The sequence below is a fragment of the Vibrio sp. 10N.261.54.A5 genome (genome assembly GCF_041471145.1).
GTDB classification, from domain to species: Bacteria; Pseudomonadota; Gammaproteobacteria; order Enterobacterales; family Vibrionaceae; genus Vibrio; species Vibrio crassostreae_C.
Genome location: NZ_JBFRNU010000021.1, coordinates 57672 through 144659, shown reverse-complemented (window position 1 = coordinate 144659; position 86988 = coordinate 57672). Strand labels below are relative to the sequence as shown.

Below are 86988 nucleotides of genomic sequence, written 5' to 3'. Positions count from 1 at the left end.
CAATTGAACAGCGACTCAGAGATATTCGCATCGTTCCGGTGATCGCCATTAATGACGTTGCTCAGGCTGTGCCGCTTGCGAAAGTACTGGTTGAAAATGGCTTGCCTTGTGCTGAAGTGACATTTCGTACAGAAGCGGCAGCAGAGTCGATTCGTTTGATGCGTGAAGCTTACCCTGAGTTACTGATTGGCGCAGGTACTGTGCTGACTACAGAGCAGGTGGATACTGCCATTAATGCGGGTGTTGATTTCATTGTCAGCCCAGGTTTGAATCCAACCACAGTCAAATACTGTCAGCAAAGAGGGGTTACGATTGTTCCTGGAGTGAGTAACCCAAGCTTGGTTGAACAAGCAATGGAAATGGGGCTTAAGACACTAAAGTTCTTCCCTGCCGAGCCATCTGGCGGTGTCGCAATGTTGAAAGCGTTGACGGCTGTTTACCCGGTTAACTTTATGCCTACAGGCGGTGTAAGCCCAGCGAACGTTGAGTCTTACTTAGCACTGAAATCAGTCGTTGCCTGCGGTGGAACTTGGATGGTACCGACAGACAAAATGGACAAGGGTGATTGGGATGGAATCGCAGAATTAGTCCGAGCGGTCGGCTCCAGATAGTTCGATAGAGAGATACATAGCTAGAAAATGAAAGGGCCAGCTGACACTGGCCCTTTTTGTGGCTGCTTCAAACGATGTAGAGGTTACTCGTTACCAAGCAAAGGTTTTAATGACGTTTTGCTTAGTGATTGGGTTGTGAGCGATGTCTTGATTAATCTTATCAAGAAACGGCTTACGAGCCTGAGGCAACATGCCACGCATTGGTGAGATGTTATTGCCGTGGTCACCCCAGTAGTAGCAATCGAAATCTTCTAGGTTTTCGAGCAAGTATTTTTCTTCTTCCAGAATCTGCAATGGCGTTGGTAAAACAAACTCGCCACGGTTTACTTCTTTTTCCAATACCGATCCCGGTTGAACGGCTAAAGCCATCGGTGCAATCGCATCTGGCTGCATGATGTTCAACAAGCTGGTGGTATTAATCGCATGCTCTATAGAACGCTCTTTGCCGCCAAGGCCAAAGATGAAAGAAGCCAGTACCTTGATGTCTGCTTCACGGGCTAGGTTCATTCCTTCAATCGCATGCTCACGCGTCATGCGCTTTTGAATGCGTTCAAGCAAAATTGGGTCACCGGACTCCAAGCCTGAATAGGCCATGCTTAAACCTGCCGACTTAATCTCTTTTAATTCAGACAAGCTTTTACGACGGAAGTCATTGAACCCTGAATACAGAGAGATGTTCTTGCTCTCTGGGAAGGTGATCTTGATGTAATCCAGAATCGAAATCAGCATCTCGGTTCTAATAGCCATCACGTTACCATCGACCAAAAAGATAGATTCAACATGCGGGTAGATTTTTCTCGCCGCATCAATATCTTCAAAGATGTCTTTGATGTCTCTTACTTTGAAACGCTTATCATCAAACATCGTGCAGAAGGTACACTGGTTATTACTGCACCCCAATGTTGTCTGGATGAGTACGCTCTCTGCTTCCATCCAAGGACGATAAACTTTACCTTCAAAACGCATAAATGCTCCTCGGCCGTAGCCTGTGTTGTTTCGACGGGGGCAAGTTTAGCAATCTGCATCTTGGGTGATAATTGGGCAAAGCGGGGAATCAGTATTAAAGAAATCTTAATAATCGAAAGAGCGCGCAGTTCTTTGTCTGTATAGATAGAACTGCGGCTTGGATTGTGTGTGGTGGTGGGGGGGAGTGTTAGTGGTCGTTTTTTACTAATGAATGATCAGTGCGTAACGCACAGCTTTTCTTCGAGCAATTGATCAAGCACGGTCACCAGCTTGTGGTTCTTGGTGTTGTCTAATGCGTCGGCGTGCGGGTCTTTGAACAACCCAGAATCATTATCAAAATATTTACCGGAAGCGTTGGAAAACTCATCACTGAGCGCAGCACGACAAAGAATATCGGCACCAATCGCAAGGTCGTTGCCATCAACGCCATAAGCATCTTTCACCAGTTTACTGCCAAGGAAAGAGGCTGGGTTTACAGGGATAATTGCGGTGCCTTTGTCTAAAAGAGTATTGGCTAATTCGATGGACCACATCGTTAGCGCCAGCTTACTTTGCGCGTAAACCGGACCATCAAGTTCGCCCGCATTCGGACTGATTAATGCATCTAGATCTACGGGTGCTTGGGCTGCTGAAGATAGGTTGACGATACGACCTGTCGCATCAAAAAGAGGAAGCAGCTTTTGTGTCAGTAGATACGGCGCAATGGTGTTTACGACAAAACGCACATCAAGATTGTCTGGAGTGGTGATGTCCGACACTTTATACACACCTGCGTTGTTAATGAGTATATCGAGTCGTTTGTGATCGCTTTTGATTTGGGTTACGAGCGCCTCAACTTCAGAGAGCGTCGATAGGTCTGCGATGTAGCTTTCGATGATTGCATTCTTAGACAGGCGAGACAGAGCGGTCACGACTTTATTGACCTTAGCTGGGTTGCGGCCATGAATTAGAACATGGTGCCCTTGCTGCGTTAGTGCTTTTGCGGTCTCTAAACCAATGCCATCCGTGGCACCTGTGATCAGAATTATTTTTTGCATATTCCGTCCTTCAAAAAATAGTTTGAACAACGTTATAACAAAGATTAATGACACATAGTTGCATTTGGCTCACAAGCTGAAGACTCAAATGTGAGTCTATGGGGCAAATAATGACCATTTTAACACTTGGTGGTTAACCGTTGGCGTTTAACGATTAAGTAAGACAATGGGTCAGTTTGTGACTGACCCAAATTAAGAGAAGTGACCGAGTTATTTGATGTCTTGAACGTTCATAACCAGAGTTTCCCAGTTACGTTGGTTTTCCATATCGTGCTCTAGGCCTTGCTCATCGGCAATTTGGAAGCGCTTAACCGCAGGGGTTTTGCTCGTAGCTTGATACAACCAATAAGCTTCCGCTTTGAGTGCTTCGGCTTCGTCAGCATCAAAGTCTCTTGCCCTTGAACATTCACAGTACCGAAGTCAAAAGTGACGGTAAGAATTCCATTCTCGGCTTGAGCTTTAAACGTTGTATAACCTTGATATGCCATTTCCATATTCCTTCTGAGAGATTTCATTTCAGCCTATTCAGTGTGAATGCGACCTAAATTCAGGCTAACGAGGAATGTTCGAACCAACAATTAACCATTAAACGAAACACTATTAACGAATTATTAAGAGTGTTGATGAGTTTAGTAATTTCATTTTATTCAATATCTTAGCTTCGTGTTCTAGCGTTGAAGGTATCTTGCTAATTCGATTGTCAACGAAATCTAAAAACTCATTCCTTGTTTGGCGCTCTTATCCTTTTCATTTAGCTTCGTATACTGCTCAACTAGGTAATTAGCCCCAAGGTACAGACAAGAGTGAACCGACTTATGCAGATGAGATCCGCGACTTTGAAAACCATCATTGAGAAAACGCTGCCACTGACGCTGGGTGTGTTTGCGATCATGATGGTGCAATTGGTCGATTCGATCTTTATTGGTCAGCTAGGGATGAATGAGTTGGCGGTTCACGGTATCACCTTGCCATTCCAAGCGGCGTTTACCGGTGTTCAAGTGGGAATCGGTGTCGCGGCAACGTCCATTATTTCTCAAGCGGTAGGGGCAAAAGAACAACGTAAATCCACCTCAATTGCCTCACTATCTGTCGGGTTCGGTGTCTTGGTGATTGCTTTGATCTGCATAGGCCTGATTGTTTTTAGCGATGCTGTTTTTGCGTCGTTTGTGAATGATGTCTCTGACGCTCAATACCAATCCATGCTGTTGATTTTTAATGTGTACTGGCCGTTGTGGTTATTCAGTGCATTGATGGTGGCGGTGCTTTATCTGGCCACCTGCGTTTATCGAGCCAATGGCGATACCAAAACAACCGGCAGCATGTTCTTGGCTGCCAGCGTGATTAACCTGATTCTCGACCCTATTCTGATCTTTGGATTGGACATGGGTATTGCAGGGGCGGCGATCGCATCGAGCATTGGCTACACATTCGGCGCAATCTACATGCTAATCAAGTCTCGCGGTAAAGGTTGGTTTGGCTTCAATGGCGCGTGCAGCAACCAAATCAAAGGCTACAGTTTTGAGTTATTCAAGACGGTAATGCCAACCACTGCGAATCAGATATTACCTGCGGTCAGCGCGTTCTTCTCAATGCTTTTGATTGCGAGAATCGGAACCGATGAGATGGCTTTTTGGAGCTTACTCGCCCGTGTTGAAAGTTTTATGTTGGTGTTTTCTCTTGCTCTGACGATGTCCATACCGCCTATGATTGGTCGTTACCTAGGGGCGCAGCAGCGATGCAAAATCCCTGAGCTATTGAATACAACAGCGAAGTTCTTATTGGTTTTCCACACCGTGATGGCAACATTGTTGGCGCTGTTTAGTGGCTGGATTATTCCTGTTATCTCGGAAGAACAAAGCATACGCAGCTGGTTTGAAGTGACCTTGTTATTTATACCGTTCAGCTATGGGCCGCTTGGGCTTTGCATGTTGGTTGCGTCGGTCTTTAATGCCTTGGGTGTGCCGCGTAAAGCTTTGAATGTCTCTTTCCTACGCTTGTTTGTTTTCTACATTCCCGCTTTATGGATCGGCTCGATAACCGGAGACATGGTCAATGCGGTTATTGCTGCGACAGTCGCCAATGTTTTAGCGGGCGCTTTTGCATGGTTTAAGCTTAATGCCTATATTAAAACTCACATTATTCCCCGTGCCGCTGCGGCCAATAAGCAGCGTGTACTCAGCGCAGGCTAGCCATTATTGATGAACATTGAACATCTAAAATTGTTTGTGCGACTCGCGTCTACGCACAATATAGGTCAAGCAGGACAAGAGCTTGGGTTGTCACCTCCGGTAGCCAGTATTCATATCGGAAAACTCGAAGAGAGCCTAGGTGCTATCCGCGTCGATCACGGTGAAGCGGTAAGGGATGTATGTGTCGATGGCTTGGGCATTGCCATGTGCGCGAGTTGGATAGCATACAAGCAGCTCGCGGAAGGTTCGCTGGTTGAGGTGTTGCCGGATTACCCTTTAAAGGATGAGGCGGCTATCTGGGCGGTATACCCGAGTGCTCAGTTACTTGCACCAAAGGTGCGCGTATTTATCGATTACTTTGTTCAATATTATGGTTCACCTTCTTATTGGGATTGCGACGTAAACGGGCAAACTCAATAGCGATTCAGAAGCATATATTGAGAACAAATAAGAAAGCCCCAACCAAAAGGGAGGGGCTTGTTTTTATGTTCTTTATAGAACGTTTTTCTAGCTAACTGCTGTTGTTTTTATTTAGTGTATCTGGCGTTTAATGAGCGTGTACCGCTGAATCTTGGTATAGCTCTGCATCAACTTCTTCGCCTTTGTTTGGACGCGGTACAATCTCAAAAGAGGTGTCAGCTTCTGTCAGTGAAGACAGCAGTTTGTTAAGTGATGTCTTATCACCTTTCACGCCTGCTTGTCCGTCTTCTAACAGTTTTCCTAGGCTTGTTTTCTTAAGCACGATGTCAGACACGTCAGACTTATTGATGATCAGTGTTGTATCGGCGTCTTGTAGCTCGCTCACTTGAATATTGTTCAGGTTACCGTTAGACATTTCAACGTAGTAGAACTCTTGCACGTCTGGTAGCTGAATATTCAACGTAAATGGTGTTTCTTGTGCTTTTAGCGAATCCACTTTAACTGCTAAGTAATCCAACAAGTTCTCAATGGTCATGTTCGCTAACACATCCGGAGATGCAGTCTTTGGTGCGCCCGGTTGTGTGCCAATGCGAAGCTCTTGAGCGCCGGTTAGGTAGATGTTTCTCCAACCTGCACCTTCTGATTGATAACCCAACTGCTCGTATGTATCTGCCAATAAGCCACGTGCAACTTTGTTTTCTGGCTCAGCTTGAATCACCTTATTCAGTGCTGTTGCAATGAAGCGGTATTCACCTTCTTGGAAATCTTGCTGCGCTTTTTCAATCACAGCGTCGCTGCCGCCCATGTACTCAACAAACTTCACTGACTCTGGCTTGATTGGTAGTGGGTTTAGGTTAGCTGGGTTCATGTCGAAGTAACCAAGATACATGTTGTACACAGCGCGAGCATTGTGAGAGTAAGTACCGTGGTAACCGTTGGTGTGCCAAGACTGTTGGATGCTGTCTGGCATGACCTTGTAAATCTCGTCACCGATGTCTTGCAGAACCACGCCGTTATTGGCTAAGCGAAGCGTTTGGTTATGAGTAAAACCGTAAGCGTCACGCTGCATTTTTAGGTAATCAGAGATCTCTTGTTCGCCCCAGATTGGCGATGAGTGAGACGCAAACAACACCTCTGTTTCTTCACCCCAAGTGATTAACATCTCGTTGATCTTCTTAGACCATTTCAAGCCGTCACGTACTTTAGCGCCACGCAGCGTGTACAGGTTGTGCATGCCTTGGTAGGTCAGTTCGCCAGTCCAAAGTGCTTTCATGCTTGGAATATATGTCACCATTTCAGAGGCCGCTTCGGTACCTGAAGCATCCATGAATTGCATTTCTAGGCCGTCAATAACCAGAGTTTCAATCTCTTCGTTATGGTTCAGCTCGTAGTCTGGCAGTACGTAAGTAATGCTACCGGTTGATAGGCCTTTCGACAGTGCAGCATCAACAATACCGTGCTCGTGTCGGTTCAGGGTTGCACCATACTGATAAGCGGTACGACGAGACATTGCATTACCCGCCAATACGTTTTCGTCGACGATCTCTTTAGTAATGTTTTTCGAACCGTACACTTTTACATCTGGGTATGCGTCTTTGATTGCTCTTGCGCCACCAAAGTGATCAGCGTGCGAGTGAGAGTAAATCATAGCAACGACGGGCAGTTCGCCGCCATCAGGCACATTGCTCTTGAAGAATTTGAGTGATTTAGCGGCCGCTTCTTTGGTAAGAAGAACGTCGTAAGCGATCCAACCGTTGTCACTACGAATGAAAGAGATAGACGCTAAGTCAGCACCTCGAACTTGGTAAACTTTACCCGGAACAACTTCATATAAACCTTCTGCCGCTTGGTTCAATACCGCTTGGCGCCACAGTGAAGGGTTAACTGAATCTGGTGCTTGGTTTGCATTCGTCACACTTGGGTCGATAAAGTTAAAGCTATTGCGAATGATGTCGCCCGTCTCTTGGTCGAAGCTAGCAATAAGACCCTTGTTGTTATTGTCGAAAGCGCGAGTGTCGGCAAAGTTAAGTGTTTTTGCGAACTCTTGGTTTGCCTTAGTCGTCATCTCGGTTGCGCTTTTGCCACCTTGGTCGCCAATTTCGCTGAAGTGTGCGTGGTCATGGTTAGCTGCAATTGCCGGGAATGCGAGCGAGATAGCCAGGAACAGTGATGCATTTTTGAACGTGCGAGAAGTTGTCATAAGAGCCTCTTCATTTCAGAATTTTGTTTCGTTGAGGCGATTATAGGAATAAGACATATAGCAAAAAATAAAGTAAGCTTTATTTAATACATCACGATTGGCTATGTATTGAATCATGCAATGGTTGGGCGACGAAGACGAATCCTGACCTATGATTGATTAAGACCACATTGACAGGGAGAGTAACGGTGAGCGACGTGGAAAAGTTGGATTTAAATCTATTGAGCGTGTTCTTAGAAGTGTATCGATTAAAGTCGATCACGCTTGCATCAGAATCGCTTGGTATGACTCAGCCTGGGGTTAGTGGGGCATTGAAGCGATTGCAATCTCAGCTTGATACCGACCTGTTTATTCGTGAAGGGCGTGGGATTATTCCGACTAACGCTGCGGTGCAATTGGCAGACCGAGTAGAGCCTGCTCTAGAAGGGATAAGCAGCGCAGTAAGCACTTTAAAGACATTTGATAATCAGCAGCATCATGTGTTTCGTATCCTGGTGAATGAGATTGGATTAACCAAGCTTCAACCTCTCGTCGAGCAAGATGAGACGTTGGGCAATATCTCGATTGAATTCAATATGGTGCCGAACAACGAAGAAGAATTATTGCAAGGCTTGAGCATGCAACAAGCTGATTTAGCGATTGATATCCATTACCCGCAAGTTAACGGCTACATGAAGCAGCCGATGATTGAAGATGAGTTGGTGCTGATAGCTCGAAAGGGGCATCCGAGAATCAATGGCTCTGTGACGCAAGAGCAATATTACAACGAAAAGCATGTTACTTTTAGAATGCGTCGAACCCGTTTATACACGGCAGATTATTTTACCAAGTCGCCACTGAAACAGAGAAAAGTGAGTGCCGAGTGTGACTCGCTGATGACCATGTGTGTGCTGGTATCGGGCTCAGATTGTGTCGGCAGTACATCGCGTGATTTTGCCAATCAATTTTCCGAATCCTTCCAGCTTCAAGTCCTTGATCAGCCGTTTGAAATCTTACCGATGCAGCAATACATGATTTGGCATAAAAGAACCGATTTGAACCCTGCTCATCAGTGGCTGAGAAACAAGATTCAGCAATATATGGCTGATTAACGAGCCGCTCTTGCTGCTCGTTTCTGTTTGGCGCTCTCTATCATCTTAGAAGGCGTCATTCCTGTCACCAACATGGTGCCGGTGATAACCAGAATTGAACCAACAATCGTATTGATGCCAATTGCTTCATCTAAGAATAAGTTACCCCATAGAATACCAAATACCGGAATGATGAAGGTCACGGACAGGGCTGAAGGTGCGCCGAGTTCAGAGACGAGATTGAAGTAAAGTAGATACGCTAACCCAGTACATACCGCGCCTAATAAGACAACCGATGTAGTGATCGTAACGTCGGGTGTTTCTCTCATCGGAATAAAGAATACAAACGGCAAAACCAGCAATACCGCAGCCCACATGCTGCCATGAGCATTGTTGAATGCCTCAACTTTAGGGGCTTGTTTGGTATAGTTTGACGCTATTCCGTAGCTAAAGGCCGCCATCACTGCTGCAAAGATAGGAAGCATAGCCTCACGGCCAATGTTCATCGCATCCCAACCGACTAACACGCCAACTCCTGTTACCCCAATCCCAAGTCCCAATAGAACTTTCGCTTCGAGTGCTGTTTTGGTCCATATTGCACCAATGATTGCCGCCCATATTGGCGCGGTAGAGTTCAAGATGGCGAGTGTCGAGGCGTTAAGTGTCTGCGCGGCATAAGCGAAAAGCAAAAAAGGAAGTGTGGTGTTAAACAGGCCGAGAATGAAGAAGTGTTTTGCGTGATCATGAAAAGAGAGCTTCTTTTTTAAATAGAAAGAAACTAAAAGCAGAGTAAGTGCTGCAAACAGAACTCGCGCTTCAATTAAGACTGCGGGCCCTAATGGATTGGCGGCCATTCTCATGAAAAGAAACGAGCCTCCCCATATAGCCGCAAGTAGTATCAGTTTTAAAAAGCTCACAGTTTGAATCTCAGATTGTGTAAAACCTGACTATGGAGGAAAGATAACTATTACACAAACATAGATGCCAATACTGTGCAGTTATGGACATAAAATCGAGCCCGTTAATCAGGAACAATTTCGATGAATTTCGTTCTGTTTATTGTTCCTTATTTGATGAGTAATCTAGCGTTAGACATCAAACTTAGGCAAACAAAATGAAGATTGAACACATCGCAATTTGGACCAAACAACTCGAAGTACTGAAGCGATTTTATGAAGATTATTTCGGCGCGACATTGAACTCAAAATATCACAACCCAACCAAAGGGTTTTCTTCATACTTCCTCTCATTTGAGACTGGAAGCCGACTAGAGATCATGGAAATGGACTCGGTGCCTGAATCGAAAGATGACATCTATGATCAGTTTACAGGCTTTGTTCATATGGCGATTTCACTCGGGTCGGAACAAGCGGTCGATGCACTCACTCAACGCTTGGTCGAAGACGGCTATGAGCGCTTAGATGGCCCAAGAAGAACAGGCGATGGCTATTATGAGAGCTGTGTACTCGATCCGGATGGTAATCGTTTGGAACTTACCGTTTAATGTAGAGACTTAATTGAGTTACTCATCTACTAACGGAACTGAGGTATGACAATGATGAAGCTTGCTGTGATTTTCCTTTTTAGTCTTGGGCTTATGGGATGTGCTACCTCAGAACCGGTGTATGAGCAGGAGGCGGACTCAAAGCCTGAACCATCACAACCCATAGGTTACCTCGGTTTTAAAGCTCACCAAGAGTGGGCGATTCAATTCAATGATTGCACGGTCTACGATTTAATCGGTGCACAACCTTACCAGTGGTTTGATCGCACTTCAGCCTCTGTGAGCTGTTATACGTTTAAGCCAAACGATGCCATCGAGCCTTTATCTGTCTATGCCGACGCAAACTTCGACAGCAATAAGCTAGCCCCGATTAACCTATTTCAAGAGCTGCAGGTATCAGAGTCTGGCTGGGGCAAGTTTCCTGCCGTCTATGAGACCAACGGTACCAATTGGCTGAAAGTCAAAGAGGGTTGGATTCACCTCACTTTAGCCGATCAGACACTCGTCCAGTTCTACCCGGGAACTCAAGACCTATCCGGCAAATCACTGCATGATCAGTATTTTGAACAGCATTGATCGTAATGCTGACTGTTGATTAGTCTTTAGATCGATCAAAAAAGATCTTTTAACTGTTGCTGAAACCGGTTTCAATCTGTATCTTTGCTTTTATTGAAATCGATTTCAGAGTTGTAATTGCAGCTCAAATTCTGATCTTTTTCACGAATAACTTGTAGTGAGTAATGGTATGAACAACGAATTTTCGAACGATTTTTTATGGGGCGGTGCAGTAGCAGCGCATCAACTAGAAGGCGGCTGGGATGCGAATGGTAAAGGTGTCAGTGTTGTTGATGTATTAACAGCGGGCGCTCATGGTGTACAACGTCGAATCACCGATGGCGTGATTGATGGCGAAAACTATCCTAACCAAGTCGCAGTGGATTTCTACCATCGCTACAAAGAAGACATTAAGTTATTCGCTGAGATGGGCTTTAAGTGTTTCCGTACCAGTATCGCGTGGACGCGTATCTTCCCAAATGGCGATGAAGCTGAACCGTGTGAAGCGGGATTAGCGTTTTACGATGATCTGTTTGACGAGCTGTTGAAATACGACATTCAGCCTGTGGTAACACTGAGCCACTTTGAAATGCCTTACCATCTAGCTAACGAATATGGTGGCTGGATGAACCGTAAAGTGATCGACTTCTTCGTTAAGTACTCAACCACGGTGATGGAGCGTTACCAGCACAAAGTGAAATACTGGATGACGTTTAACGAGATCAACAACCAGATGAACACCTCGGCAGATATTTTCGGTTGGTTATGCTCTGGCGTGAAGTTCCCGCAATGTGAAAAGCCGCAAGAAGCCATGTATCAAGCGGTTCACCACCAGTTTGTTGCGAGTGCGTTGGTGGTTAAGAAAGGTCACGAGATCAATCCAAATCTTCAAATTGGCGCAATGTGTGCGATGGTGCCTTTCTATCCTCGTTCTTCTAAACCGGAAGACATTATGGTGGCACAACAAGCGATGCGTGACCGTTACTTCTTCTCAGATGTGATGGTTCGCGGTCATTACCCAAATTACGCTACGCGTGACTGGGCAATCAAAGGCTTCAACATTGAGATGCAGCCTGAAGATGAGCAGATCCTAAAAGAAGGCAAGGCTGATTACTTAGGCTTTAGCTACTACATGTCTAATACCTTGGATTCTTCTTCTCACCAATCGACTGAAGAAGCGATGGACGGCGGTCATGAAAACTCGGTCGATAACCCGTTTATCCAGTCTAGCGATTGGGGCTGGCCAATTGACCCAACCGGTTTGCGTTTCTGTTTAGCGTCTCTGTATGAACGTTATGAAGTGCCATTGTTCATCGTTGAGAACGGTTTTGGCGCTGTTGATACCATTGAAGAAGATGGCAGCATTAATGACGACTACCGTATCGCTTACCTTGGCGACCACATCAAAGAGATGAAAAAAGCCGTTGCGATTGATGGTGTTGATTTGATGGGTTACACCCCTTGGGGCTGTATCGACTTAGTTTCGTTCACCACGGGCGAGATGAAAAAACGCTACGGATTCATTTACGTAGATAAGCACAACGATCAATCTGGCTCACTAGAACGCAAGCGCAAGAAGTCTTTCGAGTGGTATAAAGGTGTGATTGCATCTAACGGTGCCACTATTTAGAATGCATTCCCCAGCGCAGTTATGTGAACTGTGAGCTGTCATTTTGCAATGAATTAGTCGGCCTATGTCGGCTAATTTTTTATAAAGGAAAAGAAGCGAATGGTAACCATGCTTGATGTCGCAAACCGCGCAGGCGTATCTAAATCGACCGTTTCTCGTGTCTTAAATGGCAAGAACATCGTGCGCCCAGATGTGGTGAAAAAGGTATTTGATGCGATTCAAGAAACAGGTTATCGACCGAACTTGTTGGCTCAGCAATTGGCGACCAAGAAGACCAACTTCATCGGCTTTGTAATTACCAATGAGTTGTTCAATGGCCCTTACTTCTCTTCCTTGATGTATCACGCGGCTTCTTATAGCGAAAAGTCGAATCACCAATTGGTGATCACCGATGGCAAACACAGCGCTGAAGACGAAAGAAAGGCGATCAATTTCCTGTTGGATATGAAGTGCGCGGGCATCATCATCTATCCGCAATGTTTAACCGAAAGCGAGATAGCTCAGATCATCGAAAGCACTGACACTCCGATTCTGGTACTCAACCGAGAAATGCCGTCGAAGCCCAATCATGCTATTACCACCGACCATTATCAGAGCGCTTGTTTGATGGTTGAACACATCATCGAGCAGGGTCATACCGATATTGCAGTGATTCGTGGTAAAGCCGGTTCTTCGACCGATGAGCTGCGTTACCAAGCCTATCAAGATGTGTTAACTAAACATGGTGTTGCATTGGATGAGTCCAACGTTGTTCAAGGTGATTGGACGATGGAGAGCGGTTATCACGCGGCTCAGGCTTTGGCAAAAAGCAGAACCACATTCACTGCTATCTTGTCTGAAAACGATGATATGGCGATTGGTGCGATTAAGGCGTTAACCGAACTTGGGTACTCATTGCCTCAAGATGTTTCGATCGTCGGCTTTGATAACAGCAAAGTGGGGGCGTTTTTAACGCCAAGCTTAACGTCTGTGAGTGTGCCATTAGAGCAAATGACGCAAAAGGCGATCCTGCAAATTGTCGGTGAAACAGAGCAAGCGACCACCATCAATACCACTGGTAGTTTGGTGTTACGTGATTCGATAGCGAAGCTAAATTAGCACTGTTCGAATTTCATATTTTACCTACAAAAAGTGACGAGCTGCGCATCTCTTAAACCAAGCTCAAACACTCCTTATTCACTGTTATTTAGATGTGCGATATTGCGTTTTTGGTCGATGAATTGACCACCATTAGTTAAGTAATGTGAAGCTAGATAAGTAATATGAAAATAGCTAATTGATGTGAGAACAGGTAAGTAACGTGAAAACAGAAAAACAAAAAATGCTAGCAGGTGAACCTTATCAGGCTTGGGATAAAGAGCTTTATGCAGCTCGTATCGAATGTCGCAAGGTGCTTCAAAAACTCAATAACAGTATTCCTGACACACCCGAATGGGAAGCAGCAACGCAAGAGCTGATTCCGGGCTGTGAAAATGCGCATTTAGAACCTCCATTTCGTTGTGACTACGGCTCGAACATCAAGCTAGGCAAGAACTTCTACGCTAACTTTAACTGCGTGATTTTGGATGTGGCTGAAGTGACTATTGGCGACAATGTGCTGCTTGGTCCGAACGTTCAAATCCTGACTGCAGGTCACCCACTCGATGTGAAAGGCCGTGTAGAAGAAGGCGTTGAGTTTGGCACACCGATTAATGTTGGCAACAATGTTTGGCTTGGCGGTGGTGTAATTATCTGCCCCGGTGTCACCATTGGCGAAAACAGCGTGATTGGCGCGGGCAGTGTCGTAACCAAAGACATCCCAGCCAATGTGGTTGCAGTCGGTAATCCATGTAAAGTGCTGAAAGCGATCGATAACGAGTAATAATCAGATTGAATTGATAAAGCCCGAACCTAGGTTCGGGCTTTGTTTTTTCTATTCTTGCTAGATGCTAGATGCTAGATGCTAGATGCTAGATGGAACAGCTTGTTGTGCTTGCTTCTTATCTAACGCACCACTGAATCGAGTCAGAACAAGAGCGATCAAAACGATCACAGCACCTACCCAAGGGGTATTCATTAATCCAGATTTCGCGACAATCAAACCACCGCCCCATGAGCCTAATGCAATACCGACGTTGAAGGCTGCAATGTTCAATCCAGAAGCGACATCGACGGCGTCTGGTGTGTATTTCTCAGCCAGTTTCACAACATACACTTGTAGTCCTGGAACGTTACCGAATGCGAATGCACCCCAAACCAAAATGGTAGCAACAGCTGCGTAAGGGTTTACTGCGGTAAAGTTGAATACCACCAGTACTGCGGCTAAACCAGAGAAGATAACGGTCAACGCTTTAATCGGGCCCATCTTGTCGGCCATTTTTCCGCCCCAGATGTTACCTACCGCCACTGACACACCGTAAACCAACATGATGAGACTGATAGAGCTCGAATCAAACCCTGATACATTTTCCAGTATTGGAGCAAGGAACGTAAACGCTGTGAACGTACCGCCATAACCTAGTGCTGTGATAGCGTAAACCAACAGTAAGCGTGGTTGAGTTAGAACCTTTAGTTGTGCCGAAATCTTCGCCGCAGGTGGTTGCTTAAGGTTGCTTGGAACCAAGATAGCACTACCGATAAGAGCAATAAGACCAAGCAGAGCCACGATCAAGAAGGTCGCTTGCCAGCCAAAGGTTTGCCCGATATAAGTGCCCAGTGGTACGCCGGTTACCAATGCAACCGTTAAACCTGTAAACATGATCGCAATGGCACTGGCTGCTTTATCTTTTGAAACCAAACCTGTCGCGATGGTCGATCCAATCGAGAAGAACACACCATGGGCAAGGCCAGTCAAAATTCGTGCGGCGATCAGCGTGTTATAGCCTGGAGCTTGCCACGCCAATAAGTTACCAATGACAAACAATGCCATCACGGTCAGCAACACCGCTTTACGATTCCATTTGCCGGTTAATGCCGTTAAGACTGGTGCGCCAATAGCAACGCCAAGCGCGTATAAACTGACTAATAGGCCTGCTGATGGCAGAGATACATTCAAGTCGCTCGCCATGGTAGGAATCAAGCCTACGATGACAAATTCTGTGGTTCCGATGGCAAAGGCGCTGAGCGTCAATGCAAGTAATGCTAGTGGCATAATCATCTCTCTTACTGTTCTTTGTTAAGTACCGAGCGCGATAAAATGGGGCAGCTTGTGACTGCAATAGGAGCGCTTCGTTTGATGGCGAGGATTATCTAGCAAAATATATTTGTGAAAAATGCCATCATTAACAAATAACCTTTGTGGTATTTGCAATAATTGGAGGGTTAGCCGATCATTGGATTAAGCTGATGAGGTCGAAAAGACACCGTGATTTGAGCTGTGATGAGCACAAGCGAGATGACATTAAACAAAATGAAGATAGCGAAGGAGCCTCATGTTAACCCGTTCAGATGATTTAGAAATGGTACTCACCGTTGTCGATGCTGGTGGTTTTTCTGCGGCGGCAGAGGCGCTGGATGTGCAGGTCGCCAAGGTGTCTCGCTCGGTGAGTAAGGTTGAGTTACAACTCGGCGTCTCAATATTCAACCGAACAACGAGACGCGTGGAATTGACGGAGGAAGGACGGCAGTTTGTCGATTCAGTCAGGGTGGGATTACAGATGATTCAGAGCGCGGAAGAAGAAATCGTGTCGCGCGGTGAGTTGCCAAAAGGTCGTTTAAGAGTCGATGCCGCCAGTCCATTCGTATTCCATCAGCTAGTGCCGTTGGTGCAGTCATTCAAAGAGGCTTACCCAGACATTGAGTTGGAACTCACTTCCAACGAAGGCTTCGTTGATCTTCTCGAAAAGAGAACCGATGTTGCGATTCGAATCGGTAAGTTGTCCGATTCAACATTGCACGCTCGCCCGTTAGGAAAAAGTTTACTCCATATTGTGGCGTCACCTGATTATCTCGCTAAGCGTGGTCTACCCACCAAACCTGAAGATTTGAGTTCGCATCAAATTGTGGGATTTTCGGGTAACAAAGTGCTTAACCATTGGCCTTTGCCAAACCAAAGTTATGTCGCGCCTACTGTGACAGCCAGTAATGGTGAAACGGTGCGTCAACTGGTATTAGCTGGAAATGGGATAGCTTGTTTATCGGGGTTTATGGTGCAGGAAGATATGGCAGCAGGTCGCCTAATCCCTATTCTGGAACAAGACAAACTTGCCAACACAGACCGAGAGCGAGTGAATGCGGTTTACTACAAGTCGTCATCGGTCTCTAAACGTATCTCGGCGTTTATCGATTTTATTCAGCCCCGTTTGAAGCTCTAACTAAGGCAGTTGACGATATCCGCATAAATGAAAAAAGCCCCGCTGACGTGCAGCGGGGCTTTCAAATCGAACTCGATAGCTTGTCAGTGTGCTTTCTAGTAACAGACTACTGAAACTGTACTTAAGCGATCTTAGTCATCTCGTTAAGTGTAAATGACGTAACACTACCTTCGGTTGCTGCCATGTATTCAGCAAGGTGGGTATTACCCATGTGTGTTTGCCAAAGTTCACGCGACGTCCAGTTTTCGTAGAAAGTGAAATGTGCTGGGTTTTCATTGTCTTGGTGAAGGTCGTAGTTGATGCAGCCTTCTTCAGCGCGAGTAATATCAATCAGCTTTAGCAGCTCTGCTTTAACCAATTCAATTTTGTCTTCGTTAGCGACGATGTTTGCGACGATAGTTAGTTGAGTCATGTTGGTACCTATATTATTTTTCACCGAAATGGTGATTTGTCTGTGTTTACAGTGCCACTCTTTGTTCATTGAGCTGCAGTCTGTGTCGATGGATAAATAATAGTGGGAATATTTGAAACGATAAACAGTGCTACATTTGAATTATTGTCAAAAAATAATTGATAATAACTTGGGTATTATGTGCTACTAGGCGTAGGTGAGGAGTATTTAGAAGCCGCCCGCCCACGCATCAAAATCGTCAATGTTGTCGAGCTCTTCTTTAGTTCTTGGGGCTGGGTAATAAGGCAGAGCCAATCTTTGAGTGGAAGGTTGCAGTTCCCAATCGGGTGTAATCTTGAGTCGGGTTAATTCATCGTTGAGGCGCACAAACATATAGTAGCCGTCGGCATGGGTATTGGCGTAACTCGCGATAGTTGCGATATCACCAGAAGGTAACTTTACGTCTCGACCTAGTGGATAGAGTTGGTGCAATGCGAAACTCACTTTGGGATCTTCAAGTTTGCCTTGCTTAAAGCGTTCTAATCCGATGGCGGTTGAAGTAGTGCGCGGCTTCCACCCTGTGAGGAGCAATCCACTCAAGTTATCTTGGAACGGCTTACCCTTTCGATTGCCTTCATTGGTAATGAATTGAACCGTCAGCGTGTCTCCCGATTCTTGCAGAATTTCTAAAAACTGTTCACCAGTGCGATCGACCAAAAGCTTCATAATATCCAGCTACCATCAAGAATGAGAGACGATAAAGGGTACTACTATAGGGAAGGCTTGTGTAGGGACGATAAAGGTTATGTAGCGTGAACAATGTTTTCGGTGTTGATCCTTTCATGCCCTTAGTTCAACAACAGCTTTAGCGCTTACGTAAGTAATGCGTTTGCACAATCTCATATAAGTAAGTCGACACGCCTGTTAGTGTGAAATCAAGCGGTGAAACTAGATCTCCAAACAATGGTGAAGCATCACCCAGACCGAATAGAGCTCACCATTGACATGGTCGAAAAGCCGCTGAGTTTATACTGTTTGGCACTCACCCAACTTAAGTGATTTGTGGGCCAATTTACCGACCTTTAAATTTATACTGGATAATTACCTATAAATTTCAGGCTTTAGCAGTAATAATCAATGAATAGATCGGAATAGCTTGTTCATTGAAAAGCTGTACGGAAAGTTTCTAAAGACGCCATCGTGAAAAGGAAGTCAGATACATGCCTGTGCTCCAACGCATCAGTTTAACGTTAATCTTAATCGCCGTTTTAGGTGGGTGTTCTTCACTTCCTGAAGGCATCGATCATCCAACAGAACCGCCAACCTCTCCTGCACCTAGCTCTTTATCGGTTCTAACCAATGAATTTCAGCCTGAAGCTTTAGAGCAAGGCAACACTGCGGTTCGTCTGCAAGAGTCCGGTTGGGATGCTTTGGCACAGCGATTAGCACTGGTCGAAAGTGCCGAGCACATCATCGACATTCAATACTACATCTGGAACTCTGACGAATCGGGCAGCTATCTCGCTAGCCGTTTGTTAGCCGCGGCTGAGCGTGGTGTGAAGGTGCGCGTAATGTTGGATGATATCAACCTCAACGAACGTGAAGGTTTGCTGTCGGCACTGGATGCGCACCCTAACGTCGAGATTCGTATCTTCAATCCAACGCCAACACGCCGTGGCTTCAGTAAATGGCTGAGCTTTGTCGGTGACTTTTCTCGCTTAAATCGCCGTATGCACAATAAGTCGTTTACCGTAGATGGTACTTTGTCTGTGGTGGGTGGCCGTAATATCGGTGATGAATACTTTGACCTTTCTGATGAAATCAATTTCCGAGACCGCGATGTATTAGTCATGGGCTCGGTAGTTAACACCATCCAAACCAGTTTTGTTGAATACTGGAACAGCCGTTGGTCTTACCCTGTCGATATGCTGGGTGATGACGAACAACCTGATCTCTCGAAGATAGATAATATTGTCGTTCCGCATTATCAAAATTATCCTGAATTACCATTAGATCGTAAGGCTGCTGATAGTTTACTGAAAGAGGTGGTTGGTGAGATGACTTGGGTGAATGCGCGTTTTGTTTATGATCAACCCGTCCCTGATGACTCCGATAATACTGATGAACCAAAAGCGACCGCGATTCTTCTAGGTAAGTTAGCGAGCGAATCGAAACAAGAGATCTTATTGGAATCGGCTTACCTTGTATTCGATGATGGTCAGCTTGAAGAGTGGCAGGTATTGAACAACAAGGGCGTTGAGATAAAAGCGCTAACTAACTCTATGGCGTCTAATGATCTGGTGACTAATCACTCCGCTTATGCAGGCAGACGTTACGACATGTTGGAGCATGGCATCGACCTGTTTGAGCTAAAACCAGAATCTAAGCTGTGTGAAGCATCGACTCAAGACGTGTCTAAATGTGCGCCTGAGACGGCCTATGGCTTGCACGCTAAATCAGTCGTATTCGACCGCAGCATCGCGAGCATCGGCTCATTTAACTTCAACTTGCGCTCTACCTACCTCAATACTGAATCGGTTTTGATCATCGAAAATAAAGAGATTGCTGAAACGTTAGCAGACACTATTGAGCAAGCAATGAGTGAAGATAATAGCTGGCGCTTGGAATTGGAAGACGGTGATGTGTATTGGTATTCAGGCGATCAACGTTGGGACAGCGAACCTGACACTGGTCAATGGGAACGAATGCAGTCAGGCTTCCTACAGTTGTTACCGATTGAGAAATATCTGTAAGCTAGCCGCCTCCGGATAAATAAAAATGTCAGCGTATATTACGCTGACATTTTTGTTTGTACTGCTGTTTGCTGTGGTTTGTTGCAAGCTCTTAACGGCTTAACGGCTTAACGGCTTAACGGCTTAACGGCTTAACGGCTTAACGCTTGGTCAGCTGCTTGCTGTTCAAGTAAGGCAGGATATGCGGGCGAGATTCGCCAGACAGCTTTTGCGTGATCTGCTGTGACCAACTGCTCTGTTTTTGGTTGCTTGAACGGCTTGCGTAGTAGCTTTGCATCGAATCATCGTAGCTGGCAATGTCATCTAGGCTCAGCGGTTGGTATTGGTTTTCGTGCATCACCACGTGAGCTGGAAGGCGAGGCTTGACCTCTGGTTGCTGTGCCGGATGACCTAAGCACATCCCAAACAACACGGCGGTATGTTGTGGTAGTTCTAACAGTTCATCGACTTGTTGTGCGCTGTTACGCAGCCCGCCAATGTACACGCCACCTAAACCTAGAGACTCAGCAGCCAACATGCAGTTTTGCGCCATGATGCCAGAATCGACAGCGCCAATCAGGGTCAGTTCAGTAAAGTCGGTTTTCACTTCAGGGTTGATTTGAGCGTGGCGTTGATAGTCGATACAGAACACCAAAAACTCAGCCGCGTTCTCCACGTAAGCTTGATTGCCTGCGTATTCGGCTAGCAGTTTACGCTTCTCTTTGTTTGTCACTCTCACGATAGAAACAGCCTGCAGTAAGCTCGATGACGAAGCCGCGAGACCAGCCTGAATAATCACATCAAGTTGTGCTTTTTCAATCGGTTGATTTGTATATTGACGAATGGAGCGGTGCCCCAGAATAGTTTCAATCGTGCTGTTCATAACTCTCAGACAGTCCTTGTGATGATGGCGTAGAGAATCACAATAACGACAATTACCATGAGCGTAAAGGGCATTAGAGCCTTTCTGGTTGACATATTTCAGCAGCGTCAGCCCAGTTTTTGAGATTCTATTTATAATCGATTAATGCCAGCTGCTATGCCGCTGGCATTTTATTATTGAGTGAAACTTGCTTCGAAATAGGCACCAAATGCTCAGAACTGTCGGATAAAATAGGGCATACTGGACTCAATATATAAACCCAAGAAAGTAACCACGCGCATGAATCCAATCTGCCTCAACGACCCTTTTTTTCTTCCTAATGGCCAAGTGATCAAAAATCGCCTGTTCAAATCGGCAATGAGTGAACAGCTAGGTGATAAACATCATAACCCTAAGCAAGGTTTAGTCACGCTTTACCAGCGTTGGGCTCAAGGAGGAATTGGTCTATCCATGACGGGTAACGTGATGGTCGATAGAGGTGCGCTTGGTGAACCTAAAAACGTGGTGTTGGATGAGCACAGTGATTTAAGCGTATTTCGTGAGTGGGCGAGTGCCGGAACACAGAATGGTTCGCAGATATGGATGCAGCTGAATCACCCAGGTAAGCAAATTCCTAAATTCTTATGTGATAGCCCGGTTGCTCCTTCGGCTATCTCTTTAGAGCGTGGATTAGAAAAAGGCTTTAATACGCCACGAGCTCTGACTGAGAAGGAAATAATCGCAATCATTGATAAATTCGCGCTGAGTGCAAAGCTTGCAAAACAAGCGGGTTTTACTGGTGTACAGATTCACGGTGCTCATGGTTATCTTGTCAGTCAGTTTTTGTCTTCTAGACACAATCAACGCCAAGACAAATGGGGTGGGTCACTCGAAAACAGACTTCGTTTCGTGCTTGAGGTTTATCGCGCGATTCGAAAAGAGGTTGGTGAAGATTTCCCTGTCGGAATTAAGCTCAACAGCGCCGACTTCATGAAAGGTGGCTTCACTGAAGAAGAGTCGATGCAGGTTGTGCAAACACTGAGTGATAACGGTATCGACCTGATTGAGATCTCTGGCGGCACCTATGAAAGTCCATCAATGATGGGTTCAAAGAGCAAAGCTGAATCAATCAAGTCCAGCACAGTAAAACGTGAAGCGTATTTTATGGATTACATGGTTAAGGCGAGAAAACTCGTGAGTACACCGCTGGTGGTCACGGGTGGTTTTCGAACCGCGCAAGCAATGAATGAAGCATTAAACACCTCGGCGACCGATTTTATTGGTATTGCGCGAACAATGGCGGTTGATCCTGATTTCCCTAACAAGTTAATTGAAAACCCTAGCCACGGCATGCCACTAACGGTGCCAACCACAGGAAAACCCGCATTAGACAAGGTGGCGATGGTCGGGCTGGTTTGGTATGAACATCAGATGTGGCGCATTGCCTCTGGCAAGAAAGCCGACCCAAAACTAAGCGCACTCGGTGTGGTGGTAAAAACAATTCTCAGCGCTGGCTGGCACGCTTTCAAAAAGCGCAGAGTGTAAGCAGTCATGGATTGATAAAGCAGAACTTTGAGGAATTGAAGTTCTGCTTTTTTGTTTGTCTCCTTTTAAGTTCTCGATAAATACATCGCAGAGCACCCTCAGCCAGCTTAGCTGTGGTACTAATCTAATACCAACATGAGCATTGGTTATAGTGTTCATAAGTGGCAAATCAGAGTAGACCAACTAGGATGAATTGAATTAAACCCTACAATTAATTCAACAACATGGTAGTTGCTATGAAGAAAATAACCCTCTTATCTGTCGCGATCTTATCCAGTCTCTCTTTCTCATCTTTTGCTAAAGATTGTGATCCCAACTTGCTGCCTTCTTGGAAGGACAGCGAGAGCAAATCCGCTATCGTCGACTTTGTTGGGCAAGCCACTAAAGCTGAGTCTGATACGTTCGTGGCAATTGAAGATCGCATTGCCGTGTTCGATAACGACGGTACGCTTTGGTCGGAAAAGCCTTATTACTTCCAATTAGCCTTTGCACTAGATCGTGTAAAAGAGATGGCGCCTGATCACCCTGAATGGAAAACCGAAGCACCGTTTAAGTTTGTACTCGAAGGTGATATTGAGAGCGTTCTGGGCAGCGGTGAAGAAGGGCTATTGAAAATCATCATGGCGACACATTCTGGTATGACTGTTGAGCAATACCAGCAAGACGTTGAGCAATGGCTGACGGTAACAAAAGATAAACGCTTCAACAAAGCCTACACAGACCTTACTTATCAGCCAATGAAAGAGATGCTGACTTACCTGCAAGAGCATGACTTTAAGACTTATATTGTGTCGGGCGGAGGCGTTGATTTCATGAGAGCGTGGGCTCCACAAGCTTATAATATTCCTACAGAGCAAATCATCGGTAGCGCGCTTAAATACAACTACAGCTACAACGATGGTAAGCCAACCGTTACTAAAGACTCGTCCATTTTGACCATTGATGACAAAGCCGGAAAGGTCACTAACATTCAGCATATTATCGGCAAGAAACCTATTCTAGCGGTCGGCAACTCAGACGGTGACCAAGCGATGATGCAATGGGCTACGAGCCAACCCAACTCAATGGCGATGATTGTTCATCACACTGATGCTGAGCGCGAGTGGCAGTACGATCGTGAGTCTCACGTTGGCAAGCTTGATAAAGCGCTAGATGAGGCGAATTCCAGAGAGGATTGGACACTGATCGACATGAAATTAGATTGGTGTGAGGTGTACTAACGCCAAGTATACCCTTGGTCAAAACTTCAAAGGCTCGGATTTTAAATTCGAGCCTTTTTTGTGAGCGGAGGTTTTGGGAATGAACGGTTTGAAAGCAATCGTTTGAAAGGAATAAGGGTTATGGGTTCGCTTTAAGCAAGAACGTACTATAAATTTTCAATGCATGACGGTTTAATCGAGTTAGTCGGAAATTAAAGGAATAGCAAAATGAAAACGATCGGTTTGCTCGGTGGTATGAGTTGGGAGTCGACAGTGAGCTACTACAAATCCATCAACGAGGGCGTTAAAGCCACACTCGGCGGGCTCAATTCTGCAAAGGTTTGTATGTACAGCGTGAACTTCGATGAGATAGAAAAGCTTCAACATCAAGGTCGCTGGGCTGAGACGGCGGATATCTTATCGGACGCGGCTTTATCGGTAGAGAAAGCCGGAGCGGACTTCATCCTGATCTGTACCAATACCATGCATAAGATCGTTCCTGAGATCGAAGAGAAGGTCACGATTCCTATCTTGCACATCGCTGATACCACAGCGCAGAAGTTGCTTGAACAGGGTGTAAAGAAAGTTGGATTACTCGGTACCGCTTTCACCATGGAACAAGATTTCTATAAAGGCCGTCTGACTAACAAATTCGGTATCGATGTGGTGATTCCTGATGAGAGTGACCGAGAGAAAGTCCACAACATCATTTATCAAGAGCTGTGTCGAGGCCAAGTAAAAGAAGAATCTCGAGATGTATACCGTCAAATCATTGAGAAGCTAGGCCAACAAGGTGCAGAAGCCGTTATTCTGGGCTGTACTGAAATCGCCCTCCTGATTCAGCAGCAACACACTGATGTTCCCTTGTTTGATACCACAGCCATTCATGCAGAAGCGGCTGTACGTTTGGCGACGAGTGACTAACTTCTAGTTCTTATTCTTAGTTCCATAGCTGTCCTATTTTCGCTCTTGTACGATTTTCATTCGTTGAAGTGAAAGTTTTTTGTACAAAAGCAGGTCGTTAGTTAAAGAAGCGATGCTTTGTTCATTAACCAAGGCCTTATCGGTAGGTAAGGTTTTAGTTAATGACTGAGGTATCCGCGCTTTTAAGCACTATGCTTTAGTCATGACCGAAAGAGGATTTATTATGAAATGGCTTATCTTATCTGTAACGCTGTTATTCGTGGCAGGATGCCAATCGACGGGGTCTCAAGAAGCACAAGTCGGTGACGACATGAATCGAGTTCATACCCAAGGGTGCAGCAGCTAATCTTCTTTTGTGGAAACACATTTTCAGCTGCTCCGGTAGAGAGTTACCCCTACAAAGCCTTGTGTTGTCACAAGGCTTTTATTTTATACAAAATCTAAAAAATGATTCGACTATATCGCGAATTATCAATGAATACTGGTGTTGATAAACTCTGTTTTATTAAAGCACGCTCTCGTGCTTATAGACCGGAGAAACCAATATGAAATATGAGGGAAAAGTATATCGTCCATGGACAGAGGCGAAGAGCATTCTGATTCAAACCACTTTAGGTTGCAGTATCAACACGTGCACGTTCTGTAATATGTTCAGCGATAAACGGTTCAAGGTTTGTGATATTGAGGATGTGTTTAAAGATATCGAAGAAGCTCGCCTGATTTATCCTTATGTTGAATCAATTTTCCTTATCGATGGCAACGTGATGGCCGCCCGCACGGATTATCTCCTTAAGATTTTGGATAAGCTTCGTCATACCTTTCCAGAAAGCAGAAAAGTATCGCTCTATAGTGGTTTGAACGATTTCCGTCGTAAAAGCTTGAGCGAACTTAAAGAGCTTAAAAGTGCCGGTCTCACTATGGCTTATGCGGGGTTGGAGTCAGGCGATGCGGTTGTACTCGACAACATCAAAAAGCGCATGACACCAGAACAAGCGATCGAAGGCATGGAATTAGCCAAAGAAGCCGGCATTGAAACCTTACTTTCGTTTATCTTCGGCCTTGGCGGTCGTGATCGATCACGTGAACATATTGTCGAGACCACAAGATTACTGAATATCATGAAGCCTGAGCAGATAGCGCCAATGGCGTTAGCGATTCAGCCAGGAACCGTGATGGAACAAGAAGTAAAAGATGGCAAGTTCGTTATGCCGACGCAACTTCAGATCTTAGAAGAAGAAAAGTATCTGCTTGAGAATCTAAACATCGACACTTTCTATTGGGGCGACCATGGTAATAACATCGTGACTCAGAAAGGTTTCCTGCTTGATTCAAGAGAGCAATTTTTGGCTAAGGTGAACCATGCGATAGCATCAAACCCAATGGCTAAAGACAGTGTTATTCAGACGTTTGCTTGGTAGCGTTTAGCTAAAAACGATACTTGCAGGCTAAGTAAAAATCGAAAGAAGTATTGTTTTCGAGGCGGGATAATCGCCATAAACCTACTTCCGTTACTGAGACAATTCAAAATCAGCAAAGCCATTTTCTTGGTGGATGTTGTAAATTTGTGAATCTGAATTGTCTATATTCTATGCTGTGTACTGGATCTCATTTGTTATTTGACTCCCTTGCTAAGGTTAATAATGAATGCGTAATACCAATCACTTTACTCAACTTAAGAGGTTTCTATGCTAGGTGAAAATCATTCTCTTGTTCACGAATTTCCTGAAATGAAAGATAAAATTGCTGAGCTTGTTAAAACTGACGATGGCTTTGCAGCAGACATGAAGACGTACGACAACCTTGATAAAGAGATTCGTAAGCTTGAGCTGAAAGATTCACCCATTGATGACGGCTCGATGCACCAACTGAAACATGATCGTTCTGTACTGAAAGATGCACTGCATGCACGTTTAACTGGCTAGTGAGTTGGTAATTTTGCTGACTAGCTAAATGGCGAATTGCAGACTTAGACAAAAAAACTCCTTCGGGAGTTTTTTTTCGTTTTGGCTCAATCACTTCTTCACAATTCAACTGAGTTAATACGTTGTATTATTATGTGAATGACGCATAATGAGGGTTACTGGTACGCGATTTTTAAGATTTTATTGGTAATCTCATGAATATTGAACACCTCAAATTGTTTGTTCGTTTAGCTTCCACACATAACATCAGCATGGCTGGGCAAGAGCTTGGTTTGTCTCCTGCTGTTGCAAGCTCGCACATCAGTAAACTGGAAGACAAGTTAGGCGTTCGCTTGGTCCACCGAACCACTCGTAAGGTCTCTTTAACCGAAGAGGGGGAAGCATTCTTACCTCATGCTGAAGAAGTGTTATCGAGCGTGGATGCTGCCAAATCGGCGGTCGGTGTGGGTTGTGATTCTCCAACCGGAACGTTGCGAGTTACCGCATCTGCGTCTTTTGGACGTTTGCATCTTGTTCCTGCCTTACCTGGATTCTTAGAGCGCTACTCTGGGTTAAAAGTCGATCTCAGGCTATCAGATTCGATGGTGGATGTTGTTGAGGGTGGCTTTGATATCGCGATTCGTATCTCGGAGCTGAAAGACTCGACACTGATTGCCCGAAAACTTGCGACAGACAAGCGTATTGTGTGTGCATCGCCTGATTACTTAATCAAATATGGTAAGCCAGCCACACCTCGAGATCTTAATGATCATCAGTGTATTAGCTTAATTGGTTTAGAAAACTGGACGTTCAATACTGAAAGCGGGCCTAAGACGATTAAGGCATCTGGGTCGTTCAGGGCAGATAACGGAGAAGCACTGCGTGACGCAGCCTCAGGTGGTATGGGTATCACGGTGACATCGAATTGGTGTGCCTATGAACAACTGAAAAGCGGTCAGCTGGTTCAAATATTAGAAGATTACCCATTAACATCAGAGCCTGCAATTTGGGCTGTGTACCCAAGCACAAGGTTACTTGCACCAAAGGTGAGAGCCTTCATTGACTACTTCTCTGAATATTATGGTAATCCGCCGTATTGGGAGAAAACATAGAGACAAACGTTATTAAAGCGCTGACATGGTGAGCGTTTTTAAATGTGTCGTTTCATTGAGGTAAAGAATAGCAACCTTTTATGAAGTTGATAATCAACCGGATTAATAAAACACTATTTAGTTTTTGTTGAAAATGGGGGAGTGAACAAAGCCTCAGTCCGTGCGAAGGAGACGATCAATCGAGTTCTTAGGTCGGAATAGCAGGCAATAAAAAAGCTTAGCGCGGGGGACGCTAAGCTTCGTTGTTAAGTATGTTCTTGAACCATGCTTAGGCTGGTGGGGTTAGCCTACTTGAGAAAAGCTCACTACCTTGCTTTGTAGTTTCTCTTTCAGGTAATCCGTCACCGCTTGCTGCTCGGATTCGCTCATGTATAAGCCAAGTTTGGTTCTGCGCCACAAGATGTCTTCGTCAGTCATCGCCATCTCTTCATTAATCAAGTAATCGATTTCAACTTGATAAACGCCATGGGCTTCGCTTGAGAACTGGATGCCAAGGTCAGCTTCGCTATTTGCGCCTTCCAATAGTTTCCATGTGTAAGTACCAAATTGAGTCACGTAGCGAAGTAATAACGCTTCAGATGCCCAAGGGTATTTCGTGTGGATCATCTTCGCAAGCTGCTCTCTGCTGCAACTAAAGTTACCGCCTGGAAGCGTGTCGTTCGCTGTCCATGGTGCGCCCATGTTGGTTAGGTGTGGCTCAAGCTTATTAAGTGCCGCTTCGCCGAGCTTACGATAAGTGGTCAACTTGCCACCGAAGATCGAAAGCAGTGGTGCTTGATCAAGCTCTGCGTCCAATTCCAATGTGTAGTCTCGAGTGATCGCTTGTGGTGAATCTGATTCGTCGTCACAAAGTGGTCTTACGCCACTGTATGTCCAAACCACATCTTCACGACCAAGCTGTTTAACAAAGTGTTGGTTAACAATATCAATCAAGTAATCCACTTCGACATCATCAATTGCAACGTTGCGTGGGTCGCCTTTGTATTCAAGATCGGTAGTACCGATGATCGAGAACTTATCTAGGTAAGGGATCATGAACACAATGCGATTATCTTTGTTTTGCAGAATGTACGCTTGTGGTTCGTCATGAATGCGTGGCACAACAATGTGCGAGCCTTTGATCAGACGAATATTACGAGGCGAAGCCTGCTCTAATCCATCATCAAAGAACTGTTTAACCCAAGGACCAGCAGCGTTAACAAGCGCTTTTGCTTTGCGTTCAAAGCGTTGGTTTGTCATCACATCAAGGATCGTCACATGCCAAATACCACCTTCGCGGTGCGCTTTTTCAACACGGCAGTAGTTACGTACTTCTGCGTTGTTTTCTTTCGCCGCCAACACGTTCAGCAATACCATACGCGCATCATCTACCCAGCAGTCTGAGTATTCGAAACCTGTTTTCATTTCTGGTTTAAGCAAACCTGATTGAGCCAAGTTCACCGTTTTACTTCCAGGAAGCGTCGTACGTTTACCTAAGTTATCGTAAAGGAATAGGCCACAGCGAATCATCCAAGCTGGGCGTAAAAATGGTCGATGAGGTAAACGGAAACGCATTGGCTGAGCAACGTGAGGCGCTTTTCTTAACAAGACTTCACGTTCAGCGAGTGCTTCCGAAACCAAACGAAATTCGTAATGTTCAAGGTAGCGTAGGCCACCGTGGATAAGCTTTGAGCTAGCAGAAGACGTCGCAGACGCGAAATCATTTGCTTCGTATAAGCCAACGTTTAGACCACGACCTGCTGCATCTGCCGCGATGCCTGCACCATTGATGCCGCCGCCAATCACGATCAAGTCTAAAGTGGAAGATGTACTGTTGTTTGAATTATTTTGTTGAGCACTCATGGTTTTGACCTCTTTCTGAGCGAACGAGCATTTTAGAACATAATTGAATCCTATATGAACTTTCGTTTGCGGTCATTTATTATTTTCGTTTATGCGCGTTTTATGTGATTTGCGCATAAAAAAACCTTCGCTTATGACAGCGAAGGTTCCAAATAACTCTCATTCGAGCATAGAAGTGATATTAATCATGTTCAAGTGCGACTTTCCAAGTAACAAAAAAGCCCATTATCGATAAAGTGATCTATCAATAATGGGCTCTTTTAATGAACATGATTTCTGAGCGTTTTTTTATTCGTCCGACGCTAGTGGTTGAGACGCGGTCTCGATCACTTCCAATGGGATCGATGAATCCTTGAGGATGTTCAGGATCTCTTCCGGTGGCTGCTTATTAGTAAACACCATGTGGGCCTGAGAGATATTGCCGAGCTTAACCATCGCGTTACGACCAAACTTACTGTGGTCGACTGCCAGGAAGATGCTGCGGCTGTTTTCGATGATAGCTTGCTTCACTCGAACTTCATGGTAGTCAAAATCAAGCAGTGAGCCGTCAAAGTCGATGCCGCTGATCCCTAGAATGCCGAAATCGAGGCGGAACTGCTTCACGAAATCGAGTGTTGCTTCACCCACGATACCGCCATCACGGTTTCTCACTTCGCCACCTGCCAAGATAACCTTTATCTCTGGGTTTGGTAGCAGGATACTGGCAACGTTGATGTTGTTAGTCACGACTCTGAGTTGTTTGTGGTTTTTGTTCAGCGCGCGTGCCACGGATTCTGGTGTGGTGCCGATATCAACGAACAAGGTTGCACCATCTGGAATGTGTTTAACCAGCTCGTCGGCAATCACATCTTTTTCATTGAAGTTAAGCGCTTTACGCGTGTTGTAAGAGGTGTTTTCTGAGCTAAGAGGAATGGTTGCACCACCGTGATAACGACGGATTTTGTTGCTATCAGCCAGCTCATTGAGGTCTCGTCTGATGGTTTGTGGGCTAACATCGAACTTCTCTACGAGCTCTTCGGTGCTCACATATCCTTGTGTTTTTACCAGGTCTACAATCTGCTGGTGTCTTGGTATCTGCTTCACTTAACTTACCACTCCCTGCACGCTATGGGCTCTAGCGCGTCACAATCGAAAATATTAACTCGCGCTATTGTGCTCGAATTGATGAGGAGAGAGAAGTAATGATAGTAAGGAATTATGTCCAAACCGCAAAAACGTTGATCAAAACATGAAAAATTGGCTCCAAACGCAAAAAAGAGCACAAAATAGTGCTCTTTTTAGTTTCGTTTACTGAGGAACGAACAATTCAATCGATAAGAGAGTGATTATTCGAACGCTCGATTTTACTCTTCGTCGTCATCGTGCAGTTCAGACCAAACTTGTGCACACTTGATAGCACGCTTCCAACCTTTGTAACGGCGGTTACGCTTTTCTTCATCGTGGTGTGGCAAGAACGTACGGTCTAGTACTGCTTTGTCTTGAAGCTCATCGATGCTGTCCCAGAAACCAACTGCTAGACCAGCAAGGTATGCTGCACCCAGAGCCGTTACTTCAGTTACTTCAGGACGGTGAACCTCAGTATCAAGCACGTCTGATTGGAATTGCATTAGGAAGTTGTTCGCTACTGCGCCGCCATCAACACGTAGGTTTGCTAGCTTGATGCCAGAGTCCGCTTGCATCGCGTCTAGTACGTCACGCGTTTGGTAAGCAATACCTTCCAAGGTTGCACGGATGATGTGGTTAGAGTTAACACCACGAGTCAGGCCAACAATCGTACCGCGAGCGTAAGCATCCCAGTATGGTGCGCCTAAACCAGTAAATGCAGGGACTACGTAAACGCCGTTTGAAGAATCTACTTTGGTTGCGAAGTACTCAGAGTCTTCTGCGCCAGCCAGTAGTTTCATTTCATCACGTAGCCATTGGATTGATGCGCCGCCCATGAATACTGCACCTTCCAGTGCGTATGCAGGTTCGCCTTTAGGGCCACATGCCAGTGTGGTTAGAAGGCCGTTTTTCGATGTGACTTTCTCTTGGCCTGTGTTCATTAGAAGGAAACAACCAGTACCATAAGTGTTCTTAGCTTGGCCTGCTTCTACACACATTTGACCGTAAAGTGCAGCTTGTTGGTCACCCGCAATACCCGCGATTGGAATACGAGTACCGCCTTTACCACCAAGGTTCGTTTGACCGTAAACTTCAGAAGAACGCTTCACTTCTGGCATCATTGATGACGGGATCCCCATTTCATCAAGTAGCTTTTGATCCCAGCATAGGTCGTTGATGTTGAACAACATAGTACGTGACGCGTTAGTGTAATCCGTAACGTGAACACGTCCTTGAGTCATCTTCCAAACCAACCAAGTATCAACCGTACCGAACAGTAGTTTGCCAGCTTCAGCGTCTTCGCGAGCGCCTTCAACGTTGTCTAGAATCCATTTTACTTTGGTACCTGAGAAATACGGGTCAAGGACTAAGCCAGTATTGTCACGTACGTAGTCTTCTAGGCCACGCGCTTTAAGGTCTTCACAGATGTCTGCTGTACGGCGACACTGCCATACGATGGCGTTATAAACCGGCTTACCTGTCTCTTTGTTCCAAACAATGGTGGTTTCACGTTGGTTAGTGATACCAATGCCCGCTAGCTCATCGCTGCGGATGCCTGCTTTAGCCAGCGCTTCAACCAATGTAGAGCTTTGCGTTGCCCAGATTTCCATTGGATCATGCTCAACCCAACCCGCTTTCGGGTAGATTTGAGTAAATTCACGTTGAGAAGAACTAACGATGTTTGCATCGTGGTCGAGGATTACAGCGCGAGAGCTTGTGGTGCCTTGGTCTAGGGCAACAATGTATTTTTGCTCGGTCATGGTAAGAATCCTTTTTCTTTTGTTATTTATATTTTAGTAAATGTAGGGGCGCTTAGTGATTAAGCTTGAGCTTGTTCAGCTTCTTGTTCTGTTTCACATTGGTTTGGAATTGTGCAGCCTTGGCCTTCAACTGGTAGGTAAGCACCGATAACACGTGGGTACAACCAACCACCAAAACACGCACCAGCAATTGGAGCAAGAATTGGAACGATGAAGTAAGGAATATCACGAGCACCGCTTAGTGCGAAATCCCAACCTGCAAAGTAAGCAAAAAGTTTTGGTCCGAAGTCACGAGCAGGGTTCATTGCAAAGCCAGTCAGTGGACCTAAAGAACCACCGATAACCGCGATAAGAATACCGATCAGTAGAGGGTTCATTGCGCCGCGAGATGCGCCATTGTTCTCATCACCTAACGCTAAAATGGCAAACATCAACACTGCAGTAATCACGAATTCCACAGCAAAAGCGCCGAAGAAAGAAAGTGAAGCATGTGGGTAAGTCGAGAAGATACCAGCAGTTGATAGTGCGTCTTGGCTGCTACGAACGAAGTTATGTGCGATTTCGTAGTCAGTAAATAGGTTGCTGTACAGGCTGTAAACCAATGCTGCAGAGCAGAAAGCGCCAAGCAGTTGCGAAATGATGTAAGGCACCACTTTTGCTTTATCAAAGCCATGGAACATGGCCAGTGCAATCGTTACGGCTGGGTTGATGTGTGCGCCTGAAACGCCGGCAGTACAGTAAATTGCAATCGCAACACCGAAGCCCCAGATGATGCTGATTTCCCATTGTCCGAATGTCGCACCAGTTAATACCAGAGCGGCCACACAGCCAACGCCAAAGAATATGAGTAATCCTGTACCGATAAATTCAGCCAAGCATTGCCCAAATAAAGAAGGGTGTTTGTTTGTTGTCATGTTCGAGTCCTTTTTAGTTTTGCTTATCTAGCACGTGCATTGTGCATATATTTGCGAACTCGAAAATAAACGAACATCAAAAGTGAGCGTTTGAGCATAAAATTGTTAATTAAAGTCACTTGAAATGTTAATCCGAACACTTTTGCTCGAAAAAGATGCTCGCATGAACGTCATTGCTCGAATTGATAAGTTGCGAAGCCGCTCAAACTACCTATATGTAAATGAATGCGCAACTGGTACGAGGAGTTTATGTTTGGATTTGTGATGCTACTTCGTGAGTGGCGGATTATTAGACTTAATTAGGGAGGGCTGTGTGATGTTTTTGCTATGTAACAAGGGAGTTAACAAATGAGCTTATATGCATAAATGAATAAACTGCCAACTATGTTGTAGTTTGGCAGTTTTCATTTGGGTGTATGTTCTTGTTATACGAGACGAACTTACCGCTCTAAACCAGAGCTGCCACTTTTCCTTTCGCAACCAATTGATATCGAACCGAGTCATACGCCCAGTTGAACGCAATCGCGTAAAGTACGAAGAAAATAACTAGGCCGATGTCCATGATCAGTACGGTTAGGAAGTCGAGTTGTAGAACCCACATCAAGACAGGTAGAGTCACTGTCATTAAGCCAAGCTCAAAACCTAATCCGTGCAGGATACGTGTTTTCGTGGTTCTTTTGCTTCGGTCTGCTCCGTAAATTTTGTCGTAGCCATAGTTGTAAACGTAGTTCCAAGCCATCGCTATCAATGATATTGCAAGTGCTAACCCCGCCATTTCCCCAGCTCCATTGCCAGTAATGTAGGTTGCTAGCCCCGCCATCATGATCAGTGCGAACACTTCAAATAGCACCATGTGCAACATGCGTTCTTTATGTGACATTTTTCTAACTCTCTTTACGATTAAATAGCCGCCGATGGGCAAATGACTTGGCTAGATAATATCTACTTAAGTGATAATATAAAGATAGTTAGCATCACATCTTGTGATAGTAAGATTTGGGAGAAACCGAATGTACAACATTGAACAACTGAAAATGTTTGTGTATGCCGTTGAATTAGGGTCATTTTCTGCCAGTGCTCGTCATTTGGGGAAGGTGCAGTCGGCGGTGAGCCAAGGCATCAGTAATCTTGAAATAGATTTTAATGTTGAGCTTTTTGATCGTTCGACTCGAAAGCCTTCACTAACCAAAGCGGGCGAGCAGTTATTTAAACAGGTGAAAGCGATCGTGCTTCAGGTTGAAGATCTGAATGTGACGGTTAGTGCGATGGGCAGTGGTGAAGAGGGGCTCATCAAAATTGCATTAGATGATTCACTATTGGTCCCGAATCTATCTAAGATCTTTAGTCAGTTCAGTCAACAATTCCCTGCGACTGAAGTGGAACTGGTTGCGTGTACCACGACAGAGGTCAATCCGTTAATTATCGAAGAGAGGGCCGACATTGGATTAATGTTTACTAACTTGGCTTTTGATGTCGGTTCTGAGCCTTGCTTTATCGGTCACTTACCGTTTATTGCTGTGTGTCATCCAAGTCATGCGCTCGCAAAAACAGGTGTGGCGAAACTCTCTGACTTACTCCCGCATCGTCAGTTAATGTTGAGGGGAGACAAAGGTAAGGTGATGGATCAGTTTCCGCTGATTGCCGGAAAGGTATGGTGGTCAAACAGCTTTATCGTCATTAAAGAGATGATTCTTGGTAGCGATATCGGTTGGGCATACTTACCGAAACACCTTGTTGAAGAAGAGCTTATTAAACAGCGCTTGGTAGAGGTGAATGTGTCATTTGACCATAAAACTTGGTCGCCTCCGGTTGATCTTGTTCTGTCTAAAACACGCTCAAAAGGTCCTGCATTACTTTGGCTTGAACAAGCATTGAAAGGCCTATTAGACGAAACTGAATAAAGAAAAGGCTCACCGTTTAACGTGTGAGCCTTTCTGTTCAAAGTGATGCTGCTTTTTGTTAGTTCTAGTTCTAGGTGTAGACGTAGATGCTATACGCTAGGTTTAACCGTCTGACCGTTGTAGTACTTGTCTTTCATCTTAAGCGCCACGTTCACAAGGTAAATCAGCACAGGGACTTCAATCAGTGGACCGATAACGCCTGCAAACGCTTGGTCTGAGTTGATACCGAATACTGAGATAGCCACGGCAATCGCTAGCTCGAAGTTGTTACCTGTTGCTGTAAATGCAATTGATGCGTTCTTGTCGTACTCGATGCCCATCTTTTTACCGATGAAGAAACTGATGAAGAACATCGCAGTGAAGTAGATAGTCAGTGGAACCGCAATTAATAGAACGTCCATTGGCAGTTCAACAATCATTTCACCTTTCAGGCTGAACATCAGAACGATAGTCGCCAGTAGTGCAATCAGTGTGATTGGAGAGATGCGTGGAATAAATACGTCGTTGTACCACTGCTCGCCTTTCATCGACACAAGGATCTTACGGCTTAGGAAGCCCGCTAGGAATGGTATACCTAGGTAGATAAGTACACTGTGTGCAATGTCGATCATCGAGATATCAACCAACATGCCTTCGTAACCAAATACTGGTGGAAGAACGCTGATGAACAACCACGCCATAAAGCTGTAGCTCACCACTTGGAATGCACTGTTTAGAGCAACCAATGCCGCGCCGTACTCTTTGTTACCGCCGCCGATGTCGTTCCAAACCAGAACCATCGCCACACAACGAGCAAGACCAATCAGAATCACCCCAACCATGTAACCTGGGTGGTCTCCCAAGAAAGTTAGTGCCAATACAAACATCAGAATTGGACCAACGATCCAGTTCATGATCAAAGAGAGCTTAATGGCTTTCTTATCTTTTACCACAGTGCCTAGCAGGTTGTAGTTAACCTTAGCCAGAGGTGGGTACATCATTAAGATAAGGCCAACCGCAAGCGGAATGTTAGTGGTGCCAACAGACATTGAATCGTTCCACTGTTCGATCTGTGGGAATAGGGTGCCGAGTAGTACACCAAGGCCCATGGCAATAAAAATCCACAGTGTTAAGTAGCGATCTAGAAAACCTAACTTTGGTTTCATGATAATCTCTCTTAGTTGATATCGTAAATCGTCGAAAGACGATTGGTTGTGGCAAAAAAACACGCTTAAAAGTAAAGGCTATCAAAGCCGATCATTCAAGCGTGAACTTCTATTTTAAAATGCTGTTAAATATCGATTCGAAGCGTTGAATATTGTCGCGGTCGATGCGGTAACACATCTTCGGCGGAATCGACTCAGCCGTAATAAAACCGGAGGCTTTCAATATTCTTAAGTGCTCTGATACCGTTGATTGAGCTAAACCCAATTCACTCACCAGATCACTGTTCAAGCAGCCGCCCGATTTTTCTAACGTGGAAAGGATACTCAATATACGTATTCTTGCTGGGTGAGCGAGTGCTTTCGCCAGTGCGGCCATTTGCTTTTCTGCTTTAGCATCACCGTGTTCGATGGGCAGAGAACAGCCACCAGATGTCGAGCAAGTTGAGTTCATATTGACGTCTCACTTTCATTAATCGTTAAAAGACGATTAATGATAAGCCTATTTTAAATAGGGGTCAATGCTCACTGTCTATTTGAACGAACTTTAAGGTGGCGATTCAGGGACTATGGTTGAACTCTGCTTTGACTCAGCTACGCAAAATGGCGTGAACATCGATTAAACGCCATTTTGCTCGGTTATCCGCTAGTTAAGAACGGTATAGCCTCGGTTGATCATACAGTTACGATTCACTTGAAACTTCTGCTGCTCAGATAGCTCGGCGGATTGTCTTTTTTGAGCACCGTGCTTTAAAGCGCCGCTGATAATACCGATGCCAGCACCAATTTTTGCACCATCATGACCACTCCCGCCAGAGACGGCTCCACCAACCGCACCCAGCGCTGCACCCTTAGCGGTTGAACCGACAATATCGCTGCCAAGAGAATCGACCTCTTCAGGCTTCACTTGTTGAGCGTATTGCTCACATTCATACAGATCGGCGTGATACTGTGTTTCATCAACACCTTTAGTATCGACAATAATTTGATTAGCAAATACTGAACTTGATGCTACAAGCAATATCGCTGCGATTGGAGAGAATGGAAATTTCACAATATAGACCTCTAGAGTATTCATTGCATTGTTAAAGTGACGTGTAGTTCTCGATGAAATCAAGGCGACGATCGGTGTACTCACCAGAATCCAACATCTTAGATAACCCGCGAAGCGTGTTGTAAGGCTGAGAAACGGCCACCATGTTAATGAGCCAATACGGAATATCGCCACCTGGATCACTCAATACCCGATAAGAGATATGGGTGGTGTTTTCGTCGATTGGTGTCAGGATCCAACTCGCCTCTAATTCAGCCACTCTGATGATTTTTTTATTATTGTTTGGCAGGTAATCAGGCCTACCATGCTGACCAATGGTGACAACCATCGTCTCTGGATCTTGAGTGATGACGTTCTCTACGATAGCTTCACGATCGGCAACTGGCCAAGGTGCCTTGGTATAGGTTTTGGTGATCGTGTGCGCCGCACTAAAATGCTCTATTTCTTCCATGTCATCGATGTTTTCTACCCATTGCGTGCCAACAGAGGTATCGATAAAGAGTGCGATAATAGAAGTGAGGGACGCGTTGATGTCGCCTTCTGCTCGAAATTCTTTAAAGTGACTGCCTTCAATTTTACGGTTATAAACCTCGATGCCTTTTTTATCGCGTGCCAGTGACCAGCCATCGGTGTCTGATGCAAACACCGAAACTGAACAAGCAAGAAGAAGCAAAGTAATAATCTTATTCATCATGTTAATGAGCGCCCTTTCCAGCTGATTTTATTGGTTTTAGATAAGCGGTAACTGTTCAGCACGAGTAGGCTTTGAACACAAATACCGAAGGGTACGGTTAACGCAAATTTTGCGGGAACAAACAGTTCCTTAACCAAAATGAAGTAGGTGACGATCGACACCAAGAGCATCACAGAGCTGACAATGAGCGAATAAGCATGAATGGCAGACATGTCACTGATGAAGGCGTTCGCCGATACCAGCATCAAAAGCGGTCCCGCCCATGCGATGATGTTGGCTTTGATGAAGACTTTTAAAGCTTGTGCTTGCGATTGACAATTCACAATAAGATTCATGTTTTTGGAAAAGCCAGCCCAGATTGAGTTGAAGTCTGAATACATGTGCGTACTCATTAGTTTGTCTGCAAATGCCCAGAAAATCTTAAATCCATTGACCTTCATGACTTTTGCAAAGGCGATGTCTTCCGATATCGCGTTTGCTACTGCGGCGTGTCCACCGACTGCGTCGTAGGATTTTCGGGTAAACAACATCGCCTGACCGTTAGCAATCGCTTCTTCCTTAGTCATGTCGTTCGAGTTTTTAAAGTTCATATAAGATGCGATCGATAGAAAGATGCCCGGCAAGGTCGCTTTTTCTGCCACAGACGCAAAAGTTTGTTTTGGATTAAACGATAAGAGATCAGTTTTTTGTTGGATAGCAAAGTCGATAACGCTCTGTAGCATCGCGGGTGCTGAATCGGTATCTGCATCAATGAAATACACATATTCACCGCTCGCGTTGAGTGCGCCAGCCATACATGCATTGCTCTTACCAAGCCATCCGGTCGGTAACGTTCTACCTGAAATACAGCGCGCGTTAACGTCGAACTTACTGATCAATGCTTCTACTTTTGCACGGGTTGAGTCAGTAGAAAAGTCATCAACAACAATGACTTCAAACTTGTCTTTTGGGTAGCTCTGCTTCAATAGAGAGCCAAGGCTGATTTCAATATTGTCTTCTTCATTTCGCGCAGGAATAATGACGGAAACAGTCGGCCACTCAGTTCTTTTGAACGATATTTTAGGTTCAATGTGAATACGATGGCGCTCTAAGTTCGCAAGTGTGATTAGAAACTTGACGGTAACGATGCAAAGCAAGGTCGTAATAATAGCTAAAATCATAATGACTGTGGTCGGAATAAAGTGATGGAGAGACAGGAAAGAATATAGTGGAGTGTGACCTAACGCACATCTTGTATGTAGGACTTAACCCTTCAAACTGGAATGCGCTTCTGTTAGCGTTTGCCTTGGAAAGATGTGAAACAGTGACTGACAGGCGGTAAAATAAGCATTGTATTCACCAGCGACTCTAGCGATATAATCGAACCCAGAACCGTTACTCAAGATAACGAATGATCATAATCCAATAATAGGTACGCCCGACATGCCCCAACAAAACATCAAATTTATCGCGACTGATATGGATGGCACCTTACTCGATGAGCATGGAAAGCTCGACCCTGAGTTTTTCAATCTTTATGAGCGCTTAGAAGCGCAAGATATTATTTTTGCTGCCGCGTCTGGCCGCCAGTATTACAGCTTGCTAGAAACATTTTCCCCGCTTAAAGATCGCATGATGTTTATTGCTGAAAACGGCACATTAGTGATGCACAAAGGCCAAGAACTTTACAGCTGCTTGCTTGATACCGATGCCATTAAAGAGATCATTAAAGAAGCTCGAGCTATTGAAGGCGCGCATGTGGTGCTATGCGGTAAGAAATCGGCATACATCGAAACCAAAGATGAGCGTGCTCTGGCGGAGATCTCTAAGTACTACCATCGCCGTGAGCAAGTAGAAGACTTACTGGCGGTAGAAGACGATTTCATCAAGGTGGCTATCTGTCACTTCGACGGTTCACAAGAGAAAGTGAACCCAACTATTGATGCCAAATTCGGTGAGAACTACCAAGTGGTTGTAAGCGCAAAAATTTGGTTAGATGTGATGAACGCTGAAGCGTCAAAAGGTGCGGCGATTAAACATCTACAGAACACATTAGGTTTCACTTACGAGCAGACCATGAGCTTTGGTGATTACCTAAATGACTTGGAAATGCTTAAAGAGAGCTACCACTCTTACGCGATGGAAAACGCGCATCCAAAGTTAAAAGAGATCGCGCGTTTTGGAGCGCCAAGTAACGTTGACGCGGGTGTGTTCCAAGTACTTGAGAAGTTGCTAGCGTAACGCTCTTAAGCTAGATTCGATTTTTATCAAAGCCAACTCGTGAAAATGAGTTGGCTTTTTTGTTGGCTGCTGTTGTATTGAGTTAAATTTGAACGAGTGTTCAGCTTGTTGTAGTCTAACCAGAAAGATGGGTATTCACTTTGAATTGGATACGCCTTAGTAACGATATTTGGAATGATTATGAGCAAGAAACTTCAACTTGATATTATTTCTGACGTAATGTGCCCGTGGTGCGTAGTCGGTTACAAAAACTTAGAGCTAGCCGTTGCGGAACTTGGTTTAGAAGACCAGATTGAACTTGAATGGCAGCCGTTTGAGCTTAACCCTGACATGCCGCAAGAGGGCGAAAACCTGCGTGCCCATATCATGAGAAAATACGGTTCTAGCGCAGAAGAGAGCCAACGTTCACGAGAACAGCTTTCGGCTCGCGGCCAAGCGGTTGGTTTCGATTTCAATTTCTATGACAGTATGAGAATGGTCAATTCACGTCATCTACATGTACTTCTCGATTTTGCACTAGCGCACGGCAAACAGACTGAGTTAAAGCTACGCTTCTTTGCTGCTCAACTCACAGAGCAAAAAGACCTGTCCGATCTTGAAGTCATTGCACAAGAGCTTGAAGCGGTTGGCTTAGACTCAACGAAGGCACTGAAGCGCCTAAAGAACACCGACAACTTGAAGCAAATTGAAGCGCAAGAGTTTGAATGGCAACGCATGGGGATCTCTGCGGTTCCTACTGTGGTGTTCAACCGTAAGAGTGCAGTAACGGGCGCGCAGACGGTAGAAACCTACAAGCAGATTCTTCAAGAGCTTATTGCTGAATCATAAACGGATCATTGCTATCAATTAGAGTCTGAATTTCATGGAATCACTGTCACTCGCTCAAGCGCAAAAACTGGTATTGCTTTCGCAAAAGCTGCCGCCTAAGAAGTTGCCACCTAAAAAGCAACGCAATGGGGGCGCTTTGGCGAACACGTTGTCTGCGATTGAAAACCTTGGCTATGTGCAAATTGATACCATCTCTGTGATTCAGCGAGCTCACCACCACACGCTTTGGAATCGCAATCAAGATTACCAACTGAACCATCTTGATAAGCTGTTAGAGCGTCGAGAAGTATTTGAGTATTGGTCGCATGCCGCCGCGTATTTACCCATGCGTGACTTCCGATTCAGCCTACACCGCAAGAATGGCTTTGCGAGCGGTAAGCTCAAGCATTGGTATAAAAAGAATGACGCACTGATGGCTCATGTTCTCAAACGTATTGAGAATGAAGGGCCGTTGATGGCGAAAGATTTTGAAGGGGATAGGCCAAACCCCGGCGGTTGGGGCGGTAAACCGGCCAAGCAAGCATTAGAAACATTGTTCATGCAAGGCGACTTAATGGTGCCAAGCCGAGTTAACTTTCATAAGGTGTATGACCTAACCGAGCGAGTTTTACCGAGCGGAATTGATACCTCTGAGCCGACAGAACAAGAGTACATCGAGCATCTGATAACACGTTATTTAGAGGCTAACGGAGTTGGAATAGCGTCGGAAATGAGCTACCTACTCAAGAACACAAAGCCTTTGATTCAGAGAGCACTCCAACAGATGCTTGAAGATAAGCAGGTTCTGAAAGTAGATATTCAAGGCTCTGATTACTATGTCCTGCCAGGTGCTTTTGAACTGCTGAATCAACCTCTTTCCAGAACCAAGCTTAAGATACTGTCTCCGTTTGATAACCTGCTGATTCAACGAAAGCGAATGCAATCATTGTTCAACTTTGATTACCTCCTAGAATGCTATGTTCCAGAGGCCAAGCGTCAGTTTGGTTATTTTAGCTTACCGATTCTGTGGCAAGGTGAGCTGGTGGCACGAATGGATTGCAAGGTCGACAGGAAGAGTGGTTTGCTCAATATCCGTAACTTGGTTGTGGAAGAGCGAATTAAAAACCATGAGTCGTTGGTTCATGCTTTATGCGATGAACTAAAACACTTCATGGTGTTCAACCAATGTGATGAGATGATCGTCCATAACACCACGCCCTCTGATCTTGGCAAGCGCTTGATGAGCCAATGGCAAACAGTCTAGCGGTCTTTGTTGTTTAGAAAGCGCTTAGTTACTCAGCAAACGCAGCTAACAAGAACTCGACAAAGGTTCTGTTCTTCAACGACAGTTGCTTGGTTTTGTAGAGCAAGTGAATCGGCTTTGGTAACGGCGCCATGCCGGGTAGGATTTCCAACAGCGCTCCACGATCAATCTCTTCTGCGACTAAGATAGTCGGTTGCAACAACACGCCCACACCCTGCAGGGCGGCATACCGCAACACATCACCATTATTCGACATCAAGCGCACACGTTCTTTATTCGGTGTGGCGTGAGGAGCTTGGCTGCTGTAACTGAATCCAAGCGATGGGTGCTGCGCCAAGTCTTCCAATACTCTGATTTCAGCATGTTGGTTTAGGTAAGCGGGCGCCGCGCAGTAACACATCTCATAATCCCCTAAATACCTTGCGACCAAGCTTGAATCGGATAGGTCACCAATTCGCACAATCAAATCAATGTCGGATGAGTAAGGATCAACAAGGTCATTATTCAACATCAGCTCAACGTTAATGGTTGGGTGATGCGCGAGAAACTTAGCCACGATAGGGGCGAGCACCTTGTTTCCATAGGTAACTGGGCAGTTAATTTTTACCGTGCCTTGCGGTTGATTTTCCAAGGTCTGAATCAGGTTCTCTGCATTGCTGATGTCTTCGAGAATTCGCTTACACTCACGATAGTAAAGCTGCCCTGAGTCGGTTAACGATTGCTTACGCGTGGTGCGGTGGATCAGCTGAGAGTTCAGACTGGTTTCTAAGGAATGGACATGTTTGCTTATCATGGTCGCCGACAGGTTGAAGTGGTTTGCGGCGCTGCGAAAGCTACCTTGTTCCACCACATAGACGAAGACTTTCATGCTGGTTAACTTATCCATTGAACACTCTTGGTTGATAAACAATAAACAAAAGGTGAGTTTATCAATTATTAGGGGTTAATTATATTAATGGCAAACCGATAATTAACTAAAATAAGAGTGTGCAATGCCTCAAACGAATGAAACTATCTTTGTTACTGCCGAACTTAAGATCAAAACCAACATAGAACGAGCAGCTGCGCTCGAAGCTATCGAACAGTTTTGTTTAGACATGCAAAGCGAACCGGGCTGCCTACAAGCGATTGCAACCTATGACCAAAACCAAAGCGATCGTGTGATCTTGCTTGAGCAATACGTAAACCGCGAGGCGATCAATCAGCACTTTGTGATGCCTCATACCCAAGCGTTTATTGAGCGTGATATTACCGAGTTGGTTCAAGCATTCGAAACGCAACGTGGGCCTATCAAAGCACAAGAGCAGGAGATCTAAGACATGAAATGGGGAATCCTAGGAACCAGCTTTATCTCAGGCGTAATGGCGGATGCGATTAAAGGCGATGCTCAAAGTGAGCTGTATGCTGTTGCTGGACGCACAGAGAAAACACTCAATGAGTTTGCTGCCCAATACCAGCCAACACGAACCTTCAACAACTATGAAGCCTTGATTGAAGATGAGTCGGTCGACATTATCTACATTGCTCTACCAAACCACGTTCATCATGAGTATGTGATTAAAGCGGCTCAAAAAGGCAAAGCGATCTTGTGTGAGAAGTCTTTGTCGGTAGATATGGAAAAAACCGAGCAAGCTTTACTAGCCGTGAAAGAAGCGGGCGTATTCTTTGCTGAAGGTTTGATGTACTTAAACCACCCAATGATCGCCAAGCTTCATCAAGAATTAGCTACTGGTGAGATTGGCGAAGTGCGTTCAATTCAAGGTTCCTACGTTGCGGCGATTGATCAGTTCGTGAACCCTGCAAGTAAAGGCGCGTTGTACAACCTGGGTTGTTACCCAATGTCTTTGATTCACTCTGTCGCACAACACCAGTTTGGTGAGAGTGTGTTTGATGATGTGCAGATCTCAGCAATCGGCCGACGAGGCGAAGATGGCAATATCTGTGAGTCGTCGGCGATGATGCGTTTCAACGGCAGTTTTACCGCGCAAATCCACACTGCTGAAGATCACGGCTTAAAGCATGGTTTTACGATCCTAGGTAGCAAAGGCTGTATCACGCTAGATACTAATCCATGGCTACCGACGGCAGAAAACACGTTTACGGTAGAGATCTATGAGACGTCGACACGTGAAGTGAAAGTCGAAGCGCAAGGCGATGGTTTCCATTATCAAGTGCGCAATATCCGCCAAGCGGTTGAGCAAGGTGACACACAACTTGCTGCGCCGATGGCAACCCACCAAGACTCTCGCGTAATCATGAAGTTATTAACTGATTGGGAACAAGCGGCGAGCTAATGTTTTAGTAAATTCTATACTCGTCTCATGTTTGATCGCCTCGTAAGCTATCAAACATGAGGCGTTTCCTCTATATCTTCCAGTCGACTCTCCCCAATAAATACTTTGCATTTGAAACCGCCACAGTGTCCAATATCAGGTAGTACGAAACTGACCGAAAAACCTTATTTTTTAAGGTGTTAAATAGGACCTTTGCCGCATGCGTAAATCAGATAAGAAAATCGAGAATCAAATCAGAGACGTGTTAACTGACGTTTGTGAAGACACGCTGAAAGGCTTCGATGGTTTTTTGTGGGTGACTCACTCGGTCAACTTTTCCTCTTTTCCGCAAAGTTTGAAAATTGTCTGTGTATTCGATACCAATCAGGATAGAACGAACTTCTTAAGTGGCGAAGGTCAACAGAGTGTCTCAGGGGCTATTCAACAAGCGTTCAATCAAGTTGGAATTCAACTGAAGAATATCGATAAGCATGTTAGCTACGATACGCAAGAAAATTGCGATCGCGACCATCAAGGGAAGTGGAACAAGAGGCTTTAAGGAGCGTTGTCATCGTTCTTGTTTAGACAGCCTATCCAAATTGAGTTTCAATAGTGTGGCGCTCAAACTGAGATTCGATACAGCAAATCCAAGTCCTATTCTGAGTTCTAGGCTCTGATAACTTCTCATCTTCCAAACCGTATTATTCTCATTTTGAGAAAATCTGAGCTGATTTCTCGTTAGCCGGAGATACTTGGTTTCCAAATAAAATTAAAATCACAAAAACTTATATTTTCCTTAATGCATTGATTTTGAATCGGCATTTGCTCGTTTTACTTGCCACCGATGAAACAAGACAGACGAGCACTTGAACAAGAGAGCCATGTAGTCGATACTTTTTTCGTATTTTGATTCCTAAATTGACACGTAAGTTGGCTGACTTTTCGTCTTGTGATTTAAGGCATGACAGTATCGATTAGGAAATTTGAATCATGAAAACCTACATTTCTGGGCTGCTCGCACTCATACCGTCATGTTTAATCGCTGGCTACGCTTTTGCTGTTGGTACAGCAGTTGTGCTGCCAGGGCAACATGAAGCGGGTGTTGATCTTTCGGGCTCCCCACTATCTGCGAATGCTGTCATTGATTGGGAAATTACCAACAGTGACATTGTGTTCGGAGCGTATGCCGACAAAGCCGACAATGAGCGGGCCACGACAATTGGTTATATGTACAACCAAGTCATGGCGATGAACTCGGGTTGGTTGGAGAACGATCTCCGTAACCAAGCTGAGTTAGAAGGCCTCAATTTCGAAGACTATTTCCTGCACTTTTCTGAAGATACTGTCATTGCCGAAGTTGATAAAACTCATGGCGAAAAGACCCTTTTAAACCGAAAACCTATGATCTTGGGTTATACAGCCAGTGAAGACCATGCTGGTTTTTGGTTGTATCAAGAGCCTCCGTGGGATGCCGATGTGTTTGAGAATTTCGAACAGGGTGGGGCTTTGTATGTCTATCATGCTGAACAGTTCGAACGGCTGACCTTTAAGTTCTCACAGTTTGCTGGCAGCGGTGAATTTTGGATTGAATACCCAACTGCTATTGATTCTCAGGGTAGGGTTTCACAATGGGAAAGGCTTGATGTAAAGAAAGACAAAACGCTCAATATGACCAAAAACCAATCGGTGATCTGGAACCTTCCGGATAACTGGTTAAGAGCTACAACTCATGATGGGAGCGGTGCGAGTTATGGCGGCGGCCAGTATTTTGGTTCAACCTTTTTGAGAGATGGTGGGCGCTTATACGTTGTGAGAGTTCGTTGGCAAAGTGAGAATGCCGACGACAGGCCGCGTTTAAAAGAAGTAAAACTCAAAAACAGTTGTCCAACCGTCAAGTTAACCGATGCTCCGACTTCAACCCCGGACGGCAATGCTATCAGCCAATGGCGAAAAATCCGTGGTTTTGATGTGTCTGCAGATCTAGATGGTGATAACTACTTGTCGCCAAGCGAGTATCGAAATCGAACCAATAAGAACGCAACAGCGCGTTTTCGTTGGGAATCAAGAGTGGTGCCATTTGGTCGAATGTGGAGCGCTAACTCGTCTTGGTCGCTAACAAACGTCGCAAACGCGGATTATCTATCTGCCATTCATCGCTACTACAAGCAAAGCTGGGCAAGCCAAGGTTTGAATGGTGCGTACAACGACGACACAAATAAACTCATTGGCTCGAACCAGTTCTATGTTCACTCTGGCGGGCATGTTCAAGAGTTAGGAGCTGTTGCGGGTTCGAATCAAGCGGATGATCTCTACAAGCAACAATTTTCTGCGTTTCTCAAAAATCTTTCTGCTTTAGAAAGTGATGCGTCGATTGGGTTGAATATCGGAACCGCGAACTTACTGGGTCGAAATGGACAGTCTCATCTTAGCGAGGCGGGCTCTCTGTATTTACGCGAGCACTACATTTTTCCGTCTACTGGGTTTAGTGGTTACTCGGGGATCTCAAAATTCTGGGATAATTCTGCGCTCGCCTACAATGGGCAAAGTGTTATTTTTCAGGCGACAACGCGTTATGGGCGAGTTCAGTATCTTGGAAATAGTGAAGATAATTGGAAGCAAGACCAATACTCGACCCTAGCGATCTACCACCTCAATCGACACGCTCAACATAGCTACTTTAATCAGTGGAACAATGGTTACGTCTATGGAAGTGGCAATACGACGGCTGAGATTTTCTGGCAAAGTGGTGTCCCTAAAAACATCGCCTACCAACCAAGTTCGTTATTGGCTGTTGATTTGGGAGAGCCGAGTCATCAAATCCCACAAGGCTTTACGCCGATTCCTTTGATGCTATCGACAACGACACCTCAGCCCGCTGACTACACCATCGTTGGCGATGCCTCGATGAACGAAATGGTGCATGCTGATCTGCCCAATGGCATGACTCACGTTCTACCGACGTTCACGTACTTTATGTATCAATCTGAAAATCAGGTGGTTGCTGGTGGTCCTGAGGACATGGTGTTAGCGAGAGAGTTCAGCAATGGTCGTGTGTTGTATCGCACGGATTTCCACGGTAAGAATCCGAGCTTTTATGACGCGGCAAAACTCACCATTGCGCTGGATGTCCCAATGAAACCTGTTGATGCTAACGGTAACGTTGGTGACTATGTGAGTGAAATCGAAATTGGCGGTTATGAAGGGCTGTTCTTACTTTATTAGAACCAATGCGAGTGAGTGCTCTCGAACCAGAGCAGACTAGAGCTTAGGTTCGGGATATGAGCTTATTCTTTTTACACTGCTTAAACTCTTTGGCGATCCACGATTGCTCGTTTAAACCATTGTCGATTAGAGCAAAAAGGTAGCCATCGACTTTGCTTGAAGCTGCTGGATATTCTTGAAAAGCGTGCTTAGGGTAGCCGGGGTAATCTGTCTCGTATTGAGCGTCTAACTGCTTACCGAGTTGACGCCATTTTACGAATAACTCCGAAGAAGACGTCTCAACCTTATATTGCCCCAAAATGCGTTGGTGATGGGTTAACGCCACTTTAGCGCAGTGGTTGGTCTGTACGACTTTTTGTATCAATTCAACTTGTTCTTCACTCATGGTTTTCGCCAGTACATTCTCTTGTTCGATGCGCGCCATTCGCTCACCAAACGTTTCAGCATGGATGGGAAACACAAAAGTAAGCGGTAAAGCCAATACCAAAAGACGCTTGTAGAACATAACCAAACTCGTTAGAAGGATTCGCGGCTATTATGCCGCCCGCCGCCAATATTATTAATCAATATAAACGCTTAATTGTAAGAATTATTTTTATCGAGTAGATAAATAGATGATTTTGGAGTTGTGGCATTCAGGCTCTGAATGTTTGGTTGGTGAGCCTGAAATTTGATGAGGGATCCGTTACGAATTAATGACCTTGATGCCTTTATCTTGAAGCTCATCAATCACACTACTCGAAAGATCAATGTCGGTGATTACGCCATCAAGCGCACTTAAATCTAAGGCGTGGAAGGTAGCGATACGTCCGTATTTGGTTGAGTCTGAAATCAGATAGTTTGAATGAGCTGCTTGAACAATGGCTTGTTTGACTAACACCTTATTTTCACAAGGTGTCGAGAGCCCTTTTAGATTCCAAGATGAAGATGAGATAAACGCAATATCAATATTCATCCCTGCCAAGAACTCAGCTACTTTGCCCCCAATACTTGATTGATTTTCACGGTCAATCTTGCCACCAGTATGGTAAATCTCAGATTGTGTGCTGTTCATTAGGTACGCGGCAATCGCGAAGTCATTGGTGATGATAAGCAGATCATCTCGCCCTGCAAGTTGGTGAGCGATCTCCAAAGAGGTTGTTCCAGCGTCTAAGTAGATAGTCGAATACTCAGGAACCAATTGAGCAGCTAGTTGACCTATTTGAGCTTTTTCGCTTGCTTGCTGTTCTACCTTTATGTCGTGTGACAATTCGCAGTGAAGTGCTTTAGTCAGTTGAACGCCACCCGAAACTGAAATCACTTTCCCTGATGTCTCTAGCTTTACGATATCTCGACGAATGGTCATATGAGACACCTCTAAGTGCTCAACAAGCTCAGAAATACTGATCACTTCTTGGTGTGATAATAGTGACAAAATAGTTCTCTGACGTTCCGCTGGAATCATGATTCTTCTTCTATGTTCTTATTTTTCATCATCCTATCAATCTTTAGCTATTTTGTGAATATCTGTGAATATCTGTTGTGAAATAGCAATTAGAACTGTGATTGCTGCCGAAATTACCCTTACCTAATGCCTCTAAAGGGTTAAATTACTCAGGTGTGTTAACTTTTGTTAAAAGTGTGACTTATCACTAAGTCGCATTCGATTGCTTCACATATAATCACAAACATAAACAAGAATTAACAAATCTAGAATTAAATAATTACGTGAAAGGCATCTTGCTATGAATGAAGTTCAATCTGTTGGTGTTATCGGTTTAGGTTCTATGGGCATGGGCGCAGCGAAGTCATGCGTCCGTGCAGGCCTTGATGTATATGGTTTCGATTTGAATCCGCAAGCGCTTGAAACCTTGGGTGAATATGGCGCAAAAGCGGTCTCTACAAGCGCGGTTGAGTTTGCCGACAAACTTGATTCAGTTTTGGTATTGGTTGTGAATGCAGCTCAAGTTAACACGGTACTGTTTAAGACTGGTCTTGCGGCGGCACTAAGACCTAACACGCCAGTTATGGTCTCGGCAACGATCTCAGCAGAAGACGCGAAACAAATCGAAGCTCAGCTTGCTGAACATGATCTTGTGATGCTGGATGCGCCAGTGTCCGGCGGTGCAGTAAAAGCAGAAGCGGGCGAAATGACGATTATGGCTTCAGGTGCGGTGACCACATTTGAAGTACTGGCTCCGGTACTTGATGCAACTGCAGCTAAAGTCTACAACATCGGTGAGACCATTGGCCTTGGTGCGACCGTTAAGATTATCCACCAGTTACTAGCAGGTGTTCATATTGCTGCGGGCGCTGAAGCGATGGCACTAGCCGCACGCGCAAACATTCCGCTTGATTTGATGTACGACGTTGTTACGAATGCAGCGGGCAACTCTTGGATGTTCGAGAACCGCATGAAGCACGTAGTCGATGGTGATTACTCTCCAAAATCTATGGTTGATATCTTTGTGAAGGATTTGAACTTGGTATCAGATACCGCTCAAGACCTGAAATTCCCACTCCCATTATCAAGTGCAGCACTGAACATGTTCGTTAGCGCGAGTAATGCTGGATTTGGTCAAGAAGACGACAGTGCAGTGATAAAAGTCTTCCAAGGTATTGACCTACCGGGTGTAAACACATCAAAGGCGGAGAAATAATCATGTTATTAGGTGTTATTGCAGACGACTTTACAGGTGCTACAGACATTGCTGGTTTCTTGGTTGAAAACGGTATGCGCACTGTTCAATTGAATGGGATTCCAACGGGAGAGTTTGACACATCAGCAGATGCTGTGGTGATCAGCCTTAAATCTCGCTCTTGCCCAGCTGACCAAGCGGTGACGGATTCGGTTACTGCGCTTAAATGGCTTCAATATCAAGGCTGCCAACAGTTTTACTTTAAATACTGCTCAACGTTCGACAGTACCGCTGAGGGCAATATTGGTCCCGTAACAGATGCACTTTTGGCTGAACTTGGAGAATCTTTCACTATGGTTTGCCCTGCATTGCCAGTAAATGGTCGCACGGTTTACAACGGTCACTTGTTTGTTTTTGATGAGTTGCTCAGTGATTCAGGTATGCGTAATCACCCTGTTACACCAATGACGGATTCAAGTGTGGTTCGAATGATGGACGCACAATCAGAAGGTGTTTCCGGTTTAGTTAACTTTCAAACGATTGAACAGGGCGCTGATGCGGTTACCGCTCGTTTTAACGAACTCAAAGCTCAAGGTAGTCGCTACGCCGTGGTAGACGCATTTAATGCAGATCACTTGGTGACGCTAGGTCAAGCGGCTAAATCTTTGAAACTAATCACAGGTGGTTCAGGCCTAGCTGCTGGTATCGCTAAAAACTGGACAGAACATCTTGCTGACCAAAGTGATGCAAAACATGCCGGTAGCCCAGTCAAAGCACCAACCGTTGTGTTCTCTGGTTCTTGTTCAGTGATGACTAACCAACAAGTTGCGGTATACAAGCAGCTTGCTCCTCACTTTGCTATCGATGTGAAGGCTTGCTTAACCAATGATCAATACGCCAATGAAGTGTTCGATTGGGTGATGACCAATAACCAAGGCGAGTTTGCTCCTTTGGTTTATGCAACCGCAGATGCTGCCGCACTAAAAGCAATTCAAGAAGAGTACGGCGCACAAGCTTCAAGCCACGCAGTTGAACAATTTTTTAGTCAACTCGCTATCAAACTACAACAACATGGCGTGAAAAACTTCATCGTTGCTGGTGGTGAAACATCAGGCGTCGTGACGCAAAGCCTAGCTGTGAAAGGTTTTCATATTGGTCCTCAAATTGCACCAGGTGTGCCTTGGGTTAAATCGGTCGAAGGTGAGTTATCACTAGCGCTAAAATCGGGCAATTTTGGTGATGAAAACTTCTTCGCTAAAGCTCAATCATTCTTTTCATAAGCGAGATTCAAATGAGTAAAGTTTTGATGAACGAGCAGCAGTTAAGAGAGCAAATGGTCACGCTCGCTCGTTCAATGTTTGAACGAGGTTACGCCACTGGTGGTGCAGGTAACCTGTCTATCAAATTACCTAATGGGTATTTTCTAGCAACACCAACAGGCTCTTCATTTGGCCGCCTTGTCGCTGAAGAATTGTCGGTTGTTGATATCGATGGCAACCACATCTCAGGTAAGAAGCCTTCTAAAGAAGCGGCATTCCACCTAGCGATTTATAGAAATAATGCGGAGTGCAATGCGATTGTACACCTGCACTCTACATACCTAACTGCACTATCTTGCCTTGAAGGGTTGGATCGTAACAACGCGATTAAGGCTTTCACACCGTATTTCGTGATGCGAATTGGCGAGTTACCAGTCATTCCTTACCTACGTCCGGGTGACCCGCAAATCGCTGAAGAGTTGGCAAAACGAGCAGGTGATTATCGAGCATTTTTGTTAGCAAACCACGGCCCAGTAGTAACAGGCACTGACTTTGTTGATGCCGTTGATAACGCTGAAGAGCTAGAAGAGACCGCCAAATTAGCATTCTTATTGAAAGGGAATGATATCCGTTACCTAACGGACGAAGAAGTTATGGATTTAAAAGGGAGAGGCAAATAATGGCTAAGTTCGCAGCAAACTTAACGATGTTATTCACAGAAGTACCATTTTTAGATCGCTTTGAAAAAGCACATCAAGTCGGTTTCAAAGCAGTTGAATACCTATTCCCTTATGCATTTGAGGCCGAAGAGCTTGCCGAAAAAATGCAAAAATTTGGCTTTGAACAGGCGCTGTTCAACATGCCTCCGGGTGATTGGGACGCAGGTGAACGAGGCTTCGCAGCGATTCCTGGCCGTGAAGAAGAGTTTAAAGCTAGTGTTGATACGGCGCTTATGTACGCTAAAGCGCTGAACTGCAAGAAAGTTCACGCGATGTCGGGTCTACATGATGCGAATTTCACGAGGCAGCAACACGTTGAAACCTTTATCTCAAATATTCGTTTTGCCGCAGATAAGTTTGCTGAGCATAACATCGAATTGATGATTGAACCGCTAAATAGCCGTGATGTTCCTAATTATTTCGTTGCTCACCAACGTGACGCTGTTGAACTTATTAAGTTAGTCGATAGGCCAAATGTGAAGCTGCAACTCGACCTTTATCACGCGCAAATCATGGATGGTGATTTAAGTACTTTGATTCGTGAAGTGGCTGCTTATACCGGTCATATCCAAATTGCTTCTGTACCAGAAAGGCATGAACCATCGGAAGGCGAACTGAATTACCCACATCTATTTAATGTTCTGGATGATTCAGGTTACCTAGGTTGGATTGGTTGTGAATATAACCCAAGAGGCACGACAGAAGAGGGGCTTAGCTGGGTAAAAAGTTATTTATAGCGCGGTGTGAATGCCGTTTATATGTAACGAACCATAAAAGTAAAGAACTGATTTAGATAACACGTCTTACAGGTAAGCCAACACATAACGATAAAGTGCAATAGGTGATCCCGATATCACCTATATGCACCACCCTACAATTTTCATAAAAATGAAGAAAGAGACAAAAGGAATATAAAAATGGATGGAGCACTGATAGGCATCGTAATTGGCATCTTAGCCATGATGGGTATGATCATTAAAACGAGAATCCCAGTCGCACTTGCTATGGTTATTGCAAGTATCATCATGGGTCTTTTTGCGGGTATGGCGCCAACAGAGTTGATTGATGCAATTAAAGCTGGTTTTGGTGGCGTGCTTGGTGGCATTGGTTTGATCATCGCATTCGGCGTTATCATGGGCGCGTGTTTCGAACGATCTGGAGCCGCTGTTCGAATGGCAAAAACGTTTGTAAAGCTGTGTGGTAAAGGTCGTGAAGACTTAGCACTAGGTTTTACAGGGGTGCTTGTCGCTATCCCAGTTTTCTGTGACTCTGCGTACATCATTTTGCATTCTCTTGTTCGCGCAATTTCACGTGATACGGGTAAGTCAGCGGTTGGCCTTGGTGTAACTCTAGCGCTTGGCTTGCTTATCACTCACGCACTTGTGCCACCAACACCGGGTCCAGTTGCTGTGGCTGGAATTCTGGGTGTAGACCTAGGTGAATACATGTTATGGGGTTTGATGGTTTCTATCCCTATGATGCTTCTTTCTATGATTTATATTCGCCGAGTAGGTAATGAGTACTACCGCGTACCAAACGGAGAGACATGGATTACTAACCAAGCTGATTGGGCAAACCTTGAGAAAGTAAAAGAAACAGATGACAGAGAGCTACCAAGTAACTTTTTATCATTCGGTCCAATTCTGCTGCCAATCGCATTCATCCTAATCAACACGCTTGTTGGTCAAGGTGACACTGCAATGCACAACGTTATTTCGTTGATTGGTAACCCAGTGGTTGCTGTTGGTATCGGTGTTCTTATGGCGCTATACGGTCTTACTCGTCATATTGAGCGCAAAGACATGGTTAGCTCTATGGATGATGCTCTGTCTACTACAGGTCTAATTCTTGTGGTAACTGGCTGTGGTGGCGCAATGGGTGCAGTACTTAAAGCATCAGGTGCTGGCCCTCAAGTAGCCGAAGCTATCGCGAGCAGCGGTATTCCACCACTACTTGTACCACTAGCAATTGCTTCAATGCTTCGTCTAATCCAAGGTTCAGCAACGGCATCAATGATGGTTGCAGCAACGATGACGCTGCCATTGGTTGAAACGTTAGGTCTAGACCCAGTATTCGTAGCACTTGCATGTGCGGTAGGTCCGGTTGGCTTCTCTCATTTGAACGATTCATACTTCCACATCATCAACCGTACGTTAGGTATTACTGAACTTGCTGACCAAATTAAGATCTGGTCTGTGTCTTCAACTATCGCATGGGCGATTGGTGCAAGCATCATCATGATTCTAAACTTAGTGTTTGGTAAAGGCGGTACGTTGATCGACCCACTGATTCCAATTGCGGTTCTAGGTGCTGTATTCGTGTGGCTAAAAAGCAAAGAGAAATCACAAGTAAAGACAGCCGTTACTAACTAATACTACTTACCTTTATATACTGCCCCTATTAAGTGATTAGCTTGCTGATCTTCAATAGGGGCATTTTTGGATTGGGCACTCATCAAAATTACTAATCTTTTGGATCTCTCAGTATGAAAATTGTTATTGCACCAGACTCGTTTAAAGAATCTCTATCGGCTGTATCTGTGGCGGCGTGTATTGAAAAGGGCTTTCGTGAAATCTTCCCAGACGCTGAATACGTAACATTGCCTTTGGCTGATGGTGGTGAAGGGACTGTGGATGTATTGCTCCAAGGGCTTGTTGGTGAAAAGCGACATAGGCAAGTCGAAGGGCCGTTAGGGCAACAAGTTAATGCTGAATGGGCGATGCTTGAGTCATCCAATAGCAACCCGAACAAAACGGCACTGGTTGAAATTGCTGCTGCATCGGGTTTGGACTTGTTGAAACCAGAGCAGCGTGATCCATTGATTGCTTCTTCATTCGGAACGGGGCAATTGATTTTGGAGGCGATAGAGCAGGGCGCTCAAGCGATTATTCTTGGATTGGGTGGCAGTGCAACTAATGATGGCGGTGCAGGTATTGTTCAAGCATTAGGTGGGACACTGTTAGATAATGCAGGGCAAGAGCTTAACCGAGGTGGCGTTGCACTAGCTGATTTATCATCGATTGATCTTACTGGTTTAGATTCACGCTATGCTGATATCGAGTTAATTGTGGCGTGCGATGTCGATAATCCGTTGTGTGGTGATAACGGTGCTAGCCATATATTCGGCCCACAAAAAGGCGCAAGCCCAGAACAAGTTGTGATGCTTGATAAGGCGCTTGAGAATTTTGCTCAAGTAGTTGAATCGCAAGGTTGTGTTCGTGGGGATGATCCCGTTCACAAGCGTACTGGTTATGGCGCGGCTGGTGGTGCTCCAATGGGGCTTGGTTTGTTGTTTAACATGCAGATTAAACCGGGTATTGAGATGGTGCTTGATGTTTTGCAAGCCGATGAAGTATTGAAAGGCGCAGATCTTGTGATTACCGGTGAAGGGCAAATGGACAATCAAACTCTGCAAGGAAAGACGCCTTATGGCATTGCCAAACGTGCGAGCTTACAAGGCATTCCGACCATAGGGATTGCAGGTTCTTTAGGTACAGAAGTCGAAGCCTTATATGGTGAAATGAACAGCTTGTTTGGTACAGTGCGCTCTCCTCAGTCACTCGAGCAAGTACTGCGAGAAGCTGAATTGAACCTAACCAGAACGGCGAGGAACATTGCCTCAACTCTGAGGTTAGGCCATGCCATTTTTAAATAAACCGAAGTTATACATAGGCTTATTCGCAGTGAAGTTCAATAGGTTTCATAGATAACAACGATAAATATAAACGATTATATTTTCTGCCAACTCAGGTCTATTCTTTATCCATATTGTTTTAGTGGTTTTTAAAGTATTGAATCCACTTAAATCTAAGATGTGGCAACGATGCGATATCTTTAACCTTAAGGAATAGACCATGAGTAAAAAACTGACCACAGCTGCGGGTTGTCCTGTCGCTCATAACCAGAATGTTCAAACGGCGGGCAAACGTGGTCCACAACTTCTTCAAGACGTTTGGTTTTTGGAGAAATTGGCCCATTTTGATCGTGAAGTGATTCCAGAGCGTCGTATGCACGCGAAAGGCTCAGGTGCTTACGGCACATTTACCGTTACACACGACATCACAAAATACACCAAGGCAAAATTGTTCTCTGAAATAGGTAAAAAAACCGACTTGTTTGCACGTTTCACAACAGTTGCGGGTGAGCGCGGTGCTGCCGATGCTGAACGTGATATTCGTGGCTTTGCATTGAAGTTTTATACTGAAGAAGGCAACTGGGATATGGTGGGCAACAACACGCCAGTATTCTTCCTTCGTGATCCTCTTAAGTTCCCTGACTTAAACCACGCGGTGAAACGTGACCCACGCACCAACATGCGTAGCGCGAAAAACAACTGGGATTTCTGGACTTCTTTGCCGGAAGCTCTGCACCAAATTACTATCGTAATGAGTGACCGTGGTATCCCTGCGACTTACCGTCACATGCACGGCTTTGGTAGCCACACGTTCAGCTTCATCAACGCTGATAACGAACGTTTCTGGGTGAAATTCCACTTCAAATCTCAGCAAGGTATTAAGAACCTTTCTGATGCAGAAGCGGCACAAGTGATCGGTGATGATCGCGAAAGCCACCAACGTGATTTGCTAGACAGCATCGATAACCAAGATTTCCCGAAATGGACGTTGAAAGTACAAGTGATGCCAGAAGCGGATGCAGCGAAGGTTCCATACAACCCGTTCGATTTGACTAAGATCTGGCCTCATGCAGATTACCCGTTGATCGAAGTGGGCGAATTTGAGCTAAATCGTAACCCGCAAAACTTCTTCGCAGAAGTAGAGCAGTCAGCATTCAACCCAGCGAACGTAGTTCCAGGTATCAGCTTCTCGCCAGACAAGATGCTGCAAGGTCGTCTGTTTGCTTACGGTGATGCACAACGTTACCGTTTGGGTGTAAACCATCAGCACATTCCAGTGAATGCGCCTCGTTGCCCAGTACACAGCTACCACCGTGATGGCGCGATGCGTGTCGATGGTAACTTCGGTGGCACATTAGGTTATGAGCCAAACAACGAAGGTCAATGGGCTGAGCAACCAGATTTCGCTGAACCAGCACTGAACCTAGATGGCGCAGCAGCACACTGGGATCACCGCGAAGATGAAGATTACTTCTCGCAACCGGGTGACTTGTTCCGCCTAATGACACCAGAGAAGCAAGCGATTCTTTTTGATAACACTGCTCGCAACCTAGGCGGCGTGCCAAAAGAGATTCAATTGCGTCACCTAAGACACTGTTACAAAGCTGACCCTGCATACGGTGAAGGCATTGGTAAACTGCTTGAAATCGACGTGAGCGAATTTAAGTCGTAATCAATCATCTTGATTCGTTAATTGAAAGGCCGTTGAGTGAATCACTCAACGGCCTTTTTTGATCTCGCTGTTTATTAAGCAACCCTAAATCATTGAAAAATTTAATAATCCACATTGATAGTTTTTACCTATCGAATTGATAAATCTATCCCATTATCTTTGTAAGAGTGATGGGATTATTCTACGACTATCAGTTTAGAAAGTAGAGGAGTTTGAGATGAATAAGAGCGCATTAATCGTTGAAGGTGGAGCAATGAGAGGTATTTTTGCTGCTGGAGTTTTAGACGCCTTCATGCAAGACGATTTCCGTCCTTATGATTTTGCCATCGGCGTATCTGCAGGTGTGTCGAATCTGGTTGGCTACTTATCTCATGCACCAAAACGCAGTTATGATGTGATCACCACGATGGCGACGGATAAAACTTTCTTTAATCCTGCTCGCTTTGCCAAAGGCGGTAACTTGGTAGATGTTAAATGGTTATGGAACGAATCCAATCAACGTTATCCGCTCGATTGTGGTGAGTTGTTTTCAAGTATCCCACTCATTGCTGCTGTCACAAATGTCGATACGGGCAGTGCAGACTACTACCATATTAAGCCAGAAAACCTTTCTAATGTTGTTGAAGCAACAACGGCTTTACCTATCGCTTACCGTGAAACTCCGTGTTTCTCTGGTGGCTGTTATACCGATGGCGGTGTAGCCGATTCGATTCCGGTTCGTGAAGCATATCGCCGTGGCGCACGCGATATTACCGTGATTCTGTCTCACCCATTGAGCTACCGAATGAAGCCTCAAAAGCACCAATGGATGCTGAAGAAACTATTAAAGAAATTCCCAAATATTGCTGAATCGATGGCGGTGCGTGCTGAAAACTACAACCAGTCTCTGGAGTTCATTCGTAACCCACCCAAAGATGCGACCATTAAAGTGATAGCGCCGCCAGAAGCGTTCGCAGTAAAGCGTTTAACTATGGATCAAAGTACTCTTAATACAGGTTACGAGATGGGCGTCAAAGCCGGTGAAGAGCACCTTGCTATTAGAAAAGGCGTTTATGGTTTAGACACTGAAGATTGTCATTTCTGCGTCTAGGAACGGTTTTAGAATACTGAATAAACGACGAAGCCACGCTGTTCACTTCAGAATAGCGTGGCTTTGTATCTGTAGACCTAGTTTGTTTTTAACTCAGCCTGCTGTTAACTCAATCTGTTATTAAACGAGTTCGTTGCCGCTGGTGTTGCCAGCAAAGAAAGCATCAACACTGGTGAGTGTTGTGTTCGCGATATTGAACAGAGCATCTTTGGTTAAGAAAGCTTGGTGACCTGTGAACAGCACGTTGTGACAAGCAGATAGACGGCGGAACACATCATCGACAATCACGTCGTTTGATTTGTCTTGGAAGAACAGCTCTTTCTCGTTGTCATACACATCAAGACCAAGTGCGCCAATCTTACTCTGTTTAAGCGCTTCGATAGCAGCTGTGGAATCCAGTAGTTCACCACGGCTGGTGTTGACAATCATCACGCCGTCTTTCATCTTCTCAAACGCAGTCGCATCTAATAGGTGGTAGTTCTCTTTACTCATTGGGCAGTGTAGAGAAATCACATCAGACTCTTGGTAAAGTTCGTCGAGTTCAACGTATTTAGCGCCTAACTCAACAGCTAACGGGTTTGGATATGGGTCATAGCATAGGATATTCATGCCTAAACCCTTCAGAATTCGCATCGTCGCTAGGCCAATCTTACCCGAGCCAATCATACCGACCGTTTTACCGTGGAAGTTAAAGCCAACTAACCCCTCAAGAGAGAAGTTCGCATCACGAGTGCGTTGGTATGCCTTGTGTAGTTTACGGTTCAAACACATCATCATGCCAACCGTGTGTTCTGCTACCGATTCTGGTGAGTAAGCCGGAACGCGAACCACTTGCAGACCAAACTCTTTGGCTGCGTCTAGGTCGACCTTGTCAAAGCCCGCACAGCGCATCGCGATTAACTTGGTGCGGCCTTGAGCAAGAATCTCTAACACGTCTCGCGATAGGTCATCGTTTACAAACGCACAAACCACTTCGTTGTCGTGCGCCATTTTTGCTGTTGTTGTGGTGAGTCGAAAATCGTGAAAATGAAACTCAGCGTTGAGTTCGCCTTTTGCTAGTTCGAATGATTTTTCGTCGTATGATTTTGAGCTAAAAAAAGCAATGTTGAGCATGGCTTCCTCTCTTACCTAAAATATAAATAACCCACTGATTCATTCTCTGAAACGGGATTAAAACAAGGGCATGTTGACCTTTCGCGGTTAAGTTTTGTTCGAGATAAAATCGTTTTAATCGCGACGAGAGGTTTGCCGCCTAGTCATTCTAAGCAAAACCCTCTCAACAAAGAGTAAAACGATTTTAGCCGAACCCTTCGGGCAGTGTTTGTGGTTCCTTTCTACAGCGTTATCGAATTCTCATGTAGGCGAGCTACACGTCGAATTCTCTGCCTTGTATAAATAACCCACAAACGGCTGCAAAAATCAGCTCGATAGGTCAACATGCCCTACAACTCTATTCAGTGTGCTAGAGTTTTTTTCTCTTGTCTATCACCATTAGTCATTGTAATTGCTATGGTTATTTGATCTTTTGTCTTCACTTATTGAACATTAAAAATCACATTACGAGGTTGCTTGCTTATAAGTTCATCAATATTGAATGAATCTTACTTTCGGGTGTGGAACGTTGAATTTTCCAGTGTGACGGAATACGTAAATGACTCATATAAAACCTCTTCTCTAACTGTTCTTTGAAAGTTGTGCTTCTGTCTAACGAGTGGCGGTTGTTATTTACCAGTAGTTCTCACTGCTGAATTGACCGGGTTTTCTGCGTAAGTGCTTTTCGAAACCTAAGCTAGTTAGCGCTTCGCTTGTGTCACGAACCATTTGCGGATTGCCGCAAAGGTAGAAAAAACTGCGGGTTTGATTGAAAGCGACAGACGCGGCTTGCTCGAGGTCGCCTCCAAGTAACAAATTTGGGATTCGTCCGCGCAAAGTTCCGGTAACTGATTCTCTAGAAATAATTGGCACATATTTAAGTCTCCCTTGAAAGTGATTAACGAGTTGAGTGATACGATCTCGATAAGTCAGGTCTTGCTCTGTTCTTACAGCATGCACTAGAACCAGATTCTTGAATGAAGAGGCTTTGTCTGAAGCCAACTCATTTTGCTGTATCTGCATGCTCTCAAGTATTGAGATAAATGGGCCTACCGCGGTTCCGGTTGAAAGCATCCATAGATCGTCGGCGATCTCTGGGATCTCATCTAAGGTCATAAAGCCACTTGGGTCTTTGCCGACAAAGATGTCATCGCCCATCTTCAACTCATGAAGTTGAGGTGAAAGCTGACCGTTCTGATCCTTAATAATCAAAAATTCCAGATGTTGATGACCTTGTTCGTGCTCTGGCGCGTTCACCATCGAATAGGCGCGTCTTACGAACTCATCCTCACTGTTAAGTAAGCCAAGTTTCGTGAACTGACCTGCCTGATAAGAAGAGACAGGTGCACTAACCTGGAGTGAGAACAATTGATCTGTCCATTCTGTTTTGTTTAGGACTTTGCCTGTAACTAAACCATGAGGAATATCTGTCATATCATCCACCTTTAAGAAGAGAAGTTATCTCATTAAGGATACTCAACTATTTACACTTTAGAGTTGCATGTACCACGCCAATAATGAGAATGCTTATCAATACTTATTAAAGGTTAATTATTGGGTCGAATGTTGTCAAAAAGACAATATACTATTTGAGTCCAAATGACTCGTGCATGTGTTTTGGTTTCGTTTTAATAGACTTTAGCTGGTTGAACATCGTTAACATAGGTTGAGTGGTTTGACCCCTAGGATATTCAACCAATTACTGAAGAGAATAATTTATAGATGCGTATAATGGCGGCTTTCGTTCTCAATATAACTGTGTTTTATGCTTGATAATCTTCGTATGGCCTTGAACGTATTGTTCGTGACCATTAATACTGCATTCACCGCATTGGCTGTGAGCCTGTTTGCCCTAATCAAACTTATTTTGCCAATTTCTGTCGTTCAAAAATCATGCACTCGCTTAGCTAACTTCACATTCTGGTGTTGGGCTTCTCTTAATTTATGGATGTTGAACGCCAATAACGATATCGAATGGCAAGTGGAAGGGGGGGAAGATATTTCGACCAAGCAGTGGTATTTGATGATGTCCAACCACCTAAGCTGGGCAGATATTGTGATTTTGTCTTCAATCCTAAAAGACAAAATGCCGATGACGAAGTACTTCTTGAAACATGAATTGTTGTACGTACCATTTGTTGGCTTGGCCTGCTGGGGCTTAGATATGCCATTCATGAGACGCCACTCTCGTGAGTTCCTATTACGCAACCCAGAACGCCGTAATGATGATTTTAATGCAATCAATAAAGCGTGTACTAAGTTCAAATTAGCACCGACAACATTGGTTAATTTTGTTGAAGGGACTCGTGCAAACCACGAGAAACTGGCGTCAGCAAAGACCCCTTATCGCCACTTATTGAAGCCGAAAACTGGGGGCGTGGCATTTGCTTTATCTGCAATGGGCCCAATTTTGGATGGCATCGTGGATGTGACCTTAGCTTACCCTGAAAACCAAACCTCTCCGTTTGAAGATATGCTGAAGGGCAAAATGACTAAGGTCGTTGTGCGTATTAAATTGCATCCAATGGATGAGAACGTGAACGGTAATTACTTTGAAGATAAGGCTTTTAAACGTCGCTTCCACAATTGGTTGAACAGCACGTGGAAAGAGAAAGACGTCTACCTTGATACGGTTTATGGGGTTGATAAGCCTTCTGAGGTAGAGACAGTTGACGAGCCTGATGTGGCTTATAAGAAACAAGAACAGTAAGCTAAAACTGAATCGATAGCATTAATAAAGCCGATAGCTCATTGAACTATCGGCTTTTTTATTAATTTGACTTTCTTAATATTCAAACCATTAAGTTAGTACTTACTATGGCTTAACCGCCTGGTAAGCATCAATAATATGCTTTACTTGGCTAGGTTTTCCTTGCTTCTCTTGTCCTTGATGGATACGTAAGTAGTGCTGCAATGTTTTGGCTTTGTATTGCTGTGATACCTTCACTTGTTCATCACAACTTGGTGTCCAGATCTTGTCACCGACGTTTGATATCTCGCTAACGGTTTGGCTCTTTTCTGAATCACCGCGACTATTACTCACCAATAAAATCTCGTAGTAACGACGGTTCTCTTCAATCAACACTTCATCAATAAGACCAAAATGGATCGCCTTTAAATGGCTTCTCAACTCGAATTGCTGATGCACCGGACAAAGCAAGAAATCGATCGCTTTGTCTGGGTGTTGACGATGAATATCATCGACGAGCTTTTGAGTAAGATCGCCACCGACACCCGCAATAATAACTAGGTGTTTGCCTGTATGTTTCTCAAGCGGAATAGCGGCGACATCCATGCAGTAGACTTGCCATTGGCTGCTAACCGTTTGTTCGGCTCTGTTATCTTGCGGAAAGTAGCGCGCTAGCTTGCCTTCAAGCTCACTCATCAGAGACGGGACAATGTCGACAAAGTGAATCTGAGGCGCTTTATTATCCGATAACAGTTGAACACCCAAAAAGCCATGATCACAGCAACAGTCCCAAATATGCTGGTAGTCATTGCTGACAAGGGAGTGGAGAGTTTGCAGTCGGTTACTTAGCTTCATAAGGTTCGCGTCGTTAGAAAAGGGGTGTTGTCTTATCGAAGGCGCATTGTAATGACTTTCTAGAAAAACAAAAGCACCTAGGGTGTGAATCCTAGGTGCTTTGTAGTGGCTACAGAAATGTAAGTATAGGTTTACGATGCTTTGGCAACGGCTCTGATATGGCCTTCCACTCGGTTCTTACCAAGTTGTTGCGCGATAAGTTTCGCTTGTTCCGCCAGCGCTAAAGCTGAGTCTGTTTCACCCTCTATTTGCGAGTATCCCACGCTAACCCCTAGCGATAAGGTGATATCTGGAGTGACGATGGTTTTCTCCGCGATTGCGACTCTGCACTGGTCTAGCTGGAATTTGGCATCTTTCACATCATTGGCTTTGAATAATACTGCGAACTCCTTTCCTCCAACACGAGCCAAGCAAAGTCCCTTTGGCTTGGGGAAGTAACTGCGTATCGATTCTGCAGTCAGCTTGATCATCTTGTCGCCAACCGCTTCACCGTAGGCTCGGTTTACGTGGTCGAAGTTATCGATATCAAGCAGAGCGACATAGGTATCGGGCTCGCTCACGTAGTTTTCGATGGCGATGCTGAAACTGCTCTTATTGTCTAACTGCGTCATCAGATCTTTGCTGCTCAATTGATGTTGAAGCAGTAAGTTAGACAAAGAGACTTCAGTGTAATCACGGATCATTCGTAGAATACTCTGGCTGATCGGTAAGTTTACGTTTACGTACAACACTGCGATCAACTGCTGACGAGAGTGCAAAGGAATACAGTAATGACGTTGGTGTATTTTGAGTTTACACGCCAGTGGATCGGCGTACTTACCACTTCGGTAAGCCATAGTGTCCGGTGTAAATCGCTCTGCAAGGGCTTTGTCACAATGTACCGTGGATTTGTTTCCGTGATAGTCGATGGTACTGAATGCGTGGTTCTCAAGCTGATAGAGACAGAATTGAATGCCTTTTTGGTAGGTGAAACTATCCAGTATGGATTTTAACTCTCGCTTAAAGCTTACAAGGTCATCGACTTTATTCAGTTGCGACAAGGACACGTTCAAACGATAAGCCAGATAGTTGGCACCAATCCACAATAGCAGGAGTGAGCCCAGTACTAAGCCCGTCAACGTAAATTGATGTGAGCTGGTTAAGATGTCATGGCGGTCAGTGCCCGCAATGAACACCCAATTTAAGCTGTTGTCTGCGTCAAATACCGATATTTTGAAGTTATCTTGATAGTAATATTCGTGCTTACCAACGGTTTCACCTTGTGAGAGTTGGTGGCTGATCCCTGCATGGAAGCTGATGGATTTAGAACCGATACGCTGTGGATCCGGGTGGAATACCAGTCGCTCTGTTGCTCTGTCTACAACAAATACATAGCCATTATTAAGCGTTTTTAAATCTCTTAAACCTTGCGTGGTATGCATTAAATCAAACTCAATCCATATTTCTTCGTTGAGCTTTTCTGCAGTGTGTTTAACGGCGAAAACCCATCGTCCATCGGCTTTTTGGTAAACGGAAGAGATGTAAAAATCTTCTACAACACCGTCTATTGAATGCCATTGTATTGTGGCGATTTGTTCATTGGAAAGAGGAAGGCCACGAGTGGAGACATAATGTTGGGAGTTAGGTTGGTATCGAACGATATCGGAGAAATTTGGTGTTCTTCTTAGAATATTATCACTCAATTCTCTGAATTTTTTATCACCGATTGGAGCCGTTTTAGGCAAGCCTAGACTGGTTTCTAAAAAATAGAGTTTGCCGAATGTGGCTTCGATGTTGGAACGAATGGTAGAGCTTGCGATACGAATGTTTGATGATGATTGTTCTGTTGCTGCTGTTTCTACTTTTTCAAGCTGAGTCATAGCAAGATAGAGCATCCCTCCAGTTAATAAAATAATGTATGGTTTAAAAAGCCGAATTAATGTTTTAGGTAAAGCCATGATATCCAAAGACGTTATAGATTCATTTTTATAGTACGGCAATACTAAACAGTTTCATTAACCACATCAATGCAAATGATTCCATATGGATGAATGATTTTTATGATATTCAGCTAACAAAAAAGCCAGCTGCAAATATAACTGGCTTCTATGGTTTTCGGTGTTTTATTAAGCTGACTAAGCTTTTGCTTTAATCAAATCAGCCTGATCTGGCGAATAGTGCAAAATTGCCATCGAAGTTGGCGACAACAACATTTCACCTTCTGCATGACCGGGTTTAACGTTTCGCAAGTTGGTATCACAGATGGTTACCCAGTTTTGTTCACGGTCATTCGGTAACGAGAAACGTGCTGGCGCATTGGTTTGGTTGATAAGATAAATTAACTCGTCGCCATCTTTACCAATACCTAAATGCAAAGCGACTGAGCTTAAGCGGTTCCAGTCGTCATGCTCCATAAGTGTGCCATCGACACGGCTCCAGAAGATGCGGTTAGAGTTACGCTTTTCGCCACTGAATGCCTTAATAAACGGCACCATGTATTGCTGACGAGCAGAGATCATTTCAGATAACCAAGTCTTGAAGTAAGTCTTGCGCTCTGAATCTTCCCAGTTAAGCCAGCTGGTCACGCCATCTTGGCAGTAAGCGTTGTTGTTACCTTTTTGAGTATGAGATAACACATCGGCCGTCAAAATATGAGGAATACCAAAAGCAAACAGCAGGCTCGCCATGAAGTTGCGTTTCTGCTTTTCACGTGTTGCGATAACTAACAGGTTTTCGGTTTCACCTTCAACACCGTAGTTTTCAGAACGGTTATCACCATGCCCATCGCGGTTATTCTCACCATTTTCTTCATTGTGCTTGTGCTTGTACGAGACAAGGTCCTGCATGGTGAAGCCATCATGGTAAGTGATGTAGTTGACGGTGAGTTTGTAAGGCCAGTGCGCTGCACTGTAGATATCACGAGAGCCCATTAGGCGTGTAGCAAACTCTTTTAGGTAACCCTGATCACCGCGCCAGAAGCTACGTGTGATGTCTCGTAGTTTGTCGTTACACTCATTCCAGCCTAGCGGGAAATTACCCACTTGGTAGCCATTCGGACCGATGTCCCAAGGTTCTGCAATGAGCTTGGTTTCTTTAAGTACAGGGTCTTGAGCCACAGCTTTAAAGAATGCAGCCTCAGGGTTGTAGTTGTCACCTTCGCGCCCCAGTGTTGCAGCCAAATCAAAACGGAAGCCGTCGACTTGGAACTCACTTACCCAATAGCGAAGCGTATCCATCACTAAGTTGAGTGCTGGCTGGTGGGTGAGATCAACGGTGTTACCACAACCAGTAAAGTTCGCGTAATGGCAGCCATGTTTAATGTAGTAGCGGCTATCTAGCGCTTTGAGGTTGAAGGTTGTACCACCTTCGCCACCTTCTGCTGTGTGGTTGTACACCACGTCTAGAATGACTTCGATGCCATTTCGGTGAAGTTCACGAATGGCGGTTTTGAGTTCATTAACAGCGTCTTTTTCTGCGTAGCGTGGGTCTGGCACCATGAACAAGTATGGGTTGTAACCCCAATAGTTCACTTTACCCATGTCTAATAGGTGTGGTTCATGCATGCATGCGGCAATGGGCAAAAGCTGTAGAGAGTTGATATTTTGCTGTTTGTAGAACGCAAGCATTTCAGGGCTCACTAACCCTAAGTAGCGTCCTTTAGTATTGGCAGCCACTTCTGGGTGCAGTTGAGATAGACCTTTTACATGCGTTTCAAAAAGAACGGTATCTTCGCGGCTAATGCGTGGCTTTTCTACATCTTGCCAATCGAAGGTGTCATCAACAACGACACATTTCGCCATAGCAAAGCTTTTTTCATTGGTATATGGCGTGACGTAATCGAGCGGTTCGCTTATTGCTTTGGCATACGGGTCTGAAAGCAGGATAGGGCCATTGTCCGTTTCGGCAATGAAGCCGTATTTTTGCCCCGCTTTAATACCATCAATAAAGACATATCTGATATCAGCGTATTCATTTTCCAATTTATAAGTGGTGAATTCGTCGTTCTCGTCAAAAAGAGCGAGTGAAAGAGATTTACAGTCAGGAGAATAAATAGAGAAGTTGCAGCCAGTGTTACCTAGCGTTGCGCCTAGCGGATAAGGGCGAGCGAGCGTTCTAGTCATTGCTTGATTTCTTGTTCGTTTATCAACATCAGTGAACTATTAGTAAAAGGCTTTGTCACAGTAAGGTCAAGCAACTTCACAGATTAATTACGGTAAAAAAATAATTCATCGATGAAGTTCAAATTATATATTTGAGCTAGATCTCACTTATGTTGAATAATTAGATCTGTGTGCTGTCTACTCCTCCTATATTAAGTGATCTACCTCTTTAAAACACCATTCTGTATATTTTCTACTCCCCTCTAGTCCCCCTTAATTAACTTAGGGGCGGAGGAAGTCAAACTTGTCATCCCCTCTTAATATTGACCCCGTTGAAACGAATCAGGGGAAACCCTAAACCTCTCTATCTTACGACTACCATTACTGCCTTTGGTTGCCGCAAGAGAGCAAAAATATAAAAACCTAAAATAAATCGTCCTTAATGGAGTTAAGAATGAAAAAAGTAAGTTTGATTGCTGTTGCAGTGGCAACTACATTAGCTGCTGGCTCTGCGTTCGCTGTAGATTTTAATGGCTACATGCGTGCTGGTACTGGTATTAGCGGTAACGGTAACGGCGACGTATCAGTAAATAAAAACGGTATTGGTCGTCTAGGTAACGAAAATGACAACTACTACGAGTTTGGTCTAGCTGAAGAACTAAAAACTGGCGAGCAAACGTGGCGCGTAGAATCTATGATTGCTCAAGGCAACAACGGTTCTAATGGTTGGGAAGACGGTGATTTCAACGTTGCACAATTTGCTGTTAAAGCTAAAGGCGTGATCGCTTCAGACAAAGAAGCAACGCTTTGGGCTGGTAAAACATACTACCAACGTAAAGATATCCACATCACTGACTTTTACTTCCTAAACACGTCAGGTACCGGTGGTGGTATTGAAAACTTATCTATTGGTGACCAGAAGCTTTCTGTTGCGCTGATTCAAGACGGTGACCACGACGAGTCTACAGGTTACATTTTTGATGCTCGTCTAGCGAACATTGGCCTATGGCAAGATGCATCTCTAGAGCTAGCATTAGCGTACAACTTTGCAACTGACTCTGATGATAAGAGTGAAGAAGCGGATGATGGCCTACTAGCTTCTGCGATCATTCACCAAGGTATGGATAACGGTTTCCACCAAACTATCCTTCAATACGGTACTAACGGTTACGGTGTTCAGGCGGCTAACTTCTGGGGTTCAGGTACATACTACGCTCGTGGTACTGAAGCATTCAACGATGCATCTGGTTTCCGTTTGATCAACTGGGGTGTAATGAACCTAGGCGAATCTTGGGAAATGGGTCACCAACTAGCATACCTATCTGGTAGCGACATCGGTGGTCAAGCTGCAGGCGTTTACACAAACAAAAACTTTGATATCGACCAGTACTCTGTAGTTGCTCGTCCAATGTTCAAGTGGAACGACACTATGCGTACTATCTTCGAAGCAGGTTACAATGCTGGTGAGAAAATTTCAGACAGCGGTTTAGCTAAAGAAGATTTCGGTAACGCTAAGTTCACAGTAGCTCAAGCTTGGGCTATGGGTGACAGCTTCTGGGCTCGTCCTGAAATTCGTGTTTACGGTTCTTACATCCTAGATACTGAAAACAAAGATGCATTCAACGGCGACGATACTGAGTACGTGTTCGGTATCCAAGCTGAAGCTTGGTGGTAAACACTTAGCTTAACAAATCCTAAACTGTCCTAATTCATAGCCGGCTCGCGTCGGCTATTTTTTTAAGGAATGTACGATTAAGTTGATCGTTCCCTAGGTGAATAGTTCTCTTTGTGGTAATTAAAGTTAGTAAATTTCTTAAAAAAATAACAAGAAGGAAGGGTTATGTATTTTAAAGCTCTAATGTTGAGTGGTTGTGTTGCGTTGGCCGGTTGTCAATCTGCACAAGTAGTCGAGCAAGTGCAAGTGGCACAGGCTGAACAAGTTAACTCTATTGCTGGTCTTCAATTTGCCCCGATGAAGCTTCCAAGCTCGGCAATTTTCGATGTAACACCAGACAGTCAAATTTTAAACTATCAGGGTATAAACAGCCCTGTAGTAGCGATCGAGCTACCAGCGGATCGCGGTGAATACTCTATTAAGATCACCAGCATGATCGGTGATACAGCATTTGTGCCGAATGCCGTGATTTACGATAAAAACGGTCGCGAGTTAGAGCGTTATGGCAAAGAGAGCTTCGAATACGCGAAGCCTAGGTTGCATTTGGGCAACCGTCTTGTTGCAGAAAATGATTTTTACCCACCGACAACTGCTGAATCTGTTTACTTAGTTATCTATACAGAGCAAGAAGATCTTGGTGGTTTTACTGATGTCATTCACCCTGCACGTTTAGATGCGGAAGGCCGCGGTAACTACCTGCCAGAAGTAGAAGACATCCCCGTTCCAAACGCGAATGTCGGTAAGATTGAAGTGACTATTGATAGAGTGGGCTTATTCTCATTTGGCTCTAGCAGTGAATCTAACGCTAAACCAGCGGCAGCAGCTAAGGTTGAGACTATTCAACCAGAAACACAAACTTACTACCATAATGCCATTCAAGCAGCAGTAGACGCAGACAATATTCCCAAAGCACTTAGCTTATTAGATGAAGCAAAAGCCCTTGGTATTGAAGGTGCACAAGAAGCCTTTGTGCGAGCCGTCAACGCCAAGTAATATAGATAAAGGGTTCCTTTAAAAGTGCAATGCTTGTAATTTAAGCATCGGTTAGCATCTTCTAAGGAACCCTATCGAATACCGCTTTAATGTATATGCTTTTTATTTGCAATGTTCAGCAACTTTCTCGCCTAAAGGGACTTCTGTATTTTCGCATTTTGATACGTGACCAGTAGTCGTTTCCCCTGCTTTATCCGTTTCCATATATTGATCAACATTACCGTTGCTTTCAAGTGTTTGCAGTGCCTGTTTGTGCGCGGCATTTTCAGCTTGTATTTGTTGCGTTGTTGCAGTGCTAGGAGTATGTGCCAGGGCGCGAGCAGCGTCGGTAGATTCTACAAGATCAGTGGTATTAGCCAAAGCCATCCCGCCCATCAATGCTGTAGTCACGATGCCCATTTGGATGGTTTTGATGATATGTTTACGGTTCATGGAAGTTTTCCTAATCAAAATTTAACGACACCGCAAACAACTGCGGTGTTTTGCTGTTGATAGAATATTACATCGAGAATTGAATGTATTTTAATCGTAATTGTAGGGCGTAACCCTTCAAAAAAGGCTGCCAGGATTAATTCTGTTCACTTAAGGGAGAGCGGCATTCCTACTATGATATATCGTTAAGATTTGGTTTTAACGGTTCTAAGGAATATCCTTTCCCTTTAGTTCTAAGTTTTCAGCCATGTAATCGAATGTAGGGGCTATAAAGTATGGTTGGAAATGCCCCGAATTTTAATGGGCGATGCAGTTGTTTATTATTTGCTTAAATCTGCTGGGTTCAATAGTTGTAAAAAAGGGAGACTGACGTCTCCCAAAGGCTAGCTTGCACTGGTTTTATTATCTTTTTATTAGAATTCCAAGCTTTAAGACTTAGTTCTTGGTTACTGAAACAACTGGGCCATCTACGTCGTCATCCAGCTCGTGAATCGCATTCAGAGTGAATGTATAGCTACCAGCTTCTGTTACGCTTAGTTGGCAGTTACCATCAGTACCTAGGTCGATTGATCCATCAGCAAGTTCAACGGAATCACAACCAAAGTTAGGTGATACCCAATCAGCATCAGCAAACTTGAAGCCATAGTTACCCGCTTCCAAGTTGCCTGTCACAGAATAAACACCATTAGCGACAAAGCTCATTGCCCAATCATCCGTTGCGCCCCATCCATTCATGTCACCTTTAACGTAGACGGTTGTTTGGCCGTATGGCGGAATGCTAGATACATCCTTGCCTGAGTTATCAACCGGCAAACCAGCACCTTGTGCATCGCCTTGAGCTTGTACAAATACAGCGGTGGTTAGTGCAGGGACTGTGAAGGTTTCAGCGGCGAAGCTTGCACCTTTTACAATGTCATCTTCAGAGCTCTGTTGAACGGTGTGAAGTGTAAAGCCGGTTGCTCCCGTGATTTTGAACGATTGAGATTCATTCGTTGAGTTTACAACTGCGACAATCGCATCATTGGCAGGGTCAAGGTCTTCGCCCGCAGACACGCCATCATCGATCGACATGACAATCAGGCCTTCGACTTGATCTTCGCCAACGTTACGGAAGTCGACACGCTTCATAACTTCGTCAGCTGTATCTAAGCGGAACAGTTCGCTTGAGCTACGGATCTTTAATAGCTCTAGGAATTGCTGCTTAGTTAACTCAATGTCGTCTGCGTCTGGTTTAGCCGCGCTGTCAGCAATGATAGTTTTGATCAGATCCCAGTTTGCACCATCTTTATCTTCACGAGGTAAGCCAACATTCCAGTTGTTGTCCGTCCCATCAAACATGACGCGGTTGTACCAGTCACCAGAATCGTAAGAATCGCGCTGCATAGACTTAGATCGTAGCAGTTCAGAACCCATATGGATGAATGGTATGCCTTGGCCTAGCATCACGGTAGAAAGCGATACAGACTGCATACGCGCACGCTCTGCAGAGCTAGTACCAGTGGCGATCTTGTAAGCGTTGTTATCCCAAAGTGTTTGGTTATCGTGTTTGGAAACGTAAGAGATGTTCTCGGAAGGCATCTTGGTGTAACCAGCTGGCGCGCCGTTGTAATCAACGTTTTTACCCAGTTTGGTATCGCCTTTGTAATCAATCAGTACGTATTCTGCGAGGTTACCTGCCATACCTAAACGAACAAGGTCTTGGTTATGTAAACGACCATTGATCGAATCTTGATCAACTTTGGTTTCTTCGTTGGCAATCGCTGCGTTACCAAAGCCTTGGTTAAAGCGAAGTGGGTGGTTCCCTTCTGAGTCGACACCACCATCGAATGGGCTACCACCACGAACGGCGTCACGCAAACGGTCTGAGAAGGTACCGATTTCTGTACCTGCCATGTTGATTTGGTTCGCTTGATCGAAGCGGGCGTTGTTGGCGACTTCACCAAAGTCCCAGCCTTCCCCGTAGAACAGAGTATTCGGGTCGATTTTGCGCACTTCTTCCAATGCTTCGACCATTACATCTTTTGGCTGGTGGCCCATCAAGTCAAAACGGAAACCATCCACTTTGTAGTCGTCAGCCCACACCTTAAGTGAGTCGACCATCAATTTACCCATCATCAGGTTTTCGGTCGCAGTGTTGTCACAACAAGTCGAGTTTTCTACGCCACCAGTGTTGACGTTAAGACGGTGGTAGTACCCAGGGACAATCTTATCCAGTACCGACTTATCGTTCACACCAGACGCATTGGTGTGGTTGTATACCACGTCCATGATCAGCTTAAGATCCATGTCGTGCGTAGCTTTGACCATCTGACGGAATTCGAGAATACGCTGAGAACCATTAGGATCGGTCGCGTAACTTCCCTCAGGAACTGTGTAATGGAATGGGTCGTAGCCCCAGTTGAAGCTATCAAGCATACGAAGGTCATTCATTAATGCTTGTGCGTCACCCGTTGAAGGGTCATAACCATCGAGTACGTCTTCGATGACTTTGTTTTCGTCTTCGCTTCCACATAAGGTAGCTGTCGGTTTTACATCACACAGTTTTCCTACGGTGTCGGTGATATCAACACGGCTCGCGGCATCTTCATCGACGGTAGCGATATCAAATGCTGGTAAGATATGCAGCGTAGTTAAACCTGCTTCTTGGAGAGCTTGTAGGTGTTTGACCGACTCACGATCGGCTTCTGTAAGAGCGAGGTACTTGCCATTTAGGCTAGCTGTGCCGAGCTTATCGCTGAAACTAAAGTCACGTAGGTGTGATTCGTAAAGTACGTGGTCTTCGTCTTTCTCTACGGTTGGTCGTTGGTAGTTGTCCCAGTTCGCTGGTTTCAAGGTTGAATCATTCAGGTCAATCACTTGAGAGTATGCTGAGTTCTTTGACAAACTGAGAGAGTATGGGTCTGTCACAAGGCGAGTTTCGATATTGCCTGTGGTTGGGTGATAAACCTTCACTTGGTAACGGTAATAACTGTTCACTGCATTAGACACGGCATCAGTCGCCCAAATGCCTGTCTCAGTGTTTTCCGTCATCGGGATTACTTGTGAACTTAGCAGATCTTCACTGTATAGAACGAGTTCTACATCTTGCGCGGTTGGTGCCCAAAGCTTGAAGGTCGCCGCACTGCCTTCAACAATTGCGCCTAGTTCTTCAGCCATTGCATTACCAGCATCTTCGCTAGCAAATACCGCATCAAGCACACCAGGTTTTTGAACCTCAGTTGAAGAGATAACATCGCCATTGGCATTGTAGGCAACAAAAATTATCTGAGATTTTAAAATAGTGCGAAGTGTGCTGTCGTCAACATCGATAGCTAGGGCAGGTAAGCTTGCAAGGTGTCGGAAACGCTCTTTCAATTCAGAAGATAGTTCTCCGTCTTTGCTTAGTTCAATTGCAGTTCCACCGACAATCTCTTTGTCATCGTTCATTGTGATGCTGTTGTCTAGTGCATAGAAAAGCTTCACAGAGTCTGCATTGCTAGCCGCTTCCCAACCAATTGTGGTTGCATCTAGCCAGTGTGCTTTTTGACCATCAATATTGACTGGTCGCTCTGAAATAGGGTCGTAGTACAACTCGCTGCTGCCATGGAAACCAAATACGCCTTGTGAATCGCCAAGCTTAGTTAACTCGACTTTAGAATTGGCACTGCCAAATGCTTTCTCATCACCATTGTGCAAGATGAAGTTCATGCATTTGTGTGGGTCAGAGGCATCTGGGTCAACTTTCAACACATAATAGGCACCGTAAGTATCGCTGATACCATCATATTCGTAAGGGCTGTTCCAGTCGGTTCCGGTTTCACTTAATCCCATGCCGACTAAATCTGTGCTGGTACAGCCTTCACCATTCCAAAGGTGCAGCCCCCAACCGTCGTAAGTTGAGCCAGATGAGCTGGCAGCGGCAACATCGCGTTTGTAGTAAATAACGACTTCGTTTTCAGCTGCAGGGTATAAACCACTGTTGCCAGGGGCTGTACCGTTGTCGCTATCATTATCACTACCACAACCCGCGATCAAAGTAGCGGTGAAGAGCGGTAACATTGCTTTGGCCAATGTAGAGCGTTTGAAGCTCTTCTTTTTGGTATTGTTGAAGGTATTTCGTAGAGAGATAATTTTATTAATATTTATGTTGTTCACGTTTTGATATCCATATTTCACTTTTTATGAAGATGAATATCCTAGCTTTAACCAAGGTCAACTATTTGTGATGGCAATGTATAAAGTTATTTTAAATTCGTAAATATAGGAAACCTAGTGTCAATATCACGCTTTGTATTTGGTTATTGTTAAATTAATTGGATCAATGACTCATTTGCATAGTATCAATAATGTAAGGCGTAGAGGCTAGGCGTAGTTAATAAGGATGAGAGCTCATCCTTATTATTGTGAGTAATATATCGAATTGAGAGAGTGTTAATTTAATGTGGAAATTAAGTTATTTATCAATTAGCTAAAAGCGAGCTGTTCGGTAATTTATATTGATAGGTATATCATCCATTTAAGGATAACACCCAAGCTAAAGACGCCAGCGGTTTCAATTCAATATTAAAACTGCTAACACTGTTCTCAATGTCGAGCACTTGTTGCGCTATGCCTTCAATATATTCATTGAGTATGTAACGACCATCAACTAATTTGAGTTTTTGGATTACATCACTTGGAATCTTTAAGTGAATATTTTCAGTGGTATGTTGGCTGAAATTAGCTGCAACAATGGTTAGCTCTTGGTGGTCAGAGCGCAGAAATGCGTAGACTGAATCACTTAAGTTACAGCACTGGTGTAAGTCTTGGTAATCACCTGTTATCGATGAGTGCTCTAGCGAAAAGTTCATTACCTTTTGATAGAAGTGACGCAGCTGCTTTTCGTTTTCGTCTAATAGCCCGCCATCGAATGCGCCGTGGTTCATCCACTTTTGGTGTTGTGGGACTCCGATGTAGTCAAATATGGAAGTTCGTGAGGGCTGTCCAAAGCCTGCATTCTCCGCGCCCGGTTCGCCGACTTCTTGCCCAAAGTAGATCATGGTTGGAGAACTACTCAATAACGCGCTGACTAGCATTGCAGGCTTCGCTATATTTGGGTCACCTACAAATTCAGGAGACGCGATGCGTTGTTCATCATGGTTATCCAAGAAGTGCAGCATGTGATGTTCAATATCCATCATTTGATGTTGGATTTTGGGGATGATAGCCGTGGAAGCCTTGCCTTGCATGATGGCTTTGAGGCCGTCGTACAGATCTACCTTGTCATAAAGGTAGTCCATCTTGCCTAAGTGAATGTATTCACGGTACAAGTCCGGCTGATACACCTCTGCCATCAGAAAGGCATCGTGGTTTTTCATCTTTATTGATGAGTTGAGGTAGCTCCAAAACTCAACTGGCACCATTTCAGCCATGTCGTAACGGAATCCATCAATGCCTTTGTCTAACCAGAACAAGGCGATGTCTCGGAATTTAATCCAAGAGTCTGGCACATCCACGCCTTCCCAGAAGTGGTAATGGTCTAGGTGGTCACGCTGTACATAGCCTTTGGGTAGCTTAGGGAAATCTTTTGAACCGTCAGGGCGCACACCGTAATTAATCTTTACGGTTTCATACCAATCGTCGAAATTAGGTTTAGCTAAGCGTGATCCATTGCCCGTCCATTTGGCGGGCGTCTCTATAAACGGGGAGCTTAGGCTAGGGTGCTGTTCACCACCTAGCGGCGTAAAGGCGGGCTCTATGTCTGGCAATTCAAAGGTGCTGTTGGGAATATAGTAGAAGTTATTGTCTTTGTGGTATTCCAGCGTTGTGTCATCTTGAGCGCCGAAGTCACTGACACCTTCTGGGTTGTTTAAGCCTTTATAATGACGCGCAACGTGATTCGGTACGATATCGATAATCACTTTTAAACCATTGTCGTGACTTCTTTTTATCAATGCCTCAAACTCTTCTAACCGATGGTCAGGATTATTGGCGAGGTCCGGATTGACGGAGTAGTAATCTTTAACTGCATAAGGGGAGCCTGCGCGGCCCTTCACTACGCTTGGGTGATCGTCTGAAATCCCTATGTGTTTGTAATCATTGATGATGGCGTGATGTGGCACTCCGGTATACCAAATATGAGTCATACCGAGTTTGCGGATTTCAGACAGCGCTTTATCGGTAAAATCACTGAACTTACCGACGCCATTTTGTTCGATTGTGCCCCATGGAACATGTTGGGTGTTCTTATTACCAAATAAACGCGTAAAAACTTGGTAGATGGCGTACTTTTGGTTGTACATATTTATAATTCCTTTAACTTCCATCATGTTATGTAGGGATGAATGGGCTTGTTTATTCTTTGCAGGCTAACCGAATTACAATATGCCTTACTCATCGTTATCAAAATCTACAGGGCGTAATTGCTACAGTATGTGAGCTGTTACCCAAAAGGAGTTGATGTTGTCTTCATCTATTCAAATCGCCATCACTTATCTGGTGTTGGTGGCGGTATCTGTGTTGTTTGCAGAAAGTTCTAAAGCGCTGTTGGTGTGGTATTTGGCTATCGGTGTGGTGACGTTTTTTGTGTACTCGAAGGACAAGCGAGCAGCGATCAATGGCAATTGGCGTGTGCCAGAGAAAACCTTGCACATCTTTTCAGTTGCTGGTGGTTGGCTAGGGGCGTTGATCGCTCAAGATAAGCTGCGTCATAAAACGCAAAAGCAGCCGTTCAGATCTATCTATTGGCTGACAATGGTAATTAATGTAGTGGCGTTTGCGTGGACGTTAACACCGAGCGGGCAGTCGATATTTGGGCGTTGGCTTAGCGAGGTTATTGGATACTTGTAATGAAATTGATGGCTAGTAATTACTTACTAACCATCATAGGGAAGCTATCTGGTTACAACATCGGAATCGTTGAGGCTAACAGCAAACCTGCCATACCGTAGTTGAAGCTTTTGATGCGGATGGGTGTTGTTAACCAGTGTTGCAGTTGCTTGCCTGCCGCTGTCCAGAAGGTCACGGATGGCAAGTTGGCTAGCGTGAAGATACCTGCGATGATCGCAAGCTCCCACCATGAACTGCCGCTGCTATAGACTGAAATCGCCGTCAGCGCCATCGACCAACCTTTCGGGTTCACCCACTGAAAACTTGCCGCGCCGATGAAGGTCATTGGTTTATAAGCCTCGGTGCTTTTGGCTTTGCCGCTCAATGCTATCTTGATTGCAAGGTACACGAGGTAAGCAAGGCTTAGGTATTTCAATATTTGGTGCGTCACTGGGTATGCGTTGAAAACGCCCATCAAGCCGAAACCAACCAGCAGCAACATGGCAGCAAACCCTAGAGCAATGCCAAGCATGTGCGGAATAGTGCGGGCAAAGCCAACATTTGCTCCTGATGTCATGAGCATGATGTTATTTGGACCTGGTGTGAAGGTCGAGACAAACGCAAACAAGGCAAGTGCGCTAAGTTGTTCTAAAGGCATTATGGTTCTCCAGCAAAAAATGAACGAAGTGACTGACCGGTCATGACTTTCACGTGTTGAGAAACATAGTAGGTGGAAAGTGAGGCAATTATGTGCTTTTATTTCCTCTATTATCACTAAATGCACAATAATAAGTAGTTATGGATAGATTTGACGAAAGGATATTGCAAGAGCTTAAATTGGACGGCAGAATCTCCAACATTGAGCTGTCAGAACGAATTGGTTTGTCGGCTTCTGCGACCTTAAGACGCGTCCAGGATCTTGAGCGTAAAGGAATAATTCAAGGTTACCGTGCGGTTCTGGATAATGGGCTGATGGGGGTCGGTTTTATTGCTTATGTTTCGATTGGTTTATCAAGCCACAGCAAAGCGGCTCAGCTGGAGTTTGAACAACACGTCAGTATGGAAAAAGAGGTAGTGGAGTGCCACAACATTACCGGTGCTAACGAGTACTTGCTAAGGGTAGAAACCAAAGATCTACCGGGCTATAAGAAGTTTCATGCCGATGTGCTTGGGGAATGTGCTCAGGTGCAATCTATTACGACTATGGTTGTGATGGACACCCCCAAAGACGAACGCTAGTCGAGTTTTTATTTCAGGAGAGGCGCAGTGCCAAATACCAATCAGTTGTTATTGTTCTTAGATGTGGTTCAACAAGGGTCGTTTACCAAAGCGGCAACTTTGCATGACATGGACAACTCATCGCTCTCTAAACAGATCAAAAAGCTTGAGCAAGATTTAGGTGTTCAGCTGCTGAACCGCTCTACACGCTCGTTTTCGTTGACGTCGGCAGGGGAAGATATTCTCGCACAAACCTATGTGCTGAAAGACACCATCAATCAGATACAAGGCATTGCAGACTCATACCAGTCTGAACCCAAAGGTGTGCTACGAATTACTTCACCGATCTATTTTGGGCAGCAATATCTGCAACCTATCATCACTCAGTTCATGAGAAAGTACCCGGATGTTCAGATCGTACTTTCCTTAGACGATAAGATCGCCAACATCATTGCAGGGCAGTTTGATATCGCGTTTCGCTTCAGTAAGCTTGTTGAATCGAATTTGATTGCGAAGAAGATTGCAGACAGTAACTTCATGTTGGTCGCGTCAAACGATTTTGTGAAGCAGCACGGGGAACCGAAAACGCCACAAGATTTGCTCGCGCTACCTGCTGTGATTTATACCAATGGCGATATGACGGTTGATCATCTCCGTATCAGTGAAGAGCCGCATGGCGACACTTTTCAAAGCCTAACGATTCGTGGCAACTATAAGGTGAGTGATGTTCGTACTATGGTGTCTTGTGTGAAAGATGGCTTAGGATATGGCTTCCTTGATCAATCAAACCTGTATGCCTCAATGAAAGAGCTCGGCTTAGTCACTTTACTTCCTGATTACCCGATTTCGACGATTGATACCGCAATCTATGCTGTGTATCCGCACCGTAAGCAGACCAAGCTAGTCAAAGAATTCATCACTACGGTTCAAGACTATATTGGCTCTCCGACCATTTGGGAGAAGATGCAGCAAGGTTAGTTGAGTTTCTAATAGTTCAAACTAAAAAAGGAGCCAGTTCGTCACACGATCTGGCTCCTTTTTATTCTTCCGGCTATAACTGATTTACAATGTAAAGCTTAGCTATAGTTGGCGTGAGCGGTTTTTGTTATCGAAAAAACTGTCTCTTGCTCTTGAAAAGAGTGTTTCTTGATTCGAGATTAGTGCTCGTGAATCGCTTCCTTGCCACTTGGGTACGCTTTTGAACCCAGAACATGACCGTCGACTTCTTTGCCATAGTAACCTTGGTGATTGTGGTAGCGCTTAGCATTGCTAGCAACATCACCCTTGTATCGAGGATCTTGTGGGCGTTCATGACTATTCACAAATGCAGCCACATCCCATGCATCTTGAATCGAAAGTTGCTGGCTCTTTCCAAGCGGCATGTTTTCATAGATGAAATAGGCAGCGGTGTTCACCCGGTGCATACCCGCGCCCCAGTTATACGCGTTTTCGCCCCACAATGGTGGAAAGTATGAACGTCCGTCAGCCCCTTTAATACCTTCACCATTTTGACCATGACAGGTTTGGCAGTTGGTTTGGTAAACCTTTTCACCACGCGCTATCGATGGCTCTTGTTCAGGATTATCAATCTTAGGATAGCCACGCCCTGCCAACTTACTGCGGCCATCGATTGGGTATTTGCTTAACAGCTCTTCAGGGAGAGGGAAGCTTTCCGCTTTACCACCGACTTGTAAGTCGGCATCGCTAATCTCAGGAACGGGTGTATCTTGCATGCCGTTCTTGTCTAAGATGCCGCCCATCGCCAGCCAGTATGAATACGCCGTTAGTGCGACCATCTCTTTTGAACCCTCAGCCGGTGGCAGACCATTCATTGAGTAGGTGAAGCAACCTTGGATACGTTCTGCGTAGCTGTTTACCTTGTCATTCTTAGAACGATACGCAGGGTAGGCCATGTACGCACCCCAAAGAGGGGCAGCGTTAGGCTTCATGCCCGCTTGCATGTGGCAGTTGACACAGTTTTGTTCATTGCCGACGAACGTACCACGCATCTGTTGTGAGTCGACAAACAGGGAATAGCCCAGTTTTACTTTGTCACCAAATTCCCCATCAGGAATATCTACCAAGTCGCGTGGCACCAGATATTTATTATCTTGTGGTTTTTCAACGGCGGGCAGTTCGGTTTGGCGATCGGGCAACTCACCTTCGGCATAAGCGATTCCAGAGGCAAGGGTTGCGGTAATTAGAAGTAATGTTTTCATGCGAGCCCTTTAGTATCGGAAAGATGCGAAATAGTAAGAGAGGTTTTTGATCTCATCGTCGGTCAACTTGCCGGCGATATTGCCCATCATGTTTAAATCATCACCCTTACGAGTGCCGTTTTTCCAAGCATTGAGCTGAGTCTGAATGTAGTCGGCATGCTGGCTTGCTAGGCGCGGGAATTTGTCTACGCCCATACCGCTTGGCCCATGACAGGTTGCACAGGCTGGAATGTTTCTATCCCAATCGCCTTGGAATACAAGTTTACGATAGGGGTTATCGATATCAGCCTGTGAGCCGCGCTGCTCTAAATCGGTAAATTCGTATGAAGGTAGTGATGCAAAGTATTCTGCGACCTCACGACGAACTGCGGGATCAGATACACCGTCAGCCATTCCCTTCATGATCGCGCTTTGACGCTCACCACTTGAGAACAGAACCAGTTGATGTTCTAGATAGTCAGCATTGAGCCCTGCAAGCATAGGGGCAATGTTGGGCATGCCTTTACCGTCGGCTTGATGGCAGCCGCTACAAGTTTCTGCGGCTTCTGGCATTGGATTAGGTGCTGCTTGTGCAAAAGCGGATAAAGAAAGGCTTCCTAGAGCAGCGATGCAAAGCGTTAGAGTTTGAGTTTTAATTGTCAGCTTAGTCATGAGGCGTCGCTATTGGTTGTAATGCATGCATTTTCGACATAATTGGTTGTTCGCGCTATTGTGGATTTCCACATTAATTCACTTGGAACTTGAGGTGAGTCTCACATTAATAACCTCAATCACCATAATGGTATTGATGTGAACTTCTATAGGTTGATCCAACTGCCGTTTATGAAATGCAAGGGAACTGCCATGTTCGCCTCGGTATAACTGCTTGTTAAGGCTCTTTTATGGCACCGATTGTATAAGCATAGCTGCTTTATGGATGCGGGCTAAAAAAGTTGTGGTGAAATGAAGATTACCTAATGGCTTTGGGTTGATTACTCTATCTAGAGCGGATGCTTTATGTAGATTGGATGTTTTATCCAAATAGGGTGCTTTTCTAGATCAAGGGGACGAAAAAACAGGGTAACCTCGAATGACGAAGTTGCCCTGTTGTGTTCTCATCTGCAAATCAGATAAGGAAGAGTTTTGATCAGTGATTAAGTTATAGCTTGCTGAGTTTAAGCTAGACCTTGTAGATCTTAGCCGGAAGCGCTTGTCTGGCTGCTGCTCCTACAACCCAATCTAACATGACGCCTTTGCCTTCTCTCGTCGGGTCAATCAAGCCTATATCATTGATGTTAACGCCATCGTTCGACTTCATTTTCACCGGTTGTTGTGTGTCACCAATCCAGTGTGCACGCTCGCCGAGTTCTTTATGACCAAAGCCGTGTTCAAAGCCTAATGTTCCCGGTTTGATGCCATCAATCACCATCGCCAAAGCATGTGTGGTTGAGCTCGGTGTTTCAATGGCAAACACGTCACCGGTTTTGATACCCGCAAAAGAGGCGTCTTGCGGGTGGATGTAAACCGGATTTACCCCCTTGATGGATTCTAAGCGTGGTGACAAATTCGATACCGCACTGTGAATATTGGACTTGAAGTTAGTTAGCGTAAATGGCCACTCTGTTGCTGGGAACTGTTTAGCCAAAGGCGTGCCGTCTGCCAGTTTTTGTGGATACCATGTCGGGCAACCCATGTACTGTTCGCCACTGATGGTGTTGCGAGAGGTACCCAGCTTTTCATTCCAGATAGCCAAAGGTTTGGTCCATTTGTACTTCATAGTTTCATTGGTGTAGGCATTGGTTGCGTCTTCAAAACGACCGCCACGCGCAAAGATATACGCCACTTTGAGCATCTCTTCTGGCTTAAGCGTTTTGTTCATCACAGGCACTAGGCGCTCTAGACCAGACCAAACGATATCTTCAGCGTCTACATTCGGCACACCACCTTTTACGAACGCCAAGTTAGCAGCCGAGCGCAGGTAGAAATCTTCAGCGCTATGAATACCGTGCCAGTTGCCTTGATTGTCTTTGATTACGTTGTCGCCGAAGCCACCTAAGCCCAGTGTTTTTGCCACATCAATAAAGAAGTTCTCTAGGTTGATGGCACGTCCGTCTTGAGTGCGGGAAGTTTTAGGCTCAACAATCGGCCAACGAGCGGTTATCGCTTTAGTCGCGACGCCATGCCAAGGTGTTGCCATGCCCCAGCTTTCGTAGGTCACTGTGTCTGGCACTAGGTAATCCGATAAGGCGGTCGTTTCATTGATGAAGGCATCGATAGACACGATCAAGCCAAGCTGTTTGGGATCTTTAAGTTTTTCACCCAGCAAGTTGTCTAAACCCGGAACACCATAAAGTGGGTTCGCCATGTGGTTAATCCATGCTTTTGCTCGGTAAGGGTAGCCATCAATCGCAGCTGATAAGTGCTCGGTTAAAAGCGGTGCTGAGATTGGGTACCACGGAGCGCGTGTCGGGTAAGGTGATTCACCTGCGGCAACGCGACGTTTGTATTCGCTGGTTTTTTGATACGGGAACTTGCTGCGGGACAAGAACACACCTTGAGGCTTAGTCTTACCTTTAAACTTAGTAAAGTCGTAACGAGGCCCAGCAACCGAAGTCGGGTAGCCGCCCGCTTTCGCCATCGCACCGCCTTTCGCGTTGATGTTACCGATCAGCGCGTTCAGCATCAGAATAGAGAACGAGTTGTAGAAGCCGTTGGTGTGCATGTTGCCACCGTGAGTATCCACGACTGCTTTAGTCCCGTAACTGGTAAAGCGTTTCGCTAGCGCAATAATTTGATCCTGTGGGATTTCACACTGCTCACTGTAGTATGCAAGGTCATATTTGAAGGCTTCTTCCTTCAATCTTTGTAGAGAAGACTTAACACGAACAGTCTGACCATCAACTTCTACGTCTTGATCGACGAACAGAGCCGCTTCATTCACCTGAATATGTGATGCTAATAGTGACGTTGTCACATCTAGGGCGATAAATCCGTCATCGTCAGACATCGGTTCGCCTGTTTCTAGCAACCCTATATCCGATGCACGAAGCATACGCCCATTTTGTGGGTGCGACTCGTCACTGATCACGAGGTGAGATGCATTGCACCAGTGGGTGGTGCCTGCTTTTTGCATCGCTTGCGCACTTGGGCGAGACAAGAAGTCGTGATTGTAGCGTTGGTTTTCGATGATCCATTGGATCATGCCAAGAACTAATGCTGAATCGGTGCCCGGTTTGATCGGTAGCCAGTTATTGCGATCGCCCGCCGCAAGGCTTGACGATCCTGCCGGAAGGCTTGGTGTCACTATGGTATAGCTCAGTTTTCCGTTGGTACGAGCTTCAGCCAGCTGTCTTGCTTGGCGCTTAAACGGGTTACCCGCTTGAGCTGGAGACATACCGATGAAAAGAATGAATTCCGCGTTGTTGAAGTCGGGCTTTAAGTGCGAGAATTTGTCTAGATCATTCATGATCGCACCTGAACCTGCGCGGAACGCGTAGCCACAGTAAGAACCGTGGTGACCAAAGTTGCGAGTACCGTAGCTGTTAAATGCAAAGCGCTTCAAGATGTCGTCACGGCCTTCATTACCAGCATTGGTTACAAGCAGTTGGTTGGCTTTTGGTCCGTATTCAGGGTTGTTCGGATCAAGTGGCGTTTCGATGTCGCGAATCGATCGTAAGCCTTCAACTTCACCTTCACCAAATAAGTCACCACCCTCGGTGATCTCAGAGATTAGTTGTTCGTAGCTGATTGGCTCCCACTTGCCTTCACCACGCTTACCAACGCGTTTGAGTGGTTGAGTGATTCGGTATGGGCTGTTTTGAATCTCTAACATGCCGTTACCGCGGGCGCAGGCTGTCGAGCGGTTATTGATACCTGATTCACCAGACAAACCAATGTAGGCGTCTTTTACAGGCGTTTTGAACGGGATCTGTTGGTCGCTTGATAGCGGGTGGTAAGGGTTGCCTGAGATGCGCAAAATCTCGTCATTGCGATTATCGATACGCACACGTAAGCCACACAATGTCCAGCAGCCAAAACACATTGATGGTGCAACGCGTTGGTTTGGATTCGGCGAAATCTTACCTTGCTCATCGACACTGTATTCCGTCGCGAGCGAGTTACCGTGATGGATGTGATTGGTTTTCTTGCCCGCGGTGCCATCGATAGCACCGTGAACCATGTGCTTTGTGGTTGTCGCATAACCTGCAGCAAAAGCTCCAACACCACCGGCAGCAAGGCCTGTTTTCAAAAATTGACGACGTTTGTTATCCATGATGATTCCTCAGACTACAAGCTATGTGAGCGGTTAAGTGGTGACGGTGTGTTTGGGTTTGGCTTAGATTCTGTCTTTTGTGCAGAGCCAGTTGTTCTTGACGATCCAGTAGACACGATTTCAGAAGCGAACAGCGCAAGCGCTAACCAAAGGCCGCACATACTAATAATGCCAAGTAGCCCAGCGCTCCCCATCGGCAGTTCATAAGGGAATGGGCCTACATCAAAACGTGGAATGGTTTGAACTTCCATCATGGTGACCCAGCGTACCGCCCATGCTGAAATCATGGTCGCAAGTGCTACACAGATAATTCCTAGCTTACTTTGCGATAGGCGTTGCAGTGGTAGAACCAAGATCATGCACAGCAAAATGCTGGTGGTCATGATGCCTAAATTGATGCCCCAAGCGTCATTCTCATACAGGCTGAAGTGACCATGGTTAGATGCCCAAATCGACGTGAGAATGATGGCAAGGCCACCCGTTAAGGTAATGGTTCTTTGTATCAGAGCTAGGTCTGTTGGTTTTAAGCTTGGCTTGCTTGAAGGCAGAAGAGCCCAAATCAACAGCGTTAAACCCGTTGCAGCAAAGAATGCGGTAGTGAACCAAAGTAGTGGAGAAGCCGGTTGATGCCAAAGCGGTCGGCTCGCCAAAATCGCAATCTCTGCGCCTGTATAAAGCGCGATGCTTAGGCCCGAAATAGCCGTCACAGCAGCGAGTGCAATCATCAGCTTTGATGATATTTGCCATTTACCTAGCGTCAGCCAAGACAAACGTTTTAGAAATGGGTTTTCACTTTGTTTAAGCTGTGCGATGTCGTCACGCAGGTAAACCCAAGCCGTCGTGACAGCCAGACCAGAAAATAAAGGTAGAAACAAAGAGCCCAATGACATCCATGACCAAGGCGTAATATGAGCATAGAAATGCCACGCACGTCCGGGTTGATGCAAATCACCAGTAAGCGCTAATGGCCCAACAATCGCACCGATTGCCATCACAAGCACAAGGGCAGAACGAAATTGGTGGCTGGTTGAGTTCTTAAATATCAGTGCAATCAAAAACAGAATAGCGGCCGCGTAAGCCGAACCTATGTAGAAGAAATATTGAACCGCCCACGGTAGCCAAGCGATCTCTTGAGCGGGGACTAACACCTCAGTGATATTCATGCTGTCTCTCCTTGTTTGCCTTGTGTCTCGATTGCCAATTCTTGTTTGCTAGAGGATGAGTTATCAATGGCGGCTGGATCATAAATAGCAGGTTGGCCTTCAATGTGGCTAACGAATCGCTCGTTCATGCCGATATAGAAAACATGGGGGTTGGCATTCTGCTCTGGCTTAAGCACCTTGATGTCGTCTTGGTTTTCATTGAGCAGACGGTTGATCTCGCTGTTTGGATCTTTAAGGTCGCCAATGACACGCGCGCCACCGACACAGGTTTCTACACAAGCAGGCAGTAAGCCGTCTTCGAGGCGGTGTGCGCAGAAGGTACATTTGTCTGCGGTAAGGGTGTCGTTATTAATGAAACGAGCATCGTAAGGACAAGCTTGAACACAGTAAGCACAGGCTACGCAGCGTTCGTTGTCGACCATGACAATACCGTCTTCGCGTTGGAAGGTCGCTTGAACTGGACAAACCTTGATGCAGGGAGCGTTGTCACAGTGATTACACAGACGAGGTAACATGAAAGATTTCACGTCTTGTTGAGCAGTCGAACCATCATCAAGGGAGACTTCATACTGTTTTACGGTGGTTCTGAATTGGCCAATTGGTGCTTGGTTTTCAACGCTGCAGCCAACAGTGCATGCCTGACAGCCAACGCACTTACGCAAATCAATCGCCATGGCGTAGCGTTTACCTACTTCGCCCTTGCGGTCAGGCTGGTTGTTATTGCGAATGGCTGTGCTGGCGACTGCGGTGTTGATTCCGGCAATGGGAATGAGCGCAGCGCCGGCGGAAACTTTACCGAATTGGCTGAGAAACCGTCTTTTCAATGAGTCCATAGAGGTACCTATAAATGGGTATTCGATCTGTTAGGCTCATTGTCAGTTTTTGACCGTTCACGGGGTATTGTGGATTTCCACATACCCAGATCAAAGTTGATCTAGAACAAATGTGGTTTTACCAATCTAGCTGTTATGCTTTGTTTAAAGGCTCTATTTAACGTGTCGTCAATGCGTTATTCGAGTGTGAACATGCCATCAGTGTGGAGAAAGAGATTTTAGTGACAGTCCGAAACCTAATATCAATCGTTAGCCTTTGTTGGTTGAGTCTAACTGCAGGAATCTGTTTAGCCGCTCAAGCGGAGCAAGAGATTACAACATCAAACACTGTTGAGTCGGAACAGGTGATTGAGGTCGGTGTGCTGGCTATTCG

76 protein-coding genes and 1 pseudogene (1 of these 77 cut by a window edge) are annotated in these 86988 nt (G+C 45.1%); 41 read left to right on the top strand and 36 right to left on the bottom strand.

Translation table 11 applies throughout. From position 1 onward, the window contains the following. Positions 1-2 precede the first annotated feature (2 nt). A complete protein-coding gene (locus AB4329_RS06845; RefSeq protein ID WP_372137911.1) occupies positions 3-611 on the top strand; it encodes a bifunctional 4-hydroxy-2-oxoglutarate aldolase/2-dehydro-3-deoxy-phosphogluconate aldolase in 609 nt (202 codons plus the stop codon). A gap of 90 nt (positions 612-701) precedes the next feature. Here the strand turns inward: AB4329_RS06845 and AB4329_RS06840 are convergent, their stop codons facing one another. The 3 genes and pseudogenes from AB4329_RS06840 to AB4329_RS06830 form a co-directional block, all read right to left on the bottom strand. Further along, entirely contained in the window at positions 702-1577 is an 876-nt protein-coding gene (locus AB4329_RS06840) for a radical SAM protein (RefSeq protein ID WP_372137909.1), read from the bottom strand. 215 nt (positions 1578-1792) lie between these two features. Next, a complete protein-coding gene (locus tag AB4329_RS06835; protein WP_372137908.1) occupies positions 1793-2614 on the bottom strand; it encodes an SDR family NAD(P)-dependent oxidoreductase in 822 nt (273 codons plus the stop codon). A 210-nt stretch (positions 2615-2824) separates the two neighbouring features. Next, positions 2825-2983, bottom strand: a pseudogene (locus AB4329_RS06830) (enoyl-CoA hydratase/isomerase family protein); the annotation flags it as partial. Positions 2984-3429: 446 nt separating this feature from the next. Between AB4329_RS06830 and AB4329_RS06825 the strand changes: the two are divergent. Both AB4329_RS06825 and AB4329_RS06820 read left to right on the top strand, forming a co-directional pair. Continuing rightward, entirely contained in the window at positions 3430-4803 is a 1374-nt protein-coding gene (locus AB4329_RS06825) for an MATE family efflux transporter (RefSeq protein WP_372137907.1), read from the top strand. A gap of 9 nt (positions 4804-4812) precedes the next feature. Further along, positions 4813-5223 carry a LysR family transcriptional regulator gene (locus AB4329_RS06820; protein WP_017059460.1) on the top strand — a complete coding sequence of 137 codons (411 nt, stop codon included), beginning with the start codon at positions 4813-4815 and terminating at the stop codon, positions 5221-5223. A 127-nt stretch (positions 5224-5350) separates the two neighbouring features. Here AB4329_RS06820 and AB4329_RS06815 read toward each other — a convergent pair whose 3' ends face one another. Next, positions 5351-7423 (bottom strand): alkyl/aryl-sulfatase, encoded by a 2073-nt coding sequence (locus tag AB4329_RS06815; protein ID WP_372137905.1) that lies wholly within the window; start codon positions 7421-7423, stop codon positions 5351-5353. A 188-nt stretch (positions 7424-7611) separates the two neighbouring features. Between AB4329_RS06815 and AB4329_RS06810 the strand changes: the two genes are divergently transcribed. Next, on the top strand, positions 7612-8514 hold the full coding sequence (locus AB4329_RS06810; protein WP_017059462.1) for a LysR family transcriptional regulator: 903 nt from the start codon (positions 7612-7614) through the stop codon (positions 8512-8514). On the opposite strand, the gene AB4329_RS06805 is transcribed toward AB4329_RS06810, so the two are convergent. Beyond that, positions 8511-9410 carry a DMT family transporter gene (locus AB4329_RS06805; RefSeq protein WP_017059463.1) on the bottom strand — a complete coding sequence of 300 codons (900 nt, stop codon included), beginning with the start codon at positions 9408-9410 and terminating at the stop codon, positions 8511-8513. The genes AB4329_RS06810 and AB4329_RS06805 overlap by 4 nt on opposite strands. Positions 9411-9607: 197 nt before the next feature. On the opposite strand from AB4329_RS06805, the gene AB4329_RS06800 reads away from it, so the two are divergent. The 5 genes from AB4329_RS06800 (at position 9608) to AB4329_RS06780 (ending at position 14043) form a co-directional block, all read left to right on the top strand. Continuing rightward, the gene (locus AB4329_RS06800) at positions 9608-9997 is read left to right on the top strand and encodes a VOC family protein (RefSeq protein WP_229648098.1); all 390 of its coding nucleotides are present in this window, start codon (positions 9608-9610) and stop codon (positions 9995-9997) included. 51 nt (positions 9998-10048) lie between these two features. After that, positions 10049-10573, top strand: a complete 525-nt coding sequence (locus tag AB4329_RS06795; protein ID WP_372137912.1) for a hypothetical protein — start codon at positions 10049-10051, stop codon at positions 10571-10573. A 169-nt stretch (positions 10574-10742) separates the two neighbouring features. After that, positions 10743-12182, top strand: coding sequence for a 6-phospho-beta-glucosidase (locus AB4329_RS06790; protein WP_372137903.1), 1440 nt, complete (start codon positions 10743-10745; stop codon positions 12180-12182). A 99-nt stretch (positions 12183-12281) separates the two neighbouring features. Next, positions 12282-13280: a LacI family DNA-binding transcriptional regulator gene (locus tag AB4329_RS06785; RefSeq protein ID WP_017064029.1), complete on the top strand. Its 999-nt coding sequence runs from the start codon at positions 12282-12284 to the stop codon at positions 13278-13280. Positions 13281-13482: 202 nt separating this feature from the next. Next, positions 13483-14043 (top strand): sugar O-acetyltransferase, encoded by a 561-nt coding sequence (locus tag AB4329_RS06780; RefSeq protein WP_017059468.1) that lies wholly within the window; start codon positions 13483-13485, stop codon positions 14041-14043. An 81-nt stretch (positions 14044-14124) separates the two neighbouring features. On the opposite strand, the gene AB4329_RS06775 is transcribed toward AB4329_RS06780, so the two are convergent. After that, on the bottom strand, positions 14125-15312 hold the full coding sequence (locus AB4329_RS06775; protein ID WP_017062388.1) for an MFS transporter: 1188 nt from the start codon (positions 15310-15312) through the stop codon (positions 14125-14127). A 280-nt stretch (positions 15313-15592) separates the two neighbouring features. Here AB4329_RS06775 and AB4329_RS06770 point away from each other — a divergent pair, with 280 nt between their 5' ends. Then, positions 15593-16474: a LysR family transcriptional regulator gene (locus tag AB4329_RS06770; protein WP_136982441.1), complete on the top strand. Its 882-nt coding sequence runs from the start codon at positions 15593-15595 to the stop codon at positions 16472-16474. 121 nt (positions 16475-16595) lie between these two features. Here the strand turns inward: AB4329_RS06770 and AB4329_RS06765 are convergent, their stop codons facing one another. Next, a complete protein-coding gene (locus tag AB4329_RS06765) occupies positions 16596-16886 on the bottom strand; it encodes a putative quinol monooxygenase (RefSeq protein WP_017062386.1) in 291 nt (96 codons plus the stop codon). A 207-nt stretch (positions 16887-17093) separates the two neighbouring features. Beyond that, complete coding sequence (locus AB4329_RS06760; protein WP_102398569.1) at positions 17094-17591, bottom strand: hypothetical protein; 498 nt, start codon at positions 17589-17591, stop codon at positions 17094-17096. 494 nt (positions 17592-18085) lie between these two features. On the opposite strand from AB4329_RS06760, the gene AB4329_RS06755 reads away from it, so the two are divergent. Further along, positions 18086-19618 carry a phospholipase D family protein gene (locus AB4329_RS06755; RefSeq protein ID WP_372137902.1) on the top strand — a complete coding sequence of 511 codons (1533 nt, stop codon included), beginning with the start codon at positions 18086-18088 and terminating at the stop codon, positions 19616-19618. A gap of 139 nt (positions 19619-19757) precedes the next feature. Here the strand turns inward: AB4329_RS06755 and nfsA are convergent, their stop codons facing one another. Continuing rightward, positions 19758-20480, bottom strand: a complete 723-nt coding sequence (gene nfsA / locus AB4329_RS06750) for an oxygen-insensitive NADPH nitroreductase (protein ID WP_017066969.1) — start codon at positions 20478-20480, stop codon at positions 19758-19760. A 279-nt stretch (positions 20481-20759) separates the two neighbouring features. On the opposite strand from nfsA, the gene AB4329_RS06745 reads away from it, so the two are divergent. The 7 genes from AB4329_RS06745 (at position 20760) to AB4329_RS06715 (ending at position 27140) form a co-directional block, all read left to right on the top strand. Then, positions 20760-22004, top strand: a complete 1245-nt coding sequence (locus AB4329_RS06745) for an NADH:flavin oxidoreductase/NADH oxidase family protein (protein WP_102332357.1) — start codon at positions 20760-20762, stop codon at positions 22002-22004. A 236-nt stretch (positions 22005-22240) separates the two neighbouring features. Continuing rightward, complete coding sequence (locus tag AB4329_RS06740; RefSeq protein WP_102332358.1) at positions 22241-23224, top strand: HAD family phosphatase; 984 nt, start codon at positions 22241-22243, stop codon at positions 23222-23224. A gap of 207 nt (positions 23225-23431) precedes the next feature. Further along, on the top strand, positions 23432-24127 hold the full coding sequence (locus AB4329_RS06735; protein ID WP_372057865.1) for an aspartate/glutamate racemase family protein: 696 nt from the start codon (positions 23432-23434) through the stop codon (positions 24125-24127). A 223-nt stretch (positions 24128-24350) separates the two neighbouring features. Beyond that, on the top strand, positions 24351-24473 hold the full coding sequence (locus AB4329_RS06730; protein WP_258182976.1) for a hypothetical protein: 123 nt from the start codon (positions 24351-24353) through the stop codon (positions 24471-24473). Between the two features lie 199 nt (positions 24474-24672). Continuing rightward, positions 24673-25545 (top strand): radical SAM protein, encoded by an 873-nt coding sequence (locus AB4329_RS06725; RefSeq protein WP_372137901.1) that lies wholly within the window; start codon positions 24673-24675, stop codon positions 25543-25545. Between the two features lie 267 nt (positions 25546-25812). Next, positions 25813-26049, top strand: a complete 237-nt coding sequence (locus AB4329_RS06720) for a YdcH family protein (RefSeq protein ID WP_017067743.1) — start codon at positions 25813-25815, stop codon at positions 26047-26049. A 194-nt stretch (positions 26050-26243) separates the two neighbouring features. Further along, positions 26244-27140, top strand: a complete 897-nt coding sequence (locus tag AB4329_RS06715; protein ID WP_372137899.1) for a LysR family transcriptional regulator — start codon at positions 26244-26246, stop codon at positions 27138-27140. 282 nt (positions 27141-27422) lie between these two features. Here the strand turns inward: AB4329_RS06715 and glpD are convergent, their stop codons facing one another. The 5 genes from glpD to AB4329_RS06690 form a co-directional block, all read right to left on the bottom strand. Beyond that, a complete protein-coding gene (gene glpD / locus AB4329_RS06710; RefSeq protein ID WP_372137897.1) occupies positions 27423-28982 on the bottom strand; it encodes a glycerol-3-phosphate dehydrogenase in 1560 nt (519 codons plus the stop codon). 288 nt (positions 28983-29270) lie between these two features. Further along, positions 29271-30065 carry a DeoR/GlpR family transcriptional regulator gene (locus tag AB4329_RS06705; protein ID WP_004740378.1) on the bottom strand — a complete coding sequence of 265 codons (795 nt, stop codon included), beginning with the start codon at positions 30063-30065 and terminating at the stop codon, positions 29271-29273. Between the two features lie 260 nt (positions 30066-30325). Then, a complete protein-coding gene (glpK, locus tag AB4329_RS06700; protein WP_017060940.1) occupies positions 30326-31846 on the bottom strand; it encodes a glycerol kinase GlpK in 1521 nt (506 codons plus the stop codon). A 59-nt stretch (positions 31847-31905) separates the two neighbouring features. Next, entirely contained in the window at positions 31906-32760 is an 855-nt protein-coding gene (locus AB4329_RS06695) for an MIP/aquaporin family protein (RefSeq protein WP_019827050.1), read from the bottom strand. A 448-nt stretch (positions 32761-33208) separates the two neighbouring features. Then, positions 33209-33640: a PACE efflux transporter gene (locus AB4329_RS06690; protein WP_372125807.1), complete on the bottom strand. Its 432-nt coding sequence runs from the start codon at positions 33638-33640 to the stop codon at positions 33209-33211. 130 nt (positions 33641-33770) lie between these two features. On the opposite strand from AB4329_RS06690, the gene AB4329_RS06685 reads away from it, so the two are divergent. After that, positions 33771-34661: a LysR family transcriptional regulator gene (locus tag AB4329_RS06685; RefSeq protein WP_372083022.1), complete on the top strand. Its 891-nt coding sequence runs from the start codon at positions 33771-33773 to the stop codon at positions 34659-34661. Positions 34662-34750: 89 nt separating this feature from the next. Here the strand turns inward: AB4329_RS06685 and arsB are convergent, their stop codons facing one another. From arsB to AB4329_RS06660, 5 genes are all read right to left on the bottom strand, one after another. Next, complete coding sequence (arsB, locus tag AB4329_RS06680; RefSeq protein ID WP_102320692.1) at positions 34751-35806, bottom strand: ACR3 family arsenite efflux transporter; 1056 nt, start codon at positions 35804-35806, stop codon at positions 34751-34753. A gap of 109 nt (positions 35807-35915) precedes the next feature. Further along, complete coding sequence (locus AB4329_RS06675; protein WP_017064015.1) at positions 35916-36257, bottom strand: helix-turn-helix transcriptional regulator; 342 nt, start codon at positions 36255-36257, stop codon at positions 35916-35918. Between the two features lie 192 nt (positions 36258-36449). Continuing rightward, the gene (locus AB4329_RS06670; protein ID WP_029235181.1) at positions 36450-36857 is read right to left on the bottom strand and encodes a glycine zipper family protein; all 408 of its coding nucleotides are present in this window, start codon (positions 36855-36857) and stop codon (positions 36450-36452) included. A 31-nt stretch (positions 36858-36888) separates the two neighbouring features. Continuing rightward, on the bottom strand, positions 36889-37551 hold the full coding sequence (locus AB4329_RS06665) for an START domain-containing protein (RefSeq protein ID WP_017069715.1): 663 nt from the start codon (positions 37549-37551) through the stop codon (positions 36889-36891). After that, complete coding sequence (locus AB4329_RS06660; RefSeq protein ID WP_017064013.1) at positions 37548-38711, bottom strand: glycosyltransferase family 2 protein; 1164 nt, start codon at positions 38709-38711, stop codon at positions 37548-37550. The genes AB4329_RS06665 and AB4329_RS06660 overlap by 4 nt, the downstream gene beginning before the upstream one ends. Positions 38712-38973: 262 nt before the next feature. Between AB4329_RS06660 and AB4329_RS06655 the strand changes: the two genes are divergently transcribed. From AB4329_RS06655 to AB4329_RS06645, 3 genes are all read left to right on the top strand, one after another. Beyond that, the gene (locus AB4329_RS06655) at positions 38974-39771 is read left to right on the top strand and encodes a Cof-type HAD-IIB family hydrolase (protein ID WP_017069716.1); all 798 of its coding nucleotides are present in this window, start codon (positions 38974-38976) and stop codon (positions 39769-39771) included. 180 nt (positions 39772-39951) lie between these two features. Continuing rightward, positions 39952-40599 carry a DsbA family oxidoreductase gene (locus AB4329_RS06650; protein ID WP_372137895.1) on the top strand — a complete coding sequence of 216 codons (648 nt, stop codon included), beginning with the start codon at positions 39952-39954 and terminating at the stop codon, positions 40597-40599. Positions 40600-40633: 34 nt separating this feature from the next. Then, positions 40634-41842: a winged helix-turn-helix domain-containing protein gene (locus tag AB4329_RS06645; protein ID WP_372125810.1), complete on the top strand. Its 1209-nt coding sequence runs from the start codon at positions 40634-40636 to the stop codon at positions 41840-41842. Between the two features lie 28 nt (positions 41843-41870). Here AB4329_RS06645 and AB4329_RS06640 read toward each other — a convergent pair whose 3' ends face one another. Beyond that, positions 41871-42728: a LysR substrate-binding domain-containing protein gene (locus tag AB4329_RS06640; RefSeq protein WP_017064010.1), complete on the bottom strand. Its 858-nt coding sequence runs from the start codon at positions 42726-42728 to the stop codon at positions 41871-41873. A 106-nt stretch (positions 42729-42834) separates the two neighbouring features. Between AB4329_RS06640 and AB4329_RS06635 the strand changes: the two genes are divergently transcribed. From AB4329_RS06635 to AB4329_RS06620, 4 genes are all read left to right on the top strand, one after another. Further along, positions 42835-43158 carry a putative quinol monooxygenase gene (locus tag AB4329_RS06635; protein ID WP_372125813.1) on the top strand — a complete coding sequence of 108 codons (324 nt, stop codon included), beginning with the start codon at positions 42835-42837 and terminating at the stop codon, positions 43156-43158. 3 nt (positions 43159-43161) lie between these two features. Continuing rightward, complete coding sequence (locus tag AB4329_RS06630) at positions 43162-44136, top strand: Gfo/Idh/MocA family protein (protein WP_372125816.1); 975 nt, start codon at positions 43162-43164, stop codon at positions 44134-44136. A 199-nt stretch (positions 44137-44335) separates the two neighbouring features. Next, the gene (locus tag AB4329_RS06625; protein ID WP_017060926.1) at positions 44336-44674 is read left to right on the top strand and encodes a hypothetical protein; all 339 of its coding nucleotides are present in this window, start codon (positions 44336-44338) and stop codon (positions 44672-44674) included. A gap of 431 nt (positions 44675-45105) precedes the next feature. After that, entirely contained in the window at positions 45106-47337 is a 2232-nt protein-coding gene (locus AB4329_RS06620) for a hypothetical protein (protein WP_372137894.1), read from the top strand. A 43-nt stretch (positions 47338-47380) separates the two neighbouring features. Here the strand turns inward: AB4329_RS06620 and AB4329_RS06615 are convergent, their stop codons facing one another. Further along, on the bottom strand, positions 47381-47842 hold the full coding sequence (locus tag AB4329_RS06615; RefSeq protein ID WP_017060924.1) for a hypothetical protein: 462 nt from the start codon (positions 47840-47842) through the stop codon (positions 47381-47383). 180 nt (positions 47843-48022) lie between these two features. Continuing rightward, positions 48023-48781 (bottom strand): DeoR family transcriptional regulator, encoded by a 759-nt coding sequence (locus tag AB4329_RS06610; protein WP_372131713.1) that lies wholly within the window; start codon positions 48779-48781, stop codon positions 48023-48025. 280 nt (positions 48782-49061) lie between these two features. On the opposite strand from AB4329_RS06610, the gene ltnD reads away from it, so the two are divergent. The 8 genes from ltnD (at position 49062) to AB4329_RS06570 (ending at position 58329) form a co-directional block, all read left to right on the top strand. Next, complete coding sequence (ltnD, locus tag AB4329_RS06605; RefSeq protein ID WP_137001415.1) at positions 49062-49976, top strand: L-threonate dehydrogenase; 915 nt, start codon at positions 49062-49064, stop codon at positions 49974-49976. 2 nt (positions 49977-49978) lie between these two features. After that, positions 49979-51235, top strand: a complete 1257-nt coding sequence (otnK, locus tag AB4329_RS06600; RefSeq protein WP_137001416.1) for a 3-oxo-tetronate kinase — start codon at positions 49979-49981, stop codon at positions 51233-51235. A gap of 11 nt (positions 51236-51246) precedes the next feature. Continuing rightward, on the top strand, positions 51247-51894 hold the full coding sequence (locus AB4329_RS06595) for an aldolase (RefSeq protein ID WP_170967991.1): 648 nt from the start codon (positions 51247-51249) through the stop codon (positions 51892-51894). Further along, positions 51894-52670 (top strand): 2-oxo-tetronate isomerase, encoded by a 777-nt coding sequence (otnI, locus tag AB4329_RS06590; protein ID WP_137001417.1) that lies wholly within the window; start codon positions 51894-51896, stop codon positions 52668-52670. Before AB4329_RS06595 ends, otnI begins: the two co-directional genes overlap by 1 nt. Before the next feature lie 180 nt (positions 52671-52850). Then, entirely contained in the window at positions 52851-54305 is a 1455-nt protein-coding gene (locus AB4329_RS06585) for a GntP family permease (protein ID WP_050620404.1), read from the top strand. Positions 54306-54418: 113 nt separating this feature from the next. After that, complete coding sequence (locus tag AB4329_RS06580) at positions 54419-55588, top strand: glycerate kinase (protein WP_017066333.1); 1170 nt, start codon at positions 54419-54421, stop codon at positions 55586-55588. Positions 55589-55787: 199 nt separating this feature from the next. Beyond that, entirely contained in the window at positions 55788-57239 is a 1452-nt protein-coding gene (locus AB4329_RS06575) for a catalase (protein WP_017066332.1), read from the top strand. A 217-nt stretch (positions 57240-57456) separates the two neighbouring features. Continuing rightward, positions 57457-58329: a patatin family protein gene (locus AB4329_RS06570; RefSeq protein WP_065583767.1), complete on the top strand. Its 873-nt coding sequence runs from the start codon at positions 57457-57459 to the stop codon at positions 58327-58329. 120 nt (positions 58330-58449) lie between these two features. Here the strand turns inward: AB4329_RS06570 and AB4329_RS06565 are convergent, their stop codons facing one another. Continuing rightward, positions 58450-59442, bottom strand: coding sequence for a 2-hydroxyacid dehydrogenase (locus tag AB4329_RS06565; RefSeq protein WP_102398419.1), 993 nt, complete (start codon positions 59440-59442; stop codon positions 58450-58452). Positions 59443-60054: 612 nt separating this feature from the next. Beyond that, positions 60055-60855 (bottom strand): ferredoxin--NADP reductase, encoded by an 801-nt coding sequence (locus tag AB4329_RS06560; RefSeq protein WP_017058858.1) that lies wholly within the window; start codon positions 60853-60855, stop codon positions 60055-60057. Positions 60856-61186: 331 nt separating this feature from the next. Here AB4329_RS06560 and AB4329_RS06555 point away from each other — a divergent pair, with 331 nt between their 5' ends. Continuing rightward, positions 61187-62131: an acyltransferase gene (locus AB4329_RS06555; protein ID WP_017063993.1), complete on the top strand. Its 945-nt coding sequence runs from the start codon at positions 61187-61189 to the stop codon at positions 62129-62131. Positions 62132-62236: 105 nt separating this feature from the next. Here the strand turns inward: AB4329_RS06555 and AB4329_RS06550 are convergent, their stop codons facing one another. The 3 genes from AB4329_RS06550 to glgX all read right to left on the bottom strand — a co-directional run bounded on the left by AB4329_RS06550 (position 62237) and on the right by glgX (position 67065). Continuing rightward, positions 62237-62965 carry a tRNA (adenine(22)-N(1))-methyltransferase TrmK gene (locus tag AB4329_RS06550; protein ID WP_017072289.1) on the bottom strand — a complete coding sequence of 243 codons (729 nt, stop codon included), beginning with the start codon at positions 62963-62965 and terminating at the stop codon, positions 62237-62239. A gap of 131 nt (positions 62966-63096) precedes the next feature. Continuing rightward, positions 63097-64839, bottom strand: a complete 1743-nt coding sequence (locus AB4329_RS06545; protein WP_102398418.1) for a diguanylate cyclase — start codon at positions 64837-64839, stop codon at positions 63097-63099. 240 nt (positions 64840-65079) lie between these two features. Beyond that, positions 65080-67065: a glycogen debranching protein GlgX gene (gene glgX / locus AB4329_RS06540; RefSeq protein ID WP_017069732.1), complete on the bottom strand. Its 1986-nt coding sequence runs from the start codon at positions 67063-67065 to the stop codon at positions 65080-65082. Positions 67066-67498: 433 nt separating this feature from the next. Between glgX and lamB the strand changes: the two genes are divergently transcribed. Together lamB and AB4329_RS06530 are read left to right on the top strand one after the other, a co-directional pair. Further along, positions 67499-68719 (top strand): maltoporin LamB, encoded by a 1221-nt coding sequence (gene lamB / locus AB4329_RS06535; protein ID WP_017058853.1) that lies wholly within the window; start codon positions 67499-67501, stop codon positions 68717-68719. A 165-nt stretch (positions 68720-68884) separates the two neighbouring features. Next, positions 68885-69712: a MalM family protein gene (locus tag AB4329_RS06530; RefSeq protein ID WP_372137892.1), complete on the top strand. Its 828-nt coding sequence runs from the start codon at positions 68885-68887 to the stop codon at positions 69710-69712. Between the two features lie 102 nt (positions 69713-69814). Here the strand turns inward: AB4329_RS06530 and AB4329_RS06525 are convergent, their stop codons facing one another. The 3 genes from AB4329_RS06525 to AB4329_RS06515 form a co-directional block, all read right to left on the bottom strand. Further along, complete coding sequence (locus AB4329_RS06525; protein WP_017058851.1) at positions 69815-70144, bottom strand: hypothetical protein; 330 nt, start codon at positions 70142-70144, stop codon at positions 69815-69817. A 435-nt stretch (positions 70145-70579) separates the two neighbouring features. After that, positions 70580-74278, bottom strand: a complete 3699-nt coding sequence (gene pulA / locus AB4329_RS06520) for a pullulanase-type alpha-1,6-glucosidase (protein ID WP_372137890.1) — start codon at positions 74276-74278, stop codon at positions 70580-70582. A gap of 353 nt (positions 74279-74631) precedes the next feature. Further along, positions 74632-76404 (bottom strand): alpha-amylase family glycosyl hydrolase, encoded by a 1773-nt coding sequence (locus AB4329_RS06515; RefSeq protein ID WP_372137888.1) that lies wholly within the window; start codon positions 76402-76404, stop codon positions 74632-74634. 157 nt (positions 76405-76561) lie between these two features. Between AB4329_RS06515 and AB4329_RS06510 the strand changes: the two genes are divergently transcribed. Continuing rightward, positions 76562-76951 (top strand): DUF1294 domain-containing protein, encoded by a 390-nt coding sequence (locus AB4329_RS06510; protein ID WP_372137886.1) that lies wholly within the window; start codon positions 76562-76564, stop codon positions 76949-76951. Positions 76952-77003: 52 nt separating this feature from the next. Here AB4329_RS06510 and AB4329_RS06505 read toward each other — a convergent pair whose 3' ends face one another. Next, complete coding sequence (locus tag AB4329_RS06505; RefSeq protein WP_102561671.1) at positions 77004-77588, bottom strand: LysE family translocator; 585 nt, start codon at positions 77586-77588, stop codon at positions 77004-77006. Positions 77589-77728: 140 nt separating this feature from the next. On the opposite strand from AB4329_RS06505, the gene AB4329_RS06500 reads away from it, so the two are divergent. Both AB4329_RS06500 and AB4329_RS06495 read left to right on the top strand, forming a co-directional pair. Beyond that, complete coding sequence (locus AB4329_RS06500) at positions 77729-78169, top strand: Lrp/AsnC family transcriptional regulator (RefSeq protein WP_009845852.1); 441 nt, start codon at positions 77729-77731, stop codon at positions 78167-78169. A gap of 27 nt (positions 78170-78196) precedes the next feature. Continuing rightward, the gene (locus AB4329_RS06495; RefSeq protein WP_081229330.1) at positions 78197-79126 is read left to right on the top strand and encodes a LysR family transcriptional regulator; all 930 of its coding nucleotides are present in this window, start codon (positions 78197-78199) and stop codon (positions 79124-79126) included. 179 nt (positions 79127-79305) lie between these two features. Here AB4329_RS06495 and AB4329_RS06490 read toward each other — a convergent pair whose 3' ends face one another. The 5 genes from AB4329_RS06490 to dsrO form a co-directional block, all read right to left on the bottom strand. Further along, the gene (locus tag AB4329_RS06490) at positions 79306-80367 is read right to left on the bottom strand and encodes a c-type cytochrome (RefSeq protein ID WP_372137883.1); all 1062 of its coding nucleotides are present in this window, start codon (positions 80365-80367) and stop codon (positions 79306-79308) included. A 9-nt stretch (positions 80368-80376) separates the two neighbouring features. Next, entirely contained in the window at positions 80377-81018 is a 642-nt protein-coding gene (locus tag AB4329_RS06485) for a c-type cytochrome (RefSeq protein WP_017064226.1), read from the bottom strand. A 508-nt stretch (positions 81019-81526) separates the two neighbouring features. Next, positions 81527-84619: a tetrathionate reductase subunit A gene (locus AB4329_RS06480; protein ID WP_372137881.1), complete on the bottom strand. Its 3093-nt coding sequence runs from the start codon at positions 84617-84619 to the stop codon at positions 81527-81529. A gap of 14 nt (positions 84620-84633) precedes the next feature. Continuing rightward, positions 84634-85782 (bottom strand): NrfD/PsrC family molybdoenzyme membrane anchor subunit, encoded by a 1149-nt coding sequence (nrfD, locus tag AB4329_RS06475; protein WP_372137879.1) that lies wholly within the window; start codon positions 85780-85782, stop codon positions 84634-84636. Continuing rightward, complete coding sequence (gene dsrO / locus AB4329_RS06470) at positions 85779-86615, bottom strand: sulfate reduction electron transfer complex DsrMKJOP subunit DsrO (protein ID WP_372137877.1); 837 nt, start codon at positions 86613-86615, stop codon at positions 85779-85781. Before dsrO ends, nrfD begins: the two co-directional genes overlap by 4 nt. A gap of 221 nt (positions 86616-86836) precedes the next feature. Between dsrO and AB4329_RS06465 the strand changes: the two genes are divergently transcribed. Then, positions 86837-86988, top strand: the 5' portion of a protein-coding gene (locus AB4329_RS06465) for a PhnD/SsuA/transferrin family substrate-binding protein (protein ID WP_372137875.1). Its footprint extends 1720 nt past the window's final position; the window shows 152 of its 1872 coding nt (coding positions 1-152); the start codon lies at positions 86837-86839; its stop codon lies beyond the right edge, outside the window.

Excerpts from the sequence above, each read along its gene's own strand:
- AB4329_RS06500 (WP_009845852.1), top strand. The coding sequence starts at position 77,729 with ATGGATAGATTTGACGAAAGGATATTGCAAGAGCTTAAATTGGACGGC.
- AB4329_RS06740 (WP_102332358.1), top strand. The coding sequence starts at position 22,241 with ATGAAGAAAATAACCCTCTTATCTGTCGCGATCTTATCCAGTCTCTCT.
- AB4329_RS06800 (WP_229648098.1), top strand. The coding sequence starts at position 9,608 with ATGAAGATTGAACACATCGCAATTTGGACCAAACAACTCGAAGTACTG.
- AB4329_RS06715 (WP_372137899.1), top strand. The coding sequence starts at position 26,244 with ATGAATATTGAACACCTCAAATTGTTTGTTCGTTTAGCTTCCACACAT.
- AB4329_RS06720 (WP_017067743.1), top strand. The coding sequence starts at position 25,813 with ATGCTAGGTGAAAATCATTCTCTTGTTCACGAATTTCCTGAAATGAAA.
- nrfD (WP_372137879.1), bottom strand. The coding sequence starts at position 85,782 with ATGAATATCACTGAGGTGTTAGTCCCCGCTCAAGAGATCGCTTGGCTA.
- glgX (WP_017069732.1), bottom strand. The coding sequence starts at position 67,065 with ATGACTAGAACGCTCGCTCGCCCTTATCCGCTAGGCGCAACGCTAGGT.
- AB4329_RS06595 (WP_170967991.1), top strand. The coding sequence starts at position 51,247 with ATGAGTAAAGTTTTGATGAACGAGCAGCAGTTAAGAGAGCAAATGGTC.
- AB4329_RS06490 (WP_372137883.1), bottom strand. The coding sequence starts at position 80,367 with ATGAAAACATTACTTCTAATTACCGCAACCCTTGCCTCTGGAATCGCT.
- AB4329_RS06505 (WP_102561671.1), bottom strand. The coding sequence starts at position 77,588 with ATGCCTTTAGAACAACTTAGCGCACTTGCCTTGTTTGCGTTTGTCTCG.
- AB4329_RS06685 (WP_372083022.1), top strand. The coding sequence starts at position 33,771 with ATGTACAACATTGAACAACTGAAAATGTTTGTGTATGCCGTTGAATTA.
- AB4329_RS06775 (WP_017062388.1), bottom strand. The coding sequence starts at position 15,312 with ATGCCACTAGCATTACTTGCATTGACGCTCAGCGCCTTTGCCATCGGA.
- AB4329_RS06755 (WP_372137902.1), top strand. The coding sequence starts at position 18,086 with ATGCCTGTGCTCCAACGCATCAGTTTAACGTTAATCTTAATCGCCGTT.
- AB4329_RS06585 (WP_050620404.1), top strand. The coding sequence starts at position 52,851 with ATGGATGGAGCACTGATAGGCATCGTAATTGGCATCTTAGCCATGATG.
- AB4329_RS06550 (WP_017072289.1), bottom strand. The coding sequence starts at position 62,965 with ATGAAGCTAAGTAACCGACTGCAAACTCTCCACTCCCTTGTCAGCAAT.
- lamB (WP_017058853.1), top strand. The coding sequence starts at position 67,499 with ATGAAAAAAGTAAGTTTGATTGCTGTTGCAGTGGCAACTACATTAGCT.
- ltnD (WP_137001415.1), top strand. The coding sequence starts at position 49,062 with ATGAATGAAGTTCAATCTGTTGGTGTTATCGGTTTAGGTTCTATGGGC.
- AB4329_RS06645 (WP_372125810.1), top strand. The coding sequence starts at position 40,634 with ATGGAATCACTGTCACTCGCTCAAGCGCAAAAACTGGTATTGCTTTCG.
- glpD (WP_372137897.1), bottom strand. The coding sequence starts at position 28,982 with ATGAGTGCTCAACAAAATAATTCAAACAACAGTACATCTTCCACTTTA.
- nfsA (WP_017066969.1), bottom strand. The coding sequence starts at position 20,480 with ATGAACAGCACGATTGAAACTATTCTGGGGCACCGCTCCATTCGTCAA.
- AB4329_RS06795 (WP_372137912.1), top strand. The coding sequence starts at position 10,049 with ATGATGAAGCTTGCTGTGATTTTCCTTTTTAGTCTTGGGCTTATGGGA.
- AB4329_RS06660 (WP_017064013.1), bottom strand. The coding sequence starts at position 38,711 with ATGATTTTAGCTATTATTACGACCTTGCTTTGCATCGTTACCGTCAAG.
- AB4329_RS06560 (WP_017058858.1), bottom strand. The coding sequence starts at position 60,855 with ATGACAGATATTCCTCATGGTTTAGTTACAGGCAAAGTCCTAAACAAA.
- AB4329_RS06615 (WP_017060924.1), bottom strand. The coding sequence starts at position 47,842 with ATGTTCTACAAGCGTCTTTTGGTATTGGCTTTACCGCTTACTTTTGTG.
- AB4329_RS06485 (WP_017064226.1), bottom strand. The coding sequence starts at position 81,018 with ATGACTAAGCTGACAATTAAAACTCAAACTCTAACGCTTTGCATCGCT.
- AB4329_RS06790 (WP_372137903.1), top strand. The coding sequence starts at position 10,743 with ATGAACAACGAATTTTCGAACGATTTTTTATGGGGCGGTGCAGTAGCA.
- AB4329_RS06525 (WP_017058851.1), bottom strand. The coding sequence starts at position 70,144 with ATGAACCGTAAACATATCATCAAAACCATCCAAATGGGCATCGTGACT.
- AB4329_RS06690 (WP_372125807.1), bottom strand. The coding sequence starts at position 33,640 with ATGTCACATAAAGAACGCATGTTGCACATGGTGCTATTTGAAGTGTTC.
- AB4329_RS06640 (WP_017064010.1), bottom strand. The coding sequence starts at position 42,728 with ATGGATAAGTTAACCAGCATGAAAGTCTTCGTCTATGTGGTGGAACAA.
- AB4329_RS06510 (WP_372137886.1), top strand. The coding sequence starts at position 76,562 with ATGTTGTCTTCATCTATTCAAATCGCCATCACTTATCTGGTGTTGGTG.
- AB4329_RS06555 (WP_017063993.1), top strand. The coding sequence starts at position 61,187 with ATGCTTGATAATCTTCGTATGGCCTTGAACGTATTGTTCGTGACCATT.
- AB4329_RS06630 (WP_372125816.1), top strand. The coding sequence starts at position 43,162 with ATGAAATGGGGAATCCTAGGAACCAGCTTTATCTCAGGCGTAATGGCG.
- AB4329_RS06580 (WP_017066333.1), top strand. The coding sequence starts at position 54,419 with ATGAAAATTGTTATTGCACCAGACTCGTTTAAAGAATCTCTATCGGCT.
- AB4329_RS06725 (WP_372137901.1), top strand. The coding sequence starts at position 24,673 with ATGAAATATGAGGGAAAAGTATATCGTCCATGGACAGAGGCGAAGAGC.
- AB4329_RS06675 (WP_017064015.1), bottom strand. The coding sequence starts at position 36,257 with ATGAACTCAACTTGCTCGACATCTGGTGGCTGTTCTCTGCCCATCGAA.
- AB4329_RS06735 (WP_372057865.1), top strand. The coding sequence starts at position 23,432 with ATGAAAACGATCGGTTTGCTCGGTGGTATGAGTTGGGAGTCGACAGTG.
- otnI (WP_137001417.1), top strand. The coding sequence starts at position 51,894 with ATGGCTAAGTTCGCAGCAAACTTAACGATGTTATTCACAGAAGTACCA.
- AB4329_RS06635 (WP_372125813.1), top strand. The coding sequence starts at position 42,835 with ATGCCTCAAACGAATGAAACTATCTTTGTTACTGCCGAACTTAAGATC.
- otnK (WP_137001416.1), top strand. The coding sequence starts at position 49,979 with ATGTTATTAGGTGTTATTGCAGACGACTTTACAGGTGCTACAGACATT.
- AB4329_RS06835 (WP_372137908.1), bottom strand. The coding sequence starts at position 2,614 with ATGCAAAAAATAATTCTGATCACAGGTGCCACGGATGGCATTGGTTTA.
- AB4329_RS06770 (WP_136982441.1), top strand. The coding sequence starts at position 15,593 with ATGTTAACCCGTTCAGATGATTTAGAAATGGTACTCACCGTTGTCGAT.
- AB4329_RS06620 (WP_372137894.1), top strand. The coding sequence starts at position 45,106 with ATGAAAACCTACATTTCTGGGCTGCTCGCACTCATACCGTCATGTTTA.
- AB4329_RS06765 (WP_017062386.1), bottom strand. The coding sequence starts at position 16,886 with ATGACTCAACTAACTATCGTCGCAAACATCGTCGCTAACGAAGACAAA.
- AB4329_RS06515 (WP_372137888.1), bottom strand. The coding sequence starts at position 76,404 with ATGTACAACCAAAAGTACGCCATCTACCAAGTTTTTACGCGTTTATTT.
- AB4329_RS06480 (WP_372137881.1), bottom strand. The coding sequence starts at position 84,619 with ATGGATAACAAACGTCGTCAATTTTTGAAAACAGGCCTTGCTGCCGGT.
- AB4329_RS06745 (WP_102332357.1), top strand. The coding sequence starts at position 20,760 with ATGAATCCAATCTGCCTCAACGACCCTTTTTTTCTTCCTAATGGCCAA.
- AB4329_RS06650 (WP_372137895.1), top strand. The coding sequence starts at position 39,952 with ATGAGCAAGAAACTTCAACTTGATATTATTTCTGACGTAATGTGCCCG.
- AB4329_RS06530 (WP_372137892.1), top strand. The coding sequence starts at position 68,885 with ATGTATTTTAAAGCTCTAATGTTGAGTGGTTGTGTTGCGTTGGCCGGT.
- glpK (WP_017060940.1), bottom strand. The coding sequence starts at position 31,846 with ATGACCGAGCAAAAATACATTGTTGCCCTAGACCAAGGCACCACAAGC.
- AB4329_RS06820 (WP_017059460.1), top strand. The coding sequence starts at position 4,813 with ATGAACATTGAACATCTAAAATTGTTTGTGCGACTCGCGTCTACGCAC.
- AB4329_RS06625 (WP_017060926.1), top strand. The coding sequence starts at position 44,336 with ATGCGTAAATCAGATAAGAAAATCGAGAATCAAATCAGAGACGTGTTA.
- AB4329_RS06575 (WP_017066332.1), top strand. The coding sequence starts at position 55,788 with ATGAGTAAAAAACTGACCACAGCTGCGGGTTGTCCTGTCGCTCATAAC.
- AB4329_RS06785 (WP_017064029.1), top strand. The coding sequence starts at position 12,282 with ATGGTAACCATGCTTGATGTCGCAAACCGCGCAGGCGTATCTAAATCG.
- AB4329_RS06730 (WP_258182976.1), top strand. The coding sequence starts at position 24,351 with ATGAAATGGCTTATCTTATCTGTAACGCTGTTATTCGTGGCAGGATGC.
- AB4329_RS06760 (WP_102398569.1), bottom strand. The coding sequence starts at position 17,591 with ATGAAGCTTTTGGTCGATCGCACTGGTGAACAGTTTTTAGAAATTCTG.
- AB4329_RS06815 (WP_372137905.1), bottom strand. The coding sequence starts at position 7,423 with ATGACAACTTCTCGCACGTTCAAAAATGCATCACTGTTCCTGGCTATC.
- dsrO (WP_372137877.1), bottom strand. The coding sequence starts at position 86,615 with ATGGACTCATTGAAAAGACGGTTTCTCAGCCAATTCGGTAAAGTTTCC.
- AB4329_RS06545 (WP_102398418.1), bottom strand. The coding sequence starts at position 64,839 with ATGCTCTATCTTGCTATGACTCAGCTTGAAAAAGTAGAAACAGCAGCA.
- AB4329_RS06565 (WP_102398419.1), bottom strand. The coding sequence starts at position 59,442 with ATGCTCAACATTGCTTTTTTTAGCTCAAAATCATACGACGAAAAATCA.
- AB4329_RS06655 (WP_017069716.1), top strand. The coding sequence starts at position 38,974 with ATGCCCCAACAAAACATCAAATTTATCGCGACTGATATGGATGGCACC.
- AB4329_RS06610 (WP_372131713.1), bottom strand. The coding sequence starts at position 48,781 with ATGATTCCAGCGGAACGTCAGAGAACTATTTTGTCACTATTATCACAC.
- AB4329_RS06570 (WP_065583767.1), top strand. The coding sequence starts at position 57,457 with ATGAATAAGAGCGCATTAATCGTTGAAGGTGGAGCAATGAGAGGTATT.
- AB4329_RS06825 (WP_372137907.1), top strand. The coding sequence starts at position 3,430 with ATGCAGATGAGATCCGCGACTTTGAAAACCATCATTGAGAAAACGCTG.
- AB4329_RS06840 (WP_372137909.1), bottom strand. The coding sequence starts at position 1,577 with ATGCGTTTTGAAGGTAAAGTTTATCGTCCTTGGATGGAAGCAGAGAGC.
- AB4329_RS06665 (WP_017069715.1), bottom strand. The coding sequence starts at position 37,551 with ATGATGAATAAGATTATTACTTTGCTTCTTCTTGCTTGTTCAGTTTCG.
- arsB (WP_102320692.1), bottom strand. The coding sequence starts at position 35,806 with ATGAAACCAAAGTTAGGTTTTCTAGATCGCTACTTAACACTGTGGATT.
- AB4329_RS06695 (WP_019827050.1), bottom strand. The coding sequence starts at position 32,760 with ATGACAACAAACAAACACCCTTCTTTATTTGGGCAATGCTTGGCTGAA.